The organism is Maribacter litoralis (genome assembly GCF_003075045.1).
Lineage (GTDB): Bacteria > Bacteroidota > Bacteroidia > Flavobacteriales > Flavobacteriaceae > Maribacter > Maribacter litoralis.
In genome coordinates this window covers 980,417-1,095,759 of record NZ_QCZD01000001.1, presented here as the reverse complement: position 1 = coordinate 1,095,759, position 115,343 = coordinate 980,417, and the positions used below count along the sequence as shown (strand labels likewise).

Annotated in this window: 74 protein-coding genes (2 of these 74 running past the window's edge); 50 read left to right on the top strand and 24 right to left on the bottom strand. The window is 36.7% G+C overall.

The window, feature by feature from the left end; all coding sequences use genetic code 11:
- The 5 genes from DCS95_RS04885 to DCS95_RS04870 all read right to left on the bottom strand — a co-directional run.
- Positions 1-1,725, bottom strand: partial view of an ABC transporter permease/M1 family aminopeptidase gene (locus DCS95_RS04885; protein WP_244178382.1) — the 5' portion only. It extends 1,449 nt beyond the left edge of the window; the window shows 1,725 of its 3,174 coding nt (coding positions 1-1,725); it begins with the start codon at positions 1,723-1,725; its stop codon lies off the left edge, out of view.
- Positions 1,726-1,735: 10 nt separating this feature from the next.
- A complete protein-coding gene (locus tag DCS95_RS04880) occupies positions 1,736-2,599 on the bottom strand; it encodes an ABC transporter ATP-binding protein (RefSeq protein ID WP_116769685.1) in 864 nt (287 codons plus the stop codon).
- Positions 2,600-2,647: 48 nt separating this feature from the next.
- On the bottom strand, positions 2,648-2,809 hold the full coding sequence (locus DCS95_RS20185) for a hypothetical protein (protein ID WP_164674119.1): 162 nt from the start codon (positions 2,807-2,809) through the stop codon (positions 2,648-2,650).
- Complete coding sequence (locus tag DCS95_RS04875) at positions 2,802-3,884, bottom strand: serine hydrolase domain-containing protein (RefSeq protein ID WP_116770159.1); 1,083 nt, start codon at positions 3,882-3,884, stop codon at positions 2,802-2,804. Before DCS95_RS04875 ends, DCS95_RS20185 begins: the two co-directional genes overlap by 8 nt.
- A gap of 155 nt (positions 3,885-4,039) precedes the next feature.
- A complete protein-coding gene (locus tag DCS95_RS04870; protein ID WP_116769684.1) occupies positions 4,040-4,726 on the bottom strand; it encodes a DUF4386 domain-containing protein in 687 nt (228 codons plus the stop codon).
- A 197-nt stretch (positions 4,727-4,923) separates the two neighbouring features.
- On the opposite strand from DCS95_RS04870, the gene DCS95_RS04865 reads away from it, so the two are divergent.
- From DCS95_RS04865 to DCS95_RS04845, 5 genes are all read left to right on the top strand, one after another.
- Positions 4,924-5,373 (top strand): DMT family transporter, encoded by a 450-nt coding sequence (locus DCS95_RS04865; protein ID WP_116769683.1) that lies wholly within the window; start codon positions 4,924-4,926, stop codon positions 5,371-5,373.
- A gap of 42 nt (positions 5,374-5,415) precedes the next feature.
- A complete protein-coding gene (locus DCS95_RS04860; RefSeq protein ID WP_116769682.1) occupies positions 5,416-6,045 on the top strand; it encodes an NAD(P)H-dependent oxidoreductase in 630 nt (209 codons plus the stop codon).
- 87 nt (positions 6,046-6,132) lie between these two features.
- Positions 6,133-6,621 (top strand): VOC family protein, encoded by a 489-nt coding sequence (locus DCS95_RS04855; RefSeq protein ID WP_244178381.1) that lies wholly within the window; start codon positions 6,133-6,135, stop codon positions 6,619-6,621.
- Positions 6,622-7,630: 1,009 nt separating this feature from the next.
- Positions 7,631-10,606 (top strand): ThuA domain-containing protein, encoded by a 2,976-nt coding sequence (locus tag DCS95_RS04850; RefSeq protein WP_116769680.1) that lies wholly within the window; start codon positions 7,631-7,633, stop codon positions 10,604-10,606.
- 296 nt (positions 10,607-10,902) lie between these two features.
- A complete protein-coding gene (locus DCS95_RS04845) occupies positions 10,903-15,096 on the top strand; it encodes a hybrid sensor histidine kinase/response regulator transcription factor (protein WP_244178380.1) in 4,194 nt (1,397 codons plus the stop codon).
- A gap of 302 nt (positions 15,097-15,398) precedes the next feature.
- Here DCS95_RS04845 and DCS95_RS04840 read toward each other — a convergent pair whose 3' ends face one another.
- Together DCS95_RS04840 and DCS95_RS04835 are read right to left on the bottom strand one after the other, a co-directional pair.
- Complete coding sequence (locus tag DCS95_RS04840; protein ID WP_116769678.1) at positions 15,399-17,186, bottom strand: RagB/SusD family nutrient uptake outer membrane protein; 1,788 nt, start codon at positions 17,184-17,186, stop codon at positions 15,399-15,401.
- 42 nt (positions 17,187-17,228) lie between these two features.
- Complete coding sequence (locus tag DCS95_RS04835) at positions 17,229-20,471, bottom strand: SusC/RagA family TonB-linked outer membrane protein (RefSeq protein WP_116769677.1); 3,243 nt, start codon at positions 20,469-20,471, stop codon at positions 17,229-17,231.
- Between the two features lie 716 nt (positions 20,472-21,187).
- Here DCS95_RS04835 and DCS95_RS04830 point away from each other — a divergent pair.
- The 29 genes from DCS95_RS04830 (at position 21,188) to DCS95_RS04690 (ending at position 66,919) form a co-directional block, all read left to right on the top strand.
- Complete coding sequence (locus DCS95_RS04830) at positions 21,188-22,390, top strand: glycoside hydrolase family 88 protein (RefSeq protein WP_116769676.1); 1,203 nt, start codon at positions 21,188-21,190, stop codon at positions 22,388-22,390.
- A gap of 121 nt (positions 22,391-22,511) precedes the next feature.
- A complete protein-coding gene (locus DCS95_RS04825; protein ID WP_116769675.1) occupies positions 22,512-23,843 on the top strand; it encodes a sugar porter family MFS transporter in 1,332 nt (443 codons plus the stop codon).
- Between the two features lie 5 nt (positions 23,844-23,848).
- Positions 23,849-24,682, top strand: coding sequence for an alpha/beta hydrolase (locus DCS95_RS04820; RefSeq protein WP_116770158.1), 834 nt, complete (start codon positions 23,849-23,851; stop codon positions 24,680-24,682).
- Positions 24,682-26,697, top strand: coding sequence for a glycoside hydrolase family 97 protein (locus tag DCS95_RS04815; RefSeq protein ID WP_116769674.1), 2,016 nt, complete (start codon positions 24,682-24,684; stop codon positions 26,695-26,697). The genes DCS95_RS04820 and DCS95_RS04815 overlap by 1 nt, the downstream gene beginning before the upstream one ends.
- Before the next feature lie 11 nt (positions 26,698-26,708).
- The gene (locus DCS95_RS04810; protein ID WP_208630731.1) at positions 26,709-29,525 is read left to right on the top strand and encodes a heparinase II/III domain-containing protein; all 2,817 of its coding nucleotides are present in this window, start codon (positions 26,709-26,711) and stop codon (positions 29,523-29,525) included.
- Positions 29,515-30,417 (top strand): alpha/beta hydrolase, encoded by a 903-nt coding sequence (locus DCS95_RS04805; RefSeq protein WP_244178379.1) that lies wholly within the window; start codon positions 29,515-29,517, stop codon positions 30,415-30,417. The genes DCS95_RS04810 and DCS95_RS04805 overlap by 11 nt, the downstream gene beginning before the upstream one ends.
- Positions 30,418-30,496: 79 nt before the next feature.
- A complete protein-coding gene (locus tag DCS95_RS04800) occupies positions 30,497-32,797 on the top strand; it encodes a PDZ domain-containing protein (RefSeq protein ID WP_208630730.1) in 2,301 nt (766 codons plus the stop codon).
- 26 nt (positions 32,798-32,823) lie between these two features.
- Positions 32,824-34,173 carry an alpha-L-fucosidase gene (locus DCS95_RS04795; protein ID WP_116769673.1) on the top strand — a complete coding sequence of 450 codons (1,350 nt, stop codon included), beginning with the start codon at positions 32,824-32,826 and terminating at the stop codon, positions 34,171-34,173.
- Positions 34,174-34,250: 77 nt separating this feature from the next.
- The gene (locus DCS95_RS04790; RefSeq protein WP_116769672.1) at positions 34,251-35,390 is read left to right on the top strand and encodes a DUF4249 domain-containing protein; all 1,140 of its coding nucleotides are present in this window, start codon (positions 34,251-34,253) and stop codon (positions 35,388-35,390) included.
- 31 nt (positions 35,391-35,421) lie between these two features.
- Positions 35,422-37,833: a TonB-dependent receptor gene (locus tag DCS95_RS04785; protein ID WP_116769671.1), complete on the top strand. Its 2,412-nt coding sequence runs from the start codon at positions 35,422-35,424 to the stop codon at positions 37,831-37,833.
- Positions 37,834-38,080: 247 nt separating this feature from the next.
- Complete coding sequence (locus DCS95_RS04780; protein ID WP_116769670.1) at positions 38,081-40,036, top strand: heparinase II/III family protein; 1,956 nt, start codon at positions 38,081-38,083, stop codon at positions 40,034-40,036.
- Between the two features lie 27 nt (positions 40,037-40,063).
- Complete coding sequence (locus DCS95_RS04775) at positions 40,064-41,269, top strand: TlpA family protein disulfide reductase (RefSeq protein WP_116769669.1); 1,206 nt, start codon at positions 40,064-40,066, stop codon at positions 41,267-41,269.
- A gap of 29 nt (positions 41,270-41,298) precedes the next feature.
- The gene (locus DCS95_RS04770; RefSeq protein WP_116769668.1) at positions 41,299-44,055 is read left to right on the top strand and encodes an endo-acting ulvan lysase-like protein; all 2,757 of its coding nucleotides are present in this window, start codon (positions 41,299-41,301) and stop codon (positions 44,053-44,055) included.
- Between the two features lie 38 nt (positions 44,056-44,093).
- Positions 44,094-45,623: a sulfatase-like hydrolase/transferase gene (locus tag DCS95_RS04765; RefSeq protein ID WP_116769667.1), complete on the top strand. Its 1,530-nt coding sequence runs from the start codon at positions 44,094-44,096 to the stop codon at positions 45,621-45,623.
- A 47-nt stretch (positions 45,624-45,670) separates the two neighbouring features.
- Positions 45,671-48,178, top strand: a complete 2,508-nt coding sequence (locus tag DCS95_RS04760; RefSeq protein WP_116769666.1) for a glycoside hydrolase family 95 protein — start codon at positions 45,671-45,673, stop codon at positions 48,176-48,178.
- A 169-nt stretch (positions 48,179-48,347) separates the two neighbouring features.
- Positions 48,348-50,039 (top strand): FAD-dependent oxidoreductase, encoded by a 1,692-nt coding sequence (locus DCS95_RS04755; RefSeq protein ID WP_116769665.1) that lies wholly within the window; start codon positions 48,348-48,350, stop codon positions 50,037-50,039.
- A complete protein-coding gene (locus DCS95_RS04750; RefSeq protein WP_116769664.1) occupies positions 50,036-50,782 on the top strand; it encodes an SGNH/GDSL hydrolase family protein in 747 nt (248 codons plus the stop codon). The genes DCS95_RS04755 and DCS95_RS04750 overlap by 4 nt, the downstream gene beginning before the upstream one ends.
- Before the next feature lie 11 nt (positions 50,783-50,793).
- Positions 50,794-51,609 (top strand): 3-keto-disaccharide hydrolase, encoded by an 816-nt coding sequence (locus DCS95_RS04745; protein WP_116769663.1) that lies wholly within the window; start codon positions 50,794-50,796, stop codon positions 51,607-51,609.
- A 166-nt stretch (positions 51,610-51,775) separates the two neighbouring features.
- Positions 51,776-53,263, top strand: coding sequence for a sulfatase family protein (locus DCS95_RS04740; RefSeq protein WP_116769662.1), 1,488 nt, complete (start codon positions 51,776-51,778; stop codon positions 53,261-53,263).
- A gap of 9 nt (positions 53,264-53,272) precedes the next feature.
- Positions 53,273-54,733 (top strand): sulfatase-like hydrolase/transferase, encoded by a 1,461-nt coding sequence (locus DCS95_RS04735; protein ID WP_116769661.1) that lies wholly within the window; start codon positions 53,273-53,275, stop codon positions 54,731-54,733.
- Positions 54,734-54,756: 23 nt separating this feature from the next.
- A complete protein-coding gene (locus tag DCS95_RS20395) occupies positions 54,757-56,685 on the top strand; it encodes a glycoside hydrolase family 97 protein (RefSeq protein WP_116769660.1) in 1,929 nt (642 codons plus the stop codon).
- Positions 56,686-56,700: 15 nt separating this feature from the next.
- Positions 56,701-58,140, top strand: a complete 1,440-nt coding sequence (locus DCS95_RS04725; protein WP_116769659.1) for a sulfatase — start codon at positions 56,701-56,703, stop codon at positions 58,138-58,140.
- Between the two features lie 153 nt (positions 58,141-58,293).
- Positions 58,294-59,829 (top strand): glycosyl hydrolase family 28 protein, encoded by a 1,536-nt coding sequence (locus tag DCS95_RS04720; RefSeq protein WP_116769658.1) that lies wholly within the window; start codon positions 58,294-58,296, stop codon positions 59,827-59,829.
- 40 nt (positions 59,830-59,869) lie between these two features.
- On the top strand, positions 59,870-61,282 hold the full coding sequence (locus tag DCS95_RS04715; RefSeq protein WP_164674118.1) for a hypothetical protein: 1,413 nt from the start codon (positions 59,870-59,872) through the stop codon (positions 61,280-61,282).
- Between the two features lie 120 nt (positions 61,283-61,402).
- On the top strand, positions 61,403-63,184 hold the full coding sequence (locus DCS95_RS04710) for an arylsulfatase (RefSeq protein WP_116769656.1): 1,782 nt from the start codon (positions 61,403-61,405) through the stop codon (positions 63,182-63,184).
- A gap of 133 nt (positions 63,185-63,317) precedes the next feature.
- Positions 63,318-64,067, top strand: a complete 750-nt coding sequence (locus tag DCS95_RS04705; RefSeq protein ID WP_116769655.1) for a DUF6250 domain-containing protein — start codon at positions 63,318-63,320, stop codon at positions 64,065-64,067.
- A 15-nt stretch (positions 64,068-64,082) separates the two neighbouring features.
- Positions 64,083-64,922, top strand: a complete 840-nt coding sequence (gene kduI / locus DCS95_RS04700) for a 5-dehydro-4-deoxy-D-glucuronate isomerase (RefSeq protein WP_116769654.1) — start codon at positions 64,083-64,085, stop codon at positions 64,920-64,922.
- A 4-nt stretch (positions 64,923-64,926) separates the two neighbouring features.
- Entirely contained in the window at positions 64,927-65,721 is a 795-nt protein-coding gene (locus tag DCS95_RS04695; protein WP_116769653.1) for a gluconate 5-dehydrogenase, read from the top strand.
- Positions 65,711-66,919 carry a DUF4861 domain-containing protein gene (locus DCS95_RS04690; RefSeq protein WP_244178378.1) on the top strand — a complete coding sequence of 403 codons (1,209 nt, stop codon included), beginning with the start codon at positions 65,711-65,713 and terminating at the stop codon, positions 66,917-66,919. Before DCS95_RS04695 ends, DCS95_RS04690 begins: the two co-directional genes overlap by 11 nt.
- Positions 66,920-67,003: 84 nt before the next feature.
- Here DCS95_RS04690 and DCS95_RS04685 read toward each other — a convergent pair whose 3' ends face one another.
- The 9 genes from DCS95_RS04685 to DCS95_RS04645 form a co-directional block, all read right to left on the bottom strand.
- The gene (locus tag DCS95_RS04685; RefSeq protein WP_116769652.1) at positions 67,004-68,170 is read right to left on the bottom strand and encodes an alpha-hydroxy acid oxidase; all 1,167 of its coding nucleotides are present in this window, start codon (positions 68,168-68,170) and stop codon (positions 67,004-67,006) included.
- Positions 68,167-68,502 (bottom strand): L-rhamnose mutarotase, encoded by a 336-nt coding sequence (locus DCS95_RS04680; RefSeq protein ID WP_116769651.1) that lies wholly within the window; start codon positions 68,500-68,502, stop codon positions 68,167-68,169. The genes DCS95_RS04685 and DCS95_RS04680 overlap by 4 nt, the downstream gene beginning before the upstream one ends.
- A 1-nt stretch (position 68,503) precedes the next feature.
- Complete coding sequence (fucP, locus tag DCS95_RS04675; RefSeq protein WP_116769650.1) at positions 68,504-69,811, bottom strand: L-fucose:H+ symporter permease; 1,308 nt, start codon at positions 69,809-69,811, stop codon at positions 68,504-68,506.
- Positions 69,812-69,857: 46 nt separating this feature from the next.
- On the bottom strand, positions 69,858-70,637 hold the full coding sequence (locus tag DCS95_RS04670; protein WP_116769649.1) for an L-fucose dehydrogenase: 780 nt from the start codon (positions 70,635-70,637) through the stop codon (positions 69,858-69,860).
- Between the two features lie 29 nt (positions 70,638-70,666).
- Positions 70,667-71,497: an amidohydrolase family protein gene (locus tag DCS95_RS04665; protein WP_116769648.1), complete on the bottom strand. Its 831-nt coding sequence runs from the start codon at positions 71,495-71,497 to the stop codon at positions 70,667-70,669.
- A complete protein-coding gene (locus DCS95_RS04660) occupies positions 71,494-72,351 on the bottom strand; it encodes a fumarylacetoacetate hydrolase family protein (RefSeq protein WP_116769647.1) in 858 nt (285 codons plus the stop codon). Before DCS95_RS04660 ends, DCS95_RS04665 begins: the two co-directional genes overlap by 4 nt.
- Before the next feature lie 9 nt (positions 72,352-72,360).
- Entirely contained in the window at positions 72,361-73,134 is a 774-nt protein-coding gene (locus DCS95_RS04655) for an SDR family NAD(P)-dependent oxidoreductase (protein WP_116769646.1), read from the bottom strand.
- Between the two features lie 11 nt (positions 73,135-73,145).
- Positions 73,146-74,468: an L-fuconate dehydratase gene (locus DCS95_RS04650; RefSeq protein WP_116769645.1), complete on the bottom strand. Its 1,323-nt coding sequence runs from the start codon at positions 74,466-74,468 to the stop codon at positions 73,146-73,148.
- An 87-nt stretch (positions 74,469-74,555) separates the two neighbouring features.
- Positions 74,556-75,425, bottom strand: a complete 870-nt coding sequence (locus DCS95_RS04645) for an AraC family transcriptional regulator (RefSeq protein WP_116769644.1) — start codon at positions 75,423-75,425, stop codon at positions 74,556-74,558.
- 235 nt (positions 75,426-75,660) lie between these two features.
- Here DCS95_RS04645 and DCS95_RS04640 point away from each other — a divergent pair, with 235 nt between their 5' ends.
- From DCS95_RS04640 to DCS95_RS04595, 10 genes are all read left to right on the top strand, one after another.
- On the top strand, positions 75,661-79,887 hold the full coding sequence (locus DCS95_RS04640) for a hybrid sensor histidine kinase/response regulator transcription factor (protein ID WP_164674117.1): 4,227 nt from the start codon (positions 75,661-75,663) through the stop codon (positions 79,885-79,887).
- Between the two features lie 13 nt (positions 79,888-79,900).
- Complete coding sequence (locus DCS95_RS04635; RefSeq protein ID WP_116769642.1) at positions 79,901-81,721, top strand: arylsulfatase; 1,821 nt, start codon at positions 79,901-79,903, stop codon at positions 81,719-81,721.
- Positions 81,718-83,238, top strand: coding sequence for a sulfatase family protein (locus DCS95_RS04630; protein WP_116769641.1), 1,521 nt, complete (start codon positions 81,718-81,720; stop codon positions 83,236-83,238). Before DCS95_RS04635 ends, DCS95_RS04630 begins: the two co-directional genes overlap by 4 nt.
- Before the next feature lie 6 nt (positions 83,239-83,244).
- The gene (locus DCS95_RS04625; RefSeq protein ID WP_116769640.1) at positions 83,245-86,724 is read left to right on the top strand and encodes a VCBS repeat-containing protein; all 3,480 of its coding nucleotides are present in this window, start codon (positions 83,245-83,247) and stop codon (positions 86,722-86,724) included.
- A gap of 471 nt (positions 86,725-87,195) precedes the next feature.
- Positions 87,196-90,285 (top strand): SusC/RagA family TonB-linked outer membrane protein, encoded by a 3,090-nt coding sequence (locus tag DCS95_RS04620; protein WP_244178377.1) that lies wholly within the window; start codon positions 87,196-87,198, stop codon positions 90,283-90,285.
- Positions 90,286-90,303: 18 nt separating this feature from the next.
- Positions 90,304-91,863: a RagB/SusD family nutrient uptake outer membrane protein gene (locus DCS95_RS04615; RefSeq protein WP_116769639.1), complete on the top strand. Its 1,560-nt coding sequence runs from the start codon at positions 90,304-90,306 to the stop codon at positions 91,861-91,863.
- Positions 91,864-91,971: 108 nt separating this feature from the next.
- Positions 91,972-93,651 carry a sulfatase family protein gene (locus DCS95_RS04610; RefSeq protein WP_116769638.1) on the top strand — a complete coding sequence of 560 codons (1,680 nt, stop codon included), beginning with the start codon at positions 91,972-91,974 and terminating at the stop codon, positions 93,649-93,651.
- Positions 93,652-93,843: 192 nt separating this feature from the next.
- Positions 93,844-94,335 carry a GlcG/HbpS family heme-binding protein gene (locus DCS95_RS04605; protein WP_116769637.1) on the top strand — a complete coding sequence of 164 codons (492 nt, stop codon included), beginning with the start codon at positions 93,844-93,846 and terminating at the stop codon, positions 94,333-94,335.
- 6 nt (positions 94,336-94,341) lie between these two features.
- Positions 94,342-95,871, top strand: coding sequence for a Dabb family protein (locus DCS95_RS04600; RefSeq protein ID WP_116769636.1), 1,530 nt, complete (start codon positions 94,342-94,344; stop codon positions 95,869-95,871).
- A 25-nt stretch (positions 95,872-95,896) separates the two neighbouring features.
- Positions 95,897-96,616, top strand: a complete 720-nt coding sequence (locus tag DCS95_RS04595; RefSeq protein WP_116769635.1) for a 3-ketoacyl-ACP reductase — start codon at positions 95,897-95,899, stop codon at positions 96,614-96,616.
- 43 nt (positions 96,617-96,659) lie between these two features.
- On the opposite strand, the gene DCS95_RS04590 is transcribed toward DCS95_RS04595, so the two are convergent.
- The 8 genes from DCS95_RS04590 to DCS95_RS04555 form a co-directional block, all read right to left on the bottom strand.
- Positions 96,660-97,004, bottom strand: coding sequence for an L-rhamnose mutarotase (locus tag DCS95_RS04590; protein WP_116769634.1), 345 nt, complete (start codon positions 97,002-97,004; stop codon positions 96,660-96,662).
- An 11-nt stretch (positions 97,005-97,015) separates the two neighbouring features.
- Positions 97,016-98,338: an L-fucose:H+ symporter permease gene (gene fucP / locus DCS95_RS04585; protein ID WP_116769633.1), complete on the bottom strand. Its 1,323-nt coding sequence runs from the start codon at positions 98,336-98,338 to the stop codon at positions 97,016-97,018.
- Positions 98,339-98,361: 23 nt separating this feature from the next.
- Entirely contained in the window at positions 98,362-99,156 is a 795-nt protein-coding gene (locus DCS95_RS04580) for an SDR family oxidoreductase (RefSeq protein ID WP_116769632.1), read from the bottom strand.
- Positions 99,157-99,159: 3 nt separating this feature from the next.
- On the bottom strand, positions 99,160-99,987 hold the full coding sequence (locus DCS95_RS04575) for an amidohydrolase family protein (RefSeq protein WP_116769631.1): 828 nt from the start codon (positions 99,985-99,987) through the stop codon (positions 99,160-99,162).
- A gap of 17 nt (positions 99,988-100,004) precedes the next feature.
- Complete coding sequence (locus DCS95_RS04570) at positions 100,005-101,462, bottom strand: tagaturonate reductase (protein ID WP_116769630.1); 1,458 nt, start codon at positions 101,460-101,462, stop codon at positions 100,005-100,007.
- A gap of 7 nt (positions 101,463-101,469) precedes the next feature.
- Complete coding sequence (locus DCS95_RS04565) at positions 101,470-103,122, bottom strand: UxaA family hydrolase (protein ID WP_116769629.1); 1,653 nt, start codon at positions 103,120-103,122, stop codon at positions 101,470-101,472.
- 63 nt (positions 103,123-103,185) lie between these two features.
- Positions 103,186-104,193 (bottom strand): zinc-binding alcohol dehydrogenase family protein, encoded by a 1,008-nt coding sequence (locus tag DCS95_RS04560; protein ID WP_116769628.1) that lies wholly within the window; start codon positions 104,191-104,193, stop codon positions 103,186-103,188.
- Positions 104,194-104,284: 91 nt separating this feature from the next.
- Positions 104,285-105,841, bottom strand: a complete 1,557-nt coding sequence (locus DCS95_RS04555) for an alpha-L-fucosidase (RefSeq protein ID WP_116770152.1) — start codon at positions 105,839-105,841, stop codon at positions 104,285-104,287.
- A 245-nt stretch (positions 105,842-106,086) separates the two neighbouring features.
- On the opposite strand from DCS95_RS04555, the gene DCS95_RS04550 reads away from it, so the two are divergent.
- The 6 genes from DCS95_RS04550 to DCS95_RS04525 form a co-directional block, all read left to right on the top strand.
- On the top strand, positions 106,087-107,514 hold the full coding sequence (locus DCS95_RS04550) for a sulfatase-like hydrolase/transferase (RefSeq protein WP_244178376.1): 1,428 nt from the start codon (positions 106,087-106,089) through the stop codon (positions 107,512-107,514).
- Between the two features lie 5 nt (positions 107,515-107,519).
- Positions 107,520-109,088 carry a sulfatase family protein gene (locus DCS95_RS04545; protein ID WP_425269149.1) on the top strand — a complete coding sequence of 523 codons (1,569 nt, stop codon included), beginning with the start codon at positions 107,520-107,522 and terminating at the stop codon, positions 109,086-109,088.
- Positions 109,089-109,277: 189 nt separating this feature from the next.
- Positions 109,278-110,678, top strand: coding sequence for a sulfatase-like hydrolase/transferase (locus DCS95_RS04540; RefSeq protein WP_116769626.1), 1,401 nt, complete (start codon positions 109,278-109,280; stop codon positions 110,676-110,678).
- Positions 110,679-110,682: 4 nt separating this feature from the next.
- Complete coding sequence (locus DCS95_RS04535; protein WP_116769625.1) at positions 110,683-112,362, top strand: sulfatase-like hydrolase/transferase; 1,680 nt, start codon at positions 110,683-110,685, stop codon at positions 112,360-112,362.
- A 17-nt stretch (positions 112,363-112,379) separates the two neighbouring features.
- Complete coding sequence (locus DCS95_RS04530) at positions 112,380-115,301, top strand: glycoside hydrolase family 2 protein (RefSeq protein ID WP_116769624.1); 2,922 nt, start codon at positions 112,380-112,382, stop codon at positions 115,299-115,301.
- Positions 115,289-115,343, top strand: the start of a protein-coding gene (locus DCS95_RS04525; RefSeq protein ID WP_244178375.1) for a family 16 glycosylhydrolase. The gene runs 1,262 nt beyond the window's last position; the window shows 55 of its 1,317 coding nt (coding positions 1-55); the start codon lies at positions 115,289-115,291; its stop codon lies beyond the right edge, outside the window. Before DCS95_RS04530 ends, DCS95_RS04525 begins: the two co-directional genes overlap by 13 nt.

Below are 115,343 nucleotides of genomic sequence, written 5' to 3'. Positions count from 1 at the left end.
GAAAAATATACCGCTAGTAATACCCAAAATCACAAGAACTAAAGCGAATACGGACGCCTTTATGTTTAACACTTTCGTCTTTATAAAACTGTTCATCAACCAGAGAAACGCTATTAACCCAATTCCAAACAAGAGGCGTTGCGAGAATGCTGACAGATAGATTCCATAGCCATTGAAATCACTATAAATTCCATTATAACCAGAGAATATGTACAATAATGGGTAAGAAATTATATATTTTGACAAGGGACTAGCCAAAGCAAAAACGCTCACCGTAGAAATACCCAAACTAACATACCGGTTATTAAGCGTATCATTTATTAATAGTAAAAACGCTGAAAATAGAATTAAAGGAATTGCATTGAAGATAAAGACACCTAAATAGGCTTTCCAATCAATACTAAAATAGCCATAACTAAATTGAAAAATCAGTGCTTCAATAATGAGAACTATTGTAAAAAAACAGACCAGTACTATTGATGAAATAAAATGACCCTTTAATTTACTCTTTGAAAAATAGATGCTTTTTTCAATTAATGTGAAATTAGAAGCATGACTTCTCCAATATAAATCATTAACAAAATAAGCTAAAATCAAAAGTCCAAATAAATGAAAGTTTGATGAAATGGAAGTCGCTAAAAGACCAGATGTTGCATACTTTTCTGGCAATCGTATGCCTTTATCAATATCAGCATACATTTCCATACCTATATAAAATACGAGTAGCAAGGAAACAGCCGCAATAACAACACTTTTAAAAAGATAAATTAAGTCTAATTTGGTAAAGGATAATGCCGATTTAAAATCCATTATACTTCCAAAATTTAACTTTGGTGTCTTTATTGATTTTAAATTCACTACAGTATTAATGGCATTGACTTTTATAATCTTTTTAGATTTATGACTTTGTTTTCTTGAGAATGAGAACGCTCTATAACTAGACCATAAAAAGAATGAAGAAATGAACAGAAAAATCCCTCTGTTTAATAAAAACATATTGGTTAGTGGAACAACACCTTTATTTTTTTGAACCACAGAAAATGATATCGATTCGAAAAAGTATGCTGATAATCCAAATGGATCCAATATAGCAGAAATTTGTTGCACTTCTAGCGATTGTGGCATACTCCCGGACATAAACGGTGAGTTAGAAAACACCAATAAGACCATGTATAGTACATAAAGTAATAGTCCTCCAATGACCACCAATAATTTTTTATGTGTTCTGTAGGCTAGAAAAAATAAAAAGCTACAAACAAATAATGAATTAAGTAAACCAAAAACAAGTAATGGGTAGATGTAATGCCATACATTTAAACCCATTTGCATTTCATCTCCAGTTCGTAAATTTTGACCAATGACAAAACCTACAATTAATAAGCTAAAACTTAAGAATGTTTTCAGGTAGAAAAACCAAAACTTTCCAGTTAGGTAGGTCAATTTGGAAAAAGGAAGTGAAAAAATCACCAAATCGAACTTGGCATCCCATTCCTTAAATAAAATTTGATTGGAATATAGAATAGCAAGAAATATCATGGAAATACTAAACATACCCATCATAAATCCAATAGTATATGGTGAGTTTAGGTATATGCCTTCACCAGCAGTCATATTGAATTTATTTCCGCTAAATATTCCTAATAGCACAAAGACTAAAAACATTGGATATACTGTCCATCGCCTCGTGGTTTGATTTAACTCGTATTGAAATATAGCATTCATCATATAATAGTTTTTAGGCGAGCGTTTTAAAATACACATGCTCCAGTAAAGGCGTAACAGCATCAAAACCTTCAGGTTTTGTCTCAGAAAAGATGGTAATATGTAGTACACGCTCAATTAATTGCTTGCTAATTATTTGGTATTTTGATTGGTAATTTTCTAGTTCCTCTTTTTTAATTGACTTTGACCAAATTTTATGTTCTAGCTCATAAATCAGTTCTTTAGGCTTACCGGTTTTTAAAATCTGTCCTTTGTTCATAATGGTCATTTCTGAACATAGATTTTTTACATCTTCAACCAAATGCGTAGACAGAATAACAATAACATCATTACTGATATCACTTAACAACATGTTGAACCGGTTACGCTCTTCTGGGTCCAGGCCTGCCGTTGGTTCATCTACAATAACGATTTTGGGTTTTCCAAGTAAGGCTTGAGCCACACCAAATCGTTGCTTCATGCCTCCTGAAAATGTATGTACTTCTTTGTTTCTAAAATCCCAAAGGTTCACTTTCTCTAGTAAATATCGAATCTGGGTTTTTCGCTCTTCTTTATTTTCCAATCCTTTTAAAACGGCAATATGGTTTAATAGATTGTACGCGTTAACTTTAGGGTACACTCCAAAATCTTGAGGTAGAAATCCTAAATTTTTTTTGATATGATCGGGATTACTAACAATATCTATATCATTGAAACCAATACTCCCAGACGTTGGTTTTTGTAGTCCAAGGATGGTTTTCATTAAAGAAGATTTTCCTGCACCATTAGGCCCTAATAACCCAAACATTCCGTTCTTAATCTCTAACGAAATATTCTGTATGGCTTGGTAACCATTTTTATAGGTGAGGTCGAGATTATTAATATTTAAAGTGTTCATAATGTTTGTTTTTTTGATTGAAAAAGGTTTAAAGTGCATTCTTATTAATTAATCAGTATTTGATTCTAACCAATCATACTTTCTGTATGGAAAATAGAACCCTGATCTTTCTGCGATTTCATATGCATTGCTCATTACCTCAAAAAGAGATTTTTCTGGAAGGCTACTTTTCTTAATGTTCTTAGAATTTATTTTAATTTGTTTATTCATTTCCTTGACTGTTGATTATAAGAGAAGCTATTTTTCTGACTAATTCAGTTGGTGAATTACAATCACAATTACTAAAGCCAATTACATAGATGTCTAAGCTTGGCACATAAACACCCATGGATTTAAAGCCAAAGATGCTTCCACCATGTTCTCTGGTTGCTACACCATCAATATCTTTTAAATGCCAGCCATAGCCGTAATTAATAGATTTGCCATTATTTAGGGTATAGATTGTGAACAATTTTTCCTTTGCTTTCTCACTTATTAATACATTATCATTGATTGCATTTTGCCATTTCAACATATCATCAACCGAAGACATTAATGAGCCAGAAGCATAAGGAATACTCAAACTCACCTGCATTTTGTTGGTAAACGCCCCTCTGTTGTGATAACCATAAGCTCTATGCTTTACAATTTCCCTATCGCTTGCATAACGGGAATTGTTCATTCCAAGCTTTTTGAAAATGTTTTGTTCTATAAAGTCTTCATAAGTTTTACCAGATACTATTTCTATGATGTAACCTAAAACCACATAACCGGAATTATTATAGGAAAACTGTTCTCCTGGTTTAAAATCAACGGGTTCATCCTTAAAGAAATCTACCAGCTCTTTTGGTGTCTGGTCTTTTTTGGCGATGGTCATGATTGTTTTCATTTTGGTGAAATCCTTTATGCCCGACGTATGCGTCAATAAGTGATGGATGGTGATATTGCTTCCGTTAGGGTAATCTGGAATATAATTTGAAATGGCATCATTTACATTTAATTTCCCTTGTTCCTCCAGCATTACGATGGCCATGGCTGTAAACTGCTTGGTCATGGATCCTATCTGAAACACATTTTCAGGATTCATCTTAACATCAAGCTCTATGTTAGCTTGACCAAATGCTTTCCGATAGATAGGCTCCCCATCTTTGGCTACCAAAAACACCGCTCCAGGTTCCTCCGAGGCTTTAAAGACAGTAGTTAATACACTATCAATTTGAGTTTCTAAGGATTGTGAATATGTAGATTGCATCGCTAAAATGGCAATGACAAAAGGCATGATTTTTTTTAAATATTCTAATTTCATAATGTTCATTTTTTGATTGATTATTTACTTGATGTATAATTAAATCAAACTTAGCTGGTTAATTAGCCAATAATCTTAAGGTATCTTAAGAAATGAATTGACAACGCTTCTAAACTTTTTTAGGAAGGGTAATACTCTAAAAGAGGTTGTAAAATTTATATGTTTTGAATTTTAAAAGATCGTTTCTTAAAACCCTTAATTAATAGCCAGGCGGTAAATGAGAATTCACCAATCACGGATGGCACAACTACTATGATTTCGAAAACATCTTTATAATCAATATAGTTAGACATTATAAGCTTGGCTGCGCCATCTATTAAATAGCCGAATGCTGCTAACACTAATAAAATGCTCAGTGTTTTTGGAATATATGCTGATTTTATGGCCAGATATCCTAGAACAATTAAGTGAATTGCAAAAAATAACAATCCGATAGTCCAAAGTGTATCAAAATCTAATAACAACTCCGTTACTAGTTGTTCCATTTTAATAGAGCTAGAGAGGTACCTTGTTAATTGATAAATGTGTAATAATTTAAGTAGAGCAACACCAAAAAACAGAGCGTGAAGTAGTCTGAAAAACGAAGCTAGATAAGATAGATTTTTACTTATCGGTTTTGTTAAACCGAAAATTGACCAAATCAATACAGCATCAAAAAAAAGCATGACTACAAACCCAAGTATACCTTTTCCGAATTGTGAATGATTATTGATAAAATTTGAAGTCGTAATTGACGCGTTGTTACTCACTATGAGGCTTTCAAGCACCGAAAAGTTGGCGTAAAAACCAAATAAAAAAATCATCAAATAAGCGATTCCCGATATTTTTGCTAATTGTTTCATAATGACACATTTTAAATTTTATGCAAAATTATCGGCTCTTAAAACAGATTTCATTGACTTTAGTTAAGAAGTAAATTGAATCATATCATAATGATAGCCAGTTGTGAAACTACCTTGAATTAGCTCCTTATTTCTTAAGCTAGCTTAATTTTTACCAGAATCCTTTACAATAATTTTGTGTTATTAAAGTAAAGATCATGAACCAAAACATAAATATGATATTAGCCATCGTGGGTGGAGTTTTTCTGGCCATGCAAGGTGGCTTTAACGCACAGCTGGGTGTTCAACTTAGAAATCCATTAATGGCGTCATTAGTAGCGTTCTTTTTCAGTATGGTTTTCGCTTTACTGATGGTACTAATGAGCCTCAAAAACTTTCCGAAAGTATCGCTACTGTATGATATACCTAAATATTTATGGTTTACAGGAGCACTTTTTAGTGTAATCGGTATTTGTCTTTATTACTACACAATTCCAAAACTGGGAATATCAACCATGATATCACTCGGTTTGTTTGGCCAACTTCTATTTTCGGCAATCGCAGGACATTATGGTTGGTTTGGTATGCCGCAAGAACCTATGCAATTTAAAAGGATCCTTGGGGTTGTGGCAATGTGTATTGGAATACTCCTTATCAAAGAGAATTAAGCAAAAAGTGTATATAAAATACGAATCTTAAAAATTAATATTATGAAACTATTGGAAAATCTAAAATGGCGTTACGCCACAAAAAAATTTGATTCATCTAAAAACATAAGTGATGCAGACCTTGAAAGATTAAAGGAAGCCATACAACTGTCGGTTTCATCGTATGGCCTACAATTATATAAGGTGCTGGTCATTAAGGATCGGAAACTAAGAGAGCAGCTTAAAGAGGCTTCTTGGAATCAGGCACAGATTACAGATGCCTCACACTTATTTATTTTCTGTAATTATACCGAAAGAAGCGAAAAGCATATTGATGAATATATTCAAGCCACTGCAAAAATTCAAGGTTCGCCTTTGGATAAGCTTTCTGCCTATGGCGATTTTATCAAAGGGAGTTTGTCTCAAAAAACTGATTCGGAATGGATCAGTTGGTCGGAAAAACAAACTTATCTGGCATTGTCAAACCTCTTGATGGCCTGTGCGGAGTTGAAAATTGATGCATGTCCCATGGAAGGATTTGAATCGGACAAGTATAATGAAATTTTAGGGTTAAAGAAGAAGGGCTTGAATGCCGCGGTAATTGCTCCGGTCGGTTTTCGATCAGAAGAAGATCATACTCAATTCAGGAAAAAAGTTAGAAAGCCCAAAGAAGTTCTTTTTGAGTTGGTTTAAAATCAATGAAATATGGGTTATGAACGCTAGTCCCTTAGTGGCTCGGCAAAACAGAATTACAATTTCAAATTTTAAAAGTTAATAGTTATGAAATCACTCCAAGTGAAGTTCACAAAAATTAAGAAGGCCATTATTTTTCTATTCCTTACGGGTAGTATCTTCAGTTTTATGAAAAAACCTCAAGATAGCAACGCATCACTTCGATTGGAGCTTTTCAGTTCCAACGTCGAACAATCAGTAAATTTTTATACCAAAATTCTAAATTTTTCAAATGAAGGCGATTCTGTTAATCATTTGTATCAGCAGGTAACAAAAGGATCCGTGATTTTAGGGATAGGTTCTGAAGCCGAGATGTCTGAAAACCATTATTTAAAATTGAAAAAGAATGATTCACGCCGTGGTATCGGTGTAGAAATTGTACTGGAAGTTGATGATGTATTGTCCGTTTATCAGCGAGTGAAGCGAAGCGGATACCCAATACATGCAGAGATTAATGATAGACCATGGGGGCTTACCGATTTTCGATTGATTGACCCCGATGGTTATTACATTAGGATAACTTCTAGAAAGGATTGATTTTTTTATTGTAGTCCCATTAGAATGCGCAGTATTAGTTAGAAAGTTCAAATGAATGTAAGGTTGGTTTAATGTTAATTAATAAAATATGTTGGCGTTAAGGGGAATCTTTAATTATGCAATTAATATCTTTAAACTATCAGAAAGTAAGTCATCTTACTTTAAGTTCATTTAAATGTCGTCAACAAATCGGTCAACAGTGAAATTTTTAAAACCGTAAAAAAATGATATACATAACATTATGGGGTAGGGGTATAATCCTGCCACCCCGACTAAATTAAAACCTGCTAGTCTTAAAGATTAGCAGGTTTTTTAGTTTTAAATAATGCTTATACTTAAAACTTATAATTGTAATACACAGCTTAATTCTATCTTAAAATAAATCACCTCGAAATTGTGTTATGGCAAATACTTCAAAGTTATTATATGGCAAGTGTTATTCAGCTAAATGTTCACACAAGCCAATAAGATTGTTATTATCTATGAGTGCATTTTAAGATTCTTAGCTTCTGCGTCATTGATATGTGTTTAGCAAAATTCATGAGTTGTGAGGGGTTAAGCTAAAAATGATTGTGCGTTATTTATAGGTTTTAAAACTGAAGATTAATGCTATTTTCTTCCCTTTTTTTAAGAGCATAGTGACTAATTTGGAAACCAGTACTTAAGGTGATTGAAAATGGTTGTCTATTGATGAGATAACATTGAATTAATTTTAATAGTCAAATTTAAGTCTCTTGGATAATTTTTTTTTTTTGTAGAATAAGCATCGTTCGGTTTTTTCTAAACCACATGGTATACAGAATATTTTAATGACATTTGTCCTATCAGCTATGTTGCTAGTCGAAAATGTACAATTCTATTTTTGTTACTGGTATATATTTAAAATCTTAATTGAAAGTATATCAATATTTCTATTTTTTAAGATAAAAAGCAACTACTACATTAAAATCATCAAATTAATATGTAAATGCGGTGATTTAACCAGTCATAAATAACAAACCTATTCCTAATGAAATGTTTTAAATTAGTATGCACACTTTTGGTTTTAAGTGTAGCAATTTCTTGTACGCAAAAAGAAAAAGAAATTTTAGTATTTACTAAAACCGCTGAATTCAGGCATGGCTCTATAGCCTCTGGCATTGCTGCAATTAAAAAGTTAGGTGATGAAAACGATTTTAAGGTTACGGCGACGGAAGATGCTGATTATTTCGTTGAAGACTCATTAAAAAATTATGAAGCCGTTGTATTTCTAAATACAACGGGAGATATACTTGATGCTGTTCAACAAGCAGATTTTGAACGATATATTCAAGCTGGTGGCGGCTTTGTTGGTGTCCATGCTGCAACCGATACCGAATATGATTGGCCATGGTATAATAAACTGGTTGGTGCGTATTTTAATGGTCACCCTGCAGTACAAAAAGCAAGGCTCAATGTGTTAGATAAAAACCATATTACCACACAAATGTTTGATAGCGTGTGGGAAAAAGAAGATGAATGGTACAACTTTAAGAATATTAATGAAGATGTTAACGTTGTATTGGAGTTAGATGAAAATTCATATAAAGGGGGCGCAAACGAAGGGCAACATCCTGCTTCATGGTATCATGAATATAATGGAGGAAAGGCATTTTATACCGTTATGGGTCATACAAATGAAACCTTTGAGAATAACCTGTTCTTGAAACATCTTTTAAGTGGTATTGACTACGTATCTCATGGAGGGACTTTAGATTATTCAAAAGCTACATCCGATAGGGTGCCACCAGAAAATCGATTTGTAAAGAAGGTGTTAGATTTTAACTTAGATGAACCAATGGAACTTGCAGAGTTGCCAGGTGAGGGAATCTTATTTGTAGAGAGACGTGGTTTACTAAAGATTTTTAATTTTAAATCAGAATCTACTAAAGAGGTAGCAAAGTTAGATGTATTGTATTTGAATGAGGACGGACTCATAGGTTTGGCCGTTGATCCAAATTATGAAAGTAACAATTGGATTTATTTATTCTATTCTGCTAAAGGAGATAATCCTGAGCAGCACATTTCTAGGTTTACCCTAAAGGATGGAAAATTAGATGTTGCGTCAGAAAAATTATTACTTACGATACCTATAATACGAGAGTGTTGTCATAGTGGAGGGGCTTTAGAATTTGGACCAAATGGTAATTTGTTCATCACTACCGGTGATAATACCAATCCGTTTGAATCTCAGGGTTTTGCCCCAATTGATGAACGGGAAGGTAGAGCATTATGGGATGCTCAAAAATCTGCAGGAAACACCAATGATTTAAGAGGTAAAATATTGAGAATTACCCCAAAGGATGATGGAACCTATTCAATACCTGAAGGAAATTTATTTGCAGAAGGAACCCCTAATACGAAGCCTGAGATATATATTATGGGTCTTAGAAATCCGTTCAGAATGTCGGTAGATTCTAAAACAGGGTATGTATATTGGGGAGATGTAGGACCAGATGCGGGTAAAAACGGAATTGATCGTGGACCTAAGGGAATTGGTGAATTTAACCAAGCCAGAAAAGCCGGATTTTGGGGGTGGCCATATACCAGAGGTAATAACATACCATATAATGATTATGATTTTACAAAAGAAATGTCGGGTAAGAAATTTGATCCTAATAACATCGTAAATAATTCTCCAAATAATACTGGAATGCAAAATTTACCTCCAGCTCAAGAATCTTTGATATGGTTCTCTTATGATCGTTCAGAAGAATTTCCTTGGGTTGGTGTTGGTGGAGTAAATCCAATGGGAGGTCCGGTATATCATGCCTCCGACTATCCTAATGCAAAAGATAATCGATTTCCAGAATATTTTGAAAATAAACTTTTCGTTTATGAATGGATGCGAGACTGGATTTATGTTGTTACGCTAGATGAAAATCAAGATTATGTAAAGGCAGAACCTTTTATGCCGAATACAGAATTTTCACATCCAATGGATATGACTTTCGGTAGTGATGGTAATTTATATGTACTGGAATACGGTCAAAAATGGAATACAAAAAATTTGGATGCAAGATTAAGTAGAATATCATATATCTCAGGTAATAGAAAGCCTATTGCTAAAATTGATGTAGATAAAAAAATTGGGGCTGTCCCGTTAACAGTGAGTTTCTCAGGAGCATCATCTATAGATTATGATGGAGATGAGTTAAAATATGAATGGTCATTTTTAGATCATAATGAAGGTCAATCAACAGAAAAAGAACCAATATTTACATTTAATGAACCAGGTATATATACTGTACGCTTAAAAATTGTTGACGAATTTGGTAATACTTCGGTAGCTGATACTAAAATAATGGCGGGTAATGCACCACCGACATTAAAAATTCAAATTGAACCGAACGACACAATTTATACAGCTACTAAAAAATTGAACTATAAAGTATTTGTAGAGGATTTTGAAGATGGTAACTCTGAAGACGGTAGCATACCAGAAGATAAAATTAAAGTGACATTCGACTATATTCCTGAAGGTGAAGATATAATTAAAGCAGCAATCGGACATCAACAACATGTTGTTCCAGAGGGAAAAGTTATTATAGATAATACCGACTGTAGAGCCTGCCATGCTGAAATAGAAAAAGTAAATGGGCCTAGCTATGTTGACATAGCAAAAAGATATAGCGTAAAAGACAAAGACTACTTGATAGATAAGGTCATAAAAGGCGGTACAGGTGTTTGGGGCGAATCATTGATGTCTGCACACCCGCAGTTAAAAATTGAGGAAGTTGGTAAAATCATAGATTATATTCTGTCCTTGAATCCTGATGAAAAAATAGATGAAAACTTATTACCAACATCGGGTAATTTAGAATTTACACAGCATACAAACGATAACAGTAAAGGCAAGTATATTATAATGGCTTCTTATTTGGATGAAGGTAATTCTGATGTAGAAAATTCATCGTTGTCTACTAGCGACCAAATTATATTTGTGGCACCAACTAATGAAGAATAAGATTATATATTAATTGAATTATAAGTTTCAAAAGCCAATGGAAAATTTCCATTGGCTTTTTTATGATTTACTTTCTTTAGGGTATGATGGGGTTAATCCAAGAACAAAGCCCAAGCTGCAATATGCTTTTAAAAAATACTATTTCCTCTCTAATTTGTTAAATGCTAATAAACCCTTATTTTAATTCATAATTCGGCAATATTTAGCTAAAATTTTGCTATTTTGATTGTTAAATCTTTTTTGGTGGAAAAGGGCGGTTTTTAACGTTTTTGGTCCAAGATAATAATCGAATGAAAATGAATTTAAGGATATTCTTTCTCGCCCTGTGTTGCTCAATGAGTTTATTGTGCCAAGCACAGTTTAATAATTTTAAGTTCGAGAATTTAGATACAGTTGACGGTTTATCTAGTAGCACCTGTTTAACCATTTTTCAAGACTCGGAAGGTTTTATGTGGTTTGGTACCATTGATGGTCTCAATAAGTATAATGGTTATGAGTTTGAAGTCTATAAATCTATACTAAATAATCAGAGTTCTATTAGTAATAATAGAATTAATGCTATTGTAGAAGGGGCAGATGGTAATTTATGGATAGGTACTAACAATGGTTTAAATTACTTCAACAAAAAAACGAACAGTTTTCTTAGAGTAGACCTGTACAAACAACTTTCTTTATCTAACAATCCACGAAAATTTATTAATGCCCTACTTTTTGATGAAGAAAGTAATGCCTTATGGGTAGCCACCAATAATGGAGTCATAAAAATCATGCTAGAAGATTTTAATTCAGACACGTCCGAATTAAAATTTTACTATTATTTAAATGATGATTCCAATATAAATTCATTGGATAATAATATTGTGAATGTAATTATCAAAGATCAGAACAATGAAATTTGGTTAGGTACCAATGGTGAATACCTAAATAAATATAATTCTGAACAAGATAATTTTGATCGCGTTTTAATCGAGAACACTTCCAACTACGAGTTAAACCATATACATAAGAACATATTTGTTGATGCGGATAATGATTTTTGGATAGGAAACAACCTTTCTAATCTAATTTATTGGGATAGGTCTGAAAATACCTTTTCCCACAAATCATTTACTGAAGAAACAGATATTGCTATTCGTGATATGCATTTAGATGAAGATGGCAATATTTGGGCGTCAACAGACGGCTATGGTTTGTTTATTTTAAATAAGACGGAAGAAAAAGTAATTCAAAATTTAGTCAATAATTTTTCAGATTCATTTTCATTGCCCAATAACAAGCCTTCTAAAATTTATGAAGATGTCAATGGCATTTATTGGATCGGTAGTTATGACAAGGGTATTAGTAAATTAGATCCTTCGCAGTATGCATTTGGTCATTACTATTATCAACCGGGAAACCCAAACGGACTTAATGAAAAAATTGTTCAATCGGTTCTACAAGATTCTAAAGAGCGCTTGTGGATTAGCGCTTACAATGGTGGGTTAAATCTTTTTGATCAAGAGAACAATTCATTTGAGCATTTTTCGCACGAACCTAACAATGCCAACAGTATAAGCTCCAACAGAATACTGTATACATTTGAATCTAATAATGGGCAAATTTGGGTGTGTACCTTAGATGGTGGTTTGAATAGATTTGATCCTGAAAATTACAACGTAAAAAGATTTTTACATAAAGAATCAAATGTTCATACCATCGGGCAGAACTCGGTATGGTCTGGTGTTGAAGATAATGACAATAGAATTTGGTTAGGTCTCCGAACGGAAGGATTAAGCTTGTTCGACCCTAAGGCAGAGAAGTTTTACAACTTTAAAAATGTAGCCGGGAAAGAAAATGGCTTGGCAAGTAATTTTATATTTTACTTGTTTGTTGATTCTAGAAATAGATTGTTAGTCGGTACCTCTTTGGGGTTAAATTATATAGACCTCAATCAGCTTGAAAACAGAATACCGGAAACATTAACTTTTAAGGAAATTAAAAAACCTGGTATTGAAGACAATCTTATTAACCATATATCAGAAGATCATTTGGGTAATATTTGGCTGGGTGCGGATACGGGAATATATAAGCTAGATCCCAATTTTAATGTATTGAAATCTTATTCCTCAAAAGAAGGTTTGCCTAATAACCTGGTTGTAGGTATTCAAGAAGATGATAATCATAACTTTTGGGTAACCACCAAGAGCGGTCTTTCATTTTTAAATACAAAAACCGATCAAATTAAAAATTTCAATATTCATGATGGGTTACAGGGTCCTGAGTATCAAAGTAAATCGATTGAGAAAACTAGTGATGGTAGAATAATTATAGGAGGTATTAATGGTTTCAATATTTTCCATCCAGATGACATTACACTTAAGCCCTCTTCACCGCTTAGACCAAAAATTACCCAGTTTACCTTGAATAACTCCCCGGTTGTGGTTGGTGATACAATTAATGACAGGGTTTTATTACAGGATAAGGTAGAAGATTTAGAAAACTTAGAATTAAATTACGATGAAAACTATGTAGCGTTCGATTTTTTAGCCTTGCATTTTGAAAATCCCGAAAGGGTACAATATGCGTATAAATTACAGGGACTAGACAATAATTTTGAAACCATTGGTTCTAAGAGAGAAGTTAGTTATGCCAACTTAAGCCCTGGTAAATATGGTTTTGAGGTAAAGGCATCTTTAGATGGTAATTGGGAGCAGGCAGAGGCCGCAGTTGTCAATTTTGAAGTGCTTTCACCACCCTGGAAAACCTGGTGGGCTTATCTTCTATATTCCTTGTTCGGGGTATTGTTATTTTATATGATCATGAGGTATTACACCCAAAAGGTTCAAGAAGCACAAGAGCATGAATTAGATCAAATGAAACTGCAGTTCTTTGTGAATGTTTCTCACGAATTTAGAACACCGCTTACATTGATCATGAATCCCGTTGATAAGATATTGTCTAGTTATACCCATAATCCAGAAGAGGTGAAGTCGTCTGCTATTTCTATTCAGCGTAGTGCCCGTAGGCTGTTGCATCTGGTAAATCAATTGTTGGATTATAGAAAAATGGACGTTGGTATGGCGCCGCTTCAGCTAGAAAAAGGAAACATCGTTAAATTTAGCGAAGATATTTTCTCTTTATTTGTAGGTCTTGCCAACAAGAAAGAAATAGAATATAGATTTATATCTGAAACTGATCAAATAGATTTATTATTTGATCTGGATAAGGTTGAAAAAATTATCACCAATCTTATTTCAAACGCCATAAAATTTACCAATGCCGGTGGCGAAATTACCTTTTCAATAAAAAAGGTGTCACAGAAAAAAAGCTCATCAAAATTGCTCTTTCTAAAAAAGGAAATGACTGGAGACTTCGTAGAGATAACTGTTACAGATTCTGGTATTGGGTTGGATAAAGAGCAAATTAAAAACATCTTTTCAAGATTTTATCATATAGATGTAACAAAGTCTGGTACTGGAATAGGACTAAACTTTACACAGGCTCTTGTAGAAAAACATGGAGGTGAAATATTTGTTGAAAGTGAATACGGTGTAGGGAGTAAGTTTGTAGTAAAACTGCCCTTGGATAATAAATCTACACCCGTTGAGGTGGAGAATGTAAAGAACGAATTCTTGATCAATTCTATGAAATCTGTAGAATATGAGATGTATATAGCAGATGATGAAAATTTAGTGCTACCTAATCCAAATTCGGAAAGTGAAATTGAAAAACCCACTATTTTATTGGTAGAGGATAATAAAGAACTTCGTCAACATTTAAAGAACGACTTGCAAGATAAATACAAAGTATTGCAAGCTAAAAATGGAGAAGAAGGCCTAGAAATGGTAAAGAAACGTTACCCCGATTTGGTTATAAGTGATGTTATGATGCCAAAGATGGATGGTTTTGAGATGTGTAGACTAATGAAGACCGAGTTTGAAACTTGCCATATACCTGTAATACTACTTACTGCTAGAAGTTTAGAAGTAGATCGGGTAAGTGGTTATGATAATGGTGCAGATGCATATTTGTCCAAACCTTTTGTTACCAGTGTACTAAAGTCAAGAATTAGAAATCTAATTGAAGCTAAAAAAAGATTGAGAAAGCGTTTCTCTGAAATTGGTGGAATTTTTCCATCAAGTGAGGTTACCACGAATAATATGGATGAGGTATTTTTAGATAAAGCTACAAAAGTAGTTTTGGATAATGTTGATGATGAAGATTTCAAGCAAGATGATATTTTAAAGGAGCTTGGTATTGGTAGGTCTCAATTCTACCGTAAGATAAACACCTTAACGGGGAACAACCCCAGTCATTTTATAAGAACGATTAGATTAAGGTATGCTGCCGAATTATTAGAGAAAAACTGCTATTCCATCAAAGAAGTTACTCATATGTGCGGTTTTAATTCCACAGCTTATTTTAGCAAAACGTTTAGGGAGTTGTTCAATGTTACACCTACCGAGTATATGGAGGGTAATAAAAGTGAAACAATAAAAGAGAATGATTAAAAAGCATTTTCTAAGTGTATTTATAATAAAAAAGAAGGTGGTTATACGAAGCATATAACCGCCTTCTTTTTGAGCCCATGTATGACCAGCAGGTATTTTAATATGTATGTATTTCATACAACCTGTTTAAGCTGTAAGGGAAAGACGGCATTGATATTGATATCTTGGCAGAAAATGGGTGTCGCAAGGGTTTTCAACTAACTACTATCGTCCATTATCATTTGAAAATGATAAGTGAGTCATAAAAAAAGGCAGCTATACATAATGTATAACTGCCTTTAAACTAACTCAACACAATTATCTTAATAACCAGGATTCTGGTTTAGGTTTTCATTTAAACTTGTTTGCGATGTTGGTATCGGAAATAGGTAATTATCTCTTGTGAAATTACGTGTAGCTGATGGTTGAACAATCAATGCTCTTCTTTCACCAACTCCTGTTTCCGTAACACCTTCTCCAAAACCATATCCTTCTGGTGAGTACAATTCTGGGTTGTTTTCGTAAACAGTACCTTCTATAACCGCACCATAAATGGTTTCTCCTAATTCATCTTCTGCAATACCCCATCTTTTAAGGTCGTTGAATCTTGTAGCACCTTCGGCATAAAGCTCAATGGTACGTTCTCTTCTAATTTCGGTCTCGATATCCATATTGTTGGTAGCTAAGAAAGAATTCGATAGAGGAGGTAAACCGGCTCTGGCTTTAACTAGGTTAATAGATTCATCCATTTGAGCATCGGTTAAACTACCATTTAACTCGTATAAAGCTTCGGCATACATTAAATATACTTCTGCCAAGCGAATAAATGGCATATCATATGCTTCTGTCTTTGTAGCTCTATAAGCTTCATCGGTACCCCATTTCCAACTCATGAACTTAGAATTGAAGTAACCAAAGTTGTTGGTACCGTTTAAGGTTACATCGCCATTTTGAGGAATTTCACCAAGCGTTTTATGGTAAGTGAAATAAGCTCTCATTCTGTAATCTCTGTTTTGAAATTCATCGGGCGTGTTTTCATAACCTTGAAATAATGGAGACTGATCAATAGGTAAACCATCGCTACTCAAGAACAAATCCATCATCTTTCTACTTGGTTTTACTCTACCTTCGTAAACGTGACTTAAAAGATCGCCAGCTTGTCTAAAAGTGAAATCATATTTATTATAGAAAATGAATTCTTTGTTGGTAGCTTTATCCAATCCTGCAGGGTTAGAACCGCCATCTTCTAGGTTAAATAAGAAGTTAGAACTTAAATTGTCCAATTCATCATTATAGTCCCAAAGCTCAAAACCACCTTGGTCCATAATCGTTTTGGTAAGTGTTACCACTTCCTGTAAATAAATATCTATGTTAGAGGCATTAAAACCTTCACTACCGGCTCCTGTGCTAGTACCATCACCATCGGTAGTGGTACCTACATATTTCATCCACGTAGCTTCATGTAATAAAACATCTGCTTTAAATGCCATTGCTGCCCATTTACTGATCTTACCTTTATCTTCTGAGGCAATTTCTTGCTCTGTAGGTAAACCTGCAATGGCATCATCCAAGTCTGCCAAAATTTGAGCAACAACTTGATATCTACTACTACGAGGTGCACTTAGCTCTTCATCACCAACATCTAATGGTCTTGTAACTAAAGGAACACCGCCAAAACGCTGCACCAAATTAAAATATTGGTATGCTCTGTGAAATTTTGTAGCGGCAACGTAAGGCACAATACTTTCTTCACCTTCGTAGGCTTCAGCTCTTTGCAGTAAAAGATTCATATCTCTAATTGCAGAATAGGGAGCTGAATAATATCCGTCTGATTCTGGTGCTCTGGTATCACCTCTGCTGTAAATTTGCATATCGCTATCTTCAGTGTAACCAACCAAGTCAGATCCATGATCGGCATAAATACCTTGGTCGTATCTCCAAGTCATTAAATCGGTATAAAACTGATTTGAACCTGTCAGAAAATGTTCTGCTTCGGTATAGTATACCTGATCTGTAATAGATGCAGGTGGGTCTAAGTCTATAAATTCGTCTTCACATGATGTAAAGAAGACCATTAAGCATGGTACTATTATATAAATTATTTTTTTCATCTGTATATGATTTTATGATGTATTATCTTCTTGTTAATTGTCTTAGAGCGATACTTTTAAACCTAATGCCCAAGTACGCATAAAAGGGTATGCACTGTTATTGGAGCTCGCTTGAAATTCAGGATCGTAACCATCTTTTACACTGGTGAATTCAAATAAATCATTTCCTGAAAAATAAATACGTAAATTGTTTATGGGTGTATTACCGATACTTAAATCCCTGAAATTATAACCTATAATTAATGATTTCAACCTCATATATCTATTGTTCTGCAAAATATGATCTTTACTACGGTAGTTCCAGGCAGATAAACCACGTTGTGTAGTTAACCTTGGGAATTCAGCATCTCTATTATCTTCTGTCCATGTTCTACCTAACCATGTGTTAGACTGATTTTGCCATTCAGCTTGAAAAGGCTGTGCAAAATATCCTGTTCTATAGATATTATGATCTAGAGCACCTTGAAAAAATGCGCTAAGGTCAAAATTCTTATACTTTAGGTCAAAATTAAACCCGTAAACATAGTGGGGTGCAGCATCACCATGATAAGTTAAATCTTCATTGTCCAATGTGCCATCTCCGTTAGAATCAACAACGCGCATATCACCAGGTCTTAAAGCATCGTTTGATGTTTGTAGCGGTAATATTCCACCTTCGTTTAAACTAGCGTAATAAGCATCAACTTCAGCTTGAGAATCAAAATAGCCATCGGTTTCCCATAAAAAGAAAGAGTTTATAGGTCTGTTTAATATATTCTGTCCATCTTCGGCAGAGTTCAAGTTTTCGAAAATAGTTTGAGCACCATCATACTGGGTGATTTCATTTCTGGTATCACTCATGTTTGCGCTTACGGTGAATTCTAAATCACCTATATTTCCTTGGTATCCTAGCATAGCTTCCCAACCATCGGTTTCCAAAGTTCCAATATTTGTAAATGGGGTAGCGGTACCTAAAACAGCTGTTTCAATACCTCTAACCAACATACCTACATTTTCTTTTTGATAAAGATCAAAAGAACCGAAAACCTTGCTGTTGAACAGTCTAAAGTCAACACCTATTTCTTTGGTTACAATTCTTTCCCAAGTGGTGCTACTACTAAATAAGCTACTAGCTACAGAGGTTGCTTGTTGGCCTGCATTTGTTTCTCCAAATACGGTATTACCAAAACCTACGGTAGACAAATAACTAAAATTGCCAATACCCGAAGTACTACCAAGCTCACCATAACCACCTCTTAACTTTAAGAATGAAATTAAGTTACTATCTTGTAAGAACTCTTCTGAGCTAATTACCCAACCACCGGAAACACTACCGTAATTAGACCATTTTGCACCATCGGCAAATCTTGATGAACCATCTCGTCTACCTTGCACTTCCAATAAGTACTTGCTTTTGTAATCATAGTTAATACGGCCTATATAACCAAAGAATCCCCATGAAGTACCGCCACCAGAAGTGGTTACCAATTGATCTGTAGCTCCTAAGTTAATGTCGTAAACCCCATAATCAACAAATCCGTTTCTTTTGATATAATATTCGTTAACATCGTTCTTTTCTGCCTCTATAGCTACAAGTCCCGATAGGTTGTGATCACCGAACTGATTTGAATAATTTAAAGTTGCTTTGTAGTTTTTATAGGTGATATTACCATCATTGTTGTCGGGGCCCGTACCTTCTTGAATAGAGGTAGTGTTATTTATATTGTTAGAAAATTTTCCTCCCCAACTGTAAAGAGGTACCGATACGAAGTACGATTGATATTCACTGTTTTGTCTGCTAATTGCATACGATCCTGTAATATCTAAATGATCTGTCAATTTATATTTGGCCAAGGCCGAAATTTTAAATTGTTCTACCGTTTTGTTCTCACGGCCACCATCAATAACTTGTGCAACACCATTTCTATCACCTGTAATTAAGTCACCACCAAAATTTGCATAGTATTGGCCATCTGCATTATAGGTAGGGAAAAGTGGAGCATCCCAAGTAGCGGCCTCTCTACCCAAGCCACCTGATGGTCCAGAAAATTTGTTGTTGAAATAGGTGATATTCGTATTTACATTTAGCCTATCACTTATATCAACACCGTAGTTCATTGAGAAGTTATATCTGTCAGAACTATCATCTGCTACTTTTAAACCACCAACGTTATTGTCATAACCGGCAGAAATACGAAAGTTACTTGTTTCGGTACCACCAGAGATACTGATGTTGTGTTGGCTAGAATACGAGTTACCGAACATTTCATCAAATCTAGGAGCGTTACCCAACCAGATATTACCGTTAATAGGTAAATCATAATACCCTTCAAAACCAGAAGCAATTCTATCAACTGTTTCAAGATCGTTCCAGAAAAAATATCTTGGCGGCTTACCAGAAGCAATATCTTCACGGGCAGCTGCTGCATATAATTGACCATATTGAGACATTGTCGGTGTTGGTGGGCGTATACCTATAGTGCCAACTCTAGAAACGGTGCTAATATCAACAGATACTTTACCCTTACCTTTCTTTGTAGTTACTAATATAACACCACCAGCAGCACGAGAACCGTATACAGAAGCAGATCCACCTTTTAATACACTAATATTCTCAATATCATTTGGGTTCATATCATTAAACGATGAAGAGTTAATTGAAGGTATACCATCAATTACGATCAACGGTTCGATACCATTAATAGAAGAAGCACCTCTAATTAAAAAGTTTACACCTTCATCACCAGGTCTAGATGATGTACGTGTTACCACCAGACCAGGAGTTCTACCTTGTAGTGCAAGTGCTGGGCTACCAACAGCTAAATCTTCGAAAGCCTCTGCCTTAACCTGCTCAACAGAACCAGTTAAGGTTTCTTTTTTTGCAGTACCATAACCTACAACAACTACTTCATCTAAAGCAGTTGTATCTGGTTCTAGAGATACATTGATTACATTTTTAGAACCTACGGCAATCTCTTGCTTTACGAATCCTAAATAGGAAACAACAAGAACTGCATCTGAAGATGGAACGGTAATCGAGTAGTTTCCGTCAAAATCAGTAACTGTACCTGTTGTTGTTCCTTTAACGACTACGGCAACACCGGGAAGCCCCATACCGTCATCACTACTTATTACCGTACCTGTAATAGTAAGTTGTTGTTCTGAGTTCAATAAGAGTACACCGCCATTAAGTGAATTACTTGCTGTAATCGCGAACGCATGGTTTGTACACAAAACTACAAACCCAACCAATAATGGTATCATGGTCTGTAATTTCCATTTAGAAAGTTTGATTAGTTTAATCATAAGATTGTTAATTTAATTAGTTAATTAATGTCGTTTCATCAGTTTCCCGATACAGTAATTATCATATTGATATTTGTTAAGCCAATGTTAATTATAATTGGAGTAAAGGATTATAAATTATTACTCAATGGTTATAAATTATATTCCTTTTTACTGAAACAGAGGGTAAATCCGTTTTTTGGGCAGGTACAAATTGTCTGAAACACATTTTTTTAACAGTTTTTTTGTCGGTTGTTGATTATGGGGCACAAGCTAAAATTTTTGAAGAATAATCTATACCTATTATATGGTTACATATATTAAATTATCAACAAGTTTATTTAAGTAGTTGATATTAAATAGTTTACGTTTAAATTTGATACCTCTAATTAAATTTATTTCGGTTTACTTTTATTTATACATTTCTACACATTGCCATCTGTGAATTCAATTTTAAGAGGAATAAGTTGATTTTTAAGATTTACAGTAGGTTTTAAACGGGTAATACTTCGGATATCCATAAAATGCCAATTTTTCTATGATTTATGTATCATTTTGAACGCTATTTTATAGTGTTTGAATGATAGTTTATCTACTTCAAAAGACATTCTTAATAAACTTGTTTAACAGTAATTCATCAGCATTTTTATCGGTGGAATTTTCGATTTCCGAAGTATTTCTACTGAATTAAACATTTACAAACTAAGGCAACTTTTTGCCTCATTATTAAGAAAAATATGAATCGATTATTCCTATTACTTTTTGTATTAACCTTGACCAATTGTTCCAATCAAGAGAAGAATAGCGTTGTTGATACAGAAAAGATATTATCGCAGAATGTAGAAAAAACAAAAGAAACGCTTAAGGTGCTGACGCCAGAACAAGGGTTCGCCAGAAACATACCCAAAAACCAAAAGAACTGGGAGTTGGTAGGTGTTAAAGATTGGTGCAGCGGGTTTTGGCCAGGAGTATTATGGTATTCGTATGAAGCTTCGGGTGATGAAGAATTACGTGAACAAGCAGAAAAATTTACTGCACCACTTAAAAGTATAGCTTATAGTCCTGCAGAAAACCATGATATTGGTTTTATGTTGTATACCAGTTATGGTAATGGGTATAGGTTAACTAATAATGAAGAGTACAAAAATGTGTTGTTGGCAGCCGCAGATACTTTGGCTACACTATACAATCCTAATGTAGGCTCTATTTTATCGTGGCCGTCTCAGACCCAGTTTAGACATAATACCATTATAGATAATATGATGAATCTAGAACTTTTGTTTTGGGCGGCAAAGAATGGTGGTACAAAAGAATTGTATAATGTAGCCGAAAGTCACGCTTTGGTGTCCATGAAAAATTTGGTTAGAAAAGATAGCGCTATCTACCATGTTGGTTCTTTTGATGAAACAACCGGCGAATTTTTAAAAGGACAAACCCATCAAGGATTTGCAGACGAGTCTATGTGGGCTAGAGGTCAAGCTTGGGGTATTTATGGCTTTAGTATTGCCTATAGAGAGACACATAGAAAGGAATTTTTGGAAACAGCTATTAAAGTTTCAGAACACTTTTTAAACAGATTGCCAGAAGACGGTATACCCTATTGGGATTTTGATGATGTAAATATACCCGATGCACCAAAAGATGCTTCGGCAGCTGCTATTGCGGCATGCGGATTATTGGAGTTATCCAAATTTGTTCCTAGTAAAGAACAATCGGAGAAATATGTAAACGCTGCTAGAAAAATGATCAACTTGTTGTCTGAAGCGCCATATTATAGTGGTGATACCAATCAAGCGCTTTTATTGCATTCAACGGGGCATTTACCACATGATTCTGAGATAGATGTGCCTATTATTTATGCAGATTACTATTATATGGAAGCATTGCTGAGAATCCAAAAAATGGATAGTGAGGTTACATCTGAATTGGCAAAATCATAAAAGCTTAAGATTACTTAAACTTTATGAACTAAATATGGTTGTACTGCAATTTTTCGATTACTGATATCTTAAATGTGCCAATAGTTCAAGCAATTCATTCTTTAATAAGAATTATATAATCATGAATAAAAAAATACTTTTATGGTCTATAACTGCTGCCTTAGCCGGATTTCTATTTGGCTTTGATGTGGTAGTTATTTCTGGTGCGGATAAAAAATTACAAGGTTTATGGCAATCGTCAGACTCATTTCATGGTTGGGTGGTCATGGGTATGGCTTTATGGGGAACTGTAATAGGTGCCATTTTTGGTGGTAAACCAACCAATAGTTATGGTAGAAAAAATACCCTAATAGTTATTGGTGTATTATTTGCATTCTCTGCCATTGGTTCTGCTTTGGCAAACGACCCCTATATTTTTGCATTTTTTAGATTTATTGGTGGTATTGGTGTAGGTGCTTCTACCATAGCTGCACCTGCGTATATATCTGAAATTGCTCCGGCAAATGAACGGGGTAAATTAGTTGCAATGTACCAGTTCAATATTGTATTTGGAATACTGATTGCCTTTTTATCCAACTACCTGTTAAGTGGTAGTGGCGAAAATGACTGGCGATGGATGTTGGGTGTTGAAGCTATACCTGCTATTTTGTACATATTGTTCGCCATGAAATTGCCAAAGAGTCCAAGATGGTTATTGTCAAAATCTAGGTTAGAGGAAGCAAAAGAGGTGTTGGCAATAATTAATCCTACTATTGACATCGATGAGCAGTTAAAAGCTATCGAAGGAGCTGATGAAAAGCCAGATGCTTCAGAAACCATTTTTATCAAAAAATACCGTTTTCCGCTCACTTTAGCATTTTTAATAGCCTTTTTCAATCAATTTTCGGGCATAAATGCCTTTTTATACTATGCGCCAAGAATTTTTGAAGAAGCAGGTTTAGGTGAAAGTACTGCATTGTTGAGTAGCGTAGGGATCGGTATTACAAATTTGGTCTTTACGCTCTTGGGTGTATTTTTAATAGATAAATTAGGTAGAAAAACGCTAATGTATTTTGGCTCTGTAGGTTATATCGTTTCGTTGAGTTTGGTTGCCATGGCATTTTTTCTAAACTGGACAGGTATGGCTGTACCTATATTTTTATTCCTTTTTATAGCGGCACATGCCGTTGGGCAAGGAGCCGTAATTTGGGTGTTTATTTCAGAGATTTTTCCTAATCATTTAAGGGCTTCGGGTCAGTCTTTCGGTAGTGCAACGCATTGGGTATTGGCGGCATTGATTCCTTCATTAATTCCGTATTTGTTCAGTCACCCTGCAATTGGTGCGGGAGTAGTGTTTTTATTCTTCGCTGCTATGATGGTTTTACAATTATTATTTGTTGCTTTCATGATGCCTGAAACTAAGGGTAAAGCGTTAGAGGAACTACAGAAAATACTATTAAAACAAAAACAATAATGGACATGGGAAAAAAAACTTGCTATTTACTAGTGTTGATTTTTCATTTAAGCTTTGTGTTGTTAGCGTCAAATGTAGATACATTGATCGTTCATAGTAAGGCAATGAACAAGGACATTAAAAATGTAGTCATCACACCAGATGGTTATGAGAAAAATACTGAATCATTTAGTACTGTTTACTTATTACATGGTGCCGGTGGTGATCATAAGGCTTGGCTAAAAGTTGCTCCAAAATTAAAAGCATATGCAGACCAGTACAATATAATTATTGTTTGCCCAAATGGTCATGTTAAAAGTTGGTATTTAGATAGTCCTATAGACCCATCATTTAAATACGAGACTTATGTTTCAAAAGAATTGGTGTCGGCTGTTGATGATAAATACAGAACAATAAAAAATGCGAAAGCCAGGGCTATCACCGGATATAGTATGGGTGGACATGGTGCCCTTTATCTTGCTTTTAAAAACTTTGATGTTTGGGGTGTAGCAGCAAGTATGAGTGGTGGTGTTGATATTAGACCTTATGCCTTAAAATGGGGAATTCCAGATCGTTTGGGCAGTTTTGCCGAGTATCCGGAGCATTGGGAAAAGAATAGTGTGATTAACCTCGTTCATTTAATAAGTAATAAAGAATTAACTTTTCAAGTTGATTGTGGTACAGGAGATTTCTTTTATGCAGATAATAAAAGATTACACGAAAAATTATTAGAGCGAAAGATTCCTCATGAGTATGTAGAACGTCCGGGCAAACATAATCCGGAGTATTGGCGAAATTCAATTAAATATCAATTATTGTTTTTTACTGATTTTTTCAAGAGCAATGAAACAAATAACTAATGCCGAGACACTCAACTTATAAAATAGCTTTATGCACGCTTTTGCTATTTGTACTGACCGTGTCTTGCTCCAACGTGTCTGAATATTCCATTGCATCCCCAAATGGAAAAAATGTATTCACCGTGTTTCCAGATTATTCTAAAGATCATTCCAAAGGGTTAAGTTTTGATTTGAGGTATGAAGGTGAACCCGTTTTACTTCCTTCAACATTGGAATTAATTACCGATGAACTTGACTTCAAAGGAGATTGGTCGATATTACGGGTTGATGAGCAAAATGTTCAAAGTAGTTGGACCACGAAATTTGGCGAATTAAGCGAAGTACCGGATAACTATCAAGAAATAAAAATCCATTTACAAAAAGGGAATTCTCTTATAAATATCATCGCTAGGGCTTATGATGAAGGTGTCGCGTTTTCTTATGAAATTCCTGAACAGGCTAATATTGATATGTTAGAACTCGATGAGAAAATTCATTATAATTTTGATAAAGACCATATGCTATGGTCTACACCAAAGCGAGAGAAAGGAGTGCTAACGGCACAGGGCGAGTATAAAAAAATACCAATGTCACAATTAGAAACGGGAATAGAAAGACCCTTGCTAATTGAAATTAAAGAAAATTTGAAAATTGCCCTTGCAGAGGCAAATTTGGTAGATTATGCACGTTTAAGTTATTCTAAAAATACCAGTTCAGATAACAGTATTATGTCTTCTTTAGATGGTAAAATGGAAGAGGGAGTTCAAGATACCATTACAGGCGCATTAATTTCTGAACGTAAGAACGATGTTTTTAAGGTGAAACGAAAACTACCATTTCAATCGCCTTGGCGCGTAATAATGATGGGGGAGAATGAGGGTGAATTATTAGTGCATAATTACATCATTCAAAATTTAAGTGAACCAAGCAAATTAAAGGATGATTCTTGGGTAACACCCGGTAAGGCACTACGCGAAGCAACCTTAACGACAGAAGGTGGCATGGTAGCCATTGATTTTGTTGTGGATCATAATATGCAATATGTACTGTTCGATGCTGGTTGGTACGGTAATGAAATGTATGAAGCTTCTGACGCCACTACCATTACTTTAGACCCTAAGCGATCAAAAGGTCCGTTTGATATTGAGGCGATTACGAGCTATGCAAAAGAAAAAGGGATCGGTATTATTTTATACGTCAATAGAAGGGCATTGGAGAAACAATTAGACGAAATTTTGCCACTTTATAAGAAGTGGGGAATTGCGGGTATAAAGTTTGGCTTTGTACGGGTCGGTGATCAAGAAGCTACTGCCTGGTTGCATAGTGCCATAAAAAAGGCCTCTGATTACGAATTTATTGTTGATGTTCATGATGAGTATAGACCTACCGGTTTTTCAAGAACATATCCTAATTTATTGACACAAGAAGGTATAGAGGGTGATGAAGAAAGTCCAACCAATGAACAGACACTCAACACCATGTTTACAAGAATGTTGGCAGGAGCAGCGGACAATACGGTTTGCTATTATAATAGCAGAGTTAATAGAATGGGCTCGCATGCATCTCAGTTGGCAAAAACAGTTTGTCTTTTTAGTCCGCTGCAACTGCTTTATTGGTATGACAAGCCTGCTTCTTCTTTAGAGAAAAATGACGGGCTTTGGGGAGATACCAAACACATTGGCAATGAACCCGAACTTGAATTTTTTGATGCCGTACCTACTACTTGGGATGATACCAAAGTATTACATGCTAAAATAGGGGAAATAGGTGTTATCGCGCGAAGAAAAGGTTCGGAATGGTTTGTAGGTGGAATCAATGGCAATTCCGCGCAGCAATTACAATTAGATTTTAGTTTTCTAAATGAGGAAGAAACATATATAGCAAAATTGTATACCGATGATGAAACGGTTGAAAGTCGCACCAAAGTGAAAATTGAAGCAATACAGATAACGAATAGTGATACTAGAGAAATTGCATTGAAACCCAATAATGGTTTTACCATGCATATAGTTCCGGCAAGCGAAATTAAGAAATGAGATTCTGTGAAATGAACATATTTAAATGCCTGATTATAACAATAACGTACATTGTTATAGCTTTTAATACTATGGTTTTTGGTCAAGAAAACTTACACCCTAGAATATATGTAACAGATCAGAACAGAGCCGTTTTCTTAAAAACGATTGAGAATATTTCTTGGAAAAAGGAATTGATTACGAAGAAGAAAGAACGTTTACAAAAGTATATACGGCATTGGAAGAATGATTCAGAGTGGCTGGTATCAAGGCTACAAATGAACTGGAAAACAAAGCATGACAAGGTCTATTTAAGTGGTGGTGAATTTTCACATTCCGAAGGTAAAGCTCCTGTGCCAACAGTCCGGTTTTCAGGCACAAGAGATTGGGCTACAGACTATAAAACGCCATCGTTAGAAAGTGTATCGCCCTATGCTGATGACAGTAGAGGGCTATTTTTAGAACATAAAAAGACAGGTGAAAAAGAATGGGTGGCACCTAAAGAATCTGGTCATATTATAGAAGGTATTAATCGTAAGATCATGTCTTTAGTAGAAGATGCAGCCTTTTTATATTGGGTAACAGGCGATAAGTTATATGCAGATTTTGCAACTCCTGTTTTTACAACTTATATAGAAGGCATGTATTATAGAGATGCGCCTGTAGATTTGTTGAATTCTAATCAGCAGTTTCTTTCAGGCCTTGCCACTTTTGAGGTTATTCATGAAAAAGTATTGATCAATCTCATTACTACGTATGACTTTTTGTTTGATCATTTAAAGACTCAAAAAGTAAATCTATCTCATGTTGATGCGGTTTTTCAAAAATGGGGAGATCAGATTATAAAAAATGGTGTGCCCAATAATAATTGGAATCTTTTTCAAGCACGATTTTTAACCTATGTAGCCTTGATCTTAGAGCCAAATAGAAATTATAAAAACGGGAAGGGTAGGGAGTACTATTTAGATCATACTTTCAATACATCTACCGATAGACAAATTTCCATAAAAGAATCTTTGTTGGTCTATGATCAACAGAACGGTGTGTGGCCTGAGTCCGCCTCATACTCGGTTCACGTAATAACAACACTTCTAAATATTATCACACTACTTGATAATTTCACCGACGCAAATGAATTATCGAATTTTCCGATTGTGGAAAAAGCCGCTTTGGCATCCTTTCAATATTTGTTTCCTTCTGGGCATACCATTGGTTTTGGCGATTCGGCGCACAAAAAATTACCTGCTGAAAATTTTGAGCTATTGATTACGAATTATCAGAAGTACGGTCAAACAGAGAAAGTGAAAATGATATCGGGTTTACTTAATGATATGATTGTTGAGGGTGATTACAATAGAGAAGCAAAAGAATTGTTCCAATTGTTTTTTTATGTGGATGAAGTAGCGTTCAATACGGTAGACGACAATTCTGAAAATGAACTGGTCTCTCCGACATTTTATGCACCTAATGTAAGTTGGTTCAACCAAAGGTTGGGCAGTGATGCAAATGCCATGATGGTAGCGACAACGGGATCTTACGGCAATCATGCCCATACCAATGGCATAGCTATAGAATTGTTTGCCAAAGGTTATGTGCTTGCACCAGATATGGGTAAGGGTTCAAGTTATTGGCATAACGATCACACGGAATATTATTCTAGAATGCCAGCTCATAATACGGTGGTTGTAAATGGTATTTCAGATTACGAACCCATGCGTAGCCATCACCCGTTTAACTTGGTAAATAGCTTCCCGAAGTCTGGTGAAAATTCAATTTTTAATAAGGTTACTTTTTCTAATGTTTCTTTTGTAGAACCAAAGACTAAAGCTCAACAATTACGGTTTACATCGTTAATAAAAGGACCTACAGGAGCAGGTTATATGGTAGATATTTTTAGATCTAAAAAACAGGGCGATAGTGCCCAAAGGCATGATTATTTTTATCATAACCTAGGGTCTGAATTAAAGCTAAGCACTGCGGACGGACTCTTAAAATTGCAAGAGACCAATGATTTAGGAAGCCATCAAGGCGATTTAAAGGCTTATGACTATCTCACTAAAAAAAAGAAGGGAACTATAGCAGATGAGGTAAAAGCAAATTTTAGTTTTCAATCGGAAGGAGGTTCATCAGATTTAATGGAAGTTTGGATTAAGGGTAGTGCCAATCAATCTCTTTATACGGTAGTGTCGCCAAAATCTAAAGCAACTACAAAAGGTACTTCACCAAAGGAATTATTGAATAAGCCTGTGCCCACTTTAATCGTACAGCGAAATGCTGAAGCATGGGAGAATCCGTTTGCCTTGGTTTTTAATCCGTTAGGTACAGATGAAAACAATCTTATATCAAATGTAGATTTTTCTCAGTTCGGCGATAAAAATGCTACTCAGCTGATTGAAGTGAAATTTAAAGATGATGCTACACAAGATAATATTGTACTAAATGAGCATGAAAGTGCTATTGTAGATCAAGACGGCTTGTATCAAAAAGGTCTATTGTCAATAACAAGAAGCGAAAAGAACAACCCTAAGCCATCTTTTGTTTTTCTATCAGGAATGTACAAGTTTGAGCAAGACAACTGGGGCGTACAAGCTTCGGGCGAACCCGTAACTATATCTTTTGAGATAAATGACGATGTAATTACTGTACAAAACGATCAACCGGTAGTATTAAATATTCCCAAACCGGAAGAAGGTAAAGAGGCTATATTACAAATCTATGAGAATAATAAATTAATAACCTCAAGGAAAGGACTTAGAAGTTGGACGAACGATCAGCAGTTGGAATTCAGATTGTCAAAAGGGTATTCGAAAGTGCTGATTAAAATTCAAAATAGTACAGATGAAGAATAGGCAACAATATTTAAGCATAAGAAAGGTAATGCTCATGTTCTGCGCATTATCTACTATAATCGGTTTTGCTCAAAACAATTGGAGTACTTCAATACCTGGTAAAGAGCTCAAAGAATTAGTATATAAAGTGGTGGATGGAGATACTTTAAAAATGCAATTGTATTCTCCAGATAATTGGACGTCAGCCAAAAACTATCCAACAATCATTTTCTTTTTCGGCGGCGGATGGAACGGTGGAAGTTTAGATCAATTTAGAGACCAGGCAGGGTATTTTGCTTTGAGAGGTATGGTAACGGTATTGGCAGATTATAGAGTTAAAAGCAGACACGGTACCACACCGTACGAATCTGTTAAAGATGCAAAATCTGCCGTTCGGTTTTTAAAGGAAAATGCGAGTAAATTACAAATAGACCCCACTAAAATAGTAGCATCAGGTGGATCTGCAGGTGGTCATTTAGCCGCCGCAGTTGCTGTATTGCCAGGGGTTAATGAAACTACTGATAATTTAGATATAGATACTAAGGTAGGCGCAGTAATTTTATATAATTCCGTAGTGGATAATGGTCCCGGTACCGGTGGTTTTCAGCACGAAAGAATGGGAGATAATTGGTTAACTATTTCTCCCATACATCATATAGAAAAAGGCGCACCGCCAACATTAGTGTTTTTAGGTGATCAAGACAAGATAATTCCGGTTTCTGTAGCACATGAGTACAAATCGAAAATGGAAGCGGTAGGCAGTATATGCGATATTTATATATATGAAGGTCAAGGTCATGGTTTTTTTAATCGAAAAAAGAACACTGATGAGTATTACAGAAAAACTACAATCGAAGCAGATAAGTTTTTAAATGCTTTAGGTTATATCACAGGAAATCCAACAATTGAATAATATAGAATTTATGAGAAAATATGGTCTATTGGTTATGATTTTAAGTCTGATGTTTTCATGCACATCAGAACATAAAACGATGGATTTATATGTAGATGCAAACGCACAAATTGATGGTGACGGGGGCAAGGGCAGTCCCTTCACTACGATTTCAAATGCCATAGTAAAAGCAAAAGAATTAAGAAAGGAATCCGAAAATGCTCAAATAACGATCAACTTATTAGAAGGGGACTATTATTTAGAACAACCAATAGTTATAGATACCTCTTTGAACGGATTATCAATTGTTGGTTCAGACGCCTCAAAAGTAGTCGTTAAGGGGTCAAGACAGCTACAGCCAAATTGGCAAAAATTCGATGAGCATATTTACATGACCACGGTACCCGATAATTTAAATTTTGATCAGTTGGTAATTAATGACACTCCCCAAATATTAGCCAGATATCCAAATTACGATGAAAAAGGTGGCTATTGGCAGGGGTACGCTTCAGATGCCATTAGTAAAGAAAGAGTAGCATCTTGGAAAAATCCCGTTGGAGCCTATTTTCATGTATTGCATGGTGGTCGCTGGGGCGGCTTCCATTATAAATTTACAGGGCTCAACGACGATGGTACTCCAAAATTGGAAGGTGGTCATCAAAATAATAGACCATCAAGACCACATGAAGAATATCGTATGGTTGAAAATGTGTTTGAAGAGTTAGATGCACCGGGCGAATGGTTTCTAGATCAAAAGACATCTAAGCTGTATTTTTATCCTACAGCAGATATGCAATTGGAAAATGCTAAGGTTGAGGTTGCTGCCCTAAAGAGTTTGTTTCAAGTTGTTGGTACGTTAGAAAATCCTGTAAAAGATGTTACAATTTCGAGCATCAGCTTAAAACATACCAAACGTACGTTCATGGAAACATATGAGCCGTTATTACGAAGCGACTGGACCATCTATAGAGGTGGAGTAGTTTTCTTTGAAGGCACAGAAAACTGTAGCATAGAACAAAGCATACTTAAAGATTTGGGAGGCAACGCTATATTGGCAAGTAAGTACAATAACAATTTAAAAATAGCAGAAAACCATATTTATAATTGTGGTGCCAGTGCCATTAGTTTCATAGGTGATCCATCTGCAGTACGGTCTCCTGCATTTCAATATGGAGAAATCGTTCCGTATTCAGAGATGGATACCTTAACTGGTCCAAAAAATGAACTATACCCAAGAAATAGCCTTGTAGCCAATAATTTAATTCACCATATTGGTAGAACGGAAAAGCAAACAGCGGGTGTGCAAATTGCCATGGCAATGGATATCATCATACGTTCCAACAGTATTTATGATGTGCCTAGAGCAGGTATTAACATTGGCGATGGTACTTGGGGCGGGCATTTAATAGAAAAAAACGATGTATTCAATACCGTATTGGAAACCAGTGATCATGGTTCTTTCAATTCTTGGGGTCGTGATCGTTTTTGGCACCCCAATAGAAAAGTTATGGATAGTATGACCTTAGAGCACCCAAAAATGTATACTTGGGATGCTATTAAAACCACTACCATACGCCAAAATAGATTTAGATGTGACCATGGTTGGGATATTGATTTGGACGATGGCTCTTCTAATTATAATATCTATGATAATCTTTGTTTAAATAACGGCATTAAATTACGAGAAGGGTTTGAGCGCGTTGTAGAGAATAATATTCTAGTAAATAACTCATTGCACCCACATGTATGGTTTGCCAATAGTTTAGATGTTTTCAAACATAATGTCGTTGCCAAGGCGTACCAAGATGTGGGATTAAAAGGTTGGGGAGAAGATTTAGATTATAATCTTTTTTCAAATGAAGAAAGTATGATGAAATCTCAAATTTATAGTAGGGATATACATAGTGTTTATGGAGACCCCAAATTTAAAGATCCATCAAAGTTGGATTTTACGGTCATGAATGATTCTTTAATTTCGGTAATAGATTTCAAAAACTTTCCTATGGATGAATTTGGTGTTCAGGTACCGGCATTAAAGCGAATAGCAGAAACTCCGGAAGTACCTGTTCTTAATGCCGAGAATGCATCAGAAGAAAAGAAGAGCCCTACTGTAGAATGGCTTCGAAATAGCTTAAAAAGTGTAGATTCTGAACAAGAGCAATCTGCCTACGGACTGAATTCCGCCGCAGGGGTAATTGTATTAGGGGTATGGAATAAGAGTCCCGCAGTACAGAATAACGGACTTAAAAAAGGGGATGTGATCATAGCCGTAGAAGGGCAACCGATCACAACGGTAAAAGACTTTTTTACCATGAACCAAAACCTTCAAAACAGCGGAAAATTAAATGTTGTGGTCATGCGCAATCAATCGGAGAAAAAACTAACAATTCAAACTAAATAATAATCAATACAGTAAACAATAACAACATGAAAAAATTCACAAAAATACTAACGGCATTTGTACTTGTAGCAAGTATGAATACAGGTTGTGCCCAAACTAAAAAAGTGGTGCAATTATCTGATGATGAGCGAATGGAGTGGTGGCGAGATGCCAAGTTCGGTATGTTTATTCACTGGGGAGCCTACTCTATAATTGGTGGAGAAAGAGGAGAAAAAATTGCAGGCGGTGGTGCTGAATGGGCAATGGATAAGTTGGATTATACTATTGAAGAGTACGAGAAGTTTCCGGCAATGTTCAATCCTGAGTTGTTCAATGCAGATGATTGGGTGAAAATGGCGAAAGATGCCGGTATGAAATATATCGTTATCACCTCTAAACACCATGACGGATTCGGTCTATGGGACTCCAAAGTATCGGATTATGATATTATGGATGCTTCACCCTTTAAACGCGATATTATTAAGGAATTGGCAGAAGCCTCAAGAAAGCAGGGAATTAAGTTTGGAGTGTATCACTCCATCGTAGATTGGCACCATCCACAGGCGCAGGGAAATCTTTACCCTAATTACAATGCAGGTCAAAAAGACCAGACCGTTGTGAATCCTGAGTTTCCGCAGTACTATAAAAACTATCTCAAACCACAAGTGAAAGAATTGCTGACCAATTACGGAGATATTGATGTGGTTTGGTTTGATGGGGATTGGATTGCCGATTATACCACAGAAATGGGTAAGGAAATGTACGGTTTTATACGAGATATGCAGCCGAATACCATTATAAACAACAGGGTTGATAAAGGTAGAAAAGGCATGGAAGGCATGGATATGGAAGGGAATTTCGCAGGTGATTTTGGTACTCCAGAGCAAGAAATACCAGCAACGGGTATAGACGAAGATTGGGAAGCTTGTATGACCATGAACGGTACTTGGGGCTATAAGCCAGACGATACCAAATGGAAAAGTAGTGAAGATTTAATTCAAAAATTGGTCGATATTGTATCAAAAGGAGGAAACTTCTTGTTGAATATTGGTCCTGATGGTTATGGTAGATTTCCATCTCAAAGTATTAGACGATTAAAGGCTTTGGGCGATTGGACAGATGCAAACGGTGAAGCAGTTTATGGAGCAAAAGCTAGTCCGTTCGATATGCCTGAGTGGGGAAGATATACCTCAAAAGAAGGTGTAATTTATGCCCATATCTTTAACTGGCCAGAAGATGGCAAGTTGAAATTGAACAAAGCTATTAAGCTGAACAAAGCTTCCATGTTGACGAATGCAGCGACATTAAAGACTCAATCTACCGCAGATGGTATAGTTGTAGAATTACCAACAGAAAAACCTGATTCAGAGGTAATTGTTTTAAAACTAGAAATTTAGGTAATTTATTTAAGCGGATCATTGATCTAAATGGTGTTTCAAAAACTAGGATTGGGTGATATAAGGGTATTGTTAAAATGAAATCAAGAATTGTATTTGGGGTTAGTCTAATTTTCCTGTTTTTAGGTTGTACTAACCCTACAACCCCAGAATTTGACATAAAAGATGGGCTAATGTCCGTAGAAGCTTTTGTTTCAAATTTCCAAGGGTCTTCTTATGCCAAGATTTATAGGTTAAATGAGTTTAACGTTGGAGTAAATAGCTATGTGAATGTCTTTGAGAGTAATGCAGAGGTAACTTTTATAAATATTGACACCAATGAAACTATATCCCTCGAAGAAGATGAAGTAAATGAAAGGTATCTACCACCTTTTGATTTTGTAGCTGCAGAAGGAGATACTTGGCAATTAAATGTAAAATTGGAAGATGGTACGGAATATATATCCACACCTGAAACAATGGCTGAGTTGGTAGGTATTTCAGATGCCAAAGCTGTATATGAAAGTGAACTTGAGTATGTTGCCAGTAAAGACAAATTTGCGCCAGGTCATACAATTTTTGTAGATATAAATGACCCTCCAGAAAAAGGTAATTTTTATTATTGGAGTTATCGAACTTTTGAGAAAAAGGAGATCTGTGAAATGTGTTTTGAGGCCATGAATTTTAGAGATGGTAAATGTACCCTTTATACTGACCCTCAACGTGTAGACATACCACCCTATTTTACCTATTATTGTGAATCTGACTGTTGGCAAATACGTTATGATACTCGGGTTAACATTTTTGCGGATGACTTTGTAAACGGAAATTCCCTTCAATTGCCTGTTGCTACTTTATTATTATATAAAAAGAATAAAATTTTAGTGGAACTTCAGCAATACTCAATTTCACCAGCAGCATATAAGTACTTTGCTGTTTTAAAAGATATTGTTGACGACAACAATGGTCTAAATGCTCCTCCTCCAGCACCATTATTTGGAAATATCATTAATCCCAATGACGATCAGGAGGTAGTACTAGGTAGATTTACTGCTGCCGCCGGATCGGAAAAAAGGTTACTTATTGAACGTTCTGCCATAAAAGAAGACGCACTTGAGATAAGCCCTGTTCCTAGGAAAGAATCAAGCCCTATACCAGAAGATCAGAGGGTTTACGTGGCTCCATGTGGTTCGGAATCCCGCTATCTAACCTATATCGAGCCAGAGGGATGGAACTAAGTCTGTTTATTAATCCAAAGACAAGGCGCAAATGAAAACATCATTTTTATATCTATTGTACACAGGTTTTTTATTGATGGGGTCTAGCGTTCTAGGGCAAGATTATAATTTAACAATTAAACTAAGAAATAGTTTAACCGATGAGCCTTTAGAGAATGCCAATATTTTTATTGTGCCTTGTTCATGTGGTGGAGTCTCGAACACGAATGGTGAATTCTCAATACAATTACAGCAAGATGATTATTCTATACGTGTTTCACATATAGGGTTTGATGAGAATAGACAAAACATAACTTTAGAAGAAGATACGGTACTAGAGTTATTTCTTACTGAAAATAATGAGCAGTTGTCCGAGGTAGTCGTTAGGGCAAAGAAAAGGAATGAATTGTTGGAATCACCTCAAATGGGTGTGCTGCAACTACAATCCCAAGAATTGAAAAAAATGCCTGCCGCCCTTGGTGAATTTGATGTCCTGAGAAGTGTTACGCTAATGCCTGGCGTAAATAATTCAGGGGAAATAAGTAATGGAATTTCGGTGAGAGGAGGGTCTTTAGATCAGAATTTATTGTTGTATGATTATGCACCGGTATTTAATCCTACTCATTTATTTGGATTGTTTTCGGTTTTTACCCCGGATGCCCTGGCTTCGATAGATATTTACAGAGCTAATATTCCTGCAAGATATGGCGGTAGGTCAACGTCCGTATTGGATATAAAAGTGAGAAATCCGTATGTAGATAAGTTTAAATTATCTGGAGGGGTAGGTTTGGTATCTAGCAGACTAACCGTTGAAACACCTCTAATTAAAGATAAATTAATGGTCATGGCAGGCATACGTGCCGGATTATCGGATTTTTTACTGCCCATATTTTCAGAACGCTTAAAGAATACAAAAGCTAGGTTTTATGATAGTACAATAAAGCTTTTGTACCTACCTACAGAAAAAGATCAAATTTCATTCACGGGTTTCTATAGTGAAGATTTTTATCAACTTGATTTAATTACGAAGGTGGAAAACATCAATGCTGAAAATAATCAGTATGATTTTAAAACGTTGAACGGTACACTAAATTGGTCACATACCTTCAATGAAAAGGTAAGTTTAAAAACCATTTTTGTTGCAAGTAATTATTCACCAAAAAACACTTTTCCCGAATTGGAGAACACCAATGAAATAGAATATAAATCTGGAATACATTATACAAGCCTAATTTCTGAAGTATCAAATAAGGTCTCCGAAAAACTAGATTATTATACGGGTGTACAACTAAATAATTATAAGATCAATCCAGGAGAATTGGATCCTGGTTTATCAAACGGCGTATTACCAGTAAATCTTCTTGAAGAAAACAGTTATGAACTATCGGGCTATGCTAATGTGAATTGGAAACCTAAACGTAATTTGACATTATCTGCAGGATTACGCTACAATTATTTTCAGTTTAATGGACCATATGTTCTTAATAGTTACGATGAAGCAGGGGAAGTGGTCATAGAAAGTAATTTTATTGAGAAAGGTAAAAAAGTACAGTCATACAATAATCTAGAACCTAGGTTGGGTGTTAATTTTAAGGTTGATGAAAGTACTTCTGTCAAAGCAAGCTTCGCAAATGCAAATCAATATTTACAGAATGTGTACAACAGTACAACGCCCTTACCAACTTCTAGATGGAAAACTTCAGATAGTTTTATAAAACCACAAAGTAGTTATGCCTATGGATTCGGATTATATAAAAACCTAAAAAATAATGAAATTGAGGTGGGTGTAGAAGGTTATTTTCGTAGTTCTAAAAACAATTTGACCTATAGACCAGGAGCAGATTTCTTTTTGGCAGAATCTATAGAGCAAAGTGTAGCCCAAGTAGAAGGAAAAGCATATGGTGTAGAACTGAGTTTTAAAAAAAAGGTGGGCAATGTAAACGGATGGTTAAATTATGCTTGGTCTAGAAGTTTGCTGCGTTCAGATGAAGCCGTTTTAGCGAATAGGATCAACAATAATAATTGGTTTAGTTCAGATTTTGATAGACCTCATATAATTAATGCTTCGGTCAATATCATTGCCGACAAGTATAATACAGTTAGTTTTAATTTTACAGGACAAACCGGTAGACCGTATACCATTGCCAATGGTGTTTTTGAATTTGAAGATAAAAACGTTCCTATTTTTTTAGAACGAAATAATGATAGATTGCCAACATATCATCGGTTGGATTTTTCATGGAAGGTAGCTTACAGTAAAAAGAAAAATGCGCGTTGGTTGGGAGATTGGACGTTTACCGTTTATAATGTCTACGGACGAAAAAACGCTTATAGCAGATTCTACTCACAGCGAGATGGTAATATAGATAAGGATTTTTTCGGAGGATTTCCTTTAGGCTCTTACCAGTTAGAAGTATCCAACAGTCCAATTTTGGCACTTACCTATAACTTTACTTTTCAGTAGAAAAATAGCATGTAATTTGACGGTACTTTCATAAGGTACCCTATCAATTTGTTTAGAATTAAATATATCTCCGGTTTGCAATATTCCTTGAATTGCAATGAAATAAAGGTTGCGCATCATAATTTATATACATTGAACTATGATTTAAGCCATTTTTAAGTAAAAAAAGTAACATTGCTATAGCTATAAGAGATAGGCTTGTAGTTGATCATAAACAACAAGGTTATAAGAATTTTTTAATGCGAATATGGAAGAACGTAAACGACACATAGTATATGCACTTATTTTAGTTTTATCACTCATCATTTTAAATTCCTGTACGGGTCAAGAAAAGACAGAAGTTAAAAAGTTGGATATTAAAGCTTATTTGGATCTTGCCGATAAGGACACTATTTACCCTACGAGCAAGCAGATAGCAATGCTTAAAGAAGTTATGCCAAAAGAAGCATTTCAGCCAGCCCCAAAAATATCGAACAGGGCATATTGGAAAGGTATTGCGGAAACTACCTCGGGTAAAGAATATTTGGCAAAGGCATTAGAGCTTTTAGAAAGAAAACCCGAAGTGCCCATTACCGACAGTATTTATCGTCTTGCCAATAAAGATGGTAACCGAGGAATTTACAAACCAAGATACTACCGAACCATGGACCGTTTAGAACGTTTTATTCTTGCGGAGTGTATCGAGAATAAAGGGCGTTTTTTACCACAGATAGAAACGTATAGTAAAGCGATAATGAGCATGAAATCATGGTTGCATCCCAATCATGATGATGAGAATAATGGCGTTTTGGAAGGAAGAAGAGTTTCCATTGATTTGGGCGCTCGAAAATTTGGCGGAGTTCTTGCATTGGCAGAAAACCTGTTGGAAGATAAATTACCAAAGTCGTTACGAGACGACATTCATGTACAGCTACAAAAGCGTATTACCGATTCATATTTAAAAAGTACAAAGTATTTGGACGAAAATAATAAATGGATCAAGAGTACCAGTAATTGGAATTCGGTTTGTACAAGTGGGACGGTATTGACTACGATTACCAGTTCAGAAAGTTATGAAAAGCGTTTGGCAACAGTAGGTTCGGCGCTGAATAGCATGACGTATTATTTAAGCGGATTTGGTGATGACGGGTATTGTTCGGAAGGTTTGGGATATTGGGGCTACGGCTTTGGTCATTATTTGTATTTAGCTCAAATACTATATGATTATACAGATGGTAGAATCGATTTGTTTACATTCAATAATGCCGAAAAAATGAAAAATGTAGGCAACTTTCCTGAAGGTTTTGAAATTCAGAAAAAGGTCTGTTCTCCCTTTTCAGATGGTGTTTCCTCCATCTCAAGAAAGGGTAGCAATTTTGCCGATGTATTATCGGCTGAATATTACGGAGCTATTACGCCAACGGAAATAAGAATGGAAGAAGCAGCTGAACAATTAATTGCTTGGCAAAACCCAGAAATGTTTCAAGTTGCGGATACATCAAATACCTCGCAGTTACCTGATCATACTTATTTTAATGATTTCGGAATGGTCATTTCAAGGGGAAAGCAAGAAGTGCCCTTTTCAATAGCGGTAAAAGCGGGTCACAACGCAGAAAATCATAATCATAGTGATGTTGGTACCTATTCTTTGGTTTTAAACGATGAAATTATTGCTGGAGATATAGGAGCTCCATCGTATCGAGCAGGATCATTTTCGCCAGATAATAAAGCCAGAAGTTCTTGGGGGCATCCCGTACCCATGGTCAACAACACCTTACAGTCTAACGGAATTGAATTTAAGGGAATTATTACGGAAACAGATTTCAGTGGAAAAATAGATAAGGTGGTTATGGATATTTTACCTGCTTATGAGTTGCCCACGTTACAAACCTTAGAAAGGACCGTAACAAATGATAAGTCCGGAAAAGGAACCATAACCATAGAAGACCATTTTATAGCCACGGAACCCGTTAGTTTTGGTTCTGCAATAATGACTTTAAATGCGTATGAAATTATTGATGAAAATACCGTCATTCTAACAACAGAACATCAGAAAGTAAAAGCCGAAATTACGAGCGAGGGTTTTGAATTTAGAATTAAAGATGAACTAGTTCCTGTAAAGCATTTGAGAGAAGGCGGTCCTGCGTACAAAATAGGAATCGAAGCTAAAAATCTTACTGAAGAAGGGATTTTAAGAATTATATATACACCTTTTGAGGAATAGATGATTATAGAATAAAGAGAAAATAATTTGAAAAAACTAATATTACTTTCTATTGCACTTATAATAATAGGTTGCTCTGATGATAAAATCATTGAATTACCAATTACTATGCAAGATGGGTATGGTCCATTTTTGATCGGGTTGGGAGCAATTCATCCTTATTCAGAATTGGATGGTGGTATAGGAAAAGAAACTCAATTAAAAGTAGTAGGAATGCCTAAAGATTGGACTAATGTTCAAGTAGGGGATATTCTAACACATCAATCAGATAAATCTACAAAAAATAGAGTGGCATTAACTTACGGAAATGGAGTTAATGGTGAATTTAACATGATTGTTGATACAAATAATAACTACGATTTTAGTGATGATCCCGTTTTTAGACCCGTTGAAATAGCGGGTTCTTTATTTCATTTGAACAAAGATTCGCTAATGCAAAGTAGTGCTATTGATGTTAGTACCGAGCGTATAATTAATGGTGAAATCACTACCGAAAGTGTTCCACTTTTAATTATATACATGCCTGAATACAAGCAATTGTTATACAGTTTTGCACAATATGGTCAAGTAAATTTAGAAGGTAAGGAAATAGCTATAAAATCTAATAATTTTATGGATTTGTCATTTGAAAACATCCATCTTGCTATGAAGAATGTAGATATAAGTCAAAATCCTGCAACTTATATGGAAAATATTATTGCAAACAATGAGTACCTTCAAATTGGCAATAAAATCTATAAAAATTTAGGAGTTCGTAAAAATGAGAACAGCTTAGTATTGGAAATTATTGATAAGCCTAAAGGTCAAATATATTCTTCTCAGATAGGGTATAAAGCTTTAGAATTTAAAGGCAGGATACATCAAACTGAAAATAGGATATCACTAAGTAGTTTACATGGAAAATACGTGTTGTTAGATTTTTGGGCAACCTCATGTGCTCCATGTATTAAGGAATTTCCTCATCTTAAAGAATTGTACTCTGAAATAGATACCACCAAATTTGAGATTCTTGGTATTGCTGGTAATAGTTCTATTGATCAAATAAATTATATAATAAACAAGCATCAAATTTCTTGGCCTCAAATAGTATCTGACAATATTAATAAAATCAATGAAAAATATGGAATTATTAGCTATCCTAAAACTTTACTATTAAATCCTGAAGGTGTAATTATTGCTAAAGATTTAAGAGGGCAACAATTAGAGAATGAAATTAAAAGAATAATAAAATAATAACCAATTTTAGAATATTAAACATACCTATGGCCATAAAATTAAACATCAAACCATATCTGTTAACGAGTATTTTTTTCTCAATTACTTTTATCTTATCAGCACAAGACAATAGCAAAATCCCATTACCCACTAATTTAGAACAAGGCTACCCAAGACTGTACATTACCAATTCAGAAAAGAAAGACCTTCAAAAAACCATCAAAAAAGAAGCATGGGCAAAAGATGTTTTGTCAGGGTTACATGAAAAGGTAGATGAGCACGTAGAACGTCATGTTTCTGATCCGGAATGGATGGTGTCTCGTTTACAGATGTATTGGAAAACAAAGTCTACCAACGTATATGTCAACGGAGTAGATTATTCACATGCAGACGGTGAAGCTCCTGTGCCAACCGTTAGATTTACAGGGTCTAGAAATTCTGCCACTGCATATGGCAAGCCAAAACTAGAAGATATACAACCGTATATGGATGATCCCAGAGGTCTGTATTTACCGAATAAAACCAAAGAAGGACATCCATTTGAATGGGCTGAACAGTCAGAAACCGGTAATATCATTGTTTCTATAAACGAGGATATTATTGGTTTGGCAAGAGATGCCGCTTTTTTGTATTGGTTAGAAAATGATGAGCGTTTTGCCAAGTTTTCCTATGATATTTTCCATACGTATATGGAGGGCATGTCTTACCGTAGCGAGCCTATAGATCTGTTGAATGGTCACATACAAACCCTTGTTGGTTTTACGCATTTTCAAGTAATACACGAACGGGCTTTGCGCGAAGTGTCCATTTTATATGATTTTTTACACGGATATATTGAAGCCAACCATCCAGAACATATAGCAATGTATGATAAGACCATTAAAAGATGGACAGACCAGGTCATTAAAAACGGCGTGCCACAGAACAATTGGAATCTTCACCAAGCAAATATCATTTTAAAAGCTGCAATGGTACTGCAAGACAATGAAAATTATGAGGATAAAAAAGGACGTGAATATTACATTGATTATATCTTGAATGTTACTTCGGCAAGGCAATGGTCGTTATCAAAATTTATAGATTATGGCTACGACGAAAGCAATGGAGTGTGGAACGAATGTCCGAGTTATTCTTTAGGAGTAACCAGCAGTCTTACACATTTCATCAGGGATTTTGACAATACTTTTGACCATAATATTCTGCCTTACACTCCGGTGATGGGCAAAGCGGTAAAAATGATGCCGCAATATTTATTCCCCAACAATCAGATCGTGGCATTTGGAGATTCATACTACGGACCCATAAGTACCGAAGCAATTGGGGATATGATTAGAATTGCCCAAAAAAATGGAGATGATGCGTTAGAAGAAGATTTTACAGGAATGTATCGTTTGTTCGTAAAAGATACGGAAGCATCAGGTAAAAATAGAGGCAGAAGAAATAAGGGTATATCTTCCTTTTTTGCCACAAAACCTTTGGTGTTGAATCCGAAGTACAAGCAGCACGATATAAAAGATTACATTACCCAGACATTTAATGCACCAAATGTAAGCTGGCATGTTCAACGAATGGGAAGCGGAAAAAACGGAATGATGGTTTCTTTGAACGGCTCTTTAGGTAACCATATGCACGCCAATGGTATTAATATGGAATTGTATGGTAAAGGCTTTGTACAAGGTACCGATCCAGGCAAAGGAGCAGGCTACTTAGAGCCAATTTATTTGGAGTATTACTCCCAATTTCCGGCACATAATACTGTGATGGTAGATGGGGCTTCCTCATATACCGAAATGTTGAGCTACCACGCTTTTGACCTTTTGGGCGAATATCCTAAATCAGAAGAAAAAGACGGCTTCTATGAAAATATCACCTATTCAGATGTATACTTTTTAGAACCGGAAACCCAGAGTGATCAAAGCAGATTGGTGAGTATTGTTAAAACAGGCGAAACTACCGGATACTATGTTGACATTTTTCGCTCAAGGAAACAACGCAAAGGCGATAAATTTCATGATTACTACTACCACAATTTAGGTCAGACCATGAGTGTGATGGATGCCGATGGAAATCCACTAACATTAACACCCAGTGAAGAAATGGCGTTCGCCGGCGGACACCTTTACGCATTGGATTATATGTGGGATAAAAAATCGGTAAAATTAGATAAAGATTACCAAGCCGAATGGAAAATAGACATGCCCGAAGGTGAAGAAGATGTTTTCATGAACCTATGGATGAAAGGCACAGAGGGTCGTGAAGTATTTTCCATAAAATCACCACCGAATAAAGCATTCAGGGGCAATCATGGTATTCCCTACAAAGTTGATAAAGAACCATATTTAACCTTTGCGGCACGTCAACATGGCGAGGCATGGGAGCATCCGTTTATATCAGTATATGAACCCTTTACTTCATCCGAAGGAAAAAGCATTAGCAGTATATCCGGTTTTGAAGATGAAAATAATAGTAAAGGATTTGCAGGCTTGAGCATCACACATAAATCGGGTAGGGAAGATATGGTATTCTCTACAGTCGATAACCAAACAGCAAGCTATGGAGAAACGAGTACGAATGCCACATATGCTTTAATTGGTAAAGAGAATAACGAAAATTTAGTCCTGTTTATGGGCAATGGCACACAATTGACAACAAAAGATATAACGATTTCCGCTGCGGAAAAAGGCAATGTAGTGTTAGAGCGTAAAGATGGAAAATGGTATGTACACAATGAAATTCCTGTAAAGATAACCATCGATGGTGTTGCCAATGACTACCCAGTAGGTGAGTATCGATTTATAAAATAATAATAGATATGTGACTAGCATACATAGTACAGATGCTTATGAAAAGTACACGATACTTTATTTTTTGCCTAGGATTACTGGTGCTATCTAGTAGTTACGGTCAAAAAGAAGTAAAGCCGCCCAATATTATTTTCTTGATGACCGATGATCAAAAATGGGATAATATGGGGTGTTATGGCAAGCCCGAATTTAATACTCCTAATATTGATAAGTTGGCTAATTCTGCAGTAGTTTTTGATAGAGCGTACCAAGCAGTTGCAATTTGTATGCCCAGTAGGGTGACCATGATAACAGGTCGTTTTAACTCCAACCACAAGGTAGGTTTTGTTGCTCCTACCGACTATACTTTATCTCAAAGCGATTTTAATAATGGGTATCCTGCCATTCTAAAAAAAGCAGGATATCGTAACGGATTTATAGGGAAAGTTGGTTTTACGGTGACTAAAGAAGCACAGAGACCAAGTATGCCTAAAGAACATTTTTATCAACGGAATATGGCTGCTGTATTCGATTTTTTTGCCGGTAGTCAAGAACATGATAGAAATGGGGTGGTCATGTGGCCAGAAGATGATAAGGGTTTACAGGAAATATATAAAAAAGGAAGGGTCAATTCTGGGAGAACACTAAGAACGGGAGAGGCAATGTTACGCTTTATAGATACCCAACCCAAAAATCAGCCCTTTTGTTTATCGGTCAGTTTTTATGCGGTAAAACATGATAGGGATAAGGATATGTACATGCCTCATCATGATTTATTTAAGGATAAAGAATTGTCGGTACCAGAAAATTGGGTTGAGGGTGAGAATGATAAATTGCCAACGGTTGTGAAGGAAAATGCACGCGGAGTTCGTTTGCACAAACAAAGGTCGTCCACTCCAGAATTACAGCAAAAGTTGGTTCGTCGTTTTGCAACGCAAGGGTATAGTGTAGATGATCAAGTTGGTCTATTGGTGGCAAAATTAAAGGAAAAGGGACTGTTAGATAATACAATTATCATTTATACCAGTGATAATGGTCGTTTTCAAGGCACTCATGGTCTTTTTGATAAATGTTTGCTTTATGAAGAATCGGTGAAAGCACCATTAATTGTGTATGATGGTAGAGTACCGGAATCTGAACGTGGATTTAGGGAAAATGCCCTTATTTCATCCGTAGATATTGCACCCACTATTTTATCTCTGGCAGGTATAACCGCTCCTAAAAGTATGCAGGGCAAAGACTTTAGTAACCTGTTGAATAAGACTCAAGATATGTCTCAATGGCGAAACGCCGTATTTATGGAAGACCTCTTTATTGAAGAAATGTTTCACCAACGTTACAAAGAAAATGTTGATGAAATTAACCAAGAAATGATAAACGCCAACAGGTCTTACCGCAGTCGTGGAATAAGAACAGATCGTTATAAATATTTTGTTTACTACGAACACAACCCTAAAATAGAGGAATTGTACGATGTAGAGAATGACCCTCTTGAGCAAAATAATCTGGCGAATAATAAGGATTATGTTGATGTATTAAAGCGCTTAAGAAAACAAACGGAAGAAATGTATTTAGAGGCACTGCGCTAGCTAGAACTATGGAAGCAACATTTTCTATGACAATTAATTTATAAGAAATGATAAAGAAATATTCGGGAATTCTATTCTTACTGCTTTTAGTGGCTATGGGTAATGGTCATGCACAACAGGAAAATCCTTTAAAATTATGGTATACGGCACCAGCGGCAGATTGGAACGAAGCTTTGCCTATTGGCAACGGTCGTTTGGGAGCGATGGTTTTCGGTAGTCCAACAAGTGAAAATATACAGTTGAACGAAAGTACACTTTGGGCAGGTGGTCCGCACAGAAACGAAAATCCAAAGGCAAAAGAATCATTATCGGATATACGAGAATTGATTTTTGAAGAAAAATATGATGAAGCCCATAACTTAGCTAATCGAGATTTTATTTCAAAAACCTCTCATGGAATGCCCTATGAAACGGTTGGAAATTTGAGATTGAATTTTAAAGATCAAGAAAATTACACCAATTACTATAGAGAACTGGATATTGAAAATGCAGTGAATACCATCATGTACACGGTAGAAGGAGTGGAATATAAACGGGAGGTTTTCTCCTCCTTTACCGATGACGTTATTGTAATGAGACTTACCGCAAATAAAGAAGCTCAAATTAGTTTTACGGCAACAATGGATCGCCCCGCACCTGCCAAAGTTAGCTTGTTTAATGAAGGTGATGCTATTTTGGTCATGACAGGTTTTGGTAGTGATAATAAGAACAAACGCTTACCGGAAAATGCAGACTCAATTAAAGGGGAAGTAGAATTTGATGCCAGAATAAAAATAGTTCCGGCGGGGGGAGCGATAACGTCAACAGCAAAAGAATTAAAAGTAACGAAGGCAAATAGCGTGATGCTGTACATCTCAATAGCTACAAATTTTGTCGACTACAATAATGTAAGTGCAGATGCCCATAAAAGGGCGGCAGATTTTATGGTTAAGGCAACATCTAAAACCTTTGATGAATTGGTAAGCCGTCATTCAGATTTTTACCAAAAGTATTTTAACCGGGTCTCATTGAATTTAGGCAGTACAGATGCGGTAAAAAATCCCACCGATGTTAGAATAAAAGAATTTAGTACAGGTTTTGACCCATCGCTTGTTGCGTTGTATTTTCAATTTGGAAGGTATTTATTGATCTCCTCATCGCAACCTGGTGGTCAGCCAGCAAACTTACAGGGCTTATGGAATAATCTATTAGTCCCACCTTGGAAAAGTGCATATACCGTAAATATCAATACTGAAATGAATTACTGGCCTTCTGAGGTCACCAATTTATCGGAAATGCATAATCCATTAATTGAAATGGTAAAAGACCTTTCAATAACGGGTAAAGAAACCGCCAAGGTTATGTATGGTGCAGATGGGTGGGTAACCCATCATAATACCGATCTATGGAGAATTACAGGTCCCGTAGATGGTGCAACATGGGGAATGTGGCCAACTGGTGGTACATGGTTAAGCCAGCACTTATTCGATAAATTTGAATTTAATGGAGATTTAGATTATTTAAGTACGGTCTATCCCGCCATGAAAGGTGCTGCGCAATTCTGTTTAAGCATCTTGACCCCCGAACCTGAAAATGGTTTTCTGGTAGTTTCGCCATCTATCTCTCCAGAACATGGTCCTATGAACCGTTCTAAAAATGTGTTCATTTCGGCAGGGACTACCATGGATAATCAGTTGGTGTTCGATATGTTGACAAAAACAATAAGAGCAGCAAAATTACTACGGGTAGATGATAAATTGGTAGTTGAAATGCAGTCCGCTTTGGCGAAGCTACCACCAATGAAAATTGGTCAACATCATCAGCTTCAAGAATGGATGCAAGATTTAGATGACCCAACAGATGATCACCGTCATGTATCTCATTTGTACGGTTTGTATCCTTCCAATCAAATTTCACCATATAGAAATCCGGAATTATTTCAAGGAGCTAAGAATACCCTTATACAGCGGGGAGACCCTTCTACAGGCTGGTCAATGAACTGGAAAATTAATTTGTGGGCTAGAATGTTAGATGGCAACCACGCTTATAAATTAATGGGCGACCAGATTAAGTTGGTCGGTAGACCAGATTCACCAAAAGGAGGTGGTACCTATGCCAATATGCTCGATGCTCACCCACCATTTCAAATAGACGGTAATTTTGGGTTTACTTCGGGTCTTGCGGAAATGTTGGTGCAAAGTCACGATGGAGCAATTCATTTGTTACCTGCATTACCAGACGTATGGGAAGATGGTGAAGTAATAGGTTTACGAGCTCGAGGAGGATTCGAAATAACTTCCTTAGCATGGAAAGAAGGAAAAGTTGTAAAAGCAATAATAAAGTCGAATTTAGGAGGGAATCTTAGAGTGCGTTCATACAGTAAACTAAAAAATCAGAATGCAAAGGAATTGGCTGCTGCATCCGGAGAAAATAAAAATCAATTTTATCAAGTGCCAAAAATAAAAACGCCGGTCGTTTCCGAAGCGACGAAATCAGAAGGGCTAGATTTAAAACCAACATTCTTATATGATATACCTACAAAAGTTGGGCAAGAGATCATCTTGCTTGCTAACTAGTAGTATAAAAGTCAAACTTACTTTTTTGCTTTAGTGCTCCTAAAACCCCTTGTATTGGTATAATAGGTGATAATTTATAGAAGTTGAACAATAAGAGATACACGTTTTGTTCAATAAAGAATAAACTTGTATAAATCAATAATCAACAACTTATAACTCGTTCTTACCTATGTGGAATTTTTTATCGAACACCTCAATTTTCAAGTCCATAGTTTGTGCATTTTTGCTGATGCAAATAGCATGCGCTCCAAATAATGAAAAAAATATAGATGCAGAAGTGGTCATTTATGGTGGCACATCTGCCGCCATTGCTACAGCGGTGCAATTGGCAAGAATGGATAAATCGGTCATTATTGTTTGTCCGGAAACCCATATAGGCGGACTCTCATCTAGCGGATTGGGATTCACCGATTTGGGAAATAAAGAGGTCATTGGTGGTATTTCAAAAGAGTTTTATCAAGAAGTATACAAGCACTACCAAAATGAAGAAGCTTGGAACTGGCAACCAAGGGAGGAGTATGGTAACGAGGGGCAAGGTACTACTGCTATAGATGATGATCTCAAGACCATGTGGACATTTGAGCCCCATGTTGCTGAACAAATCTTTGAGCAATTTGTAAAAGAGCATAACATTACCATACATCGCGATAAATGGCTCGATAGGGAAAAAGGGGTAGAAGTAGATAACGGCGTTATCAAATCTATCAGCATGTTAGACGGGAAGAATTATAAAGCCAATATATTCGTTGATGCCACCTACGAAGGAGATTTAATGGCAGCCGCAGGTGTCAATTATCATGTAGGTAGGGAAGCTAATAGTGTATATGGTGAAGAATGGAACGGCGTACAAAAAGGCATTTATCACCATAGCCACAACTTTCAACAGTTGAATATTAGTCCGTATGTAATACCTGGCGATTCTACCAGCGGTGTGCTTCCAAGAATATCAACAGCGCCACCTGGTGAAAATGGTTCGGGTGATAAAGGTGTGCAGGCCTATAACTATAGATTATGTACCACCAATGCAGAAGGTAACGTGGTACCTTTTGAGAAACCAGAAAATTATGACCCAGCACAATATGAGTTATTGAGAAGGGTATTTGAAGGTGGTAGATATTCCATGTTCGGAGGAGGCAAGATTCCCAATAAAAAGCGCGATGTCAATAACGTAGGACCGTTCAGCTCAGATAATATTGGAATGAATTATGATTACCCCGAAGCATCTTATGAAAAGAGAAAAGAAATTTTGCAAGAGCATATAGACTATCACAAAGGTTTGCTTTATTTCTGGGGTCATGATGAAAGCGTACCTGAGCGGTTTAGAACCAGCATTAAAAAGTGGGGACTTGCCAAAGACGAGTTTGTGGATAACGGTCACTGGCCCTATCAAATTTATGTTCGCGAAGCTAGAAGAATGATCGGGGAATTTGTAATGACAGATAACGAGATCCTAGGAAAAAAGAAAGTGCTGAAACCAATAGGTATGGGTTCTTACGCAATGGATTCCCATAATGTTCAACGCTATATCACCAAAGAAGGTTATGTACAAAATGAAGGAGATTTAGGAATAGAACCAGACGCTCCCTATCAAATACATTTAGGAACAATCTTACCAAAGCAAGAAGAATGTAAAAATTTATTGGTTCCTGCTGCGGTCTCTAGTTCGCACATTGCTTTTGGTTCTATAAGAATGGAGCCTGTGTTTATGATTTTGGGTCAAAGTGCAGGTACACTTGCCGCGATGGCGATAGACGAGGAGAAAAATATTCATGATGTTGACTATACGGCTTTAAAGGAGCAGTTGCTTAAAGACGACCAAGTGTTAGAGTATAATAAACAACTAGTTGAAGAGTCTAAATGAGAATAACCAGAAATCATATCATTTTCATCGCATTGTTTTTTGCAACTTTATTATCAACCCATGCTCAAGTAATAAATGCCGGTGTGGGCGGTAACACTACTGTACAACTTTTAGAAAGATTACAAAATGATGTATTGGAAGAAAAACCAGATCTGGTAATAGTAATGGTCGGTACCAATGATATGCTGAATTCTAGAAAGTTGGTTTCATATAGGGCATATGAAGATAATTTAGAGCATATCGTAAAAAGCATAAAGCAAACGCATAGTAAAGTAGTGCTTATGACTTCACCTCCGGCAGATTCCGTGTATTTGTTTAAAAGGCATGATAAAAAGTTGTTCAATGAGGCACCCAACGTAAAATTAGATAGTGCAAGAAATAGTGTATCTCGTGTAGCAAACAAATTGTCGGTGCATTATTTGGATCTATTTCAGATTTTTAAAGATATGGATTTGCCAAAGCACAATAGCGATTTATTTTTTAAGAATATAAGCAATAGTGGTGCCGCGGACGGAGTGCATCCTACGGCGTTGGGCTATCGGTTTATTGGCGAACTGGTATTTCGCTATTTAAAGGAAAACCAGCTACTGGAAAAGTCTCAGAAAATCATTTGTCTAGGCGATTCTATAACCTATGGCAGTGGTATGCAAGGCAGGGGAACTGCTACGGGAGATACCTATCCCGCAGTACTTCAAAATTTTATAAAAGAATACAACAGTGTAAAAAGAACAACTAAGAACTGAAAAACTAAACAATGAGAAATCACCGATTATTACTTATCTGCGTCACATTGATTGTAAATGTGGGTATCTCCAATGGACAAAATCAAAAGAAGTTAGATAATGGTTTTGTACAATTGTTCAATGGTGAAAATTTTGATGGTTGGCATCTGAAACTGAGGAGTGGAGATAGTGCCAAGGCGAAAGAAGTATATACTATTGAAGATGGTATGGTGCATGTTTTTAAGCACATGCCAGATAGTTTAAATTTAAATACTGGTGAAAATGGCACTCACGGTCTATTCTATACCAATAAGAAATATAGTAAGTATATACTTCGATTCGAATATAAATGGGGAGAGAAAATAACCAATAATTTTGATGAATGGCAGTATGATGCGGGCTGCTATTACCATGTGTTCGATGACAAGGTGTGGCCTAAAGGTCTAGAATATCAAGTACGTTATAATCACATTACCGATAGAAACCATACAGGCGATTTTTGGGGTGCAGGTGTAAGTTTAGATTGGACAGCTACAGCAGATGGCAAAACATTTTTATTACCTAAAGATGGAGGTAAAGAAATGCCTAACATGAAGAATGAAATTTATGGGTATGCATCTCCCAAATACAATGCCCTTAATGGAGAATGGAACCAGTGCGAAATTATTGTAATGGGCAATGCGTATACCATTCACAAGCTAAACGGTGAAATTGTAAATATGGGTACGAATCTGTCGGTGGGTGAGGGTATCATCGGTTTTCAATCGGAAACGGCTGAAATATATTATCGAAACATAGAAATTAAAGAATTTGATAAGGTTGTTCCCATGAAAAAGTTTCTAAATTAAGAGAATGCCCATAAAAGCGAATAATTTATATAGAATGAGCTATAAATTATAACGCATGTCTATAGTAAAAAATACTTTCGATATAAGACCGAAAATCAAGTGGTGCTAATAAAATCGGTGAGTTGAACTGGGTGCAAGTCTTGATAAAATTAAATGAATTCAAAAAATGAATAAAGGCAGAATTTTTTGCAACGTTATCGTAGTCTTTTTAGTTGCGATTGTTGGTTTTAGTTGTAAGGATAAAGAGAAGAATCAACCGTTTGAGGTAAAAAAGAAGCCGAATTTTTTATTCGTATTGGTGGATGATCAGTCACCGTTCGATTTTAAATTTTACGATTCCACCTCCACTTTAGATGCCCCAACAATAACCCAATTGGCAAAAGATGGTTTGGTAGTGGACGATGCAAGGCATATGGGGGCAATGGTAGGTGCGGTATGTACTCCATCAAGACATATGATAATGAGCGGTAGAACGGTGTGGAGCCTCCCATCAATGCAAGGGTATATTAACCCTAACGAACCCAAAAATTTAGAGGAGAATACTATTGGCGCTATTTTTAATAGGGCAGGGTATAGCACCATGCGTACGTGTAAAGTAGGAAATTCATACCCAAAGGCGAACAAACAATTTACCGTGGTAAAAGATGCTACAAAACGAGGTGGCACTGACGAATCTGGTAGTGCTTGGCACGCTGATCAAGTATTGACCTATTTAGAAGATAGAGACTCAATAGCCGATGAAAATCCGTTTTTCATTTATTTTGGTCTATCGCATCCGCATGATGTAAGAGATGGCACTCCGGAATTGTTGGCGAAGTATGGAGCAACAAATCATACCGATAAAAATAGTCTTCCAGCAGCCAATGAAAAACAACCCCCTTTACCTGATAATTATTTGGACGGTCACCCTTTTCATCATGGTCATTTAGAATTGAGGGATGAAGAAAATGTAAGCGGTGTTTGGAAAAACAGGGATGAACAAACCGTTAGAAACGAAATAGGAAGGGAATATGCCTGCTCAGAAAATATTGATATTCAACTGAATAAAGTATTGAATAAATTAGAATCAATGGGCGAATTGGACAATACCTATATCATTTATACCTCTGATCATGGAATTGCGGTAGGTCGGCATGGTTTAATGGGGAAACAGAATTTATATGAACATACTTGGAGGGTGCCCTTAATTGTAAAAGGTCCTGGTATTAAGACGAACCAACGAGTTAAGGGCAATATTTATTTAACCGATATTTTACCCACATTATGTGATTTGGCTGACATAGATATCCCGGAAACAGTACAGGGCAAAAGCTTTAAACCTGTACTTATGGGTGAACAAGATAGTATTAGAGATGTAATGTATGGCGTTTATGCCGGTGGCTCAACACCCGGCATGCGCACCGTAAAAAAAGGAGATTGGAAATTGATTAAGTATGATGTTTTAGAGGGTAAGGTTCGTGAGACACAATTATTCAATCTGGCGGAAAATCCTAATGAATATATAGCAGAACATAGTAAACCCAAAGAAATGCAAAATGACTTGGCAGAAAACCCAAAATACGCAGCTAAGTTGGCAGAAATGGAGAATTTACTTTTAGAGGAAATGGAAACTTACGGAGACCCATTTAGGTTATGGGATCAAGAAACTAAATAAGAATATACGATGATTTTAAAGAACACACGTAATACCACAATATTAACGCTACTATTTTTTAGTGTAGTAATAAGTAGGGCACAACAAGATAAAAAGACAGAACAGCCTAATATTATTATTTTTTTGTGCGATGATCTAGGTTACGGAGATCTATCGTCCTATGGTCATCCATTTATAAAAACACCGAATATTGATAAGTTGGCGGCTACGGGAATTAAAATGACCAATTATTATGCTGCCGCACCGGTATGTTCTCCTTCACGTGTAGGGTTGTTAACAGGGCGTAGTCCCAATAGAGCAGGGGTGTACGACTTTATACCGGGACCAAAAAAAAGTGTAGATTTACGCGATAAGGTACACTTGCAAGAAGGGGAGGAAACCATACCGGCTATGCTTAAAACAGTGGGCTATGAAACCGCATTGGTCGGTAAATGGCATTGTAGTTCTTTGTTCAATAACCCGGCACAACCCCAACCGGATTATTTTGGGTTTGACCATTGGTATGCAACACACAACAATGCATCGCCCAGTCATCAAAATCCAAAGAATTTTGTTCGTAATGGAGAGAAGGTAGGGCAACAAGAAGGGTTCAGTTGTCAATTGGTGGTAGATGAAGCCATGAGCTGGTTAGATGACAGAAAAGGGGATAATCCATTCTATTTACAAGTCACATTTCATGAACCTCACGAACCGGTAGCTTCACCAGAAGATTTGGTACAAGAGTATTTGCCATATTCCAATGGCCGTGCAGAAGCTGAGTTTTTTGCCAATGTAGCTAATGTAGATAAGGCAGTGGGTAGATTATTGGCATACTTGGAAGAAAAAGGAACAGATAATACCTTGGTAATTTTCACTTCGGATAACGGACCTGAAACTTTTACACGGTATTCTGGTGCAAAACGAACTTTTGGGCAGACAGGAGGATTAAAAGGAAGAAAATTATGGACAACCGAAGCAGGTATACGTGTACCGGGAATTATAAATTGGATAGGGAAACCAATGTATACCGGTACTACAGATGCCGTTGTTTCCGCATTGGATTTTCTGCCGACCCTATCTGAGCTTACGGGTGCAAAACTACCTAACAAAGAGTTGGATGGGGAGTCGGTTCTATCCTTAATAAAAACAGGAGAATTTAAAAGAAATAAACCATTGGTTTGGGGCTTTTATAATGCTCTAAATCAACATAAAGTCGCTATGAGATATGGCGATTATAAAATACTGGCACGTTTGAAAAACAACGGGGAATATCTTCCACAAATAATGAATGTTTACGATGGTAATGAAGTGTTGATCAAAGAAAGTGAACTAACGGATTATGAATTGTATAATCTAATGAAAGATAAAATGGAGTCCGTAAATCTGATAGAAACAGAGCCGGAGAAATTTACTAAAATGAAAAAATTACTTCATGTTGAGTATGGTAAATTATTGGATGGTAGCCACATATGGAAAAATGAAGCCAAGTAATTGATACGAATCAAGAATTGTATATGATGAAATATTGGAGGGCTAGCGGTATAATTTTTGGAGTAATAAATGTGGTTGTTTTTTTGATAGGCTGTGAAAATCAAGCCGAACCAATACTTGTTTCACCAGATCATAAGTTGACCGTACAGCTTTTCAACACCAAGTCTAATCTGCAGTTCTCATTTATGCATGATACAGATACAATTTTCTCTTCGTCATTTATTGGATTAGAGTTAGGGGAGATTGATTTAACGAAAAATGTGCATATTGGTGAAGTAGATTATAAAAGCTATGATAGTACCTGGTCTACCATAAATGGAAAGCAACCGACTGTAAAGAATAACTATAATGAATACACATGTAAGGTAGCTTCAAACACCAATAACAATGTTGGTTATAACATTCAGTTTAGAATGTATAATGACGGATTCGCATTTAGATATCAATTTCCGAAAATCTTGGGTGATAGTGTAACCATTCAACAAGAATTGACCAAGTTGAATATTACACAAGACTATACCTATTGGGCATACAATGGCGAACGGCATAATTTGGGTCCTGTTAGTAGTACCGAAGGGTCTCATGAAAAAGTGAGAATACCTATGGTAATTAAAACCAATACGGGTAAATATATTGCGGCCTTAGAAGGAGCTATTGTCAACACGGCACCCATTTCTTTTAATACATCAAACGATAATGGTGTATTATCGATAAATAACAAACCGGTACGTGTTACTTCTGGATTTGAAACTTCGTGGAGAACTTTTATTATTGGTGACAAGGCTGGGGATTTGGTTTCATCAGATCTTTTGGTAAATCTAAATAAACCCAACAAAATAGAAGACAGCTCATGGATTAAACCGGGTAAAGCGCTGTGGGATTGGCGTGTGTGGGGTTATACCACAAAAGATGGTTTTGAGTATGGTGGTAATACCGTATCGCATAAACGAATGATCGATTTTGCCAGTCAAAATAACATACAATATCTACTGGTCGATGCAGATTGGTATGGTTCTGAATTTAGCGAATCATCAGACCCAACCACGTCAAAAAGCGATATTGATATTGAAGAATGCATCGCCTATGGTAAAAAGAACAATGTGGGAATAATATTGTATTTGAACGATGTTGGAGCCAAAACCTACGGACTGGAAAATGTCATAAAGCAGTTTGCAGAATGGGGTGCTGTTGGTATCAAATATAGCTTTATGAAGGGAACGCCCAAACAGAAAGTTATAAATACCCAAAAGGTTGTTCAATTGTGTGCCAAGTATAAAATGATGGTTAATTTTCATGATAGTCCCGTAGCTCCAAGTGGCGATTATAGAACATGGCCTAATTTGATGTCTAAAGAATATGGCCATGCCCAGGCAGATGCTAAAAGGTCGTACTTTCCGGAAACTGCCGTAAATGCTACTCTAATAAATATGATTTCTGGACCGTTAGATTTAACCAATGGATATTTTGATTTAAATGAGGCACATAAGCGTGATAAGGTATTTCAAGAATTACCGGGAACTGTGGTTGCAGAAGTGGCAAAACTAATTACGGTACATACTGGCTGGATGGTACTACCTGACAGTCCCGAAGCATATATGGCTAAAGAAGATCTATTCAATGCTATTAGACAAATGCCAGCACAATTTAATGGTTTTAAAGTCCTGGACGGTGAAATTGACGAATATGTGAGTATCGCTAGAAAAGCAGGTGAAAATTGGTTTGTAGGTTCTCTTACCAATCGGGAAAGTAGAGAGATAAATTTACCATTAGATTTTCTTGAGGAAGGTGAAAAATACAAAGCTACATTGTATGAAGACGCAAGTGATTCTCACTATTTAAATAATAAGGAATCATATACCATAAGTGCTACCGAGCTTACTAAGGAAAGTAATTTAAAAATTAGAATGGCGCCCGGTGGAGGTCACGTACTACACCTTGAGAAAATCGATTAGTTTTTAAGAACGATTATGAAAAATATAATAACAGTGGTTTTTGTTTTGCTACTTTTTGGTGGTCAATTTCTCATGGCGCAACAAAAGAATGTGCTTATAATTTGTATAGATGACCTAAGACCAGAATTAAATTCATTTGGAGTCGACTATATCCATTCGCCCAACATAGATAGTTTAGCGAGAATGGGGCGTGCATTTACCAGACATTATGTAAATTCTCCTAGTTGCGGTCCATCACGTTATGCCTTTTTAACCGGACAATACGGATTGGAGTATAGGGGTGAATACAATCAGTCTTTATTTAAAAGGTCGGAAAGCTTTAAAGATAAAAATGCGAGTATTGCACCTAGTATGCCAGAATGGTTTCGAAATAATGGCTACACCACAGTTTCTGTGGGAAAGGTATCTCATCACCCTGGTGGTAGAGGTGGTGAGAATTGGGATGACAATAATATTCCAGAAATGCCAAATGCTTGGGATAAACATATCATGCCCATAGCAGAATGGCAAAACCCAAAGGGAGCAATGCACGGCTTGGCATACGGTAAAGTTCGTACGCCCAATACCAGAGATGTCATAGAAACTGTAGACGGTAATGATAAAAGTTATCCTGATGGTCACATTGCCGAAGAAGGTCTTCGACAATTAGATCAGTTGGCAAAAGCTGATCAGCCATTCTTTTTGGCGATAGGGCTTATCAAACCTCATTTGCCATTTGGAGTTCCTAAAAAGTATTTGGATCTCTATGAGAATGTAGAAATTCCGCCAGTATCACATTCAGAAAAACCTAAGGGAAAAACGACTTGGCACGGCTCCGGAGAATTCATGAATTATAATAAGTGGAATAAAGACCCACGAAAGGATAAAGACTTCGCTCTAGAACTTAAAAAGTATTACGCGGCATGTGTAAGCTATGCAGATAAGCATGTAGGTGATATTATGCAAAAACTAAAGGAAACCGGGGCAGATAAAAATACCATTGTAGTATTATGGGGAGATCACGGCTGGCATTTAGGGGAACACGCTATTTGGGGCAAGCATAGCCTGTTCGAAGAATCGCTGAAATCACCATTGATCATTAACGATCCGTCTATGGTAGAAAAAGGAAAAATGAGCGATGCCATAGTAGAATCGGTCGACGTGTTTCCGACACTTTGCGATTTAACCGGCTTGTCCACACCAAAATTTACAGAAGGCACTTCTTTGCAAACCTTGATAGATAATGTAAATGCCGAGGGGCATGAAGCTGTAGCTTTTAAATCGCACGCAACTACAATTAGAACAGAACGGTATCGGTTTACGCAACATAAAAGCGGAGTGGTTGAATTGTACGACCATAAAAATGCATTGGCAGAACAAGTGAATATTGCAAACGATAATCCAAAACTAGTGGAAGAACTTAGAAGAAAGATAATGGTTAAAATGGGGGCTAAAGCTTTTACATTTTCAGAATGATCTTGAAATTTTTAACGATTCTAATCCTTAACGGTTATTTATTAGGTATGTATAGCCCTTTTGCAATCTAATTTATATACATGGAGCATTAATTTATACGCTTTTATTATTAAAGAATTGATATTGGTGTATGAAACTAAATGAATCAACAAAATGCTAGATAAAGTAACTTTAAACGCTTTGTGTCAAAAATTAGAAGTGCTCTCCAATATATATAAGGGGCTGGTATTTTTTGCTATAATTTTTTCCGGTCCCGTATTACTGGCGCAGCAATTTAAAGTGTATGATGCTCCCAAGGGTATAGTTTTAGCTGAATCTTATAATGTATACGTTGAGGGTAAAGAAGTCCCAGTTTACAAAACAAAAATACCTCCATCTAAACCAGTGCCAAGATTAAACCCAATTCAAGGTCAATACGGTCAAGCTTCGGTAGCTTCTTTTGATATGAATGAAAGTGTTACGGTTTCCGTTGCTTACTATGAAAAAGTAGAAACGGTTAAAATTTTACCTACTTCATATGGAATTGAGCCAACATTTAAGGGTAGTACTATAGTTTTTGAAATGAATGAACCGGGTCATGTAACGGTTGAAATTAATGGCGAGTGGCACGAATCTTTGCACATTTTGGCTAACCCTTTCGAAGAAAATATTCCTGATGTAAACGACCCAAATGTTATTTATTTTGGTCCTGGGGTGCACCATGTATCCCAGATAACGGTTAAAGATGGGCAGACCGTTTATATTGCAGGAGGAGCATATGTTTATTGTGTTCTGCCAACTAAGGAAGAGGAAATAGAAATTAGAGGGCATTTAAGAAAAAAACCAACATTTATTTTAGAAGGTAAAAATGTAAGCATTAGAGGACGCGGAATTATCGATCAAAGCAAAATTCCCAAAAAAGTAAGACGATACACTATTTTGGCGCATAAAGCTGAAAAAGTAAAAATTGAGGGTGTAACCATTTTTGATCCTAGCCATTGGACAATTCCTATTCAAAGTAGTGACGATGTACATGTAGATAATATAAAAATTATTGGTTGGCGAGGTAATGCAGATGGTGTAGATATCACTAGCAGTAGGGATGTTTTGGTTGAAAATTGTTTTATGAGAACGTTTGATGATGCCGTTGTAATAAAGTCTTTTGGTGGATACGGCGAGGTCAATAATATTCACACACGAAAATGTGTGGTCTGGAACGAATTGGCTCACTCTTTTAGTATAGGCGCAGAGGTTCATGAGAATATCAGTAATGTACTTTTTGAAAATTGTGACGTAATTCACGATGTTGGTAGAGAAACAGCCTTACGGGTATATCATTGTGATGATGCTGTAATAAGTGACATCACTTTTGATAATATTAGAATAGACGAAGCCCGTAGATTAATATCTTGTTGGATAGGAAAAACAAGATGGACGGAAACCGAAGAACGCGGTCACATTAAAAATGTAATTTTTAAAAATATTACGGCAACTTCAGCTCCTATTGACACCACACTAACCGGCTTTCAAGACGGACCCGATTGGAAGCCGTATATCATTAAAGACCATGCGAGTATAGAGCTTATTGGGTTCGATAATGAACATATTGTTGAACAGGTGATATTTGACAATGTAATGATCGATGGTAAAAAAGTAGCAACTGACAATATCATTATGAATGATTTTGTCAAGGATGTTGAGGTTGAATAAAATTAGCATTCACAAGAAGGTTTATAAATAAACAACTGGTATGACTCATAAATTAAAATATTTTGCATTTATCCTTTTACTGCTTTTCAGTATGGCAATTTATGCACAAACAAAGGTGGATACTTTAGCAGAATTAGTACCTTATTTAGGGCAGGACAATGCAAATGTGGTTTTAAAAGAAGGAACATATACCATTACGGTCAACAATATTAAAAACGGTACATTTAAATCTCACACTACAATCGATGATCATGAAGCTTTGGTGTTGTTGTTGTTTAGCGGTAACAATAGCGTATATGATTTTACCGGTGTCACTGTCAATGTAGAAACAGAGGTGTTGACAGCGTTTAAAGAATATAATGAGTTTTATGAACTTCAGGTAGTTGGTAATAACAATGTTATCAAAAATTTGACTTTGGTAGATGTAGGTTCGGTACATGATCACCCCACAAGAAGAGCTTGTAATGTTGTTATGGATGGGGCAGGCAATAGAATTGAAGGGTTACATTTAAGTACCAAAGGATCTTACCCTTACGGATATGGAGAAACATTTGGTAAGGGAGGTAATAATGTGATAAATCATTTTAAACACTCCGCCTTTTTAATTCGTGGTTATAAAAATCATGCAAAAAACTGTACAATTATTCATAGGTCATATGGTCATGCAATGTTTATGCAAGCGGCAGATGAGCCTTTAATAGAAGGCTGTTATATAGAAGGCACCATGCGATCTACCGATGATATGCTAGCTGAAACCGGCACGGGTTCAGACGGTGATAAAGCAGGATTTATGACGTATTTTGGGTACAAATTGCCAGCAGGTTATATGATGAGTTTGGGCGAGGGTGGCATAAGAGCCTATAATGGTGGTGAAACTATTATTGACGGCGTAGTCTATAATCGCGGAACATCTAACCCTACCATCATCAATTGCACGGTAAAGAACATGAGAGCAGGGGTAACATTGACCCATGCCACGGGTAAAAAATATGTATCGGGGACCACTACTATTGGTTGTGAAAGAGGATTTTGTATCGGTACTGGCGATATTGTAGATAGTTATGCAGATACTCAATATGGTCCTGCTCTAGGGGTAGATTATGTCACCGATAGCGGTACAAATGCAGATATTACGTTGCTACCTTATGAAGGTAAATCATATAACGGTAGTGGTCATGCCGCTATAATTATAGGAAGCGATCATAAAATTACTCTTAGAAGCGCTGTACCAAATAGTGATCAAAATTTAAAAATTCAAGTAGGTGGAGATAATAGAACTATTGGTCTATTGAAGCGCGATGAAAACTATTCCGCTTCCCATATTAAACTGAACAATTTAACGGAGTATCCGGTTGTTCTAGATGAAAATAGCAATAATACTACAGGTGTATCAGCTGGAAAAGTTAGCGATGGCGGTCAAAATAATCATCTGTTTTATAAAGCGATGCATTAAAATTGGTTTATCCATTCGAAAAATAAATTAAAGAATAGAAACACTTATTAATCTATGTTTTTACAATCAATACTTAAGCGTTCGAATAGAATATTTACATTTTTTATAGGATCTATAACAATGCTATTTTTTTCATGTGAAGAAAAGAAGGATATCACGACAGAGAAAGAAGCAAAGCCGAATGTTATTTTAATATTGGTAGATGATCAAGGGTATGGAGATATAGCGGCATTGGGTAATCCGTATATAAAAACGCCTAACATAGATAAGCTGCATGCAACAAGTGCCCGGTTTACAGATTATCATGTAAACCCCACCTGTGCACCAACAAGGGCAGCATTGCTAACGGGTCATAATGCAAATAGAACAGGAGTATGGCATACTATAAACGGTAGATCTTTATTGTTGGAGCGTGAAACAACTATGGCTGAAATATTTAAGGAAAACGGCTATACCACCTCAATATTCGGAAAATGGCATTTAGGCGATAACTATCCGTTTAGACCACAAGATAATGGCTTCGATGAAGTGCTTTCTCACGGTGGTGGCGGTATGGAGCAAACCATGGATTATTGGGATAATGACTATTTTGATGATATGTATGTGCATAATGGAGAGCTAAAAAGATTTGAAGGTTATAGTACTGATATCTGGTTCAATGAAGCCATTAAGCATATTGAAAAAAATAAGGACAAACCATTCTTTTGCTATCTGCCTACAAATACGGCACATTCCCCATATTTTGTAGCTGATAAATATATAGAACTGTATAAGGATAATGAGGATATTCCCTTACCTGCTTTTTATGGCATGATCGCCAATATAGATGAGAATGTAGGGAAGCTTGTAGACTATTTGGAAACCTCAGAACTTATGGACAATACCATTCTGATCTTTACCACAGATAACGGTACGGCTCAAGGAGCAAGAACGGAAGGGCATCGATTGGATGGTTTTATTAAAAAAGGATATAATGCAGGTATGCGTGGTGTGAAGGCAAGTAAGTATGAAGGCGGGCACCGAGTTCCTTTATTTATTCATTGGAAGAATGGTGGAATTACAGTTGGTAAAGATATTGATGAGCTAACGGCACATTTTGATGTATTGCCTACCTTGGTAGAAATGTGCGATCTAGAAGTAGATACAGCTATATCTTTTGATGGAAAAAGTTTGCTGCCTTTGATCAATGGCGAAAGTGAAGATTTTAAAGAGCGAATTGTTATTACTAATTCTCAACGTACTGAAAACCCAGAACCATGGCGAAGAACTTCTTTAATGCAGGGTAAATGGCGATTGGTAGATAGTACCGAGTTATATAATTTGGAAACAGATCCAGAACAACGTAAAAATATAGCCTCAAAACATCCTGAGAAAATGGCGGAGTTTAAAGAAGCTTATAATCAGTGGTGGCAAGATTTGCTACCTAGGTATGATGATTTACCAAGAATTTATGTGGGTAATGAAAATGAAAATCCTACGAAATTATATTGTCATGACTGGCATACGCAAGGCGATAGTCCGTGGCACCAAAGACATATTAGAACAGGTTATATGGATAATGGGTATTGGGCAATACATGTTGACCAACCAGGTACCTATGCTGTAAAATTACGTAGATGGCCCGAAGAAACGCATTTAGCTTTAAATGCTAAAGCAGCTATTAGACCTGCAAAAGAAGGAACCAGTGTTTCTGCCAGTAAACCCGGAAAATCTTTGCCCATCAAGAAAGCAAGAGTAAAAGTACAGGGTACGGACAGTGAAATTGAGGTGGATCCTACACAGGAATATGCTGAATTTAAGGTGGATTTAACCGAGGGGGAAGCCGATTTGCAAACCTGGTTCACTTTAGAGAACGAAGAAACATTGGGAGCATATTTTGTGAGCCTAGAGAAAATAGATTAGGTTAATACACTGGTTATAAGGGGTTAAATTTATCGTGATTCATAATTTATCAATTATGAACGATGAGTTATATTTATATGGCGGCTAAATTCCCATATTGCATTATATCGCTAAACCAAATTATAAGAGTTACATGAGTTTACGGAACAATAAATATTTTAATGGGGTATCGATAGTGTTCTTGGTCCTTTTGGTCAATTACGGTTGTGCCCAAACATCGAAAGTAGTCTCATTAAATGATACCTTAAGTGTAAAATCAACCTTGCTCTATCAAGATGATTTCAATGATGATTTAAGCTCATGGAAAGTTGAGCAAATGCCAGGCGGTATTTCTGAAATCAGAAATAATAAGCTTGAAATTGATGATGTTTCAGGCTGTACGATTTGGTTTAAAAAAGAACTATCCGGACCCATAATGATAGAATACGATACTTATATCATATCTGACGGAGGTGAAAATGACCGAGTATCTGATATGAACTGTTTTTGGATGGCTACGGATATGGAACATCCCAATGATTTGTTCAAAAATTCCACAGGCAGACATGGCAAGTTTACAAACTATGATGGTCTGCGTCTGTATTATATGGGTGTAGGTGGGCATGATAATAGTAAAACGAGATTTAGAAGATATGTAGGTAATGGAGAACGCCCACTGTTGAAAGAACATGATTTCACCAAATCTGAGTTTTTACTGGAACCGAATACAACCTATCATATTAGAATCATTGCCTTTGATAATGTGGTTCAATATTACAGAAACGGAGTAAAAATGATCGATTTTTATGATGCCGACCCATACATGAAAGGTCATTTCGGGTTTAGAACGGTGAAAAATCACATGACAATAGATAATTTTAAAGTGTACAGATTAAAACAATAATTAAAATATAATTAAATGTCTACAACTTATAATACGAGATATGCTTCTAATCCAGAGGCGGTTAAAAAATACGACACCACAGCGTTAAGAGATGAGTTTTTAATTGACGACCTTATGAAAGAGGGAGAAATCAATTTAACTTACACGCATTACGATCGCTATATAGCTGGTTCTGCTGTGCCTCAATCTAATTTAAAACTGGAAACCATTGATCCTTTAAAGGCTGAGTTTTTCTTGGAGAGAAGAGAAATGGGTATTATTAATGTAGGAGAATCGGGTGCAGTTGAGGTAGATGGTACAACATATAGCTTAGGACATAAAGATGCTTTGTATATTGGTATGGGAGCAAAAGAAGTCGTTTTTAAAAGTGACGCCCCTAAAAAACCGGCTAAATTCTATATCAATTCGGCACCGGCACATACCAACTATCCTACGAAAAAAGTAAGCTTAGAAGAAGCTAATAAACTAGAATTGGGTTCTTTGGAGACAGCAAATCATAGAACGGTAAGCCAAATGATCATTGGCGGGGTAGTTACTACATGTCAATTACAGATGGGAATGACCAAGTTGAAAACCGGAAGTGTTTGGAACACCATGCCAGCACACGTTCACGATCGTAGAATGGAAGTTTATTTTTATTTAGATGTACCAGAAGGGCAGGCAGTGTGTCATTTTATGGGGCAACCACAGGAAACCAGACATATATGGATGCACAATCACCAAGCGGTAATTTCACCACCATGGTCTATTCACTGTGGATCAGGAACGTCGAACTATACCTTTATATGGGGTATGGCAGGTGAAAATTTAGACTACAGTGATATGGATGTTGCTGCAATAACAGAATTAAAATAAAATTATGTCTACGGAACTATTTAATTTAAAAGGTAAAGTTGCTCTTGTAACCGGCAGTACCCATGGTTTAGGTATGGCAATGGCAAAAGGATTAGGTCTTGCTGGGGCAAAGTTAATAGTGAATGGAAATTCATCACAAGCTAAAATTGACGATGCCGTAGCATTTTACAAGTCCTTGGGCATTGATGCATATGGTTTCAAATTCAATGTTACAGATGAAGAAGCAGTTATTAAAGCCGTAAACGATATACAAGCTAAAGTAGGCGCAATTGATATTCTTGTTAATAATGCGGGCATTATTAAAAGAACGCCATTGGAAGATATGGAAGTGGAAGACTTTAAGGAAGTGGTCAATGTAGATTTAGTGAGTCCGTTTATTGTATCAAAACATGTGGTAAAAAACATGATTGCAAGAAAACAGGGAAAGATCATCAATATTTGCTCTATGATGAGTGAATTAGGTAGAAATACCGTAGGTGCTTATGCCGCTGCAAAAGGTGGATTAAAGATGTTGACACAGAATATGGCCACAGAATGGGCTAAACACAATATACAGGTCAATGGTATTGGTCCGGGTTATTTTGCCACAAGTCAAACCGCACCTATACGAGTAGAGGGGCACCCCTTCAATGAATTTATTGTGAACAGAACACCGGCGGCAAAATGGGGCGATCCAGATGATTTGGCAGGTGCGGCGGTATTTTTATCGTCTAAGGCAAGTGATTTCGTGAATGGACATATTTTGTATGTTGATGGTGGAATTTTAGCAACCATTGGTAAACCAAGTAATGAAAAATAATAGTATGATAAACCAGATTCATTTAAAGTATTGTGCGGCAATTGTTACCTTGTTCTTAGCAGGGTGTTCGGGTAATACATCGTTAGAAATAGAAGTTTTAAATAGTTTGGATATTGACCGTTCTTTAGAGACCGTTGAAATTGATTTGGCACTATTGCAGTCTAACGAATCTTTAAAGTTAATATCTGGAAAATCGTACAAGATTAGTGAAGCTGGTAGTACTGCAGAACTGGTATCACAATTAAGTGATGTTGATGGAGATGGTACACATGATGTACTTTTATTTCAGCCAGAAATAGGAGCGAATTCAAGTAAAACCTTTACAATAACATTAAAGGATGCCGAAGCTCCATCTGAAGAAATACCAACGTGTTATTCAAGATTTGTACCAGAGCGTACAGATGATTATGCTTGGGAAAATGATAGGGTGGCTTTTAGAACATATGGTCCTGTAGCACAAAAAATGATAGAGGATAGTATTCCTGGAGGCACACTTTCAAGCGGAATGGATGCATGGTTAAAAAGAGTGGATTACCCTATTATCAATAAATGGTATAAGAAGGAATTGGAAACAGATGGATCGTATCATGAAGATGATGGCGAAGGGCTCGATAATTTTCATGTTGGAACCAGTAGAGGAGTAGGGGGAATTGCTGTTAAAGTAGATACCTCATATCAATTTTCTAGAAATTTTACCGATTACAAAACCATTGAAACCGGACCGTTAAGAACCAGTTTTTGGATTAGCTATGCACCTTGGAAAGCAGGAGATATAACTATAACTGAAAAGAAATTTATTTCACTGGATCGAGGAAGCAACCTATCTAAATATAGGGTTGAGGTGGAAGGCTCAGAAACAATATCCGTTGGTCTTACACTGCATGAGAAAGATGGTGAAATATCTACCGAGGTAGAACATGGTTGGGTCAGTTATTGGGAGCCTTATTTTGGTTCTGAATTGGGAACAGGAATTGTAGTGCCTTCGAATGCTATGTTAGGGTATGATGAATATGTTACCGATGCCAAGGATCTAAGTAATTTGTATGCACAGGTAAAGGTAGCAAATGGTGAAGCTGTTTATTATACAGGGTTTGGCTGGAAAAAAAGCAAACAATTCAGCACCAAAGAAGAGTGGAACAACTACTTGAAACAATTCTCTAAAAAAGTAAATGCTCCTTTAGAAGTTAAAGTGAAGTAGTAAAAATAGAAGAGTAAATTTTGCGGATGATAATTTTACAGAATAAGTATTAGTGCTTATCAACGTAAAATAATCATCCGTTTTTTAATAAATTTTCTTGATGAGATGATTAGGGAAGTCCGTCGTGTTCTCACAGCATACTTGCTCCATAACCTGTTGTAGTTCAGTTTTCAATAATGATATAGTATGATTTCCACCAGTATTTCCCAATGCAGCCACTCCATACATAAAAGAACGACCTAAGAAGGTGAATTCTGCTCCAGAAGCCATTGTTCTAGCAATATCGGGGCCAGAGCGTAAACCACTGTCCATCATTACTTTTATTTGGTCGCCATACTTTTCGGCAATGCGCGTTAGTGGTCTGATGGTAGACTCACCGGCATCTAACTGTCTTCCGCCGTGATTCGAGACAATAATGCCATCTACACCTAAACGAATTGCTTTCTCTGCATCCATTTCAGAAGCAACACCTTTTAGCACCAATTTTCCTTTCCACATATCGCGAATAGGTTTTATTTTCTCCTCGTTCAATCTACCGGTAAAGGTCTGGTCCATGAACTTTCCTAGTTGTTTTAAATCTAGGTTTTTGGGCATGTATGGTTTTAGGGTTTCAAAGTTTGGTTGACCATGAATTAAGGTTTTCACTGCCCATTCTGGCTTTCCTAAAATTTGAAGAATATTCTTTACACTCATTTTTGGCGGCATGGCCAATCCATTTCTAATATCCCTTGGTCTAAATCCAAATGTGGGCACGTCGGATAAAATAACCAGAACAGGACACTCTGCTTGTGCAGCTCTTTGTATCATATCGTCACGTAACCTATTTTCAGTAGGGTGATATAATTGAAACCAAGCTTGCCCCTCTGTAATTTCAGCTATTCTTTCAATACTACTTGTAGATACCGTACTTAAAATAAAAGGAACGTTGTGTTCAAATGCCGCTTTTGCCAAGATTTCTGGAGCATTGGGCCACATTAACCCTTGTAGACCAACGGGAGCTATACCAAAAGGGGCGTCGTACGTATGTCCAAAAAGCTCGGTTTTCATATCAGAACCGGTATGCTTACTTAAATAGCTGGGAGACAGTTCCACCTTTCTGATATCACTGGTATTTTTTATAAGGTTAACATCTTCATTACAGCCACCATCCAAATATTCGAAAGCGAATTTTGGGATTTTTTTCTTGGCCTTATTTCTTAAATCGGTAACTGAAGGGTAATTGTTGTTGATGGCAATTTTGGCTTTACTCATAATTCAAATATTTTGTTCATTAATCGCCATTTTTCTCCTGGTTTTGAGTTTGGTATAGCTTGTTGATATTTCCACATTAAGGTTTCCCATTCCTGCACCTTGGCATTGTTTTCATCAGCTTGTTGCTTTTTGTCAAAAGAGAATAATGGGTTGGTTTCCATAATCATAAAAAGCCTGTTTTCTACGAGATAAATATCTAAATTTTCTATGTGAGAACCTTTTATACTTTCAATAATTTCTGGCCACACATTTTTATGATGCTCGATATATTCGTTGATCAGTGCCTTATCGTTCTTTAAATCTAAGGCGAAACAATGTTTTTGGTTTTCCATGTTAATTCTCGTAATGTTTATTGGTCATTAGACCATAAAAAGCAATGACTACAAAACACATCAATGGTAATATAAAGGAAAAGTTAACTTCAGATAACCCTAATATTTGGGTGTCATTCACTCCAAATCCGCCTATATCAATAATTTTTCCTTGCAGCCCGGGCATTAAGGCGCCACCAACAATGGCCATAACCAGACCTGCTGCACCAATTTTTGATTCTTCTTCTTCCAAATTCTCCAATGCAATACCATAAATAGTCGGGAACATTACAGACATGCATAATGATAGGGCAACAAGGCAATAAAGTCCTATTGATCCTATTAAGAACATGGTGCCTAAAGAGGCGATAATGGCGGCACAGGCGTACAATAACAAAAGCTTTCCAGAAGATATAAATCTTAAAAGATACGTTCCAATAACCCTACCGACCAGAAACAATATGAAGGCTACAATTTGATAATTGGCAGCAGTTTCACTATCCATACCAATAGCCTCTGCGTATTGGTAAATATATGTCCAGCACATGATTTGCGCACCAACATAGAATATTTGTGATACCACACCAAAAACATATTTTCTATTTTTTTTCAACGAATTAAAGGTATGGCTTAAGCTAGGTATAGCCCCATCACCTTTAGATTGCGGCATTTTGCTAACGGCGATCAATACCAAAATAGCCAAAATAACCAATCCTAAAACAACATAGGGATCTCTGATTACCATTAAGTCTGATGTTCTGATCAGTGATTTTTTCGCTTCGGATAAAGCACTGTAATTTTCTATATCATCTGATTGTAAATTTTTAAGAACAAACTGCTGCGCAACCAAAAGTCCTAATAACAGACCGATAGGATTAAAGGCTTGTGCCAAATTCAATCGTTGCGTGGCCGTTTTAGCGTCGCCCATTGCCAGTATATACGGATTGGCAGTAGTTTCTAAAAAAGCGAGTCCGAAGGTTAAGATATAAAGCCCTAGGCAAAAGAACCAAAATTGCTCAGTGATAGCTGCCGGGTAGAATAATAACGCCCCCACTGCGTACAGTGCCAAGCCAATTAGCACACCTACTTTATAAGAATATTTTCTAACGAACAAAGCTGCCGGTAATGCCATACAAAAATAACCGCCATAAAAGGCCATTTGTACCCATGCCGCTTGAGAATTAGAGAGTTCCAACACTTTTTTAAAGGCTTGTACCATAGGGTCGGTAACCGCATTGGCAAAGCCCCAAAGCGCAAATAAAGAAGTAATTAAAATAAAAGGTAACAAGGTTTTTCTTGATACTATAGGTGTTTTATCGGTCTTTGACATTGGTGGTGAGTTTTGTTGTTAGTTGATTTAAGAGGTCTTAAGTGTGCTATAGTGCACGATCTAAATGACTATAACCGCCGTCTACGAATATGAGCTGACCGGTGGTGTGGCTAGATTTTTCAGATAATAAGAAAGCGACCATATCGGCAATTTCTTCTGCAGTGGTCATTCTATTTTCTAAAGGAATGTTTTTGGTAATTTTATCAAGTCGTTCCTCTGGGTTTGGGAATGATTTTATCCAACGGTCATATAATGGTGTATAACACTCTGCTACAATAACTGCATTAACACGAATAGAATAGGGTAGTAGTTCAACCGCCCACTCTCTGGTAAGTGCATTTCTGCCACCATTGGCAGCAGCATAGCCAGAAGTTCCACCTTGACCGGTAACCGATGTTTTGGAACCGATATTCACAATAGCACCTTTATTCTTTTTAAGTTCAGGAAGCGCATAATGCGCCATCATGTAGTAATGCGTGAGGTTTCTAGAAATAGAACGCATAAAATCATCATGGTTTCCATCTTCCAAACCTACAGAATCGTTTACACCGGCATTATTTACCAAGCCGTCAATTCTTCCAAAGCGTGCTATACAACTGTCAACAGCCTCTTTGCATTTTTGTGGGTCCGTTAGTTCGGCAAAAGCGTAACCTGCTTGTCCGCCTTCTTTTTCTATTTCAGAAATTACAGAGACGATATTCGCTTTATTTCTACCTAGAATATAAGGTATTGCACCTTCTTTTGCCAGACTGATACTTATACCTCTACCAATTCCAGATGAACCTCCAGATACTATTATAATTTTATTTTTCAGTTTTAAATCCATCGTTGGTATGTTTTAATGTTGTTAATAAATTAAGCGCTTATTCCGTAAAAATCCATAGCATTCAACCCCATTACTTTTGCTTGTTCCGTATCGGATAATTGCTTGATATAAGATGTAACTATTTTCTTTGTTTTAGCATAGCTACCAGCCAATAAACAAACAGGCCAGTCTGATCCAAATAGTATACGGTCTGTACCAAAAGCCTCAAAAACGATATCTATATAAGGCGTAAAATCCTCTTGTTTCCAAGAGCTCAAATCAGCTTCTGTTACTAATCCTGAAAGTTTGCAATATACATTGGGGCATTTGGCAAGTTTTTCAATTCCCAATTTCCAATTTTTAATTCCTGCGGATTTAATAGGTGGTTTGGCAATATGATCTAAAACGAACTTTTGATTTGAAAATTTAGAAACTAGTATCGTAGTATTTTCTAATTGATGCGGTAAAACCAAAAGATCATACGTTAGATTTAACGGAGCTAGTCTTTGAATTCCGTTGATAAATGCTCGGTCTAAAATAAAATCTTCTTTTTCTGTTTGTAGAATATGGCGTACACCTTTAAAAAGCTTGTTTTGGGCAAATTGTTCCAAGCGTTTTTGTACATTACTATCACATAAGTCTACCCAGCCAACTACACCTTTTATAAAATTGTTTTTTGCAGCCAAGTCTAATAAGAAGGCAGTCTCGTATTCAGACTGATCAGCTTGTACGGCAATACAACCATCAACATGGTTTTCAATAAGTATTGGTTTTAAATCTCTAGGTAAAAAATCACGTTGTATGATTTTCATAGTGCTATCGATCCAGCTATCTCTAACTGGATCGTACTTCCAAAAATGTTGATGACTGTCAATGATCATTTTGTGTATGCCTTGGCAACTTGTTTAGAACTACCTAATTTTTCAATACCCAATTCAACCACATCACCAGGATTTAAATACCTAGGAGGATTAAACCCTAAACCTACTCCAAATGGTGTTCCTGTAGAGATAATATCACCAGGTAACAACGTCATATATTGACTAATGTAACTTACTAACTCCGGTATGTTGAATACCAAATCTTCGGTATTGCTATTCTGTAAAAGTTCACCATTTACCTTTAGCCATAGGTCTAGGTCATGCGGATTGCTAACTTCTTCTTTGGTCGCTAAAAACGGACCTATAGGAGCAAAAGTGTCGCAACTTTTACCTTTTACCCATTGCCCTTGTTTTTCTAATTGAAACTCCCTTTCACTATAATCGTTATGTAGGGTATAGCCAGCAACATAGTCCATCGCATCGGCTTCTTCAACATAGCTAGCTTTTTTGCCGATTACAACAGCCAACTCAACTTCCCAATCGGTCTTTTTACTGTTTTTTGGGATGATAACATCATCATTGGGTCCTACGATAGCAGAAGTCGCTTTAAAGAACAGAACAGGCTCTGTAGGTACTTGCATACCACTCTCCGCTGCATGTTTTGCATAGTTTAATCCAACACAAACAATTTTAGAAGGCTTTTTTATAGGAGGTCCTAATCTTGTACTCTTATCTATTATAGGTAAATCATTAGCTTTTTCATCAACCCAAGATGTAAGTCGTGCTAAACCGTCGTACTCAAAAAAAAGCTCATCATAATCTTCACCAAAACCTGAAGTATCTATCCAATCGCCATTTTCAAGAATTACTCCTGGTTTCTCATTTTCGGGTGATCCAAATCGTATTAGTTTCATTTTTTTATTTTATCCGTTAAGTTTTATGAATCCCCCGTCAATAGGGAAATCCGTTCCAGTAATAAAAGAAGCTTCGTCTGAACAAAGGTAAAGAGCTAGGTCAGCAACTTCTTGGGGTTTACCCATTCTGCCAATTGGTTGTGTGGCAGACAGATTTTTGAACATTTCTTCCTCCTGTCCCGGGTAATTTGCTTTTATAAACCCGTCAACAAAAGGAGTGTGAATTCTAGCCGGTGAAATACAATTGCAACGTATACCATCTTTAATATAATCTTTGGCAATGGAATACGTCATGGTAAGAATAGCACCCTTACTCATTGAATATGCAAAACGATCATTTATACCCACGTTAGAAGCTATCGATGCCATATTAATTATGACACCACCATTTTTTTTCATCTTGGAAATAAGCGCATACATGCAGTTATAAGGACCTTTAACATTGACATTATAAACACGATCCAAATCATCTTCGGCAGTCTTTTCAATATTACCTATGTGGGCAATGCCGGCATTATTAATGAGTATATGAATGTCCTTTTTAGCAGTGATTTCATCCACAACACTTATAACCTGCTTTTGGTCTACAACATTACAATGGTATGCTGTAGCAACTCCACCTTGTTCTTTGATAAGATTTACCGTGCTCTCTGCATGTTCTATGTTCAATTCTAAAATATGAACATTGGCACCTTGTGCAGCAAATGTGGTTGAGATAGCTTGACCAATACCGCTACCACCACCGGTTATAATTACGTTTTTACCTTTAAGGTTAAACTTCATGTTTTAGTAGTTTATTTGTTCTTTAATTCTTCTTTCCAAAATACCCCGTCAGGAAAAGTATAGGTGTCCAATGAGTCTTCTTTCATGGTAATGCTATATCCTGGTAATTTTGGAGGCATATATGCTCCGTCTTTAATGACAACAGGCTCGTAAAAATGTTCATGTAAATGATCTACGAATTCTATGATCCTATTTTCCATTGAACCGCTAATAGCTATATAATCTATCATGGATAGATGCTGAACATATTCGCATAGCCCAACACCACCGGCATGCGGACATACGGGAATGTTGAATTTAGCTGCCATTAATAAAATAGCCAATATTTCATTTACGCCACCAACCCTACAACTATCAATTTGGCAAATACCGATGGCACCTGCTTGCATTAGTTGTTTAAAGATAACCCTGTTTTGGCAATGTTCACCAGTTGCAACCTCAATAGGTTTAACAGCTTTGGCAATTTTTGCATGTCCCAAAATATCATCGGGACTCGTTGGCTCTTCAATCCACCATGGGTTGAATTTTTTAAGCGATTCCATATTGGTAATAGCTTCATCAACATCCCATTTTTGGTTGGCATCCATCATAAGTTTTAAATCGTCGCCAATTTCTTCACGAATAATCGCGGCACGCCTCATATCGTCATGTAGGTCAGAACCAACCTTTATTTTCATATGCTTAAAGCCACTTGCCTTAGCTTCTTTGCATAGACGTCGCATTTTATCATCAGAATATCCTAGCCAACCGGCAGACGTGGTGTAGGCAGGATACCCTTTATCCTTTAAATGATCAATTCTTTCCTGCTTGCTGGTCTCTTTTTGCTGCAAAAGCTCCAAGGCTTCGGTAGGGGTGATAGCGTCTGTAATATATGTGAAATCAATACATGAAATTAACTCGGCAGGTGACATATCTGCCAATAATTTCCATAAAGGTTTCTTCTCTACTTTCGCATATAAATCCCAAACGGCATTGACCACGGCGCCGGTAGCAAGGTGAATAACTCCTTTCTCAGGACCTAACCATCGCAACTGACTGTCGCCTGTAATCATTTTCCAAAAATCACCCATATTAGAAGTAAAGCTTTCTAAAGATTTACCTACTACCAAATGCGCGAGAGATTTTATGGCTTGGGTACAAAGTTCATTACCTCTACCTATAGTAAAAGTTAATCCGTGACCTTCATGACCTTCTGGTGAATTTGTTTTTAATATTACGTAAGCGGCGCTATAATCTGGATCGGGATTCATAGCATCGGAACCATCTAAAGACTTGCTGGTAGGGAAACGAATATCCCTTGAGATGACGTCAGTAATTATAATTGAATTTGACATTGATTTTGTTTTATTCAAAATTATGGGAACATTTTGCCTAAAACCACCTCATTAAATACCAAATCTGATACTTTTTTTGCATAAAACCTATAAATGTTTTCGATGTTTGCTTAAAAAGGAAGAAGGAGATTGATCTTTAATGATTTTAAACTGACGATTAAAATTTGAAATATTTCCGAATCCGCATGCATATGCAATTGAAGTTATACTGTCCTTATTTTCTAGAAGCATTTTACAAGCAAAGCCAATTCGTATTTCATTTAAAAATCTAGTGAAAGGTTTTCTGTGGATAGTTTTAAAAAATCTACTGAATGAAGATGCGTTCATGTTGACCAACTGTGCAACATCTTTTGAGCTTATAGGAGTATGAAAGTTTTGGTATACATATTCATAAATAATATTCAATCTCTCGTTTTCTGTTTGATGAAACGTATTAATAAACCCATTGCTAGATAATAGTGTATAATTTTGTTGTTGCTCTAATTTGCTTAATAATTCAATTATTCGCGTTATTTTAATTGCAGGTTCAAGACTATGAAGGTTTTTTAATTCATTTTTTATATTATCCGTAATGTTGTGGAACTTAATTCCTTGTGCTGCTTTTTTTAGAAGACGAGCTACGGGTTGCATTTCTGGTAGCGATAAAAATTCGTGTCCCACAAAATTATCTTTGAAGTGAACGGAAACTGCTTGTGCGGTAAGCGTAGAATTTTTTTCAAAATAGGCATCATCGTTTAACCACATATGAGGAACGTTTTTACCTATAAGAACCACCTCGCCCGATTGAAATTTCTCAATGCTATCTCCAACAAATCGGGTACCCGAACTTTTGATAATATATACCAATTCTAGCTCTTCATGAAAATGCCAAACCTTTAAAAAGTTCTTATAATTATTTTGAGAAACGGTAATTGATGTGTTCGCAACACTAGATCTATCTAGTAAATGAAGCTTCATTTTATGAGTTTATCACAAAATACGAACTATTTTGTGATGTATAAAAAATATATGATTTATATTGATTACATTATACTGTCGAATAGGGTTTTACTAGGTTTCAAGGCGGAAAAGGACGAATAAAACCATATCTTCTACATATGAAATCATTTCATTCAGTGTATTGTAGTAAACTTTATCATTTTTAATGTTCATGAATATTCTCCCAATTTTAGCTCAAGGAATACTGATTAAAATGTATTCAAAAGAACAGGTTAAAGCACGTTTTGCATTAATAAATATGAAATGTTTTTTCATGTTTATGGTATTGCTATATAGTCTGATGGCACAAGGTCAAGAAAACTTTTATTTTGATCAAATTGGTACCGATGATGGTCTTTCTCAAAGTGATGTCAACTGTATTTATCAAGATTCATACGGTTATATGTGGTTTGGTACACATGATGGTTTAAATAGATACGATGGCTATTCGTTCACCGTTTTCAAACCTGATCAAAAAAGCACCAACATAAATAGTAATCTTATTTATGCCATGACGGGCGATGAAAAAGGTAATTTATGGGTAGGTAGTACCGGTGACGGACTTTTTTATTACAACAAAAAGAAAGAGACTTTTAAGCAGTTTAAGTTTGATAAAGCAAATGAGCATAGTCTATCAAATGATTACATAACCCGTTTATATCTAGATAGTAAGAATAGATTGTGGATCGCTACCAAAGAAGATATTAATATGCTTGACCTATCGGTGTCCATGGACAGTGTCAAGTTTCAAAAATTCAAGTTTGTACTTAAAGATCAAAACAAACAACAAGATGGTAGTGTTATTAATTCTATTTATGAAAATGCCGATGGTGAGTTGCTGCTAGGCGGGCATTTGGGAATTTACCAGTTAAAACTTGATGCCAAGGGTAATTCCTATTTTAAACTAATTAATGATGACATAGGCTTTAAGCATGAATCTGTGGGTGTTATTGCGCAAGACCGTTATAACAAACTTATAATTGGTACTGGGCAAGGTTTGTATGTTCAGGGTACCAAGGAAGACCCGGAATTTATAAAAATCAAAGGAGGCAACTATACTTCTTTGGCTTTTGATGATAAAAACCACATTTGGGCGGGTACCGATAATGGGTTGCTATACTTTGATAATTCTTCTAGTTTAAAACAGCCCAAGTTATTAAAATCGTTCACTTATAGACCAGAAGATAAAAACGGTATTAGTAAGAATATTATAACTTCTTTATACATTGATAGAACCGGTATTTTATGGGTGGGTACAAATGGTGGTGGGGTAAACAAGTTTGACCCGAACAGGAAAAACTTCAAACATGTTAAACGTGATTTGAGGGAGAACAGTCTTAGCTACGATAAAATAAGGTCAATTTTTGAGGATAGTAATGGCACACTTTGGGTAGGTACAGAAGGGGGAGGCTTAAATAAAAGCGTCGCAAGCAAAGAAAAATATTCTGCCTTTACCTCTACAAATCAGCTTAGAAAAGTATTTGCACTAGAGGAGATTAGTTTTAAAGGCAAAAAATATCTTTTGCAAGGCGGTCAAAACTATCCTTATTTATTTAGAATAGATATTACAAATCCTCAAAACGGTATTTCTAACGTAACCGGTTTACAAGGTTTAAAACGTAGTGTGTTTAGCTTATTGAACGATTCTCAAGATAATTTATGGATAGGCACATATTCTGGGGGTTTGTATCGATGGATAAAAGGCGATGACGGTAATTATATAAAGCAAAATTTTCAAGAAAATTCTAGTGATCCTAATTCCTTGTCCAATAATATAGTAAGGAATATCTATGAAGATAGTAAAGGAAATATATGGATCGCTACCGGAGATGGACTTAGTCAATTGACCATAACGGAAAAGTATAAAGAACAGCCAAAATTCAAGACCTATAAAACTGAAGAAGGAAATGCTTCTTCTTTGAGTCATAATTACATTTTGTCACTTTTTGAGAGTAGAAAGGGAGAGCTTTGGGTAGGTACTTTTGGCGGCGGATTAAATAAATTAATACCCGGTGAAGAAGGTGAAGTAGCTACTTTTAAAACGTATAGCATAGAAGAAGGTTTACCGAATAATGTAATTAAGGCGATTTTAGAAGATGAACAAGGTCAACTATGGGTTTCAACAAATAAGGGATTATCAAGATTCGATACCGAAAAAGAAATCTTTAAAAATTTTGATGTCGCAGACGGTCTGCAAGACAGTGAGTTTCAAGAGCTGGCTGCGGTAAAACGCAAGGATGGTGAATTAATTTTTGGTGGTATCAACGGCTTTAATGCATTTTATCCGAGGGAAATATATGATAATGAAACATCACCGGAAACGGTGGTTACCAAGCTTTCAATTTTTAATGAGGAGATTGCTGTAGGTGAAGAAGTAAATGGTAGGGTTTTATTGGATAAGAATATATCTGAAGTGGAAGATATTACACTGAATTATAGTGAAAATAGCTTTTCGTTCGAGTTTTCATCATTACACTTTTCTGCACCCAATAAAAATCAATTCGCATACAAATTAGAAGGTTTTGATAATGATTGGGTGTACACCGGTTCTGACAAAAGATTTGCGACCTATACCAATATAGAACCTGGTAATTACACACTGCAAGTTAAGTCGTCCAATAATGATGGATTATGGGATACTACTCCGTACACCCTAAATTTAACCGTAAAACCTCCTATTTATAGAACTACCGTAGCTTATATTGTTTATGGCATACTGCTATTATTGCTTCTGGTTAGCTTGTGGAGGTTTACCATTATTAGTAACACCAAAAAGCATCAGTTGGAGCTAGAACATTTGGAAAAAGAGAAAAATGATGAGCTACAGACCTTAAAACTCGATTTCTTCACCAATATTTCTCACGAGTTTAAAACACCGCTTACCTTGATAAAAGCTCCGTTAGAGTATTTGTTAAGCGGTAAAGATGAGATGGAAGCATCTAGCTTAAAAGAGCAGTATCAACTAATGCATAAAAACACCAACTATCTTTTAAGATTGGTAAATCAATTGTTAGATTTTAGAAAGATCAATCAGGGTAAAATGTCTTTAGTAGTTAGGCATACCGATATTGTTTTCTTTATAAAAGAAGTGGCAGAGCCCTTTCAATTATTGGCGTTTAAAAAATCGGTAAAATTCAATATTGTTTCAAAAGAAGCACATTATAAGACTTACTTTGACCACAATGCATTAGAAAAGGTGATAAACAATCTATTGTCCAACGCCTTTAAATTTACACCTGAAGGAGGTGAAATTACAGTAGCGATCGATGTAGAAAAAGATGAAGTATCAGAAAAAGAGAACGTAATCATAAAAGTAAAAGATAACGGTTTAGGGATTTCAGATGTTAAAAAGAGTATCATTTTTGAAAAATACTATACCGAGAAAGAAAATGAAAAAGTAAACTCTAAAGGCGTAGGTATAGGTCTTGCATTTACCAAAAGTTTGGTGGAGTTACATTTGGGCAGTATTTCCGTTGAAAATAATGAAGGTGGAGGGTCTTGTTTTACGGTGACGTTACCAACCGATAAACAAGCATACGAAGATGCAGATGATATTAGCTGTAAGGAAATAACCGATAATGATTATTTGGTTCGATCTTCTGAGGCTGAGTCACTGGCAATAGATTTAAATGACGAGCTCGAAGATTACAATCTATCTAAGGTCAGGTCTAAAAACCCTGTGTTACTTATTGTAGATGACAATCCAGATATTATACAGTTCATTAAACAGGTTATGGGTAAAACCTACACGGTTTTTGAGGCCAATAATGGTGAACGGGGTATGGAGATTGCTAAAAAAGTGTTGCCAAATATTATTATTACAGATGTAGTAATGCCGGTAATGGGCGGTATTGAGTTCTGTGAAATGATAAAAACCACCAACATTACCAGTCATATTCCGGTAATTATGTTAACCGCTAAAACTTCGCAAGAAAGTGAGATTGAAGGTTTGTCGCATGGTGCAGATGCCTATTTAAAGAAGCCGTTCAACGTTCAGGTTTTAGAGCTTAAAGTAGCGAACATCCTTAAGGATCGGGAAGAACTTCGTAAACGATTTAAAAAAGAAATTACGCTACAACCAAAAGAAGTAACGGTTACTTCTTTAGACGAGAAGTTTTTACAGCAAGCAGTGGAAACGGTAGAAAAACACATGATGAATACCGATTTTAATGTAGAAATGTTGGTGAAGGAAATGGGGCATAGTCGAAGTAATCTATACTTAAAGTTCAAAGAGCTTACCGGTTTGTCATCAAGTGAATTTATAAGAAATATTCGTTTAAAAAGGGCCATTCAATTACTGGATAACAGCGATTTTTCGGTGAAGGAAATAATGTTCAGAACTGGGTTCAATACGGCATCCTATTTTTCTAAATGCTTTAAAAAAGAATTTGGAGTGGTACCAAGCGAATACATTAAAAAAACAAAGGTAGAACAAGATTAATAGGATAAAACCAATGAATAAAACCATTAATTACGTTGTTGCACTTATATGTGTTTTAGCATGTTCTCTAAGTTCTTGTAAAGATAATAGTACTAAAAATCAGCTTACAGAACATTCATTTGAAAAACCGAATGTTCTTTTTATAATGAGTGATGATCAAGGTTATGGTGATGTCGGTTTTCATGGTAACCCCATCATTAAAACGCCACATATCGATGCTTTGGCAGCAAAGTCTACCGAGCTTACCAATTTTCATGTTGGTACAACCTGTACACCATCTAGAGCTGGTTTGCTCACAGGTCGCAATAGTAATAGAAACAATACATGGCATACCATTGGTGGCTGCTCTATATTGAACAAAGAAGAACAAACCATCTCAGAAGTTTTTCAAGAGGATGGTTATAATACAGCCATGTTCGGTAAATGGCATTTAGGTGATAATTATCCGTATAGACCACAAGATAGGGGCTTTAAAGATGCCCTGTATCATGGCGGTGGCGGTATAGGGCAAACGCCAGATTATTGGAATAACGATTATTTTAATGACACCTATTTTAGAAATGGCAAACCTGAAAAGTTCGAGGGGTATTGTACAGATGTTTGGTTTAATGAAACTATAGAATATATTGAAGATCAGAAGAATACTCCCTTTTTTGCATATGTAGCTTTAAACGCACCTCATGGTCCGTTTAACGTTCCTCAAGAATATTTAGATATGTATGCAGATGCTGATCTAAATGATACCCAAAAACGTTTTTATGGAATGATTAGCAATATAGATGACAATATTGGTAAGCTGATGGAATATCTAGAATCTTCAGGGAAATTAGAAAATACGATTGTAATATTTACCACAGATAATGGTACGGCGGCCGGTATCGGTAAAAAGAATGGGGCGGTTACAGGTTATAATGCGAATTTAAAAGGAACAAAAAGTAGTCCTTATGATGGCGGTCATAGAGTGCCGTTTTTAATCCATTGGCCAAAAGGAAATATAACTGCCGATCATTTAGAACAGAGTAATGATCTAGTATCTCATGTAGATATATTACCTACGCTAGCCAAATTCTGCGGCATTGACTTTACTCCAAAAAATGAATTGGATGGAACCGATGTTTCTCAAGTGTTTTATATAAATAAAAAACTAGAGGACCGAATGTTGGTTGTAGACACCCAACGTTTACAATGGCCGGTAAAATATAGAAATAGTTGTGTTATGCAAGGGGAGTGGCGATTGGTTAACGGCAACGAGCTTTACAACATGGATACCGATTTTGGTCAGGTAGAAGACTTGAGTTCCAAATTTCCAGAGCGAGTAAAGAATATGCAAGCGTTTTATGAAGATTGGTGGAAAAGTACTGAACAAGATATGCATTATTCAAGCATTCCTTTAAACACGCCAAACAACGAAAACGTGTTGCTTACCATTCATGATTTACATTCAGAGGATCCAATACCGTGGAATCAAGATTTGATACGGAAGGGTGAGCAACAGCCAGAGGGATATTATTTAATAGAAATTACTGAACCGGGAAACTATCAATTCGATTTGTACCGATATCCACCAGAATCTAACTTCGCTATAAACGACACTGTAGAAGAAATAGCCTCTAAACCCAATTGGAACGGACTAGCAAAAGGTAAAGGGATAAAGGTAGTGGGTGGTCAAATTCAATTAAATAACCTTGTTTTTAAGCAAGACGGAAAAGCATCGGAAAGTCATATCTCCGTTACCGGTAGCTTAGAGAACGGAAGGTATAGGTTGGCTGCCAGTTTTATTACTCCAGATACATCAGAATTTCCAGCGTATTATGTAAATATTACCAAAATATGAAAAAGCGTTTACTTATCATATTAGGGGTCATAAGTTGTTTTATTGCATGTAAAGAACAAGAGAAAACACAGAAGAAAGAAAAACCGAATTTCATTTTCTTGTTTGCAGATGATTATACATATGATGCTATAAATTCTTTGGGCAATGCAGAAATAAAAACGCCGAATTTGGATCGTTTGGTCACAACGGGGACCACGTTTACACATGCTTACAATATGGGCGCGTGGAATGGTGCTGTATGTGTAGCTTCAAGATCAATGATATTATCTGGCTTAAGTGTTTGGGATGCACAAAAGGAGTATGAAGCCTGGAAGAAAGACCAAGACTTGGAACATACTTGGGGGCAATATATGAAAGCTGCGGGTTACGAAACCTATATGGGAGGCAAGTGGCATGTTACCGCCAAGACTCAAAAAGTATTTGACTATGTAAAAAATGAAAGACCAGGTATGCCCAAAGATCGTTGGGACCATGCTGCTATGGTAAAAACTTTTGCAGAGTTGCCTAAAGATATCAATCCGGCAACGGTGATGCCTTTGGGATACAATAGACCAATAGATGAAAAGGATACCTTGTGGAATCCTGCAGACACAAAACATGGTGGTTATTGGGAGGGCGGTACACATTGGAGCGAGATTGTTAAAAACGATGCAGTTGCGTTTTTAGATGAGATCAATCACCGAGAGAAGCCTATTTTTATGTATTTGGCTTTTAATGCGCCACATGACCCTAGGCAAGCACCTCAAGAATTTTTGGACATGTATCCTTTAGAGCAAATTTCGCTTCCAAAAAATTGGCAAGAAGTCTACCCAGATAGAGTAGGTATAGATAATGATTACCAATTGAGAGATGAGGCTTTGGCCCCATTTCCAAGAACAGCCTATGCCACCAAAAAACACATTCAAGAATATTATGCATTAATTACGCATTTAGACCAACAACTTGGGGAAATTTGGAAAAAAGTAGAAGAAACTTTAGATCCAAAGAATACGTATATAGTTTTTACTGCCGATCACGGTTTGGCCATAGGCAAACATGGGCTAATAGGCAAGCAAAGTTTGTTCGATCATAGTATACGTGCACCTTTTATTATTTGCGGACCGGATATACCTAAAGACAAAAAGGTAAATACTGACATCTATATTCAAGATGCTATGGCCACTGCGCTAGATTTAGCAGGGGCGCCAGCAAAAGAAAAGGTGTTCTTTAGTAGCATATTACCACTGGTTAAGGGCACACAGAAAAGTAGTTATTACCCGTCAATTTATGGGTCATATGTTAATTCGCAGCGAATGATCAGAAAAGATGGATTTAAATTGTTGGTATACCCAAAGTTGAACAAACTATTACTTTTTAACATGGAAGAAGACCCAGATGAAATGAAGGATTTAGCAACCAAAGCAGAATATAAAGCAAAGGTGGAAGAGCTTTTTGGAGAATTGCAACAGTTACAAATGAAGATGAAAGATTCGTTAGACTTATCAGCCACTTACGCCACGTTTAAATCAAAAATATAACGCTAGATGTTGAAGTTTAATTGGAGATATGGGTGCATAGTTCTACTGGCAGTATTATTATTGGCTTGTAAAGGAAAGGTAGAGGAGAAACGATTTACGTTGATATCTGAAAAGCAATCTAATATAGATTTCAATAATAAGATTTGGGAAACAGAAGAAATGCATTATTTCTCATTTCCTTATTTATACATAGGTGCAGGTGTTGGGGTAGGAGATTTTAATAATGATGGCTTGGAAGATATTTTCTTTTCGGGTAACCTAGTACCCTCCAAGTTCTATTTGAATAAAGGGGGCTTTATTTTTGAAGATATTACAGAGGTGGCCGGTATTACTGGTGATTCGTGGGACAACGGGGTTTCTGTCGTTGATATTAATCAAGATGGATGGTTAGATATTTATGTTTCCGTTGGTGGATTCACCACTGAAAACATAAGAAAAAACAAGCTGTATGTTAACAATGGGGATGCTACCTTTACCGAGCAAGCAGCTGATTATGGCATTGCCGACAGTGGTTTTTCTACGCAAGCGGCCTTTTTGGATTATGATAAGGATGGTGACTTGGATCTGTACTTGTTAACACATGCCAAGGAGAATACAGATCAAGTAGAAAAGCTTTATACATTAAAAGATGGATCGGGTCCCAGTACTGATAAATTATATAGAAATGAAGGTATTGGTCCAGACGGTCATCCCGTTTTTAAAAATGTATCGGCAAGTGCAGGTATTTTAACAGAAGGATATGGCCTTGGAGTAGCCGTTGCCGACATCAATAAAGATGGATGGCCCGATATTTATGTAGCCAATGATTTTTTAGCTAGTGATTTATTGTACATCAACAATCAAGATGGTACGTTTTCAGATCAATTGTCATCTTATTTTAGTCATACCGCCCGTAATAGTATGGGAATAGAAATGGCTGATTTTACGAATAATGGACTGCTTGATATTTTTGTTTTGGATATGCTTCCCGAGTCAAATGAGCGCCAAAAAACCATGACGGCCAACATGAATCCACAACACTTTAAAGAAACTATAAAAAAAGGATTTCAGCCACAGTTTATTCGTAATGTGTTGCAATTGAACAGAGGTGAAGGTACTGATGGTAAGCCAATATATAGCGAAGTTGGTCGCTTGGCAGGTTTGCATGAAACCGATTGGAGTTGGGCTCCCTTAGCGGCGGATTTTGATAATGATGGATCTAAAGATTTATATATTACGAATGGTTTCAGAAGAAATATAACCGACCATGATTTTCAAGATTATTCTAGTCAGCAACATATTTTTCAAAAGGGAACGGGTAAAATGCGCGAAGCAAAGGTTGTGAAGCGAATTTTAGACTTAGATAGTATATACTTGCCCAACTACATGTTTAAAAATGAGGGCGAATTAAAGTTTGAAAATAAAGTGAAAGATTGGGGCTTTGACAAGGCTTCTTTAAGTAACGGTGCAGCCTATGCCGATTTTGACAATGATGGTGATTTGGATTTGGTGGTTAATAACATCAACGCCCCTGCATTTTTATATCAGAACAACTCAAATAAAAACCATTACCTACAATTAGACGTAATAGGTAAAGAAAATAATAAGAATGCATATGGTGCACAGGTAGGATTGCATTTTAAAGATGGTACAGTGGCGTATCAAGAAAAAAATCCGGTTAAGGGATACATGTCTAGTTCTCAGCAAAAATTACATTTTGGCTTGTCAAAGAATAAAGAGTTGCAAAAAGTATCTATTACATGGCCAGATGGAATTTCAGGTGAATTTTCTCCGGAACGTTTAGATACCATTTATCGCATTGATCCATCAACAATAGAATTGGTTAACGCGAAAGGAAAAAATAAGGGTTCTACCTTATTGACATCTTTCATGTTAAACCATACCCACGTAGAAAACAGGGGAAACGATTTTATCCATGAGCCCCTACTTTTACATCAGTTCGATTATAATGGCCCTTCAACAGCAGTTTCGGATTGTAACGGAGACGGTTTAGACGATATTTTTATTGGTGGTAGCCGGGGTAATTCAGGACAATTATTGTTTCAACAAAATGATGGTACTTTCATCGCTAAGCCATTAGCCGAACAGCCTATTTATGAAGATGGAGGAGCATTGTTCTTTGATGCCGATACAGATGGCGACTTGGATCTTTATATAGTAAGTGGAGGCAGTGCGGTAAAATACTTTGATAAAGGGCATTATCAAGACAGGTTGTACTTAAATGATGGAAAGGGCAATTTTAAATATAACCCCGATGCGTTACCACCAATCTTGGCAAGTGGTTCTTGCGCAGTGGCCACTGATTTTGATGGGGATGGTGATTTGGATTTGTTTGTAGGTGGTAGGGTGACACCAGGGAGTTTTCCAATTGCCCCAAAAAGTTATTTATTACGTAATGATGTGGGTAAATTTACAGATGTAACCTTACAATGGGCGCCAGAACTATCGGAAATCGGTATGGTTACCTCAGCAATTTTTTCTGATGTAGATAATGATGCTGAAATGGATTTGTTAGTGGTAGGTGAGTTTATGTCGATTACGTTATTTAAAAAGAAAGATGGAAAATTAATTAAAACTGCAATTTCACCTTCCATTGATTCTGCAAAAGGTTGGTGGAATAGTATCGTTGGGGGCGATTTCGATAATGATGGCGATACCGACTATGTCGTAGGTAATCTGGGCAGTAACCATGCTTACAAAGTCACCAAGGAAAAACCGCTACGTATTTATGCGAATGATTTTGATAGTAATGGCAGTGTTGATGCCATAGCTACAAGATTTATCCGTGATAAAGAAGTAAGTATAGCACCTAGAAATTTATTGGCTACCCAGTTAAATAGTGTAAAAGGGGTGTTTAGAAGTTATAAGGAATTTGCAGAATCTAGCACTCAAGATTTATTGCGGGTGTTAGACACTACTTCTATGCAAATTTTGGAAGCCAGCGAATTTGCCTCAGTGTATCTGGAAAATACAGGAGATGGTAAATTAGAACCTATTCAACTGCCGTTGGTTGCTCAATTTTCTGTTGTACAGGGTATGCAAGTTGCCGATGTTAATTTTGATGGAAATTTAGATTTGTTAGCGGTAGGTAATTTATATCATACAGAGGTGATTTCTGGGTATATAGATGGTGGCAATGGATTGGTTCTGTTAGGTGATGGCAAAGGAGGTTTTAGGGAATTACCTTATAGGGAAAGTGGTTTTTACGTGCCCGGTGACACCAAAAGTTTAGTTCAGTATCAAAATAGTGATCAACAACCGCGATTTGTGGTTACGGTAAATAACGGAGGTACTAAAGGATTTAAATATCAGAATGCTAAGATAGATTCAATAATTTCTTGGCCAAATGGCACTACTAAGGCTGCCCTAGAGTTGCAGAATGGAAAAATTAGAAAAGTAGAAAGATATTGGGGTAGTGGCTATCTGTCCCAACCAGCACAGTATATTTTAAAATCAGATGCAATTCGCACTGTTGAATTTAAATAATAGTGCATACACCATAAGTAAAGGAAACAGCTACTCAATATTTAGAAATGTCACATAACCTGTTTTTAGAGTGTATGGATGACATGCTTTTAGACTCACATTGAAAGATATTCAGAAAACGATTGGTCTTGCAAAGAAGAAGTATTTAATGATGAATGGTAATATTGTTATATAATGATTTATTAGAGAATTAAGTGCTACAAAACAATTAGAAAAGTAAGTATAAGGTAGTGGTCAATTGTAATACAATTGCCCTACCTTTTTTTATTTGGTCCCGTTGAATTATCATTTTTACAACCTCAAATAGATCGTAATTCCACTTAACATAAGATAGTTTTCAAAAGGTTACTGTATATCAGTCTTAAAACGAGTCGTTTAATCATTTGTTTCATTGATAAAAACAAATGTTGCATTATCCTTAAGGACTTGGGAATACATTTGATGATATAAAATAATAAAGAATACAAAATTATGGGATTAACAAAAGCAATGAAATTATTCGACAGCTGGGTGCCATTGATCTTAATGGTCATTGGTCTTTTAATGTCGAGTAACCAATATGTCCTGGCTCAAGATGGAACAGTTTCAGGAACAGTAATCGATGGTTCGGGTATGCCACTTGCTGGAGCATCGGTTTTGGAAAAGGGTACTACAAATGGTACACAAACCGACTTTGATGGTAACTATTCCATTGGGAATGTAAGTGATGGAATTTTAGTTTTTAGTTACATTGGTTTTAAATCTAAGGAGGTCGCTATTTCTGGGCAATCCATTATTGATGTAGTGCTGGAGGAGGATGCAAGTCAATTAGATGAGGTGGTTGTAATTGGATACGGAACACAAAAGAAAAGTGATCTTACAGGAGCTGTTTCGCAGGTGGCATCCAAAGATATTGATAAATACACCTATAGCGATGCCTCTCAGGCATTACAGGGTCGTATGGCGGGGGTCAGTGTTCAAACCCAAGGGGGTTCCCCTGGGGCAAGTGCAGTTATAGCCATTAGAGGTACGGGTACGATGTCAGATGCAGGACCGTTATATGTAATCGACGGCATGTTGACCGGAGGGATGGAGTCGCTTAACCCATCGGATATTGAATCGATATCGGTTCTTAAAGATGCTTCTGCAAGTGCCATTTACGGTTCAAGGGCCGCTAACGGTGTTGTAATCATCACAACTAAAAAAGGTAAACGAGGCGGACTTACCGTAGATTTTGATACAAGTTATGGTTTTCAAAGTGTAATCAATACTCTTGATTGGGCCGATGCAAGTCAATATGCCGAAATATCAAATAGGGCAGACGACAATGACGGTTCAGCAAGAAAGCCTGCTAACGATACTGAATTTGATCCCTCATATTCAAGCGATTTGTATAAGGAATCGCTGAGGTCCGCAGCCGTTCAAAATACCAATATAAGATTGGCAGGCGGTGGGGAGAATACGCTGTTCAGCTTTTCGATGAACTATTTTGACCAAGATGGAATAGTAAAATATTCCGATTTTAAAAGATATACGGCAAGGGCTAATGGAAGTTTTACCAAAAACAAGTTTAAATTAGAAACAACCTTAGGACTAACACGAACCGTAAACAATCCGAACCCTTATTTTAACAAAGAGCGAAATATTTTGCCCACTATAAGATTGAAGGATTCGAATGGTGACTGGAGCTCATCGGATTTGGAGGAAAGAGGAATTGATGCTTCTCCTGGTTCGTTCTATGGCCAATCGTCTATCTATAACGAATTAGGGATGGCTGCTTTGGAAGATCGTACGGTCACCAGAAATACTTTTTTAGGAAACCTGTCTCCTTCTTATGAGATTATCGATGGCCTTACTTATAAGTTGAATCTAGGTCTGGAATACTACAACAACAATAATTACACCTTTACCCCAAACCATCCCGTTTTTTTAGCAACAGGGGTGTCAAGTGGTATGGCTGAATTGAATGAAACCAACGTAACGTACCAATCATGGTTATTGGAAAATACCTTGAACTACCAAAAAGTATTTGGAAATCACTCTATCAATCTACTTGGTGGGTACACCGAGCAAGAGACCAATTCAAGGTCTTTAGGGGTAATTGCCAGAGGCTTTCCTTCCAATGATATTAGGGTGGCGTCCGCTGCTTTGGAAATTCAGAATGTACCTTCTGAGGATATCACTTCCACCATTCAATCATATTTTGCTAGGTTAAACTATGTGTTCGATGATCGTTACCTTCTTACGGCCACGGTTCGTAGAGATGGGTCCTCTTTGTTTACTGATGATTTGCGATGGGGAACTTTTCCCTCTATGGCCTTGGGTTGGAACGTAAGCAACGAGAAATTTATGGAAGACAATTCCTTGATCTCTGATTTAAAGTTACGGGTCAGTTATGGAGAAATAGGTTCAAACAATGTTTCTGCCTACGCGATCGATCCATCCTTGAACTTATTTAGCGAGTATATTTTGGGTGAGGCACAGACCAGGGTTACGGGTTATTCCATCACGCAGGGTGTAAATCAAAACATTACCTGGGAAACCACAAAAACCACTGATATTGGTGCCGAACTGGGTATTTTGGACAATAGGTTGAGGTTTACAATGGACTATTTTATTAAAAAATCTGAAGATGTATTGGTGGGTCTTAGACTACCCTTGTACACCGGGTTTGGTAATGAGGTTCCCTTTAATACAGCCAGTGTAGAGAATAAGGGTTTTGAATTTTTAGCCGACTATAAAGAGCAGTTGTCCGACGATTTTGTATTAGGGGTTTCTGCCAATTTCTCATTGCTTGATAATGAGGTGACTGCGTTGGGCGATGCTTCCCCGATCATTCAAGGGTCGTTTACATCAAATACAATTAACAGTACCAGAACCGACGTTGGTCAACCTATATCTTCTTTTTATGGGTATATCGTGGACGGAATCTACCAAACGGATGCCGAGGCTACTGCTGCCAACGATCAAGTTGGTAATCCAAGCGCCGGAGATTTTAAGTTTAAAGATTTAGATGGCGATGGTGATATAGACGATGATGATCGTACCTATATAGGAAACCCTACGCCAGACCTTGAATATGGATTTAACCTAACGGCGGAATACAAAAAGTTTGACCTTAACCTCTTTTTCAACGGTGTTGCGGGCAATGAAATTCTAAACGGAACAAAGTATAGAGGCTATTTTGACTTGGAAGGTAACTATTTTGCAGACGCCTTAAATGCTTGGTCACCAACTAATACTTCTACTAATATCCCTAAGAATACCAGAGCAGATTTAGGGTTCAATAGAAGGATGTCTACTTTTTACCTAGAGCCTGGTGATTACTTCAGGCTTCGCAATGCCCAGTTGGGTTATTCGTTCAGCGATGCACTACTTGAAAAAATGAAAATCAAAAAAATGAGATTGTATGTATCGGCAACTAATCTGTTTACCATTACCAATTATACTGGTTATTATCCAGAGGTAGGAAGAAACAGTAGGGGAGCTACAGGAAACAACAGTATTTTCAATTCAGGGGTAGACGAAGGTACATATCCAACACCGAGGGAGTTTAGACTAGGATTACAAGTATCATTTTAAACAAAAAAAAGTTAAGCTATGTACACAATAAAAATATCAAAAAGGGTATTGATCGTCTTTATCGGGATGTTGTTCTACACGATTAGCTGTAGTGATGACATTCTTGATCAGACCAACCCAAATGTAATTACCCCAAATTCATTTTGGAATACCGAGGAAGATGCAGAAAAGGGAATCATCGGTGCATATAGTCCATTTACCAATATTTGGTACTATACTAGATTTGAGATTTTCACATCAGATTATAGAGATGATGTCGTAAACGGGTTCAATACTTCAGAACGTACCGCTGTAGGTTATTTCAGTGGTACATCAGAAAGTAATGCCACATTTTGGGTGTGGAGTGCTATGTACCAATGCGTTACTAGGGCAAACGAGGTGTTGTTCAATGTTCCGAACATAGAAATGGATGCCGATTACAAAGACAATATTTTAGGTGAAGCCTATTTTATTAGGGCATTCAACTATTTCAATTTGGTCAATAACTGGTTAAATGTTCCATTGATTACAACGCCAATTTCTGAAATTGAGCAACCGAATCTTATAGAGCAGGCAGATCCTGCAGAAGTTTGGGCCTTAATTGAATCTGATTTGAAGAATGCGCAAGCGTTATTGCCAGATTCTTGGTCAGCTGACGATGTTGGAAGGGTAACGAGTGGTGCGGCAACAGGAATGTTGGGAAAAGTTTTCTTGTATCAAGAGAAATACGCCGAGGCAAAGGCAGAATTTGAAAAGGTTATGGATGGACGCTACCAATTGGCAGAGGATTATACCCATAACTTTACCGAGGCTTATGAGAATAATGTGGAATCCTTATTCGAAATTCAGTTGATTTCTGATGGAAATTCCGGGTGGGGCGCTGATGCTCCGGGAGTTGGGAAAGGAGCTGCTTTCCAACCCGATTTGGCTCCTAAAGGTTTTACCAATCAAGATGGAATGCGAATCAACGAATGGGTTTTAGATTTGTACAATGATGAAACTACGGTCAACGGAGAAATAGATCCTAGGGCTTTCGCGACCTTGTTTTTTAACTCAAATGATTCAACAGAATATAGAGGTAGGTATTTAAAATCAAGAACTTATGGTAATAAAACCTACGCCGAAGCCTTATCTGAAGATGGTACCGATATTTTTGCCAATAAATATTTGGATTGGGAATATAACGGTTTTACAGAATCTCAACAGCTAGGCTGGTACGGATCGGGAAACAATGTTAGAATTCTAAGATATGCAGATATTCTACTCATGTTCGCAGAGGCAGAGTTTATGCTCAACGGTTCTTCTCAAGCTGCATTAGATGCCATAAACCAAGTTAGGGAAAGGGCTGATATGCCCCCACATGCAAGTATTACCATGCAAGATATTGAAGATGAAAGGGTAAAAGAATTGTCTCTTGAACGTACTCGATATTTTGACCTTTTACGCTGGGACAGAGTTGTTGAACGAATCGTAAATAATCCCGAGTTAAAATCGGAAAGTGCTGGTACTAGTGCCTATAAAGCAGGTAGAGAGTATATTGCAATCCCACAAAATGAGATTGATGGTAACCCAAATTTTAAACAAAATCCGGGGTATTAAAGAGAGTTTAGAAATGGCGGCCAAGGGTCGCCATTTCTATTATTAACCTTAAACTTCCCGTATATTACATATTTATCATTAAAAAATAAAAGCTCAATACATATCAGAATGAAAAAAGTCTTTAAAATTTTAATGTTTGCATTGGTGCTTTCATCTTTGGCCTGTAACGAAAAATCGACAGATGTTAAAGAAGAAAAAAAACAGCCAAATATCATCTTCATTATGGCAGATGACCATACTACCCAAGGTTTGGGCGTTTATGGAAGTAGACTGGCATCTTTGAATCCGACTCCGACATTAGATAAGTTGGCAAATGAGGGTATGTTGATGGAAAATGTTTTTGTAAACAATTCTATTTGTGTACCAAGTAGGGCAGCTATAATATCTGGGCAAAGAGCGCAAACAAACGGTGTGCTAGATTTGGAAGGTGCCTTACCGCCAGCTAAGCAATACTTGCCGAAAGAGATGAAAAAATTGGGCTACGAAACTGCAATTATCGGTAAGTGGCATTTACATGATGAACCTGCGGAATTTGACTACTACAAGGTGCTTCCGGTTCAAGGCAAATATTTTAATCCCGATTTTAGGGTTCGTGGAGAGCAGGAATGGCCTAACAATGTAGTGCACACAGAAGGACATTCAACTGATGTTATCACTGATAATACCATAGATTGGTTAGATAAGGGAAGGGATAAATCAAAGCCCTTCTTTTTAATGCATCATTATAAAGCACCTCATGATGATTTTGAAAATGCTCCTCGTTATGATGATTATTTGTCAGATACCTTTATTCCAGAGCCAGAGAGTTTATATGATAATAAAAACAATGGCTCGGTAGCTACTAGAGGTATGAACGATTCGCTTACGCGTATTATTGGTTCATCGGTTTCTAGAAGAAATTTAATTCGTAATCAAGCCATGAATATTTATACCGATAGCTCTATTTACAAACAGTATAGCGATCAAAATACAATTGGGACAGATGAGCATAAAAAATGGCAGTTAACACCAGAGGAAAAAGAGATAACCTCAAAGGTATATCAAGATTATTTAAAGCGTTATCTGCGTTGTGTTAAAGGGGTAGATGACAATGTAAAAAGGTTGATTACATATTTGGAGGAAAATGATTTGTTAGAGAACACGATTATTGTGTACACCGGCGATCAAGGTTTTATGTTAGGAGAACATGATTATATCGATAAAAGATGGATGTACGATGAATCTATGCGTATGCCTTTCTTTGTTCGTTATCCTGAGAAAATTAAAGCAGGTACACGTTCAGATGCTATGATTAATAATACGGATTTTGCTCCTACACTTATTGAACTTGCAGGAGGTACCGCACCAGATTATATGCAAGGCAATAGTTTTAAATCAATTTTGGAAACAGGTGAGGAACCAGAAGACTGGTCGCAATCTACTTATTATCGTTATTGGATGCATTTGGCGCACAGACATCAGAATCCGGCACATTTTGGACTAAGAACCAAAGATTATAAGTTGACATTCTTTTACGGTAGGTATTGGGTAGATACAGACGACCCCAACGCTGAATATAATAAAGCAAGCTGGGGTAATGATTTTACCAATAAAACACCAGTGGCGTGGGAATTCTATGATTTAAAGAACGATCCCAAAGAAATGAACAATGCTTACAATGACCCTAAGTATAAAGAGGTAATAGCTAATTTAAAAGAAGAATTGGTGAAGGTGCGAGAAGAATTGAACGAAACCGATAAAAATTATCCGCACATACAAAAGGTAATAGACAAGCATTGGAATGATTAAATAAATATTTCATCATCTTAAAAATACATTGCACTGGCTACTGAACCTTATAAAATGGTACAGTAGCTAGTTTTGTTTTTAGAGGTTTTGGGAAGAAAAAAATAAAATAATTTCAACAGAGTTGAACTAGTTCAACTTTTTTGTGCAATTGGTTTTTAATTTTTGTGAAGTACTACTTATAAACACAAAACTATGTTGACCGAAAAAATCAAAAAATATGGACTCATGTTGTTCATTGCAGTAATTACTATACAGTTAAATGCACAAAATCCGTTCGATATAAGTCACGACCAAGCTATGAAAGCCTTGGAAATAGCAAAGCAAAAAGCGGAGTCTATGAATGTTTTGGTAAATATTGCTGTGGTAGATGCCGGTGCAAATCTCAAATCATTTGTTAGAATGGACGATTCTTTTTTAGGCAGTATAGATGTAGCCATCAAGAAAGCCAAAACAGCACGTTATTTTGATATTGATACGGGCGAGTTGGGCAAATTAACACAGCCTGGCGGTATCATTTATAATATTGAGCATAGTAATGGCGGACTTATGACTTTTCCGGGCGGAGTGCCCATAAAAAATAAGAACGGTAAGATAATTGGTGCCATTGGCGTTAGCGGCGGTACCATAGAAGAAGATAGAATTATTGCAAATGCTGGTGCAGCATCAATTTTAACCAAAAACTAGAACACAATGAAAATTCATATGCAAGCCGCATTGGTCACGGTAATACTATTTATAAGTACATTGACCATAGCACAAGATTTAACTGATCCAATGTTATATCGAAAAGATTTTAAAGATATATCAGGGAAGAATACGGTTTCCATTACTAGCTACGAAAAAAACGGAAAGCATTTTGTGTATGCCGGTGGTGTAGGTAATGTAGATGTGTTTCAAATTGATGCTGAAGGTATTTTAACTCCGGTAAGCAATCACGAATTGTACAAACAAAAAGGTCCGGCAAGGGGTATGGTGGCAGATCATATTAATGGCACCGACTTTCTTTTTATTGCCAACAAATATGGTAACGTAATAGAGACCTTTAAAATTGAGGATAATGGTTCACTAAAACAGGTTGCGTTGGTTGAAGATACATCAGAAACACATTTAGGTGTTGCTATTACTTTGCAGGTAGTTCACATGAAAAATGCATCCTACTTGTTCATAGGAGGTCTTGAAGAGACTCCGGGGTTGAGTAGTTTTAAAATTCACGACAATGGGGAACTCACCCATGTGCAATCTATGAAAGATACCGATGAGTTGCATACAGATGGTATTATTGGTATGTTCATCCATGAGGTAAAGGGCAAAACATCTTTATATACCAGTGGTTTTCAAGATAATGGTGTAAGTAGCTTTAGAATTAATGAGGATGGTACATTTAAAAATGTGAACAACATTGATGATAATACCACAGATCGCTATCTAACAGGCGCATACCCTGTAACAGGAGCTACTATTGGCGATAACCATTATGTAGTGGTAGGGCATAGGCATCATAAGTATTACGAACAAAACGGATTCATCAAGAATACGGATTTTTATTACCATGGTGATGGCGTAAGTGTATTTAAGGTGAATAGAAAAGGTGCGTTGGTTCCGCATTTTGTTTTAAAGGATGATGAAAATACCAAATTACAAGGGCAGACCCGTATAGAAGTAGTTTCGGTGACCGAAGATTCTGCCATATTCGCCGTAGGTACTCGAGACGATGCAAGCATTCAGTTGTTAAGATTGGATGCTATGGGACAATTGAGTCCGTTAAATTATTTGGAGACAGGCTTTCCTATTTATTACGGATTACGCGCATTGGCAATAGACGGTAAAAATTTATTAGTGGCCGGTTCCATGAGTTTTGAATTGAACAAGGTGGCCAGTTATGAGATTGCGCCAAAAATAGAACGCGAAGGTAAAATGTTGCGACATATCGTAAACTTAAAATATACCGAAAATGCTACCGAAAAGCAGGTAGATGAGGCAGTACAGACTTTTTTGAATTTAAAGAATACCATACCGGAAATCGTGGATATAGAATGGGGAGAAAACGATAGCACCGAAGGTCATAGTGATGGCTTTACACATACTTTTGTCATAACTTTTAATGATGAACACGGCAGGGAAAAATACTTGTTCCATAAAACACATCTAAATTTGGTCAAGAAAGTCGGACCTATCATTGGCGGTGTTTTAGTAACGGACTTCTGGACGGATAAAGAGTAATAAAGAAACTGAACGAAAAAAGAAAATGGAAAATTTAAGAGATAAAACAGCGCTAATAACCGGGGGTGGAAGAGGTTTGGGTAAAGCATCAGCTGTTGCTTTGGCACAAGAAGGCGTTTCTATTGCCATAACAGGTAGAAATGAGGCAAACTTAATGACAACGGTAGCGGAATTGCAAGAATTGGGTATAAAAGCTATGTACGCTGTCTTTGATGTTGGCAATTACGATTCGGTAAAAGAAGGGATAAAAAGTATTATGGATACCATGGGTCATATAGATATTTTGGTCAATAATGCTGGTATTGCAGGTGTAGGCTCATTTTTAGAAATGCCGGTAAGCGAGTGGGAACAAATGATACAGACCAATCTTATGGGCATGTATTATGTGACCAAAGAAGTGTTGCCGCAAATGGTAGAACGTAGTAGCGGTGATATTGTGAATATAGCTTCTACGGCGGGTCTAAACGGAAACCCTAATGTGTCTGCTTATTCAGCCTCTAAGTTTGCGGTTGTAGGTATGTCAGAGTCCCTTATGAAAGAAGTGCGCAAACATAATATTAGGGTAATTACCATGACGCCAAGTACCATAGAATCAGACATGACCATTGGTCTAGGATTTGCTAAAAAAGGCAGTGAAGAAAATACATTACAGCCCAGTGATTTTGCCGAGCTTATTGTATCAGGATTAAAATTACCTCGAAGGGCAATGCTCAAATCAGCGGCATTGTGGTCCACCAATCCTTAAATTATAAAAAAAACTACTCGAACGAGTAGCTTTTTTTAGATGGTTATAATTGAAATATCTGTTCTAATGCGATCCACTTTTCTCCTTTTTCAGCCCAAGGAAGTTCTTGTTGAAATTTCCACATTAGTTTTTCCCACTCTTGTACTTTAGGGTTTGTGGCATCCATTTTAGCTTTTTTAATAGGGTCAAATGTTTCGTCAACCTCCATAATCATGAACATTCTATTACCGGTCAGGTAAATCTGCATATCTATAATTCCGGCATCTTTAATACTCTTGGTAATCTCTGGCCAGGCATTTCCCTCTGCATGGTAATTTTTATACTCCGCTATTAAATCGGGATTATCTTTTAAATCGCATGAAAAACAAAGTCTCTTTGAACTACTCATAAATTAGCAAATTAGTTGGTGTGATATTTTTTATAGACCGTTCTACCGTAAAAGGCAACTACACTAAGGCAGATTAGCGATAGTATAAACGAAAAGCGCATTTCTGTTACGCCCAGTATAATAACATCCTCATAGCCCACACCACCTAAATCTAGCATATAGCCTTGTAAATAGGGTAGTAGTGCCCCTCCAACAATGGCCATAACCAAAAAGGCGGCTCCAAATTTTGCATCTTCTCCTTGCCCTTCTAAAGCAATACCATAGATAGTTGGAAACATGATGGACATAAATAATGAAGTAGCCACCAAGGAATAGATACCTAACATACCGGGCAAGAATATCGCTCCAAGTAAAGTCAGCATTCCGCCAAAACCAAAAAGCATTAATAATTTACCCGAATCTATTTTAGCCATTAGAGCCGTACCTATTGTTCTACCAACGAGAAAAACAACGTAACCTGCCAGTCCGTACCAAACGGCAGATTTTGCATCTATGCCCAAGGTTTCGGCATATTGGTATACATAGGTCCAACACATAATTTGGGCGCCTACATAAAATGCCTGCGTAACCACCCCAAAAGCAAATTTTGGTTGTTTCCATAAACGTTTAACCGAATCTTTAAAATCAACCTTGGCTTCTTGATGTTTGTTTTGTGGCATTTTAACCACACTGATTAACACGAAAAAAACAAGGACTACAATCCCTAAAAGCACATACGGATTTCTGATAATTTCTAGGTCAGATGTTCTAATGGCCGCCTTTGCACTTTCCGATAAGGTATCGTAAATAGGTGTCCCGTCTGCCGTAGTATCATCAGATTGTAAAGCGCCCAACACAAAATTCTGAGCCACCAATAAGCCTAAAATAGATCCCATTGGATTAAACATTTGTGCAAAGTTCAATCGTCTTGTTGCTGTTTCTTCGGCACCCATAGATAAAATGTACGGGTTAGAAGTTGTTTCTAAAAAAGCCAACCCGAAGGTAAGCACATATAATGCCGATAAGAAAAACGGATAGCTTTCAAAAGCTGCTGCCGGGTAAAATAATAATGCACCCACGGCATAAAGCGCTAAGCCCAAAAGCACTCCTTTTTTATAAGAGTATTTGTTTACGAATAACGCTGCGGGTATGGCCATGGTAAAATAACCGCCATAAAAAGCCAATTGTACCAAAGATGCCTGTGTATTGGTGAGTTCCAGTACTTTTTGAAAACCGCGTACCATTGGGTTGGTCATATCATTTGCTAAGCCCCACAAAGCAAATAGCGAAGTAATCAAGATAAAAGGCACCAAAACAGATTTGGAAACTACGGGTATTTTTTCAGATGTATTCATAAGGTTTGGTTAGATTTTGTCAATTATTTTTCGGACAGTAAAGAACGATCTAGGTGTACGTAGCCACCATCAACGGTTATAAATTGCCCAGTGGTGTGTGAAGACCTTTCGGAAATAGCAAATAATACGGCGTCCGAAATTTCAAGCGGAGAAGTCATTCTGTTTTCTAACGGTATATTCTTAACGATAGATTGTAATTTCTCATCTCCGTTATCTAAACTATTGATCCAATTTTCATAGGCGGGCGTCCAGCTTTCGGCAATAATCAACGCGTTAGACCGTATGCCAAACGGAATTAAATCTGCCGCCCATTCACGCGTTAAACCTAATACACCACCTTTTGAAGCGGCATAGCCAGAGGTACCGCCCTGTCCCGTAAGTGCAACTTTGGAACCTACATTCAAAATGTTTCCTTTTGCTTTTTTAAGATAGGGCAAACAAAATTTGGTCATGGCAAAGAAGCTCACCAAATTTAGTTGTAACGAACGCATGAATTTTTCTATGCTATCGTCTAAACTTACTGTATCGTTTACACCTACATTATTGATCAAGGCATCTATTTTACCATATTTATCACCAATGACCTTGGCAGCTTTTTCTATTTGGGCAACATCGGTTAAATCGGTTTTTACAAAAATGCTGTCCACACCTTTGTCCTGTAGTTCTTTTTCATATTCAAATCCGCGGTCATTTCTACATACTATTACCGGTATAGCTCCTTCTTTGGCTAATTCTTCTACAATGGTTTGCCCAATACTGCCTCTTAAACCTGCAGCGCCTGTTATAACTACTATCTTATCTTTTAGTCTTAAATCCATACTTTATAAATTATAAAATTCCACCGCGTTGTTGCCCATTATTTTAGCCTTTTCATCGGTGCTAAAATCTGTAATATATTTGGTGATCAGTTCTTTTACTTGAGCGTAACTACCAGCCACTAAACACACAGGCCAGTCCGAGCCAAATAAACATCTATCAGCTCCAAAAGAGGCTAAAACAAGATCTAGATATTTCTTAATATCTACAGGCTTCCAATTGTTATAGTCGGCTTCCGTTATCATGCCCGATAATTTACAATACACATTTTCGTGTGATGCTATTTCTTTCATCAATGTTGCCCATCCATCATAAAAACCATCTTTTATATAGGGTTTTGCTATATGGTCAATCACAAATTTTTGATTTGGAAATTGCTTTACAAACTCTAAAGTTGCCCCAAGTTGATGCGGAAATATTAGAATGTCATAGGTGTAGCCATATTGCTCTAACTGTTTAATTCCGTTTAAAAAAGGTTTTCTCAATAAGAAGTTTGGGTCGGGTTCGCCTTGTACCACATGCCTAAATCCTTTGACAATTGTATTGTTACAAAATTTTTCCAAATCCTTTTCAATGGTAGAAGCACGAAAATCTACCCAACCAACAACGCCTTTTATAAAGTCATTTTCTGATGCTAAATCAATTAAAAAATTGGTTTCTTCTATGGTTTGGTCCGCTTGTACGGCAACACATCCATCAATCTCATTTACCTTTAATTCGGTAAAAAGGTCCCTTGGCATAAAATCTCTTCTAATAACAGCCATGTCATCATCTATCCAAGCATGCTTTTGAGGTTCGTACTGCCAAAAATGTTGATGTGCATCTATCGTCATAGTCAGTTTGTCTTTTGTTACTTTTGGTTTATTAGGCTTATGGCTTCTTCAAATCCGTACTGTTCTATATTACTGAGATTATGGGTTACATTACTTGTTAATCCTGATATTTGGTTGAGGTCTTCATTCCATATATCGGTATTACCGAATATTTGGGAGGTCAATGTATTTAGATCAATATTATTTTCTCTGAATTGCAGCCAGGTGTTGGAGAAGAATTCAAGTATTGAAGACTTATCGTTTAGGTCTATCTTTTCATTATCAAAACTCCCTTCATAAAAGCGTAGCAAGGCACTTAATGCAAATGTGATGTTTGCAGGAAGACTTCCTTTTATTTCTAGGTAATCTTTTAATGTAGGAAGTAAACGTGTTACAAATTTTGAGGTACTGTTCAATGAAATACTGATCAATTTGTGTTCTAAAGCAGGGTTTTTAAACCTTGTAAGCACATCATTGGCAAATTGTTGTTTGTAATCTTGTGGAAAATCTAAAGTAGTTAACACCTCGTTCATCAATACACCTTTAATGAAATTAACAACCAAAGCATTGTTCATGGCGTCTTTAACCAAGCGTTCCCCTAAAAGGTATGCAACGGGTACCATTGAGGTATGTGCACCATTTAGAATACGAACCTTTAAATTTCTGTACGAAGCTAGATCGGATACTAATTCAATATTTAAATCAGTGTCCTGAAATGGAAATTCCGCTAAAATATCTTCTGGTCCTTCTAGTAACCAACTATGATATAATTCACCGGCAACAGCAAGTTTATCCGTATAGGCAAGCTTGGCTTCTATCTCTTCAATTTTATCTTTAGGATACCCGGAAACTATACGGTCTACCAAGGTATTATAGAATATACATGACTTAGAAATCCAGTTTTTAAATGCATCGCCCAAAGACCAATGATCTGCATATTGTAAAATGCATTGTTTTAAGGTTTCCCCATTTTTTTCGATAAGCTCAACCGGTAAAAGCATACAACCTTTGTCCGTATCGCCCTTAAAATGCTCAAATCGATGAAAAAGCCAAACCGTTAGCTTTGCTGGAAACTCTTTTGGCGGATGGTTATCAAAGGCATCATCGGTATTAAAAACAATTCCTGCTTCCGTAGTGTTCGATATAATAAAACGAAGTTCAGGAAGCTTGGCAAGTGCTAAATAGGCTTCCCATTCCGAATAGGGATTTACTACTTCTTGAATGCAGTCGACCACTGTTAAATCTTGTACAAAAGTATCGTTCGCATAACCTTCAAGGTTTACGGAAAACAATCCGTCTTGTGATTTAAGTTCTTGGTAGTCACCACGTTCTGTGGGTTTAATTACAGCAATACCTGCATTAAATTCTGTGGTGCTGTTTATTTTTTGAATACTGATATCTACAAAGGCTCTTAAAAAATTACCACCACCAAATTGCATTACTTTGATTGGTAGTGATTTACGGTTTTTAATTACGTTGTTGTTTAATAAATTCATAAGTTTTTTATAGTGATATTCCTCTTTTCCAAGGTATAAAATCGTCTTGTCCTAATCGTACCGCATTGGGTACCTTCTCTCCGCTGGCCACTGCGATTATATACTCCAGTAACTCTTCTCCCTTGCTTTCAATGGTAGCAGAAGCCTCAATAATACCACCGGTATTAAAGTCTATTATGTCTGCCATACCCTCACTTAATGTGGTATTGCTCGCTATTTTAATGGTAGGGGCAATAGGGTTTCCGGTGGGTGTACCCAAACCTGTAGTAAAGCAAATTATATTACAACCAGACCCTGCAAGTCCCGTTGTACTTTCAACATCATTACCTGGTGTACACAGTAAATTCAAGCCTTTTTTAGTTACCGGTTCTGTATAATCGAGAACATCGGTAATAATTGAGGTTCCTCCTTTTTTAGCAGCTCCGGCAGATTTCATTGCGTCGGTAATGAGTCCGTCTTTTATATTACCTGGAGACGGATTATTCTCAAATCCTGATCCGACTTCCTCAGCACGTTTGGCATAGGTTTGCATTAACCCTGCAAATTTCTCTGCATTTTCTTTGGATTGGCACCTATTTAAAAGTTCTTGTTCTACACCGTTCAGTTCTGGAAATTCTGCGAGTACTGTTGAAGCACCCAGCGCCACTAACATATCGGAAACATGCCCCAAGGCAGGGTTGGCAGATATACCTGAAAACCCGTCTGAACCACCACATTCCAAGCCGAGGGTTAGTTTGCTAAGTGGTGCTTTGCTACGTTTGGTTTTGTCAGCTTCTATTAAACCTAAAAAGGTTTGTTTTACGGCATCTTCTATAAAATGTTTTTCACTTTTACTTTGTTGCTGTTCAAGAATTACCAAGGGTTTAGAAAACTTAGCATCCCTTTTTTTAATGGCATCTTCTAATATGGGAATCTGAGCGTTTTGACAGCCAAGACTTAATACGGTAGCACCGGCTACATTTGGGTTGGTAATATAACCCGCTAACAGATTGCAAAGCGTATCGCTATCTTGCCTTATACCTCCACAACCACCATCATGGGTTAAAAATTTAATACCATCTACATTTGGAAAAACTTGCTCATCGGCATTAGGTATTTCAGGTTTTATAATAGTACTCTGTAAAATAGTTTCTTTACTAGCTTGATTTTTATAATGTGCAACCAAGGTTTCCGTAGAAATAATATCGGCGGAAGAGGTTTTATAGCCCAATGGTTTTAACAGTGCGGTTTTTAATACTTCTACATTCCTATTCTCGCAAAAAACCAAAGGGATCACTAACCAAAAATTAGAAGTACCTACACTGCCATCTTTTCTATGGTAGCCCATAAAGGTTCGGTCTTTAAAATTATCGATTTCTGGCGGTGTAAAATTCCAATGTTGGTCCGCTACTTGATAGCTGGCCGCTGCATGAACCAAATTCTCAGTAGTAATAGCCTCCCCAATTTGAATGGGAACAAGAGCTTTACCAACAATAGAACCATACATATATACCAAAGCATCTTTCTTAATAGAAGATAGGGCAAACTTATGTTTGGCCTTTACCTTTTTTGGAATAGGAATGGTTACATTATTATGAATTATTTGCGTGCCTTCTGGTATATCTTGTAAGGCAACAAGTATATTATCTTTTGGATGAATATGTATAAAACTTTTATCCATAAATTCGTTTACAAGCGTTTGTGAAATAATACCAAATTAGTTGCATTCTATTTCATATCAAATTTAGAAAGTGACCATGGCTTTAATCACCCCGGTTTCAGGCTTTAACCAAGAATCAAAATTGGCAATCATTTCTGTGTAAGGTACGGTATGCGTAACAAAAGAAGCTATGGGAAATTGGTCAATAACATGGATTATATATTCAAAATCTGCCAAGGTTGCATTTCTACTACACATAATGGTAGATTCTTTTGCGTGTATTGCGGGGTGGTTAAAGGTTAAATCTCCTTTTGACAATCCGACCAATACATATCGCCCCCCATGTGCCATATAATTTGGTCCGCTTTCCAAGGCAAATTTATTACCGGAGGCATCGAAAACTGCTGTGGCCAAATCGTTATTGGTAATTTCATTCACTTTTGCGACCGCATCTTCATCAGCTTTAACAATAAAGTCTACACCGATTTTTTCTTTGGCATAATCTAAACGTTGTTGATTGACATCAATGGCAATTACCTTGGCACCTTGTAATTGTGCCAATTTCATAATTCCAATACCAATGGGACCACAACCAATAACCGCAACGGTTTCTCCTTTTATAATTTGTGCTCTTCGTAATGCATGCGCACCAATTGCCAAGGGTTCTACAATTGCCATTTGTTCAAGGCTCAGGTTGTTTGCCGGTAACAATAAATCTATGGGTACCGTTATAATCTCTTGCATACCACCATCGGTATGCACACCTAAAACCTTAATATTGGTACAACAATTTGTCTTACCTGTTTTACAGGCAACACATTTATTACAACTTACATAAGGCATAACAACTACCTTGTCACCCTTTTTAAGACCTTTTTCATTAGATCCTATTTCAATTATTTCAGCAGCCAATTCATGACCTAAAATACGGGGGTATTTAAAAAATGCTTGATTTCCGCCATACGCATGTAGATCGGTACCACAAATACCTACTCTCTTAATTTTGAGTGTAGCTTCATTTGGATTAGGTACTGGCGCTTCTTTATCTTTTAGTGTAAATGTTCCAGGCTTTTCGCATGTAATATATTTCATTCTCGTAAATGTTCTAATTAAAATTGAGTTTAAAAACGCACCCCGTTAAGGGTGCGCCTTTTTGATGAAAACTAACTCAAACAATAAAATCTTAAATGTCATCTGCCATAGTAATCTCTAAACAGAAAGCATGTTTGCCTGCTTTTTTTCCAAGATCATCTATGATTAGACCTTTATTGGTCTGCTTATATTCAATAGGATGTTCACTACCCAACAATTTAATATTTTTTATTTCTAGGTCTTTTACATTTTCATTACCTAGGGCTAATGATTTAATGGTTACGGCGTTATTCTCGGGCCATGCTAAAAGAATGGCATATAGCTTGTTTCCTTTTTTGGTGAATCTAATATCTTGAGATGTAAATCCTTTATTATCACCTTCGGAGTGGTGTCCTTTTTTTACTTCCGTCGGTCCTTCACCAAAAACGGTCCAATACTCCGTATTATAAATAGCATCACCATTTACTTTTAACCAATCGCCAATTTCAAAAAGTATTTTTTGTTGATCTTCTGGAATAGTGCCATCAGCTTTTGGTCCTATATTTAAAAGAAGATTTCCATTTTTAGAAACAATGTCAACTAAATCATCGACCAATTCATTGGTATTTTTAGATTCCCAATCGGTAACATAGCCCCATGAATTTTTACCGATAGAAGTATCTGTTTGCCAAGGTAGTTTTCTAATTCCCGGTAATTTTCCTCTTTCTAAATCGTAAATTACAGTGCCTTCAGGAAAAGCTTCATGATCAAAGTTTTTATCATTAATAACCACTTCCTTTCCCCATTCTATTCCTTTATTATAGTAATATGCCGCTAGTTTTGGTCTATATTCTTTAAAATCAGGAATGTCTAAATAGAAATCGAACCATAGAATATCTGGCTGATAATTGTCGATTAGATCCACCGTTCTGTCCCACCATAACTTTTTAAATTCTTCAGAAACAGGTTCAGTAAGGTCTTTTCCTTTTGTGGAATACAGGTCTGAAAAATCAGGATCAGTAGTATCGAAATGGTCTTTTTTATTGTAGAAAGACCAGTTAAAAGCGTAATGAGAAGAAGCTCCCATAATAAGACCCTCTTTACGGCCTTCTTTAAATAGCTCTCCTAAAATATCTCTCTTCGGTCCCATATCTACAGCATTCCATCTTGTCGTATTAGAATTGTACATGGCAAAACCATCATGGTGGTCAGCTACTGGAATAACATATTTAGCACCAGATTTTTTGAAAATATCTATCCATTCAGCAGCATCGAATTTTTCGCCTTTAAATAGAGGTATAAAATCTTTGTATCCAAAATCCTTTTGGTCACCATACTTCTCTTTATGATATAGGTACACCTCATTTGGCCCCAGTTGTTGATGTTTTAATTGTGCCGAAAAGGTGGCAGTATCCATATACATTCTTCTAGGATACCATTCAGAACTATACGCTGGCACGGCATAGGCGCCCCAGTGAATAAAAATGCCGAATTTTTGATCATTGAACCATTCCGGGTCTTTGTAGTTTTCTTTTATAGATTCCCAATTAGGCTCATAAATTTTCGTTGACTCAACGGTTTCTTTTTCCTTTTTTTCGGTTTGTGATTTACAGCCTACAACTAATGCTAACAATAGTAAAGGGTATACAAAGTACTTGTTCTTGCTCATGTAATAATCGTTTATTAGAAGTGTATCTAAGTAAGAGCTGCTAAATTCCGTTTTTTGTTTTATGGAATTCATAACAGATGATTTAATGATTACAACAAATGGTTATCCTTGTTTTTTATTAAGTTTTATATGTATTTCTTTGGAATATGTTCAATTAATGACAACAAACTTTAAATAAAAATCAATTTACAATGCGGTTGAAAATTAGATTCTTTTGCTTGCTTTTGTGCACTGTACAGTTTTTAATGAGTCAGAAAAACAGTAAAAAACTGCCAAACATTATTTGGATAATGGCAGAAGATATTAGTTTAGATCTGGCATGTTATGGCACTAAAGCTGTAAAAACTCCTTTTCTAGATCAAATGGCGGCAGATGGTATTCTTTTTAATAATTGTTTTGTAACCAATCCCATTTGTTCACCAAGTAGGTCTGCTATGATTTTGGGTACGCACCAGCAGAAAAGTAATACCCACAATCACCGCAGCAATAGAGATGTGGTGTTGCCAAAACTATTTGTACCGTTTACACAATTATTAAGGGATGCGGGGTACACGACTATTTTAGGGCATAAAGATGTACGTGGAAAAGGAAGAAAAATCGATGTGAATTTTAAACATACACCTATTGGAACCTGGGATGGAGAATCAAATTTTGGTATTTACGATAAATACGATGAGTTTTTACCTAAAGATGCTCCGTTTTTCTCGCAGATAACACTAAACGTAACCCACCGTGGAGATTGGTGGGATGATATTAGGGCACAATCAAAGCATCCAGTAAATCCTGATGATGTTGAACTTCCTCCATATTTGGCAGACGACCCGGTTATTCGATTAGACTGGGCTAAGTATCTGGATCAGATGGAATACATGGATGCCGAAGTGGGAATGCTTTTTAATGAATTGGAAAGAAAAGGTCTTGCAGATAATACGGTAGTAATCTTTATAGGAGATAATGGCAGATGCAATGTAAGAGGTAAGGGCTATTTACATGATTCAGGATTGCGAATTCCGCTATTGGTAAAGTGGCCAAAAGGAATTGACAAGGGGCAAATAGATGATAGAATAATTAGCTCAACAGATATAACAGCAACGATTTTAGATTTGGCAGGTATTGAAATACCTGATTTTATGACAGGTATATCGTTCTTGGATAAAAAGTTTGATCGATCAGAGGTATTTGCATCTCGCGATTTATGGGATGAAATACCGGAAAAAAGCAAAGCGATAACGACCGATAGGTTTAAATATATACGAAATTTTAAGCCAGAAATTCCATGGGATGCTCATCAAGCGTACTTAGAATTTTACAGACCTGCGGTGCATGTAATGAGAAGGTTAAAAGAGGAGGGTAAATTGAATAAAAACGAATCGATTTTCTTTGGAGTAAAACCAACAGAAGAATTGTACGATTTGGAAAAGGATCCTTTTGAGCTACATAATTTAGTTTTAGATCTTGATTATGCAGCGGTTTTGCAAAAAATGAGACAACAGACATTAGATTATAATAATGCCTTTACACCGGTAACGGAAATTTACAATCCCGTACACGCAGAATCGGTAGATGTGTTAGACTGGGTAAAAAAAGAAAAGCCGAAAGACTATAAAAGAATGTTGGCAGGGGAGGAAATTGGCTTTCATAAAATGTTAAACGAGTATAAAGCAACCAACTAATAATTATGATGAGTATGACAAACAGAACATTAAAACATCTAGTAGGTCTTTTAGCCATATTCCTTTTTGTGGCTTGTGCGGATAAGAGCGAAAAAAAAGAGACCGAAGAAGCAGAAATTAAGGAGCCAAATATTGTTGTTATTTACTTAGATGATTTAGGTTATGGAGATGTAGGTGCTTACGGAGCTACCGAATTAAAAACACCTAATATGGATAAGCTAGTAAATGGTGGCGTTAAATTTACCTCGGGCTACGCAAGTTCTGCAACATGCACTCCAAGTAGATATGCCTTACTTACGGGCGAATATCCTTGGCGTGTAAATGCACAAATATTACCCGGTACGGCTCCGTTAATAATAGATACAGAACAACCGACAGTGCCTAAAATGCTGAAATCGCAGGGCTATCAAACAGGTATAGTGGGTAAATGGCATTTAGGATTAGGAAATGGTAATGTAGATTGGAACCAGGAAATCACTCCCGGTCCCAACCAACTAGGTTTCGACTATTCGTACATATTAGCTGCTACACAAGATAGGGTGCCAACGGTTTATATAGATAACGGCAAGGTTGATAATTTAGACCCTAACGACCCTATAGAAGTTAGCTACAAAACCAGTTTTGAGGGTGAGCCAACAGGTAAGGATAATCCGGAATTGACTACTATGAAATGGCATCATGGCCACAACCAGAGTATTGTTAACGGCGTACCAAGAATTGGATTTATGAAAGGTGGCGAAGCAGCAAAATGGAGCGATGTAGACATGGCAGACCATTTTCTGCAAAAAGCTAAGGCATACGTAGCTAGTCATAAAGACGATCCTTTTTTCTTGTATTATGCGTTACAGCAACCGCACGTGCCAAGAACCCCACATCCCAGATTTGTAGGTGCATCGGGTATGGGACCAAGGGGCGATGTAATCGTAGAAGCCGATTGGATGATCGGTGAGTTTTTAAAGGAGCTGGAAAAACAAGGTATATTGGAAAATACCTTAATAGTATTTACAAGCGATAACGGCCCCGTACTTAATGATGGATATTACGATGATGCCGTAGAAAAGTTAGGTGATCATAATCCAAGAGGGGGATTAAGAGGAGGAAAATACAGCCTGTTCGAAGCAGGAACAAGAGTGCCATTTTCGGTCTATTGGAAAGGAAAAATAGCACCGAAAACATCAGACGCGTTGGTGTGTCAAATAGATCTTTATGCATCTCTTGCAGCATTAACAGGAGCTGAATCTAAGCTTCCTGACAGTAAAAACTTGTTGGATGTTTTTATGGGTAAATCTGATGAGGGCAGAGAACATTTGATCATAGAGGCTGGTGGTAGAACGGCTTTAAGAAAAGGAGACTGGGCGTTTATACCCCCATATCCAGGCAGTGCCATTAACACTCAGGTGAATATAGAATTAGGGAATGATGAGTCGTATCAGTTATATAATCTGAAAAACGACTTAGGTCAACAGCAAAATATAGCTGAAGAAAACCCAGAAAAACTAGAGGAACTCAAAACAGAATATGAAAACATTAGAGGAATAAGTAATGCAACTGTGCCAGAGTTGGAATTGCATTAAAAATAGTTGTTAGTTTAATTTTTTGAGAAGCACCCGAGAGGGTGCTTTTTTTTTGAAAAAGAAACTAATCTCTAGCATAAATTCTTTAGCAATAACAAATGTTCTAAACCATGCCACACATGTTTTAAAAGTTTTACCCATAAGAAACTAACACTTAGTTTTAATGAAATAGAGCTTTAGAACGTATTTATGACCAAACATATTAAATCATTGATTTTACTATGGTTAACTTGTTTTAGTTTAACCGTAAACGGGCAACAGGCGAATACCAAATCGAAACCGAATATCATTGTCATCTTAACAGACGATCAAGGTTGGTTAGATGTCGGGTTTAATGGTGGTACTGATATACCTACGCCAAATTTAGATGCCTTGGCGAAAGAAGGTGTCATTTTTAATAACGGTTATGTTTCGCATCCTTATTGTAGTCCGTCTAGAGCGGGACTTTTAACTGGCAGGTACCAAGCACGTTTCGGGCATGATTGCAATATGCCATATGATGGCGAAAATGACGCATCCGTAGGTACTCCACTTTCTGAAAAGATGATCTCAGAAGCTTTAAAAGAACAAGGTTATGCAACTAGTGCTATAGGAAAATGGCACGTTGGTGACCATCCAAGTCTACATCCGCCAAACCAAGGTTTTGATCATTGGTTTGGTTTTGCAGGTGGATCAATGAATTATTGGGGAACACCTAATGGCCCGCTACGAACAATATTCCGAAATAATGTAGAAGTACCAGAAAAAGAATTATCGTATTTAACCGATGATTTTACCAAAGAAGCCATCACTTTTATGGAAGAAAATAAGGGCTCCCCATTTTTTATCTATTTGGCATACAATGCACCACATGCGCCGGACCATGCCACTAAGCAGTACCTAGAGAAAACTAAACATATAGAATATGGCGGTAGAAGCGTATATGCAGCCATGGTAAATGGGGTAGATGCCGGTGTTGGTAAAATAAATTCGTATTTGCAAGACAACGGACTCAAGGAAAATACCATTTTAGTTTTCTTGAGCGATAACGGTGGGCGTGCCAATCATGCATCAAACGGACCCAACAGAGGTCATAAAGGAATGCTGTTTGAAGGTGGTATAAAAGTACCCTTCTTCATGGTTTGGAAAAATCGGATAAAAGCCGATAAAAAATATGATGAGGTAGTAAGTTCTTTGGATCTGTTTCCTACACTATTATCTGCAGCCGGAGGTAAAACTGAGAACGAAAAACAGTTAGATGGTGTAGACCTTCTTCCTTTTTTAGAGCATGAAAATGAACAACCGCATGAAACACTATTCTGGCGTTCAGTTGGCGGATTTGAATATGCAGTTAGGCACCATGAATATAAATTGTACAAAAGTGCCTATAAGAACAAAACCATGTTGTTCAATTTAAAAACAGATGCCTTGGAGCGTTATGATATAGCTACAAACCATCCTGAGATTGTTTCAAATTTAGAAACCCTGTATAAGGAGTGGGATAGTAAAAATGTGGCACCTGGTTGGGTAGATCCACATCCAGAGAATGTCATTATAGAAGAGAAAAGGTTCAAAGCTATTCGGCAGAAATCACTTAGACCAAAAAATTAGGTATATGAATGTAAATACACAATTTCCCAGATCCTTAGTATTCTTATGTACTCTGCTGATCTTTAAAATAGTACAAGCTCAAGAACAACCTAATATTATTTTCATTTTAACCGATGATCAGAGTTATGGTATGATGGGCTGTACCGGTAACAAAGTGGTACAAACACCAAACATAGACAAGTTGGCAAAAGACGGGGTGCTATTTACCAACGCGCACATTACCAGCGCCATTTGTACCCCAAGTAGGGCAAGTATTTTAACCAGTCAGTTTGAACGTAAGCACGGGATTAATTTTAATTCGGGCACCAGCATGTCAGAAGAAGGATGGCACAATACCTATCCTATGGTATTACGTGATAATGGGTACTACACGGGTTGGATAGGTAAAAACCATTTGCCGGTGGGCGATGGTGGTTATGCCAGCGGATTAATGGATAAGAGTTTTGGTTATTGGTATGCCGGTCATGGACATTTAAGCTTTTATCCAAAAGACAGACACGAAATTTTTAAAAACGCAGCGGATGATACGCAGGTAGAAATTATTAGCGAGGGAGTTTCAGATTTTTTATCCAACGAACAAAAATTGCAAGGCGCACAAAAGTTCTTGGATCAAAGACCAAAAGATAAGCCATTTGTACTTTCGGTCAACTTTAATTTACCGCATGATGCAAGTGCATCTACCATGGCGCAGCGCGATAGTGATGATAATATTTACAAAACCTTGTATAATGATGTAGAGCTAGATTTACCCAGAAACTACATTGCCAAAAAAGATATTGAACAGCCAAAACTACCACCAGAAATTCATAAAACAGGTGATAGACAAGAAGGTTATAATTATGTAGATACACCCGAAAGCTTGTTAGCCCGCTACCGATTAAAACTACAGGCGATGACGGGTATAGACCGTATGGTTGGAGAACTAAGAGAAACCCTAAAGAAACAAAAGTTAGACAAGAATACGATTATCGTTTTTACGTCAGACCATGGCTTGTTTATGGGTGAATTTGGTATAGGTGGTAAAGCCTTATGCTATGAGATTACTACGCATGTACCGTTAATTATTTATGACCCTAGCGAGAAAAAACAGAACCGAGGTAGAACGTCCGACGCTCTTGTACAAAGCATAGATATTGCGCCAACTTTGCTTAAAAAAGCAGGTATTCCGGTACCAGATACCTATCAAGGTAGAGATTTATCACCACTATTATCAGAAGAGGTAAACGACGTCAGAGACTATTTATACACAGAAAATTTATGGTCTACCCAGTTTGGGAATCCAAGATGTGAAGCAGTGAAGGATAAACGATGGAAATATATAAGATACTACAAAAACGAAAATTTCTCTGCACAAAAAAAGATTGAGACAGCAAAGCAAATGGGTATTAAGATGACGGCGATGTTGTATAAAGTTCATGATCCAGATATCGCCTTGTATCGTTCGTTTGTAGAAGGTCCTTTACAAGGCGAGCATGCAGTTTACGAAGAGTTGTTCGATTTGGAAAATGACCCAGACGAAACCACCAACTTGGCTCAGTTAACCCAACATGCTCCGGTCTTGAAAAAATTAAGAGCTGTGTGGAAAGAGAAAATAACATTTGCCAGAGGAGATGAAGCACCAAAAGTATTGCGATATACATCGGACAGCGAAGCGGAAAGAGGCGTAATTATAGAACCAAAATAATTCACAATTTATCAGAAATGACAAACCAAAACACTAACAAGGCACTATTAGGTCTTTTAATCACACTCTTGTTAACTACGAGGGCATTTTCACAAGAACTTCCATTCGGGTATCCAAATACTGAACGCACCAAGGTAAGCATCAATCAGGGTTGGAAATTTCACTTGGGAAATCCAAATGCTACCTATTACGAAACCAATACGGATGATGCTTCTTGGGAAAGCGTAAATGTTCCCCATACGCTGGCATTAACATCGTTGGCTTTAGACGGTTTACAAGATGAAAAAACACAACTAGAATTTCATAGAAATGTAGGTTGGTATAGAAAATCCATTGCTGTACCGCAGAACAACAACAAGATGTTTTTAGAATTTGAAGGCGTGCACCAAGTAACCGATGTTTGGGTGAACGGTAAGCACGTGGGCAAACATGGTACAGGTGGTTACACACCTTTTCATTTTGATATTACGGGGTATGTAGATAAGGGAAAGGACAATCAAGTAACCGTTTTGGCAGATAATAGAAGAAGTATGGTGGTTCCGCCAGATCCAGGTCCTTTCGATTATGTAAAATTTAGTGGTCTGTATAGAGATGTGTATTTGGTTGAAAAGCATCCGGTACATATTGGTTTTAATTGGGAAGCCAAGCGTGCCGGGGTAACCATAACCACACCAACGGTAGATGTGGTGAATAAGAACGCGACGATAGATATTAAATCCGTCGTAAAAAATACAAGCAATTCACCGGCAAAAGTAACCGTGGTAACAAGAATAATAGATGCAGAAGGGCTCGTGGTTCTGAAGCTGACTGATGATGCAACCATTGCGCAAAATAATGATTATGAGTTTGACCAAATTGGTAGTTTAGAAGATAATGTTCAGTTGTGGGATGTAGATAATCCTTACCTGTATCGTGTAAATACAGAGGTTTTGGTCGATGGTAAACCTGTAGATGTTGTCGAAAATAATCTAGGAATTCGAAAATTTGAGTTGAATGCTGATCGTGGTTTTATGTTAAATGGAAAATCGATAGAACTAATGGGGTTCAACAGGCATCAGCATTATCCATATATAGGCGATGCAGTACCAGATGCACTACACTATAAAGATATGTTGCAGTTTAAAGAGTTCGGTTTTAATATCATGAGAACGGCGCATTACCCGCAAGATAATGCCATTTTAGACGCCTGTGACAAGCTGGGTATTTTGGTGTATGAAGAAGCACCATCATGGATTTCAATGAGTACGGATAAAGAATGGTGGAATAATTTTGAGCAATCGGAACGTGTTATGATTCGAAATCATAGAAATCATCCTTCCGTAATTATTTGGGGAGGAGGTATAAACCATAGAGGTTATGTGCCTCTTGCCCATAATACCGCTAAGCAAGAAGACCCAACAAGGCTTACCGCGTCGCAAGGTTCGCGATGGACGGGCTGGCAAACATCGGGTCTAACGGATATCAATGCCAATATGCTTTACGGACCTTTCATTTGGGATCGTTCAGAACCTATGTTCGCCATGGAAGGTCGCGTTGGTCCAGAAGCTTTGGCTCCTTTCAGAAAAGATTCGTTAATGACGGGTTTAATCTCTTGGACTGCCCATGCGTATTACACCTTTCATCCAACTCATGATAAAGCGTCCAATAAAATTGACAGAACTAGAAGTGGCGGAATGACCATTTTTAGAAACCCTAGACCAGAGTTACATTGGTACAAGGCAGAGCTTAGAAAAGAACCTTTTGTATATCTATTGGAAGCGTGGAAAAAAGGTCAAGATTCCATCACGGTTTTTAGTAATGCACAAAGTGTGGAATTAAGTATAAATGGTAAAATTATTGAAACTAAGTTCCCATCAAAAGACACTATTTATGATGGGTTGCATCATGCTCCGTTCCTATTCAAAAACTTAAAATATGCAGATGGGGAAGTAAAAGCCAAAGCCATTTTTAAGGACGGAAAAACAAAAGAGGTAGTCCATAAAACTGCGGGTCAACCTTATGCCATAGAATTATTGCTAGATACCGTAGGTAGACAGTTTACCGCAGATGGTGCCGATATACTTATGGCATATGCCACAGTGGTAGATAAAAAGGGAACTCCAATTACAGATTATAAGGGTAAGGTGAACTTTTCTGTAACCAAAAATGCAACGGTTGTAGGCGATGGAGCCGCTATTAATGCCAACCCTATGTTTACCGAATATGGTATTGCACCGGCATTGATAAAAGCAGGTACTACAGCTGGCGAGGTCAAAATTAAAGTTAGTGGCAAAGGCTTAAAATCTGCTAATGCTACTGTCCCATTAACGTCATATAATCCAAATGTATTGGCAGCGGATGCAAAACCTATTTACGATTTTAAGAAAGTTAGAATAGACATAGGTGCCAATGACCAATTAGTACAATTTGGCTGGGATTTTTGGAACGGAAATGGCGAAGAAAAGAAGAGCCATAAGCTGCCTGAATTTAATAATGCGGAAGTAAGCTTAGCTACAAACAGTACAGATGGTGTATTGCGTTGGCTGGGTGAAATGAATGTTATTGGTAAGTATGGATTTGTATATGGCGATGGTGTGCTTTGTATTGACGAAAAAGGGCTAAGCATTAATCTTAAAGGCTTGCCAAAGGGTAGTTACAAGTTGACCACGTATCACCATGCACCACAAAGCAATTCTGATGAAATGGATCCAAATAAGGAGAAGCTCAAGGAAATTAAAATATTGAATATTCCCTACGAGCGAAAATTAACTGTAACGGCAGGGGACAATTCCAAAGAGGTTCTGGTAACCGAAGGGAAAATGATGCAGTTCAATGAACCAGGAAAAAATACAATCTTATTTACCGTAAAGGATGAGGGAGCAGCGAAAGTAAGTATTCAAGGAACCACGGGAAAAGGAATTTGGTTAAACGGAATAATATTACAAGAATGGAAGAAGTAAACAGGTCACAAGCGAAAAACAGATCACATATAACTACAATAG

What these genes read in the sequence shown, in the direction of transcription:
- DCS95_RS04880 (WP_116769685.1), bottom strand. Translation starts at nt 2,599, where the DNA reads ATGAACACTTTAAATATTAATAATCTCGACCTCACCTATAAAAATGGT.
- DCS95_RS20185 (WP_164674119.1), bottom strand. Translation starts at nt 2,809, where the DNA reads ATGAATAAACAAATTAAAATAAATTCTAAGAACATTAAGAAAAGTAGC.
- DCS95_RS04875 (WP_116770159.1), bottom strand. Translation starts at nt 3,884, where the DNA reads ATGAAATTAGAATATTTAAAAAAAATCATGCCTTTTGTCATTGCCATT.
- DCS95_RS04870 (WP_116769684.1), bottom strand. Translation starts at nt 4,726, where the DNA reads ATGAAACAATTAGCAAAAATATCGGGAATCGCTTATTTGATGATTTTT.
- DCS95_RS04865 (WP_116769683.1), top strand. Translation starts at nt 4,924, where the DNA reads ATGAACCAAAACATAAATATGATATTAGCCATCGTGGGTGGAGTTTTT.
- DCS95_RS04860 (WP_116769682.1), top strand. Translation starts at nt 5,416, where the DNA reads ATGAAACTATTGGAAAATCTAAAATGGCGTTACGCCACAAAAAAATTT.
- DCS95_RS04855 (WP_244178381.1), top strand. Translation starts at nt 6,133, where the DNA reads ATGAAATCACTCCAAGTGAAGTTCACAAAAATTAAGAAGGCCATTATT.
- DCS95_RS04850 (WP_116769680.1), top strand. Translation starts at nt 7,631, where the DNA reads ATGAAATGTTTTAAATTAGTATGCACACTTTTGGTTTTAAGTGTAGCA.
- DCS95_RS04845 (WP_244178380.1), top strand. Translation starts at nt 10,903, where the DNA reads ATGAATTTAAGGATATTCTTTCTCGCCCTGTGTTGCTCAATGAGTTTA.
- DCS95_RS04840 (WP_116769678.1), bottom strand. Translation starts at nt 17,186, where the DNA reads ATGAAAAAAATAATTTATATAATAGTACCATGCTTAATGGTCTTCTTT.
- DCS95_RS04835 (WP_116769677.1), bottom strand. Translation starts at nt 20,471, where the DNA reads ATGATTAAACTAATCAAACTTTCTAAATGGAAATTACAGACCATGATA.
- DCS95_RS04830 (WP_116769676.1), top strand. Translation starts at nt 21,188, where the DNA reads ATGAATCGATTATTCCTATTACTTTTTGTATTAACCTTGACCAATTGT.
- DCS95_RS04825 (WP_116769675.1), top strand. Translation starts at nt 22,512, where the DNA reads ATGAATAAAAAAATACTTTTATGGTCTATAACTGCTGCCTTAGCCGGA.
- DCS95_RS04820 (WP_116770158.1), top strand. Translation starts at nt 23,849, where the DNA reads ATGGGAAAAAAAACTTGCTATTTACTAGTGTTGATTTTTCATTTAAGC.
- DCS95_RS04815 (WP_116769674.1), top strand. Translation starts at nt 24,682, where the DNA reads ATGCCGAGACACTCAACTTATAAAATAGCTTTATGCACGCTTTTGCTA.
- DCS95_RS04810 (WP_208630731.1), top strand. Translation starts at nt 26,709, where the DNA reads ATGAACATATTTAAATGCCTGATTATAACAATAACGTACATTGTTATA.
- DCS95_RS04805 (WP_244178379.1), top strand. Translation starts at nt 29,515, where the DNA reads ATGAAGAATAGGCAACAATATTTAAGCATAAGAAAGGTAATGCTCATG.
- DCS95_RS04800 (WP_208630730.1), top strand. Translation starts at nt 30,497, where the DNA reads ATGGATTTATATGTAGATGCAAACGCACAAATTGATGGTGACGGGGGC.
- DCS95_RS04795 (WP_116769673.1), top strand. Translation starts at nt 32,824, where the DNA reads ATGAAAAAATTCACAAAAATACTAACGGCATTTGTACTTGTAGCAAGT.
- DCS95_RS04790 (WP_116769672.1), top strand. Translation starts at nt 34,251, where the DNA reads ATGAAATCAAGAATTGTATTTGGGGTTAGTCTAATTTTCCTGTTTTTA.
- DCS95_RS04785 (WP_116769671.1), top strand. Translation starts at nt 35,422, where the DNA reads ATGAAAACATCATTTTTATATCTATTGTACACAGGTTTTTTATTGATG.
- DCS95_RS04780 (WP_116769670.1), top strand. Translation starts at nt 38,081, where the DNA reads ATGGAAGAACGTAAACGACACATAGTATATGCACTTATTTTAGTTTTA.
- DCS95_RS04770 (WP_116769668.1), top strand. Translation starts at nt 41,299, where the DNA reads ATGGCCATAAAATTAAACATCAAACCATATCTGTTAACGAGTATTTTT.
- DCS95_RS04765 (WP_116769667.1), top strand. Translation starts at nt 44,094, where the DNA reads ATGAAAAGTACACGATACTTTATTTTTTGCCTAGGATTACTGGTGCTA.
- DCS95_RS04760 (WP_116769666.1), top strand. Translation starts at nt 45,671, where the DNA reads ATGATAAAGAAATATTCGGGAATTCTATTCTTACTGCTTTTAGTGGCT.
- DCS95_RS04755 (WP_116769665.1), top strand. Translation starts at nt 48,348, where the DNA reads ATGTGGAATTTTTTATCGAACACCTCAATTTTCAAGTCCATAGTTTGT.
- DCS95_RS04750 (WP_116769664.1), top strand. Translation starts at nt 50,036, where the DNA reads ATGAGAATAACCAGAAATCATATCATTTTCATCGCATTGTTTTTTGCA.
- DCS95_RS04745 (WP_116769663.1), top strand. Translation starts at nt 50,794, where the DNA reads ATGAGAAATCACCGATTATTACTTATCTGCGTCACATTGATTGTAAAT.
- DCS95_RS04740 (WP_116769662.1), top strand. Translation starts at nt 51,776, where the DNA reads ATGAATAAAGGCAGAATTTTTTGCAACGTTATCGTAGTCTTTTTAGTT.
- DCS95_RS04735 (WP_116769661.1), top strand. Translation starts at nt 53,273, where the DNA reads ATGATTTTAAAGAACACACGTAATACCACAATATTAACGCTACTATTT.
- DCS95_RS20395 (WP_116769660.1), top strand. Translation starts at nt 54,757, where the DNA reads ATGATGAAATATTGGAGGGCTAGCGGTATAATTTTTGGAGTAATAAAT.
- DCS95_RS04725 (WP_116769659.1), top strand. Translation starts at nt 56,701, where the DNA reads ATGAAAAATATAATAACAGTGGTTTTTGTTTTGCTACTTTTTGGTGGT.
- DCS95_RS04720 (WP_116769658.1), top strand. Translation starts at nt 58,294, where the DNA reads ATGCTAGATAAAGTAACTTTAAACGCTTTGTGTCAAAAATTAGAAGTG.
- DCS95_RS04715 (WP_164674118.1), top strand. Translation starts at nt 59,870, where the DNA reads ATGACTCATAAATTAAAATATTTTGCATTTATCCTTTTACTGCTTTTC.
- DCS95_RS04710 (WP_116769656.1), top strand. Translation starts at nt 61,403, where the DNA reads ATGCTATTTTTTTCATGTGAAGAAAAGAAGGATATCACGACAGAGAAA.
- DCS95_RS04705 (WP_116769655.1), top strand. Translation starts at nt 63,318, where the DNA reads ATGAGTTTACGGAACAATAAATATTTTAATGGGGTATCGATAGTGTTC.
- kduI (WP_116769654.1), top strand. Translation starts at nt 64,083, where the DNA reads ATGTCTACAACTTATAATACGAGATATGCTTCTAATCCAGAGGCGGTT.
- DCS95_RS04695 (WP_116769653.1), top strand. Translation starts at nt 64,927, where the DNA reads ATGTCTACGGAACTATTTAATTTAAAAGGTAAAGTTGCTCTTGTAACC.
- DCS95_RS04690 (WP_244178378.1), top strand. Translation starts at nt 65,711, where the DNA reads ATGAAAAATAATAGTATGATAAACCAGATTCATTTAAAGTATTGTGCG.
- DCS95_RS04685 (WP_116769652.1), bottom strand. Translation starts at nt 68,170, where the DNA reads ATGAGTAAAGCCAAAATTGCCATCAACAACAATTACCCTTCAGTTACC.
- DCS95_RS04680 (WP_116769651.1), bottom strand. Translation starts at nt 68,502, where the DNA reads ATGGAAAACCAAAAACATTGTTTCGCCTTAGATTTAAAGAACGATAAG.
- fucP (WP_116769650.1), bottom strand. Translation starts at nt 69,811, where the DNA reads ATGTCAAAGACCGATAAAACACCTATAGTATCAAGAAAAACCTTGTTA.
- DCS95_RS04670 (WP_116769649.1), bottom strand. Translation starts at nt 70,637, where the DNA reads ATGGATTTAAAACTGAAAAATAAAATTATAATAGTATCTGGAGGTTCA.
- DCS95_RS04665 (WP_116769648.1), bottom strand. Translation starts at nt 71,497, where the DNA reads ATGATCATTGACAGTCATCAACATTTTTGGAAGTACGATCCAGTTAGA.
- DCS95_RS04660 (WP_116769647.1), bottom strand. Translation starts at nt 72,351, where the DNA reads ATGAAACTAATACGATTTGGATCACCCGAAAATGAGAAACCAGGAGTA.
- DCS95_RS04655 (WP_116769646.1), bottom strand. Translation starts at nt 73,134, where the DNA reads ATGAAGTTTAACCTTAAAGGTAAAAACGTAATTATAACCGGTGGTGGT.
- DCS95_RS04650 (WP_116769645.1), bottom strand. Translation starts at nt 74,468, where the DNA reads ATGTCAAATTCAATTATAATTACTGACGTCATCTCAAGGGATATTCGT.
- DCS95_RS04645 (WP_116769644.1), bottom strand. Translation starts at nt 75,425, where the DNA reads ATGAAGCTTCATTTACTAGATAGATCTAGTGTTGCGAACACATCAATT.
- DCS95_RS04640 (WP_164674117.1), top strand. Translation starts at nt 75,661, where the DNA reads ATGTATTCAAAAGAACAGGTTAAAGCACGTTTTGCATTAATAAATATG.
- DCS95_RS04635 (WP_116769642.1), top strand. Translation starts at nt 79,901, where the DNA reads ATGAATAAAACCATTAATTACGTTGTTGCACTTATATGTGTTTTAGCA.
- DCS95_RS04630 (WP_116769641.1), top strand. Translation starts at nt 81,718, where the DNA reads ATGAAAAAGCGTTTACTTATCATATTAGGGGTCATAAGTTGTTTTATT.
- DCS95_RS04625 (WP_116769640.1), top strand. Translation starts at nt 83,245, where the DNA reads ATGTTGAAGTTTAATTGGAGATATGGGTGCATAGTTCTACTGGCAGTA.
- DCS95_RS04620 (WP_244178377.1), top strand. Translation starts at nt 87,196, where the DNA reads ATGGGATTAACAAAAGCAATGAAATTATTCGACAGCTGGGTGCCATTG.
- DCS95_RS04615 (WP_116769639.1), top strand. Translation starts at nt 90,304, where the DNA reads ATGTACACAATAAAAATATCAAAAAGGGTATTGATCGTCTTTATCGGG.
- DCS95_RS04610 (WP_116769638.1), top strand. Translation starts at nt 91,972, where the DNA reads ATGAAAAAAGTCTTTAAAATTTTAATGTTTGCATTGGTGCTTTCATCT.
- DCS95_RS04605 (WP_116769637.1), top strand. Translation starts at nt 93,844, where the DNA reads ATGTTGACCGAAAAAATCAAAAAATATGGACTCATGTTGTTCATTGCA.
- DCS95_RS04600 (WP_116769636.1), top strand. Translation starts at nt 94,342, where the DNA reads ATGAAAATTCATATGCAAGCCGCATTGGTCACGGTAATACTATTTATA.
- DCS95_RS04595 (WP_116769635.1), top strand. Translation starts at nt 95,897, where the DNA reads ATGGAAAATTTAAGAGATAAAACAGCGCTAATAACCGGGGGTGGAAGA.
- DCS95_RS04590 (WP_116769634.1), bottom strand. Translation starts at nt 97,004, where the DNA reads ATGAGTAGTTCAAAGAGACTTTGTTTTTCATGCGATTTAAAAGATAAT.
- fucP (WP_116769633.1), bottom strand. Translation starts at nt 98,338, where the DNA reads ATGAATACATCTGAAAAAATACCCGTAGTTTCCAAATCTGTTTTGGTG.
- DCS95_RS04580 (WP_116769632.1), bottom strand. Translation starts at nt 99,156, where the DNA reads ATGGATTTAAGACTAAAAGATAAGATAGTAGTTATAACAGGCGCTGCA.
- DCS95_RS04575 (WP_116769631.1), bottom strand. Translation starts at nt 99,987, where the DNA reads ATGACGATAGATGCACATCAACATTTTTGGCAGTACGAACCTCAAAAG.
- DCS95_RS04570 (WP_116769630.1), bottom strand. Translation starts at nt 101,462, where the DNA reads ATGAATTTATTAAACAACAACGTAATTAAAAACCGTAAATCACTACCA.
- DCS95_RS04565 (WP_116769629.1), bottom strand. Translation starts at nt 103,122, where the DNA reads ATGGATAAAAGTTTTATACATATTCATCCAAAAGATAATATACTTGTT.
- DCS95_RS04560 (WP_116769628.1), bottom strand. Translation starts at nt 104,193, where the DNA reads ATGAAATATATTACATGCGAAAAGCCTGGAACATTTACACTAAAAGAT.
- DCS95_RS04555 (WP_116770152.1), bottom strand. Translation starts at nt 105,841, where the DNA reads ATGAGCAAGAACAAGTACTTTGTATACCCTTTACTATTGTTAGCATTA.
- DCS95_RS04550 (WP_244178376.1), top strand. Translation starts at nt 106,087, where the DNA reads ATGAGTCAGAAAAACAGTAAAAAACTGCCAAACATTATTTGGATAATG.
- DCS95_RS04545 (WP_425269149.1), top strand. Translation starts at nt 107,520, where the DNA reads ATGATGAGTATGACAAACAGAACATTAAAACATCTAGTAGGTCTTTTA.
- DCS95_RS04540 (WP_116769626.1), top strand. Translation starts at nt 109,278, where the DNA reads ATGACCAAACATATTAAATCATTGATTTTACTATGGTTAACTTGTTTT.
- DCS95_RS04535 (WP_116769625.1), top strand. Translation starts at nt 110,683, where the DNA reads ATGAATGTAAATACACAATTTCCCAGATCCTTAGTATTCTTATGTACT.
- DCS95_RS04530 (WP_116769624.1), top strand. Translation starts at nt 112,380, where the DNA reads ATGACAAACCAAAACACTAACAAGGCACTATTAGGTCTTTTAATCACA.